This window comes from Nocardia uniformis NBRC 13702, assembly GCF_001613345.1.
Taxonomy (GTDB): Bacteria; Actinomycetota; Actinomycetes; order Mycobacteriales; family Mycobacteriaceae; genus Nocardia; species Nocardia uniformis.
The window spans coordinates 1-113,465 of the sequence record NZ_BDCE01000091.1; the positions used below are offsets into that span (position 1 = coordinate 1).

The 113,465-nt window shown below is 66.3% G+C and carries 94 protein-coding genes and 3 pseudogenes; 49 read left to right on the plus strand and 48 right to left on the minus strand.

From position 1 onward, the window contains the following. Nucleotides 1-15: 15 nt before the first annotated feature. The gene (locus NU1_RS33055) at nt 16-915 is read right to left on the minus strand and encodes an oxidoreductase (protein WP_067527524.1); all 900 of its coding nucleotides are present in this window, start codon (nt 913-915) and stop codon (nt 16-18) included. Between the two features lie 248 nt (nt 916-1,163). On the opposite strand from NU1_RS33055, the gene NU1_RS33060 reads away from it, so the two are divergent. Continuing rightward, nucleotides 1,164-2,201: a fused (3R)-hydroxyacyl-ACP dehydratase subunits HadA/HadB gene (locus NU1_RS33060; protein ID WP_067527526.1), complete on the plus strand. Its 1,038-nt coding sequence runs from the start codon at nt 1,164-1,166 to the stop codon at nt 2,199-2,201. A gap of 8 nt (nt 2,202-2,209) precedes the next feature. Here the strand turns inward: NU1_RS33060 and NU1_RS33065 are convergent, their stop codons facing one another. Both NU1_RS33065 and NU1_RS33070 read right to left on the minus strand, forming a co-directional pair. Beyond that, nucleotides 2,210-3,562, minus strand: coding sequence for a family 1 glycosylhydrolase (locus tag NU1_RS33065; protein WP_067527528.1), 1,353 nt, complete (start codon nt 3,560-3,562; stop codon nt 2,210-2,212). 131 nt (nt 3,563-3,693) lie between these two features. Continuing rightward, nucleotides 3,694-5,016: a family 1 glycosylhydrolase gene (locus NU1_RS33070; protein WP_067527530.1), complete on the minus strand. Its 1,323-nt coding sequence runs from the start codon at nt 5,014-5,016 to the stop codon at nt 3,694-3,696. A gap of 298 nt (nt 5,017-5,314) precedes the next feature. On the opposite strand from NU1_RS33070, the gene NU1_RS33075 reads away from it, so the two are divergent. Next, on the plus strand, nt 5,315-6,310 hold the full coding sequence (locus tag NU1_RS33075) for an AurF N-oxygenase family protein (RefSeq protein ID WP_084522048.1): 996 nt from the start codon (nt 5,315-5,317) through the stop codon (nt 6,308-6,310). A gap of 39 nt (nt 6,311-6,349) precedes the next feature. Here the strand turns inward: NU1_RS33075 and NU1_RS33080 are convergent, their stop codons facing one another. The 4 genes from NU1_RS33080 to NU1_RS33095 form a co-directional block, all read right to left on the minus strand. Continuing rightward, nucleotides 6,350-7,072, minus strand: coding sequence for a TetR/AcrR family transcriptional regulator (locus NU1_RS33080; RefSeq protein WP_067527532.1), 723 nt, complete (start codon nt 7,070-7,072; stop codon nt 6,350-6,352). Nucleotides 7,073-7,096: 24 nt separating this feature from the next. Then, nucleotides 7,097-7,606: a class I SAM-dependent methyltransferase gene (locus NU1_RS33085; protein ID WP_067527534.1), complete on the minus strand. Its 510-nt coding sequence runs from the start codon at nt 7,604-7,606 to the stop codon at nt 7,097-7,099. Nucleotides 7,607-7,628: 22 nt separating this feature from the next. Beyond that, a complete protein-coding gene (locus tag NU1_RS33090; RefSeq protein WP_067527536.1) occupies nt 7,629-8,048 on the minus strand; it encodes a hypothetical protein in 420 nt (139 codons plus the stop codon). A gap of 196 nt (nt 8,049-8,244) precedes the next feature. After that, nucleotides 8,245-9,279, minus strand: a complete 1,035-nt coding sequence (locus NU1_RS33095; RefSeq protein ID WP_084522036.1) for an alpha/beta hydrolase — start codon at nt 9,277-9,279, stop codon at nt 8,245-8,247. A 551-nt stretch (nt 9,280-9,830) separates the two neighbouring features. On the opposite strand from NU1_RS33095, the gene NU1_RS33100 reads away from it, so the two are divergent. After that, nucleotides 9,831-11,318, plus strand: a complete 1,488-nt coding sequence (locus tag NU1_RS33100) for an HNH endonuclease signature motif containing protein (protein WP_067527540.1) — start codon at nt 9,831-9,833, stop codon at nt 11,316-11,318. Between the two features lie 796 nt (nt 11,319-12,114). Here NU1_RS33100 and NU1_RS33105 read toward each other — a convergent pair. The 3 genes from NU1_RS33105 to NU1_RS33115 all read right to left on the minus strand — a co-directional run bounded on the left by NU1_RS33105 (nt 12,115) and on the right by NU1_RS33115 (nt 15,185). Further along, nucleotides 12,115-13,374: a site-specific integrase gene (locus NU1_RS33105; RefSeq protein WP_245720421.1), complete on the minus strand. Its 1,260-nt coding sequence runs from the start codon at nt 13,372-13,374 to the stop codon at nt 12,115-12,117. A 72-nt stretch (nt 13,375-13,446) separates the two neighbouring features. Then, complete coding sequence (locus tag NU1_RS33110) at nt 13,447-14,235, minus strand: ABC transporter permease (RefSeq protein ID WP_067527542.1); 789 nt, start codon at nt 14,233-14,235, stop codon at nt 13,447-13,449. Continuing rightward, nucleotides 14,232-15,185, minus strand: coding sequence for an ATP-binding cassette domain-containing protein (locus NU1_RS33115; RefSeq protein WP_067527544.1), 954 nt, complete (start codon nt 15,183-15,185; stop codon nt 14,232-14,234). Before NU1_RS33115 ends, NU1_RS33110 begins: the two co-directional genes overlap by 4 nt. A gap of 100 nt (nt 15,186-15,285) precedes the next feature. Here NU1_RS33115 and NU1_RS33120 point away from each other — a divergent pair, with 100 nt between their 5' ends. Further along, nucleotides 15,286-16,017 carry a TetR/AcrR family transcriptional regulator gene (locus NU1_RS33120; RefSeq protein WP_067527546.1) on the plus strand — a complete coding sequence of 244 codons (732 nt, stop codon included), beginning with the start codon at nt 15,286-15,288 and terminating at the stop codon, nt 16,015-16,017. A 71-nt stretch (nt 16,018-16,088) separates the two neighbouring features. Here NU1_RS33120 and NU1_RS33125 read toward each other — a convergent pair whose 3' ends face one another. Next, complete coding sequence (locus tag NU1_RS33125; RefSeq protein ID WP_067527548.1) at nt 16,089-16,448, minus strand: Rv2640c family ArsR-like transcriptional regulator; 360 nt, start codon at nt 16,446-16,448, stop codon at nt 16,089-16,091. 106 nt (nt 16,449-16,554) lie between these two features. Between NU1_RS33125 and arsM the strand changes: the two genes are divergently transcribed. Continuing rightward, nucleotides 16,555-17,325 (plus strand): arsenite methyltransferase, encoded by a 771-nt coding sequence (gene arsM / locus NU1_RS33130; protein WP_067527550.1) that lies wholly within the window; start codon nt 16,555-16,557, stop codon nt 17,323-17,325. Between the two features lie 36 nt (nt 17,326-17,361). Here arsM and NU1_RS33135 read toward each other — a convergent pair whose 3' ends face one another. Beyond that, a complete protein-coding gene (locus NU1_RS33135; RefSeq protein WP_084522037.1) occupies nt 17,362-18,171 on the minus strand; it encodes a class I SAM-dependent methyltransferase in 810 nt (269 codons plus the stop codon). A 766-nt stretch (nt 18,172-18,937) separates the two neighbouring features. Here NU1_RS33135 and NU1_RS33145 point away from each other — a divergent pair. Then, on the plus strand, nt 18,938-20,167 hold the full coding sequence (locus NU1_RS33145; protein WP_067527556.1) for a serine hydrolase: 1,230 nt from the start codon (nt 18,938-18,940) through the stop codon (nt 20,165-20,167). Here NU1_RS33145 and NU1_RS33150 read toward each other — a convergent pair. The 4 genes from NU1_RS33150 to NU1_RS33165 all read right to left on the minus strand — a co-directional run bounded on the left by NU1_RS33150 (nt 20,151) and on the right by NU1_RS33165 (nt 27,086). Next, a complete protein-coding gene (locus NU1_RS33150; protein ID WP_157553346.1) occupies nt 20,151-20,972 on the minus strand; it encodes a CPBP family intramembrane glutamic endopeptidase in 822 nt (273 codons plus the stop codon). The genes NU1_RS33145 and NU1_RS33150 overlap by 17 nt on opposite strands. Before the next feature lie 57 nt (nt 20,973-21,029). Beyond that, entirely contained in the window at nt 21,030-22,253 is a 1,224-nt protein-coding gene (gene dinB, locus NU1_RS33155) for a DNA polymerase IV (protein ID WP_067527560.1), read from the minus strand. Between the two features lie 103 nt (nt 22,254-22,356). Beyond that, entirely contained in the window at nt 22,357-26,334 is a 3,978-nt protein-coding gene (otsB, locus tag NU1_RS33160; RefSeq protein ID WP_067527562.1) for a trehalose-phosphatase, read from the minus strand. A gap of 50 nt (nt 26,335-26,384) precedes the next feature. Then, nucleotides 26,385-27,086: a TetR/AcrR family transcriptional regulator C-terminal domain-containing protein gene (locus tag NU1_RS33165; RefSeq protein WP_067527564.1), complete on the minus strand. Its 702-nt coding sequence runs from the start codon at nt 27,084-27,086 to the stop codon at nt 26,385-26,387. A gap of 107 nt (nt 27,087-27,193) precedes the next feature. Between NU1_RS33165 and NU1_RS33170 the strand changes: the two genes are divergently transcribed. From NU1_RS33170 to NU1_RS33180, 3 genes are read left to right on the plus strand one after another with little or no spacing between them, the layout of a single operon-like run. Then, nucleotides 27,194-27,682: a nitroreductase family deazaflavin-dependent oxidoreductase gene (locus NU1_RS33170; RefSeq protein ID WP_157553348.1), complete on the plus strand. Its 489-nt coding sequence runs from the start codon at nt 27,194-27,196 to the stop codon at nt 27,680-27,682. Between the two features lie 31 nt (nt 27,683-27,713). Further along, complete coding sequence (locus NU1_RS33175) at nt 27,714-28,682, plus strand: ATP-binding cassette domain-containing protein (protein WP_067527566.1); 969 nt, start codon at nt 27,714-27,716, stop codon at nt 28,680-28,682. Then, the gene (locus tag NU1_RS33180; protein WP_157553350.1) at nt 28,679-29,515 is read left to right on the plus strand and encodes an ABC transporter permease; all 837 of its coding nucleotides are present in this window, start codon (nt 28,679-28,681) and stop codon (nt 29,513-29,515) included. The genes NU1_RS33175 and NU1_RS33180 overlap by 4 nt, the downstream gene beginning before the upstream one ends. Here NU1_RS33180 and NU1_RS33185 read toward each other — a convergent pair. After that, a complete protein-coding gene (locus tag NU1_RS33185) occupies nt 29,497-30,180 on the minus strand; it encodes a histone deacetylase (protein ID WP_212761190.1) in 684 nt (227 codons plus the stop codon). The two genes, NU1_RS33180 and NU1_RS33185, sit on opposite strands and share 19 nt — an antisense overlap. 154 nt (nt 30,181-30,334) lie before the next feature. On the opposite strand from NU1_RS33185, the gene NU1_RS33190 reads away from it, so the two are divergent. From NU1_RS33190 to NU1_RS33205, 3 genes are all read left to right on the plus strand, one after another. Continuing rightward, a complete protein-coding gene (locus NU1_RS33190) occupies nt 30,335-30,859 on the plus strand; it encodes a DinB family protein (RefSeq protein ID WP_067527570.1) in 525 nt (174 codons plus the stop codon). Nucleotides 30,860-31,583: 724 nt separating this feature from the next. Further along, the gene (locus NU1_RS33195) at nt 31,584-32,711 is read left to right on the plus strand and encodes a cytochrome P450 family protein (protein WP_245720422.1); all 1,128 of its coding nucleotides are present in this window, start codon (nt 31,584-31,586) and stop codon (nt 32,709-32,711) included. A 468-nt stretch (nt 32,712-33,179) separates the two neighbouring features. Continuing rightward, nucleotides 33,180-34,940, plus strand: a complete 1,761-nt coding sequence (locus NU1_RS33205) for an acyl-CoA dehydrogenase family protein (RefSeq protein ID WP_067527574.1) — start codon at nt 33,180-33,182, stop codon at nt 34,938-34,940. Nucleotides 34,941-35,496: 556 nt separating this feature from the next. Here NU1_RS33205 and NU1_RS33210 read toward each other — a convergent pair. The 3 genes from NU1_RS33210 to NU1_RS33220 form a co-directional block, all read right to left on the minus strand. Beyond that, on the minus strand, nt 35,497-35,799 hold the full coding sequence (locus NU1_RS33210) for a hypothetical protein (RefSeq protein ID WP_157553352.1): 303 nt from the start codon (nt 35,797-35,799) through the stop codon (nt 35,497-35,499). A 187-nt stretch (nt 35,800-35,986) separates the two neighbouring features. Further along, complete coding sequence (locus NU1_RS33215) at nt 35,987-36,448, minus strand: hypothetical protein (RefSeq protein ID WP_157553354.1); 462 nt, start codon at nt 36,446-36,448, stop codon at nt 35,987-35,989. After that, on the minus strand, nt 36,445-37,281 hold the full coding sequence (locus NU1_RS33220) for a hypothetical protein (RefSeq protein ID WP_067527580.1): 837 nt from the start codon (nt 37,279-37,281) through the stop codon (nt 36,445-36,447). The genes NU1_RS33215 and NU1_RS33220 overlap by 4 nt, the downstream gene beginning before the upstream one ends. A gap of 463 nt (nt 37,282-37,744) precedes the next feature. On the opposite strand from NU1_RS33220, the gene NU1_RS33225 reads away from it, so the two are divergent. The 3 genes from NU1_RS33225 (at nt 37,745) to NU1_RS33240 (ending at nt 40,023) form a co-directional block, all read left to right on the plus strand. Continuing rightward, complete coding sequence (locus tag NU1_RS33225) at nt 37,745-38,548, plus strand: HEAT repeat domain-containing protein (protein ID WP_157553356.1); 804 nt, start codon at nt 37,745-37,747, stop codon at nt 38,546-38,548. Between the two features lie 193 nt (nt 38,549-38,741). Continuing rightward, nucleotides 38,742-39,341: a Scr1 family TA system antitoxin-like transcriptional regulator gene (locus NU1_RS41960; RefSeq protein ID WP_157553358.1), complete on the plus strand. Its 600-nt coding sequence runs from the start codon at nt 38,742-38,744 to the stop codon at nt 39,339-39,341. Nucleotides 39,342-39,426: 85 nt separating this feature from the next. Further along, nucleotides 39,427-40,023 (plus strand): GNAT family N-acetyltransferase, encoded by a 597-nt coding sequence (locus NU1_RS33240; RefSeq protein WP_067527590.1) that lies wholly within the window; start codon nt 39,427-39,429, stop codon nt 40,021-40,023. 9 nt (nt 40,024-40,032) lie between these two features. Here the strand turns inward: NU1_RS33240 and NU1_RS33245 are convergent, their stop codons facing one another. Beyond that, nucleotides 40,033-40,803: a class I SAM-dependent methyltransferase gene (locus NU1_RS33245; RefSeq protein WP_067527592.1), complete on the minus strand. Its 771-nt coding sequence runs from the start codon at nt 40,801-40,803 to the stop codon at nt 40,033-40,035. A 283-nt stretch (nt 40,804-41,086) separates the two neighbouring features. Beyond that, a complete protein-coding gene (locus NU1_RS33250; RefSeq protein ID WP_067527594.1) occupies nt 41,087-41,386 on the minus strand; it encodes a hypothetical protein in 300 nt (99 codons plus the stop codon). Nucleotides 41,387-41,418: 32 nt separating this feature from the next. Between NU1_RS33250 and NU1_RS33255 the strand changes: the two genes are divergently transcribed. Both NU1_RS33255 and NU1_RS33260 read left to right on the plus strand, forming a co-directional pair. Beyond that, nucleotides 41,419-43,134, plus strand: a complete 1,716-nt coding sequence (locus NU1_RS33255) for an ABC transporter ATP-binding protein (RefSeq protein ID WP_067527596.1) — start codon at nt 41,419-41,421, stop codon at nt 43,132-43,134. Then, nucleotides 43,131-44,879, plus strand: a complete 1,749-nt coding sequence (locus NU1_RS33260) for an ABC transporter ATP-binding protein (protein WP_067527598.1) — start codon at nt 43,131-43,133, stop codon at nt 44,877-44,879. Before NU1_RS33255 ends, NU1_RS33260 begins: the two co-directional genes overlap by 4 nt. A 168-nt stretch (nt 44,880-45,047) precedes the next feature. On the opposite strand, the gene NU1_RS33265 is transcribed toward NU1_RS33260, so the two are convergent. After that, the gene (locus NU1_RS33265; protein WP_067527600.1) at nt 45,048-45,662 is read right to left on the minus strand and encodes a PadR family transcriptional regulator; all 615 of its coding nucleotides are present in this window, start codon (nt 45,660-45,662) and stop codon (nt 45,048-45,050) included. An 88-nt stretch (nt 45,663-45,750) separates the two neighbouring features. On the opposite strand from NU1_RS33265, the gene NU1_RS33270 reads away from it, so the two are divergent. Then, nucleotides 45,751-46,953, plus strand: a complete 1,203-nt coding sequence (locus tag NU1_RS33270) for an FAD-dependent oxidoreductase (protein ID WP_067527602.1) — start codon at nt 45,751-45,753, stop codon at nt 46,951-46,953. On the opposite strand, the gene NU1_RS33275 is transcribed toward NU1_RS33270, so the two are convergent. The 3 genes from NU1_RS33275 to NU1_RS33285 are packed head-to-tail and all read right to left on the minus strand — an operon-like array spanning nt 46,913 to nt 49,827. Further along, nucleotides 46,913-47,422: a hypothetical protein gene (locus tag NU1_RS33275; RefSeq protein ID WP_067527604.1), complete on the minus strand. Its 510-nt coding sequence runs from the start codon at nt 47,420-47,422 to the stop codon at nt 46,913-46,915. The genes NU1_RS33270 and NU1_RS33275 overlap by 41 nt on opposite strands. Nucleotides 47,423-47,473: 51 nt before the next feature. After that, nucleotides 47,474-48,088, minus strand: coding sequence for a TetR/AcrR family transcriptional regulator (locus tag NU1_RS33280; RefSeq protein ID WP_067527606.1), 615 nt, complete (start codon nt 48,086-48,088; stop codon nt 47,474-47,476). Next, the gene (locus NU1_RS33285; RefSeq protein WP_067527608.1) at nt 48,085-49,827 is read right to left on the minus strand and encodes an N-acyl-D-amino-acid deacylase family protein; all 1,743 of its coding nucleotides are present in this window, start codon (nt 49,825-49,827) and stop codon (nt 48,085-48,087) included. Before NU1_RS33285 ends, NU1_RS33280 begins: the two co-directional genes overlap by 4 nt. 204 nt (nt 49,828-50,031) lie before the next feature. Here NU1_RS33285 and NU1_RS33290 point away from each other — a divergent pair, with 204 nt between their 5' ends. Further along, complete coding sequence (locus NU1_RS33290; RefSeq protein ID WP_067527696.1) at nt 50,032-51,186, plus strand: DUF5925 domain-containing protein; 1,155 nt, start codon at nt 50,032-50,034, stop codon at nt 51,184-51,186. A gap of 36 nt (nt 51,187-51,222) precedes the next feature. On the opposite strand, the gene NU1_RS33295 is transcribed toward NU1_RS33290, so the two are convergent. Further along, on the minus strand, nt 51,223-51,630 hold the full coding sequence (locus tag NU1_RS33295) for a hypothetical protein (RefSeq protein WP_212761191.1): 408 nt from the start codon (nt 51,628-51,630) through the stop codon (nt 51,223-51,225). A gap of 297 nt (nt 51,631-51,927) precedes the next feature. Between NU1_RS33295 and NU1_RS33300 the strand changes: the two genes are divergently transcribed. Then, the gene (locus NU1_RS33300; RefSeq protein WP_067527610.1) at nt 51,928-53,412 is read left to right on the plus strand and encodes an amidase; all 1,485 of its coding nucleotides are present in this window, start codon (nt 51,928-51,930) and stop codon (nt 53,410-53,412) included. A 123-nt stretch (nt 53,413-53,535) separates the two neighbouring features. On the opposite strand, the gene NU1_RS33305 is transcribed toward NU1_RS33300, so the two are convergent. Next, nucleotides 53,536-54,288 (minus strand): AMP-binding protein, encoded by a 753-nt coding sequence (locus NU1_RS33305; protein WP_157553360.1) that lies wholly within the window; start codon nt 54,286-54,288, stop codon nt 53,536-53,538. 22 nt (nt 54,289-54,310) lie between these two features. Then, nucleotides 54,311-54,847, minus strand: coding sequence for a chorismate--pyruvate lyase family protein (locus NU1_RS42405; protein ID WP_169815180.1), 537 nt, complete (start codon nt 54,845-54,847; stop codon nt 54,311-54,313). A 322-nt stretch (nt 54,848-55,169) separates the two neighbouring features. Here NU1_RS42405 and NU1_RS33315 point away from each other — a divergent pair, with 322 nt between their 5' ends. Then, entirely contained in the window at nt 55,170-57,314 is a 2,145-nt protein-coding gene (locus NU1_RS33315) for a helix-turn-helix transcriptional regulator (RefSeq protein WP_157553362.1), read from the plus strand. Nucleotides 57,315-57,408: 94 nt separating this feature from the next. Here NU1_RS33315 and NU1_RS33320 read toward each other — a convergent pair whose 3' ends face one another. Then, nucleotides 57,409-58,413, minus strand: a complete 1,005-nt coding sequence (locus NU1_RS33320; RefSeq protein WP_084522052.1) for a methyltransferase — start codon at nt 58,411-58,413, stop codon at nt 57,409-57,411. Between the two features lie 114 nt (nt 58,414-58,527). Next, nucleotides 58,528-59,979, minus strand: coding sequence for a hypothetical protein (locus NU1_RS33325; RefSeq protein WP_157553364.1), 1,452 nt, complete (start codon nt 59,977-59,979; stop codon nt 58,528-58,530). A 228-nt stretch (nt 59,980-60,207) separates the two neighbouring features. On the opposite strand from NU1_RS33325, the gene NU1_RS33330 reads away from it, so the two are divergent. The 4 genes and pseudogenes from NU1_RS33330 to NU1_RS33345 all read left to right on the plus strand — a co-directional run bounded on the left by NU1_RS33330 (nt 60,208) and on the right by NU1_RS33345 (nt 65,319). After that, nucleotides 60,208-60,474: an acyl carrier protein gene (locus NU1_RS33330; protein ID WP_067527622.1), complete on the plus strand. Its 267-nt coding sequence runs from the start codon at nt 60,208-60,210 to the stop codon at nt 60,472-60,474. A gap of 5 nt (nt 60,475-60,479) precedes the next feature. After that, entirely contained in the window at nt 60,480-61,616 is a 1,137-nt protein-coding gene (locus NU1_RS33335) for a thiolase family protein (RefSeq protein ID WP_067527700.1), read from the plus strand. 26 nt (nt 61,617-61,642) lie between these two features. Further along, nucleotides 61,643-63,352: pseudogene (locus tag NU1_RS33340) on the plus strand (type I polyketide synthase); the annotation flags it as partial. 665 nt (nt 63,353-64,017) lie between these two features. Further along, entirely contained in the window at nt 64,018-65,319 is a 1,302-nt protein-coding gene (locus tag NU1_RS33345) for an FAD-dependent oxidoreductase (protein ID WP_067527626.1), read from the plus strand. 18 nt (nt 65,320-65,337) lie between these two features. On the opposite strand, the pseudogene NU1_RS33350 reads toward NU1_RS33345, so the two are convergent. Then, nucleotides 65,338-66,894: pseudogene (locus tag NU1_RS33350) on the minus strand (succinic semialdehyde dehydrogenase); the annotation flags it as partial. A 219-nt stretch (nt 66,895-67,113) separates the two neighbouring features. Between NU1_RS33350 and NU1_RS33355 the strand changes: the two are divergent. The 4 genes and pseudogenes from NU1_RS33355 to NU1_RS33370 all read left to right on the plus strand — a co-directional run bounded on the left by NU1_RS33355 (nt 67,114) and on the right by NU1_RS33370 (nt 79,397). Beyond that, nucleotides 67,114-73,830, plus strand: a complete 6,717-nt coding sequence (locus NU1_RS33355) for a type I polyketide synthase (protein WP_084522043.1) — start codon at nt 67,114-67,116, stop codon at nt 73,828-73,830. Between the two features lie 47 nt (nt 73,831-73,877). Further along, nucleotides 73,878-77,054, plus strand: a pseudogene (locus NU1_RS33360) (type I polyketide synthase); the annotation flags it as partial. A 16-nt stretch (nt 77,055-77,070) separates the two neighbouring features. Further along, the gene (locus tag NU1_RS33365; RefSeq protein ID WP_067527631.1) at nt 77,071-78,090 is read left to right on the plus strand and encodes an AfsA-related hotdog domain-containing protein; all 1,020 of its coding nucleotides are present in this window, start codon (nt 77,071-77,073) and stop codon (nt 78,088-78,090) included. Continuing rightward, nucleotides 78,087-79,397 carry an FAD-dependent oxidoreductase gene (locus NU1_RS33370; protein ID WP_067527633.1) on the plus strand — a complete coding sequence of 437 codons (1,311 nt, stop codon included), beginning with the start codon at nt 78,087-78,089 and terminating at the stop codon, nt 79,395-79,397. The genes NU1_RS33365 and NU1_RS33370 overlap by 4 nt, the downstream gene beginning before the upstream one ends. An 8-nt stretch (nt 79,398-79,405) precedes the next feature. Here the strand turns inward: NU1_RS33370 and NU1_RS33375 are convergent, their stop codons facing one another. From NU1_RS33375 to NU1_RS33385, 3 genes are all read right to left on the minus strand, one after another. Continuing rightward, nucleotides 79,406-80,194, minus strand: coding sequence for an AfsR/SARP family transcriptional regulator (locus NU1_RS33375; protein WP_067527635.1), 789 nt, complete (start codon nt 80,192-80,194; stop codon nt 79,406-79,408). A gap of 98 nt (nt 80,195-80,292) precedes the next feature. After that, nucleotides 80,293-81,885, minus strand: a complete 1,593-nt coding sequence (locus tag NU1_RS33380; RefSeq protein WP_084522044.1) for a long-chain-fatty-acid--CoA ligase — start codon at nt 81,883-81,885, stop codon at nt 80,293-80,295. A 142-nt stretch (nt 81,886-82,027) separates the two neighbouring features. Continuing rightward, nucleotides 82,028-82,750 (minus strand): NAD(P)-dependent oxidoreductase, encoded by a 723-nt coding sequence (locus NU1_RS33385; protein WP_067527706.1) that lies wholly within the window; start codon nt 82,748-82,750, stop codon nt 82,028-82,030. A 180-nt stretch (nt 82,751-82,930) separates the two neighbouring features. Between NU1_RS33385 and NU1_RS33390 the strand changes: the two genes are divergently transcribed. The 6 genes from NU1_RS33390 to NU1_RS33415 all read left to right on the plus strand — a co-directional run bounded on the left by NU1_RS33390 (nt 82,931) and on the right by NU1_RS33415 (nt 89,442). Beyond that, a complete protein-coding gene (locus NU1_RS33390; RefSeq protein ID WP_067527637.1) occupies nt 82,931-83,827 on the plus strand; it encodes an RNA polymerase sigma-70 factor in 897 nt (298 codons plus the stop codon). A 111-nt stretch (nt 83,828-83,938) separates the two neighbouring features. Then, a complete protein-coding gene (locus NU1_RS33395) occupies nt 83,939-85,129 on the plus strand; it encodes an NAD(P)/FAD-dependent oxidoreductase (protein ID WP_067527639.1) in 1,191 nt (396 codons plus the stop codon). Between the two features lie 41 nt (nt 85,130-85,170). Next, nucleotides 85,171-86,130, plus strand: a complete 960-nt coding sequence (locus NU1_RS33400) for an RNA polymerase sigma-70 factor (protein WP_084522045.1) — start codon at nt 85,171-85,173, stop codon at nt 86,128-86,130. A 35-nt stretch (nt 86,131-86,165) separates the two neighbouring features. Then, nucleotides 86,166-87,227, plus strand: coding sequence for a hypothetical protein (locus NU1_RS33405; RefSeq protein WP_067527641.1), 1,062 nt, complete (start codon nt 86,166-86,168; stop codon nt 87,225-87,227). Nucleotides 87,228-87,295: 68 nt separating this feature from the next. Continuing rightward, nucleotides 87,296-88,291, plus strand: coding sequence for a DUF1353 domain-containing protein (locus NU1_RS33410; protein WP_067527643.1), 996 nt, complete (start codon nt 87,296-87,298; stop codon nt 88,289-88,291). Between the two features lie 107 nt (nt 88,292-88,398). After that, a complete protein-coding gene (locus NU1_RS33415; RefSeq protein ID WP_067527645.1) occupies nt 88,399-89,442 on the plus strand; it encodes a BtrH N-terminal domain-containing protein in 1,044 nt (347 codons plus the stop codon). A 215-nt stretch (nt 89,443-89,657) separates the two neighbouring features. On the opposite strand, the gene NU1_RS33420 is transcribed toward NU1_RS33415, so the two are convergent. Next, complete coding sequence (locus NU1_RS33420; protein WP_067527710.1) at nt 89,658-90,470, minus strand: phytanoyl-CoA dioxygenase family protein; 813 nt, start codon at nt 90,468-90,470, stop codon at nt 89,658-89,660. A 269-nt stretch (nt 90,471-90,739) separates the two neighbouring features. On the opposite strand from NU1_RS33420, the gene NU1_RS33425 reads away from it, so the two are divergent. The 7 genes from NU1_RS33425 (at nt 90,740) to NU1_RS33455 (ending at nt 95,999) form a co-directional block, all read left to right on the plus strand. After that, nucleotides 90,740-91,453, plus strand: coding sequence for a YciI family protein (locus NU1_RS33425; RefSeq protein ID WP_067527646.1), 714 nt, complete (start codon nt 90,740-90,742; stop codon nt 91,451-91,453). A gap of 8 nt (nt 91,454-91,461) precedes the next feature. Next, nucleotides 91,462-92,715, plus strand: a complete 1,254-nt coding sequence (locus tag NU1_RS33430; RefSeq protein WP_067527712.1) for an RNA polymerase sigma factor — start codon at nt 91,462-91,464, stop codon at nt 92,713-92,715. Nucleotides 92,716-92,945: 230 nt separating this feature from the next. Further along, nucleotides 92,946-93,272, plus strand: coding sequence for a PadR family transcriptional regulator (locus tag NU1_RS33435; RefSeq protein ID WP_067527648.1), 327 nt, complete (start codon nt 92,946-92,948; stop codon nt 93,270-93,272). Next, nucleotides 93,269-93,625, plus strand: a complete 357-nt coding sequence (locus tag NU1_RS33440) for a DUF1048 domain-containing protein (protein ID WP_067527650.1) — start codon at nt 93,269-93,271, stop codon at nt 93,623-93,625. The genes NU1_RS33435 and NU1_RS33440 overlap by 4 nt, the downstream gene beginning before the upstream one ends. A 1-nt stretch (nt 93,626) precedes the next feature. Then, entirely contained in the window at nt 93,627-93,953 is a 327-nt protein-coding gene (locus tag NU1_RS33445) for a DUF1048 domain-containing protein (protein WP_067527652.1), read from the plus strand. An 88-nt stretch (nt 93,954-94,041) separates the two neighbouring features. Next, complete coding sequence (locus NU1_RS33450; RefSeq protein WP_067527654.1) at nt 94,042-94,857, plus strand: alpha/beta fold hydrolase; 816 nt, start codon at nt 94,042-94,044, stop codon at nt 94,855-94,857. Between the two features lie 143 nt (nt 94,858-95,000). Next, nucleotides 95,001-95,999, plus strand: a complete 999-nt coding sequence (locus NU1_RS33455) for an Rpn family recombination-promoting nuclease/putative transposase (protein WP_067527656.1) — start codon at nt 95,001-95,003, stop codon at nt 95,997-95,999. An 86-nt stretch (nt 96,000-96,085) separates the two neighbouring features. Here NU1_RS33455 and NU1_RS33460 read toward each other — a convergent pair whose 3' ends face one another. After that, nucleotides 96,086-96,673 (minus strand): hypothetical protein, encoded by a 588-nt coding sequence (locus tag NU1_RS33460; protein ID WP_067527658.1) that lies wholly within the window; start codon nt 96,671-96,673, stop codon nt 96,086-96,088. Nucleotides 96,674-97,176: 503 nt separating this feature from the next. On the opposite strand from NU1_RS33460, the gene NU1_RS33465 reads away from it, so the two are divergent. Genes NU1_RS33465 through NU1_RS33475 form a run of 3 tightly spaced genes read left to right on the plus strand, consistent with a single transcriptional unit; the run spans nt 97,177 to nt 99,385 of the window. After that, nucleotides 97,177-98,307 carry a coiled-coil domain-containing protein gene (locus NU1_RS33465; protein ID WP_245720424.1) on the plus strand — a complete coding sequence of 377 codons (1,131 nt, stop codon included), beginning with the start codon at nt 97,177-97,179 and terminating at the stop codon, nt 98,305-98,307. A gap of 23 nt (nt 98,308-98,330) precedes the next feature. Continuing rightward, nucleotides 98,331-98,537, plus strand: a complete 207-nt coding sequence (locus tag NU1_RS33470) for a hypothetical protein (protein WP_067527662.1) — start codon at nt 98,331-98,333, stop codon at nt 98,535-98,537. Next, nucleotides 98,534-99,385, plus strand: coding sequence for an SAM-dependent methyltransferase (locus NU1_RS33475; RefSeq protein ID WP_245720425.1), 852 nt, complete (start codon nt 98,534-98,536; stop codon nt 99,383-99,385). The genes NU1_RS33470 and NU1_RS33475 overlap by 4 nt, the downstream gene beginning before the upstream one ends. Here the strand turns inward: NU1_RS33475 and NU1_RS33480 are convergent. The 3 genes from NU1_RS33480 to NU1_RS33490 form a co-directional block, all read right to left on the minus strand. Continuing rightward, nucleotides 99,347-99,718, minus strand: coding sequence for a DUF4913 domain-containing protein (locus NU1_RS33480; RefSeq protein ID WP_067527714.1), 372 nt, complete (start codon nt 99,716-99,718; stop codon nt 99,347-99,349). The two genes, NU1_RS33475 and NU1_RS33480, sit on opposite strands and share 39 nt — an antisense overlap. Before the next feature lie 71 nt (nt 99,719-99,789). Continuing rightward, a complete protein-coding gene (locus NU1_RS33485; RefSeq protein WP_067527664.1) occupies nt 99,790-100,452 on the minus strand; it encodes a response regulator in 663 nt (220 codons plus the stop codon). Then, nucleotides 100,449-101,564: a sensor histidine kinase gene (locus NU1_RS33490; protein WP_067527666.1), complete on the minus strand. Its 1,116-nt coding sequence runs from the start codon at nt 101,562-101,564 to the stop codon at nt 100,449-100,451. Before NU1_RS33490 ends, NU1_RS33485 begins: the two co-directional genes overlap by 4 nt. Before the next feature lie 216 nt (nt 101,565-101,780). On the opposite strand from NU1_RS33490, the gene NU1_RS33495 reads away from it, so the two are divergent. Continuing rightward, nucleotides 101,781-102,188, plus strand: a complete 408-nt coding sequence (locus NU1_RS33495; protein WP_067527668.1) for a DUF6223 family protein — start codon at nt 101,781-101,783, stop codon at nt 102,186-102,188. Nucleotides 102,189-102,237: 49 nt separating this feature from the next. Here the strand turns inward: NU1_RS33495 and NU1_RS41965 are convergent, their stop codons facing one another. From NU1_RS41965 to NU1_RS33505, 3 genes are read right to left on the minus strand one after another with little or no spacing between them, the layout of a single operon-like run. Then, entirely contained in the window at nt 102,238-102,402 is a 165-nt protein-coding gene (locus tag NU1_RS41965; RefSeq protein WP_157553373.1) for a hypothetical protein, read from the minus strand. Between the two features lie 10 nt (nt 102,403-102,412). Continuing rightward, nucleotides 102,413-103,027 carry a GNAT family N-acetyltransferase gene (locus tag NU1_RS33500; protein WP_067527670.1) on the minus strand — a complete coding sequence of 205 codons (615 nt, stop codon included), beginning with the start codon at nt 103,025-103,027 and terminating at the stop codon, nt 102,413-102,415. Between the two features lie 28 nt (nt 103,028-103,055). Then, the gene (locus tag NU1_RS33505) at nt 103,056-103,988 is read right to left on the minus strand and encodes an MBL fold metallo-hydrolase (protein ID WP_067527716.1); all 933 of its coding nucleotides are present in this window, start codon (nt 103,986-103,988) and stop codon (nt 103,056-103,058) included. A 100-nt stretch (nt 103,989-104,088) separates the two neighbouring features. On the opposite strand from NU1_RS33505, the gene NU1_RS33510 reads away from it, so the two are divergent. After that, nucleotides 104,089-104,514: a MerR family transcriptional regulator gene (locus tag NU1_RS33510; RefSeq protein WP_084522047.1), complete on the plus strand. Its 426-nt coding sequence runs from the start codon at nt 104,089-104,091 to the stop codon at nt 104,512-104,514. Nucleotides 104,515-104,564: 50 nt separating this feature from the next. Here NU1_RS33510 and NU1_RS33515 read toward each other — a convergent pair whose 3' ends face one another. The 3 genes from NU1_RS33515 to NU1_RS33525 form a co-directional block, all read right to left on the minus strand. Next, complete coding sequence (locus tag NU1_RS33515) at nt 104,565-105,143, minus strand: DUF1707 SHOCT-like domain-containing protein (protein WP_067527672.1); 579 nt, start codon at nt 105,141-105,143, stop codon at nt 104,565-104,567. 113 nt (nt 105,144-105,256) lie between these two features. Further along, nucleotides 105,257-106,594, minus strand: a complete 1,338-nt coding sequence (locus NU1_RS33520; RefSeq protein ID WP_084522054.1) for a cytochrome P450 — start codon at nt 106,592-106,594, stop codon at nt 105,257-105,259. 107 nt (nt 106,595-106,701) lie between these two features. After that, complete coding sequence (locus tag NU1_RS33525; protein ID WP_067527676.1) at nt 106,702-107,652, minus strand: helix-turn-helix transcriptional regulator; 951 nt, start codon at nt 107,650-107,652, stop codon at nt 106,702-106,704. 62 nt (nt 107,653-107,714) lie between these two features. Between NU1_RS33525 and NU1_RS33530 the strand changes: the two genes are divergently transcribed. Next, nucleotides 107,715-108,851 (plus strand): epoxide hydrolase family protein, encoded by a 1,137-nt coding sequence (locus NU1_RS33530; RefSeq protein ID WP_067527678.1) that lies wholly within the window; start codon nt 107,715-107,717, stop codon nt 108,849-108,851. Nucleotides 108,852-108,874: 23 nt separating this feature from the next. Here the strand turns inward: NU1_RS33530 and NU1_RS33535 are convergent, their stop codons facing one another. After that, nucleotides 108,875-112,054 carry an acetyl-CoA carboxylase family protein gene (locus NU1_RS33535; protein ID WP_067527681.1) on the minus strand — a complete coding sequence of 1,060 codons (3,180 nt, stop codon included), beginning with the start codon at nt 112,052-112,054 and terminating at the stop codon, nt 108,875-108,877. A 537-nt stretch (nt 112,055-112,591) separates the two neighbouring features. Here NU1_RS33535 and NU1_RS33540 point away from each other — a divergent pair. Beyond that, entirely contained in the window at nt 112,592-113,170 is a 579-nt protein-coding gene (locus NU1_RS33540) for a DUF308 domain-containing protein (RefSeq protein ID WP_067527683.1), read from the plus strand. 75 nt (nt 113,171-113,245) lie between these two features. Here NU1_RS33540 and NU1_RS42410 read toward each other — a convergent pair. Then, on the minus strand, nt 113,246-113,465 hold a 220-nt coding region (locus tag NU1_RS42410), incomplete at its 5' end, for an alpha/beta fold hydrolase (protein WP_371859861.1).

The window sequence follows — 113,465 nt, forward strand, 5'->3', positions numbered from 1 at the left end:
GCCGCGGTATGAGCCTCAGTGCGAGAAGTGGTAGCGCACATCGGTGAGTTTCTCCGACTGCTCCCACAAGCGTTGCGCCAGTTCGCGATTGTGGGAGGCGGGGCTGGACCTCGCTCGGGTCGGATAGCCACGCAAACCCAGTAGACCGTCCGGACCGTAGTACGTGCCCGGCTCGACGGCGGCGGTGGCGGCGTAAAGCAGAGGCAGCGCACCCATTTCGGCGGTTTGCCCCGGATTGAGCATGGGGAGCGCGGTCGTCACGTAGTGCAGTGGCACCGTAATGAACCGCAGGATGCTCCCGCCGCGCGTCAGATCGGTATCCGCGAACCCGGGGTGGCCGGCCACCGAGAGCAAGGGGGAGCCCGACTCGGTCAAGCGCCGCTGAAATTCGTAGGTGAACAGGAGATTCGCGAGCTTGGACTGCGCGTACGCGCCGTACCGCACATAGCCGCGGTGCTGCCAATCCAGATCGTCCACATCGAGATCGCCGATGAAGTGGGTGTGGCTGCTCATGGAGACAACGCGGTCCCGCAGCCGATCCAGTAGCAGGCCGGTGAGCGCGTAGTGACCGAGATAGTTTGTACCGAACTGCGTTTCGAAGCCATCGGCGGTGCGGCCGAAGGGTACTGCCATGACACCGGCGTTATTGATCAGTACGTCCACGGCCTCGATCGATTCGGCGAAGGCGCGGATCGAGGAGAGGTCGGCGAGGTCCAGGGGGCGGGCCTGGGCGCGTGGGCCGAGTTCGCGGGCAAACGCTTCGGCCTTGGCCGCATTGCGGCAGGCCAGAATGACGTGGGCCCCGGCGTCATACAGGGCGCGGGTGATGGCGGCGCCGAGACCGCCGTTCGCGCCGGTGACAATGTGCACGCGGCCGTGCTGATCGGGAATATCGCTGGTGGTCCAGTGGGTCATGGCGGCTCCCGGGAGACGGGGAGGCTCGCGAACGCGTCATTGCAGTTCGACGAAGAACTCGGAACTATTCAGGGCGTCAGCCCAACGCTACCGACAAACCGCTTGGTTTGCCTGCCTGCCCGAGGTCTCGTCCGTGAAGATCCGCTCGCACCCGGCTACGGTGAGGGCGTCGTATTGGGCTGCACTCGTGAATTCGGCTCTGCCGATCACGATTACGAGCCCTGAAGGAATCTGGAGCGAGGAGCGGCCTGGTGGAAGCAACGTTCGATGCGGCGGGGCTGGTGGGGCATGGTTATCGTGCCGACGACTACTACGAAGTGGGCCGGGAGAAGATCCGCGAATACGCGCGCGCTGTCCAGGATTTCCACCCGGCACACTGGAGCGAGGACCCCGCCGGTGAACTCGGATACGCCGGTTTGGTCGCACCGACCACGTTCATCTCGATTGCCGCCATGCTGGCCAACCGCAAGCTCATGGAAACGCTCGTCACCGGCTACGACGTGTTCGTGCAGACCGATCAGATCTTCGAGATGTACAAGCCGGTGCTCGCCGGTGACCGACTGGTCAGCGATGTCGAACTCACGTCGGTTCGCCGGATAGCGGGCAAGGATCTGCTCACCATCACCAATACCTTCATCGACCACACCGGCGAGATTGTCCAGAAAATGCACACGACGATCGTCGGCATCACCGGCGAGGACGTCGACGCCGGCATCGGTGCGGCGATCGAGAAGGTGATGATGCACGGTATCGACGTATCGCCTCGACCCGCAGCTTCGCCCCTGGCCGGACAGGTTACGGCGAACCCGGATGCCGAGACCGGCCCACGCCTATCTCAGATCTCGCGAACGCGGGTGCCGCGCACCGCAATACGATTCGACGACATTGCCGTCGGTGACGAGCTTCCGATTCGGAGTGTGCGGCTGACCCGGGGTGATCTGGTGAACTACGCGGGAGTCTCCGGCGACGCGAACCCCATCCACTGGCACGACGAGGTCGCAGCGCTGGCAGGTCTTCCCGATGTGATCGCGCACGGCATGCTCACCATGGGCCTCGGGGCCGGATTCGTCACCGGCTGGCTCGGAGACCCCGGCGCCATCACACGATTCGGGGTCCGGCTCTCGAACTACACGGTCGTCGAAGCCGCCTCCTCCGGGAACGTCGAGTTCACCGGGCGCGTCAAATCGATCGATCCCGAGACCAGGTCCGCGGTCGTTGTCATCGTCGCGAAGTCCGCGGGTCGTAAAATCTTCGGTCTCGCTACCGCGGATGTCCGCCTCGCGTAGTCTCCGGCTCAAGCCGTCGAGTTCGACCTCTCGAGCACGTCGACCGGCGTTTCACAGCTGGCGGGTGGGTCGACCAGGGCGCAATCCGATAGCTCACGGACCGGGAGATAGCTGGTCGGTACACCGTTGGCGGCGATGATTCGGCGGTAGGCGTCGACCGCGTCGGTGGGCTGGCGGGTCAGGGTCGGGTCGTCGAGTACGTCGACGGTGTAGAGGCCGAAACGGGGTGCGTAGGAACCCCATTCGTAGTTGTCGGTGATGCTCCAGTAGTTGTAGCCGATGAGGTTCATACCATCGGCCTTGGCGCGCTCGAGCCAATACACGGTGTCGCGCACGTGGTCGGCGCGGGTGTAGCCATCGGGGCGGGCGTTGCCGTTCTCGGTGGGCATACCGTTCTCGACTATGTAGAGGGGCTTATCCGGGAAACGCTTGGAATAGTGTTGCAGCGCATAGTAAATACCCTCTGGACGGATGGGGAGGTCCCACATGCCCACCGGTGCGGGCAGCGAACCGTCCGGGCGTGTGGCCGCCTTCACCTCCGGCGACTCGAGGCCGAAATAGTAGTCGACGCCGATGAAGTCCAGCTTTTCGCCGATGCGGTCCATCAGGGGGCCATTGACCTCGGGCTCGGCTCCGGCGACGTAGCCGACATTGCTGGTGACCTGCGCGCCGGGCTGCACGCGGTGAATGTAGTCGTAGATATTGTTGTGCGCCTCGGCGATTCGATCCAGCATGACGGCGGCGTCGGTGCCGTTGTGGCGCACCTCGTGCATGATGTAGGCGACCGGTTCGTTCACGGTGACCCACACCGGATTCCAGTCGGCGTATCGATCGACCACGTGGCGGGCATTGTCGAGCCAGTCGGTCACCATGGCCGGATCCATCCAGCCGCCGCGGTCGGCGGCCCAGCCGGGGTACACCCAGTGGTCGAGGGTGAGCATCGGCTGCATCCCGGCATCGAGGATGGCCGCGACGACCGCGTCGTAGAACCGGAAGGCCTGCTCGTCCCATCCCGCCGGTTGTGGCTGTAGCCGCGCCCATTCGATACCGACGCGGAAGACCTTCGCGCCCAGGTGCGCGGCGAGCGCGATATCGGAGGCGTAGCGGCTGTAGAAGTCCCCGGCGTTCTCGTAGGGGTCGTAACCCTTTTCCCCGATGTAGCGGGTCCAATTGCTGTCGGGCGCATTGCCCTCGGACTGGAATCCGGACGCAGCCACACCCCAGAGGAAGTCGTCGCCGAGCACGCTGCGCACCGCGGCGGCCGCCGGTGGCGGTGTCGCCGAGGCGAGGTCGGTCACCAGCAGGAATGCCGCGGTCGCGGCGAATCCCGTGAGGGCGGTGCGGCGTAGCCGTGATCGCATCGGGACTCCTGTTTTCGGAACAACACTCAGCTGCCGGCCAAACCGTCGGACCGCTTGGTTTGGAGTTGCCTGGCAAAAGAGTAGCTGTCAGATAGCTGAGTCCCGGTGCAGATGGGCGCGTGTCGCCGAACTCACCCCTGTGGCAGGGTTACCGGATCGGTGCAGCTGGCGGGAGGGTCGACCAGGGAGCAGGTCACCGGGGTGCGGGTCGGCAGATACCGGGGCGGTACGCCGCCGTCGCGGATGATGTTCCGGTAGACCTCCACCGCGTCGGTGGGGCGACGGGTCAGGCTCGGATCGTTGAGCACATCCACCGTGTAGATGCCGAAACGTGGTGTGTAGGAGCCCCATTCATAGTTGTCGGTGAGGCTCCAATAGTTGTAGCCCATAATGTTCATGCCATCGGCCTTGGCGCGCTGGATCCAGTAGATGGTGTCGCGCAGGTGGTCGCCGCGGGTGTAACCGTCGGCGCGCGGCAGGCCGTTCTCGGTGGGCATGCCGTTCTCGACGATGTAGAGCGGTTTGCCCGGGAACATCCGGCTGAAATGACGCAGCGTGTAGTAGATTCCGTCGGCCTGTAGCGGCAGCTTCCACAGCGCTTCCGCGGCGTAGGCCGTGTACTCGGTGAGGACGCCGGGCGACATGCCGTAGTAGTAGTCGATGCCGAGGTAGTCGAGCCTGGATCCGATGAGCTCGAGCATCGCACCGTTCACCGCGGGGTCCACGGCCGGAATGTAGGCCACATTGCTGGTGACCATCGACCCCGGTCGCACCCGGTGGATGTAGTCGTAGATGGTGTTGTGCGCGCTCGCGAGCCGGTCCTGCATGACGGGAATCTCGGTCACCGGCAACGCCCCATTGCGGACCTCGTTCAACATGTACGCGGCCGGTTCATTGATGGTGACCCACAGCGGATCGCGAGAGGCGTAGCGGTCCACGACTTTTCGCATATTGGACAGCCAGTCGTCGACCATGCCGGGATTGCGCCACCCGCCCAGGTCGGCCGCCCACCCCGGGTACACCCAGTGATCGAGGGTGAGCATGGGCCGCATCCCCGCCGCTTCGATGGCGTCGATCACCGCGTCGTAGAACTGGAATCCGGCCTCGTCCCAGCCACCCGGCTGCGGCTGTACCCGCGCCCACTCGATGCCGACCCGGTACACATTGACGCCCATATTCGCGGCCAGCGCGATATCGGAGAGGTAGCGGCTGTGGAAGTCGACCGAGTTCTGGTAGCGGTCGTAATGGGGGTGGCTGTCGATATAGCGCGTCCAATTGCTGTCGGGCGCGTGCCCCTCGGACTGGAACCCGGAAGCCGCTACGCCCCAATAGAAATCGCCACTGAAGGCGGGCACGGTCGAGGGGGCGGGAACCGCGCCCGCCGGTGCCGTGACGGCAAGTAGGGCTGCCCCGGTGAGGGCGGCGAGAACCTGACGACGGGTGTGCGGGCGCAATGGAACTCCTCATCCGAGCGGGAATCTGGCAGGGCCAAGCTAGCCGGTCGTCGTGGCCCACACCGCTACGGCCGATCCGGCGTGTCGGCCCGCCTCGCAGGATACTGGGCGGACGTCCAGAAGCGTGGTGGATTGCCGCCGAGATCGCGTGCGAATCGCCGCATACGGCGTCCGGAGGGGCTCCGATTGCGTGGATTGAGACCCGGAAGAGGTTGTGTGGGACTCTGGGTCCCATATATTGTGGATCACAACGTGCCGAGGGCTCCTATTGCCGGTCGGCCCGAACGAGGAGACATCGATGACGCTGTCACAATCGGTTGGCGACCTGTTCGATCAGGACTACCGAGAGACGCTGGCGACCCTGTCCGACGGGTCGGTTCACCGCCGCTTCGACCCGTACCTGGATATCGACTGGGACGCACCGGAATTCGCGATCGACCCGAACGACCCCCGCTGGGTGCTGTCGCCGGAGTACGACCCACTGGGCGCGACGCGCTGGTATCAGGAGCTGCCGCTCGACCGGCAGATCGAGATCGGCAAATGGCGGATCGCCAATGTCATCAAGGTCGGCGCGGCCTTCGAGAGCGTCCTGATTCGCGGAATGATGCAGTACATCATGAAGCTGCCCAATGGGTCGCCGGAGTTCAGGTACTGCCTGCACGAGATGACCGAAGAGTGCAACCACATCCAGATGTTCCAGGAGTTGGTCAACCGTATCGGCGTGGATGTGCCGGGAATGCGGCGGCCGTTCCGGATGCTGTCGCCGTACATCGGGGTGGCCGGCGGATACGCGCACGTGATCCTGTTCATCGGCATCCTCGGTGGAGAGGAGCCGATCGACCACTATCAGAAGGCATTGATTCGCGACAGTGACGCGGTACCACCTGCGGTCTTGCGCACCATGCAGATTCATATTGCCGAGGAGGCTCGGCATATCTCCTTCGCCGGGGAATTCCTCGCGGCGCATCTGGCACGGATGAATCCGGCGTCGAAGGCGGTATGCGCGGTGGCTTTCCCGCTGGCTATGCGCTGGCTGGCCGGGGAGATCATGGCTCCGCCGAAGTCCTTCGGGCGGCAGTTCGATATTCCCGACGAGGTCATGCGGGAGGCATTCTGGAGTGCGCCGCAATCGCGTCGCATTCTGGCGGGGTACTTCGGTGACATGCGCAAGCTCGCGGGCGATCTGGGGTTGATGAACGCGGCTACCAAGCCGCTGTGGTCGCTACTGCGTATCGGTGGTGAGCCGTCGCGCTACCGCAGTGAACCCGAACGTGGAACTCGGCGCACCGCTTGAGGTTTCGTCGTCACCGTGACGTTTCGCGGTGACGAACACTCACGGGGTGTCGTCGGCGAGTTCGCTGAGCACCTCGAGCAGGGGGCGGTCCGGATCGAGGGTGAGGGCATGGTCGCGCGCTACTGCGTCGAGCACGCTCCACGCGTATCCGGTGACGGTGGTGACCAGCGTGGCTCGGTCCATGGCCGGATCCGGATCGCGCGCCCACCGGGTTACCGTCGCCTCGGTCATGGAGACGATGGCGAAACACATGGTGTCGACAGCCGGTTCGTCGACCACACCCACCACACCGGCGAGACCTGACACCAATCCGCGGGTGCGGGCCGAGATGGTCGTCGCCAGGCTCGTCACGGCGTCGACATCGTCGGGATCGCCGACAGCCGGGCCTTTGCGTAGGAAATCGTGCAGCCGCGGATGCGTCTCGAACCACTCCACGACGGCCGAGACCGCGCGGGTGAGGATCTCGCGAATCGAGCCGAACGAGACATTCAGTGCCGTGTCGAGAGTGTCGGTGAACTGTAGGCAGATCGCCGTCCGCACCCGCCGATCGAGCTCGTCGCGGCCGGAGAACTGCCGGTAGACCACCGATTTCGCCAACCCGGCATGTTCGGCGATCTGCTGCATGGACGCATCGACCTGCCCCTGCTCGAGCAATTCGATGGTCGCCGCGATAATGCGTTCCTGCCGCCGGTCGTTATGCGGCTGCCAGCGCGCCTGACGTCCACCGGGAGTGGTCTGCGCGGGTGACTCGGCGGTCGGCACGGCTCGAGTCTAGCCGTGCAGGAGTCAGCGCCGAGCCGCGCGGACCACACCGGGGCCGGGTTCGGCGGGTGTGCGGGGGAGTTCGAGATATCGGGACGCGATGGTGTCGGAGTCGAGGTGATCCAGGAGTTCGAGGCCCAGATCGTCGAGAGTTTCTACGAGGTTCGAGACAGGGGAGGTGTGGTCGAATACGACCTGTGTCCCGGTGGCCAGACCACTGATATGGCGCAGTGTCGCCGCCAGCGTCCCAGGGGCTTCCAGCCAGATGATGAACGACGGTTGCCTCGGGTCGAAATCCATGGGGGCCAAGGCTTGCTCGATGTCGCCGTGCGGGTGCTGAATATCGAACACCCGAACATGCGGATAGGGGTTGTGGCGGGCAAAGGTGTCCAGGCAGCGGCCGTGCAGTACGAGCTGCCGGATTCCGGTCGAGACGGCATCGGCGAGACAGTCCTCGGCGTAACGGCAGCGGGCCGTGGTGAACAGGCGCTGACGTGCGCGGTCGCTACGGTCGGGGACTGCGATCGTCGTCATCGGTCGAACCTTCGAGATCGGATCAGGCACCGGGCGGCTTCGGCCAGCCCGGCATCCCGGGCGGTGTGGGCATATGCGAGAAGTCCGGCATCGGAGGCATTTTCGGCATGGGTGGGAGGTCCGGCATGGGTGGCATAGGCGGCATCGGGAAGGCGTTCCCGCCCCCGAACCGCTGGAACGCCGCCTGACGAGACGTACCGAACAGTTCGCCGACCTCGGCCCAGGTATGCCCCTCGGCACGAGCCTGCTGCACCAGTGTGCGCAGCACATCATCGACGACACCGTCCAAACTGCGGGCCGCCCGCAGCGCGGCCATTACAGAGGTGGCGGGCTTCCCATCGGCCGGGTGCAGCACTTCGGCGACGAGTTCGGCATTGGCGGACAATAGTTTTGCGAGGATCGCCCGCTCTTCGGCGGGGTCTCGGCGCTGGGGCTCTTCCATATGTAAATGCTGCCTTGACAACCTCCGGGTGTCAAGGCCAGCTTTACGGATGGACGCGGTGTGACGGTGTGCGTCGGCCGGGTCGTCTACCGCGCGGTCGGGGCAGTTCGGACGCGGGTGAGGGCATGATGTCGTCGAGGATGCCCCAGGCCCTCTGGATCCGCGCTGAGTACTCGCCGACGTGCCGTCCTCGAACTCATGCGCCCAGCGCACTGAGAATGTGCGGGCGTGCATTCCATAGCTGCGCCTCCCAGTACTTCCACGAATGTGTGCCCGAAGCTGGGAGGTCGTACACCGCAGGGATATTCAACTGGTTGAGCCGCGCTTGTAGGGCGCGTGTTCCCACCATGGCGAGGGCCTCGATCCAGATGGCGTTCGCTGTGTCGAAGACCGCCATCGCGGAATTCGGCCGATCGAACTGGCCGGGTGCCCCGGTGGCCGCCGAAATATACATCGGCACCCCGCGCAGCTGCGGCGCAAAGACGAATGGGTCCATGCGCAACCACTGCGGACTCGAGGGTGCGGCCAGCGAATCCTTATTGAATCGTCCTGCCGAGAGCATCATCATCCGAACCGCCTCCGGCATACCGGGGGCGGTCAGATTCAGCGGACCCGAGAACGAGGACGCGTGCCGGAACTGGTGGGGGTAGAAGGCGGCCAGCCGTAGCGCGGCCGGACCACTCATCGACAGGCCGACCACCGCATTGTCAGTGCGTGAAACACCGTAACCGGCAAGGAAATCCGGAAGTTCCTCGGTCAGGAATGTCTCCCACTTGTAGGTAAACTTCTGACCGTTGGTATTGCTTGCCGACATCCAGTCCGCATACCAGCTCGACTCGCCGCCGACCGGCATCACCAGGGTGACATCATCATTCTCGAACTGCTGCTTGGTATTCGTTTCGAACGCCCACGCATTATTGTCGTCACGGGCGCGCAGACCATCCAGCAGATATACCGCTCTACTCCCACCATTCCTGGCCCACTGAACCTGCACCTTGATCGGCCCCATGCTCGACGGAACCATCAACTCCTCGTATCCTCCCGCGGGGGTCCGATACGCTGGACCGGATACTGGGGCCGCGACCGCGGCATGCGGGGCGGTTACCGTCGCGGCGAACGGAATAGCCAGTGCGGCCACACCCGCCGTGAATAAACGAGCCCCCCAACCGCGACGAGTGCTACCTTGTAGCGCCGATACCGCTTCGGACATGCCGGGTCTGCCGAAAGGCATGAGAACTTCCCCTCTTCGTTCCGCGGAACGCCCTTCCGCGGATACGGTTGCTCATCGAACTGCGCTCGCTCGGACCCCCGACTGACCGATGCAAGTGAAGTGCGCTGTTGTCAAACAGGCGCTGGCGGAAGCGTATTCGAGTCCGGGGCGGCTGACAAGCTGAGGGCTTTGGTTGCCCGCGCTTGCGGTAGAACTCGACTATCGCTACTGGGCGACGACCGTCAGGGGGCGGTGGTGTGGGATGTGAGTGGCGGGTGGTTTCTGGCTTTGGTTGTCTCCAAATTTTGACGGCCACTGTGCGGTGGTTGCGTTGGGGAACGAAGAGGAAGCAGTGTGGTGGCGTGAGGATTCTTTCCTGACCTGACTCCGCGGTTGGGAGCGTCTTCTTGCGTTCCAGCCGGGTCCACTGGCCGTGGTGCCGATTTCGAGACATAAACGACAAAGGCAAAAGACAAAAGATTAGAGAGAGAAAACAGAGAAGAATCTGAAGATTCGCAGATCAGATACCATTTTCCATTCTGTCGCAACACCATTCGCGATAGAATGGAAGTATGACTATCGGGGAGCATTTCGGGGAGGATCGCACTCGACGCAGTGTCGCGGAATTGCTCGCGGTACTCACCGAAGTGCTCGCGCAACCGTTGACCCCGTTGTCGGAGGATGCGTTCGTCACCGAATTGCGGGACCTGGAAACAGTGCACCGGTTGTTGGCGGTGCTCGATCACCGCATGATCAACGAAACGACCGACCGCTCCCTCAGCAAACGCGCTGGGCTCCGCAATACCCCGCATTATCTGATGGAGACGTTGCGGCTCTCGCGGGCGGAGGCGTGGGCGCGGTTTCGTGCCGCGGAACGGCTCGGGGATCTGTCTCACCGTGTCGACGGCCACCCGGAGCCGGTGTTGCCGCACACCGCGACCGTGCAAGCTGGCGGGGAGATCTCCGCCGACCATGCCCGCGCGGTATGGAACGTGATGAAACGGATCCCGGAGAAAGTGGAGGCGGACAAGAAGACCGAGGCCGAACAGATGATGGCCGAATACGCCCGCTCGCACTCCCCGGACGATCTGAAGAAGATCGGCGACCGCATCCTCGGATTCCTCGACCCCGACGGCACCCTCAGCAACGACGCCGATCGCCAACGCATGCGCGAGGTCGTGGTGTGCGCGCAACGCCCGGACGGTATGTCGGAGATCAAGGGCTTCCTCGACCCCACCCTGCGCGCGGTCCTGGACATGATCCTCGCCAAATGGGCACGACCGGGCATGTGCAACCCCGACGACACCGAAAGCCCCACCGCCACAGACGAGTCCGTCGATACCACCCGCTTGGAGGCCGCCGCCGCGCGTGATGCCCGCACAGTCGGGCAACGCAACCACGACGCGTTGCTGGCATTCCTGTCCGCCGGTGGCGGGCCGGAATCCCTCGGCACCCACCGGGGGTTGCCGGTGAGCGTCATCCTCACCATGAGCGTCACCGACCTGGAAGCCAAGACCGGCGTCGTGACCACCGCCTCCGGCGGCACCCTCTCAGTCCCGGAAGCCCTCGCCCTGGCGCAGAAGACCCATGCCGCACCCCTGTTGGCGATCTTCGATCCCCACGGCATGCCACTGCATTTGGGCAAGGCCCGCCTGGCCAACAAATGGATCCGCTACAGCCTCACCGCCGCCGAACGCGGGTGCTCGCGGCCCGGCTGTGACGCGCCCGCGACCATGTGCGCGGTCCACCACGTCGTCGACTGGTCCAAGGACGGACCGACCGACATCGAGAACCTCACCTTCGCCTGCGACGCCTGCCACGCACTGATCAACGACACCGACGGCGGCTGGTCGACAGTGAAACTCGGTGCTGGTTCGGCTCATCCGGGCCGCACCGGCTGGCAACCTCCTCGCACGATCGACCGGACACGGCGACCACGCGTGAACCTGCGCCACCACCCCGAACGAGTCCTGTCGGGCATGCTCGCCCGCCACCGCACCGACCGCACCCGACAGTCCGCCCGCACCCGCGACCGCGCAGCGGAGCACCCCCGCGCGTAACCGCGCCTCCCACCCACACTCCGATCAGTCAGCACTCGGCGCTGACCGAAACAGCCGAACCACCCCCCAGCACGACAACAGTTTCCGCACAGGGCTCTTCATCAAAATCTCGAAATCAGCATCCGTGCAGTCCCCCGGCTGGAACGCAAGACCACGGCTCCCAAGTCGCGTCAGCGAAGGTCAGGAAAGACACCCAACGCAACCACACTTCATGCTCTTCATCTTTTAATCTTGCCAGCGAACCGCGACCCCCGAACGGATCTGGTTTCCAACACAGGAGCCGACTCTTTAACCGTTCCAGCGCCCCAACAGCGCTTCCATCAGTGTCTCGAAATCGGAAGCCCCTCCGCTGGGACATGAGGTAGCGGTTCTCCGACCCGAGCCGCGCGATGCAACGGCGACCTGCGCACAACCCGACCACGATTCGAACTCGACGCGCTGACGACCCATCGGACAGGGATGTTCCTGGAATCCCCCTCCCCGCACCCCCCCGATGCGAGCATGGAACCAGGTCTGCGTCGCCGTCATCTGGGGTGCATACGTGACCGCGTCATACCTATTCGAATCAGGGCGCGGCATGAGTCCGGTTGGGTACCTCGTCTCCATCGCGGTTGTACTACTGCTCGGATGGTTCTCGAGGCGTGCCTGGCAAGGATCTAACGGCACCCCGCACGCTTCCGCGACGCAATGAATGCATAATTCGCGTTACTCAGGTCAGTTGTCGCCAATTTCATTTCGAGCTGAACTGGACGGCGGTTGACAAAATTCGAATTCGTGTGGGTTTCCACTACGGCACTTATAGGCCCAGTTTTGTAACGGCGTTGTCTTCCAGGGGATTCGCGGTTCGAATGTAGCCGTGGACCGTGCGGGGGTTGGACCAGCGGCCCTGGCGCATGATTTCGCGGTCGCTGGCGCCGCCGAGGGCCGCCTGGGTGGCGAAGCCGGCTCGTAGGGAGTGGCCGGAGAAGAGGTCTGGGTCGAGGCCCGCGCGGGCGGCGTAGCGCTTTACCAATTCGGCTACTGCTCGGCCGGACATGGGTTGGTCGCTGATGCCGCCGTGTCGGGTGATGGTGGGGAAGAGAGGGAGGTCGGGGGAGTCGGTCAGCGGGGTGCCGGTGAAACCGTGGCAGCGGTGGATAGAGCTGTCGGCCGCGAGGTGGCTGCCCAGCCAGGCGCGGACTCCGAGAGTTCCTCCGGTGGTGTGGATTTCAAGGAGGCGGACCCAGTCGGCGAATGCGCACACGGGGCAGGTGTGCGGGCGTTGTCCGCGCGGGAGGGCCACTCGTTGCTCCGCGACGCCGGTCGGGTCCGTCTTGGTGGTCGGGAGGTGGACGAGTAGTACCGGTTCGCCGGTGGTGTGGTCGAGTTGTACGCGGATATCCGATACCCGCAATCCGGCCAGTTCACTGCGTCGGAGCGCACCGGCGAATCCGATCAGTAGCGCGAGGCCGTCTCGGCGGCGTGCGGGTTCGGTCGGCCAGCCGGGTGCGGGTAGCTGTGCGAGAAGTTGATCGAGAGTGTGCAGTAGGACCGGACGCTTCCGGGTGGGCGGGGTCCGGCGTGTTCGGCGGATACCGCGCAATGTCAGGCGGACCACATCCGAGCGGGTGGGCGAGGGCAGTCCGTTGGCGGCGTGGACGGCCGCGATCGCGGCGGCTTTCCGCTCCAAAGTGGCTGGACTGAAAGCCCATTCGCCGCTGTCACGCCTTGCGTCGGCGGCCGCCGCCAGATACACGGCGACGTCGAGCGCATCGGCGGGTAACGCCTGCCGCCCTTCCGCCGCACACCATCCCGCCCAGCCGATCCAATCGGACCGGTACGCCCGCAGGGTATTCGCCGACTGCGACGCCTCCAGGTAGCGCCGCAGCGACCCTGCCTGCTCATCATCGAACCGCTCCCGCACCAATCGCAGGGCGGCGGCATCGACCAATACGCTGCCCACCCCGCGCCGCAGCTCGGTCCGCACCGACTCCGGCACCGCGACAACAGCCTTCATCTCACCACTGGCCGCTGATGCGGGCAGGGCGTCGATACTGATTGCCGTTGGATCGGTCACGATGGTCAAGCCTAGGTGCTGTGGGGTGGTTGACGGTGTCAGCGACTCGGTTTCGGTGGAGGAACGGGGGCGTCAGTCCTTGGTCCGTTTCCGGAACAGCCAGGCGGACAGGAGGAAGCCGATGATCGCGATACCTGACCACCAGGCCACGGCGAGTGTGGCGTTGTGCCCGATCGGTGTTCCCAACAGCAGCCCGCGCACCGTTTCGATCACCGGCGTCACCGGCTGATTGTGTGCGAACCAGCGCAGTCCGGCGGGCATGGTGTTCGGTGGTACGAACGCGCTGCTGACATAGGGCAGGAACATGAAGGTGAACGAGAATCCGTTCGCTGCTTCGGGATTCGGGGCGAGTAGTCCAATGGTGACCGCGAGCCACGAGAGTGCGATGACGAACAGTCCGATGACGGCCAGTACACCGAGCCAGCTCAGCGGATCGGCGGTCGGGCGGAATCCCAGCCCGATCGCGACCAGCACCACCAGTCCGGTGGTGAGCAGATTCCGGAGCACGCTCTCCGCGACATGCGCGGTGAGGACCGCCGAGTGGCTCAGCGGCATGGCGCGGAAGCGGTCGATAATCCCGTCGCGCATATCGGTCGCGACGCTCACCGCCGTGGTGGCCGATCCGAAACCCGCGCACAGCAGGATGATTCCGGGTACGACGTAGTCGATGTAGTGATCGCTCGCCTGCATCGCGCCGCCGAATACGTAGACGAACATCAGCAGGATGACGATCGGAATCGCGATCGTCATGATCATGGTGTCGGGACTGCGCATGGTGTGGCGGAGGTTGCGGCCGAGCATGGTCGCAGCGTCCTGCGCGGCCCGGATCGGACGGTACGAGGGTGCGGATGTGGTGTTCATCGCTGGGTGGCCTTCCGGGCGGTGCTACCGGTCAGAGCGAAGAAGACATCGTCGAGATCCGGTGTGTGAATGGAGAGTTGGCCGATGGTGACGGCCTCGTCGTCGAATCGGTCGAGTAGTTGCCGGAGGTCGCGCACACTGCCGTCGGACGGCACCGTCAGGGTCAGCAGGTCGATGTCGGCTTCGCTGCCCGGCACCGCCCGGGCGGCGGCTCGCAGGTCGTGCTGTTCGGTGAAGGCCACCTGGATGTGGCCGCCGGGTACCAGTTGCTTCAGCTCGCCGGGAGTGCCTTCGGCGACGATCTTGCCGCCGTCGAGAACCGCGATACGGTCGGCGAGCTGATCGGCCTCCTCGAGGTACTGAGTGGTGAGGAAGATCGTGACGCCGGTAGCGACCAGCCCGCGGATGACATCCCACAGATCGCGGCGACTGCGGGGGTCGAGCCCCGTGGTCGGTTCGTCGAGGAAGATGATTCGCGGCTCACCCATGAGACTCATGGCCAGATCGAGTCGGCGCCGCATACCGCCCGAATAGGAACCGGCACGTTTGTCGGCGGCAGCGACCAGATCGAATCGTTCGAGCAGTTCGCTCGCGCGACGGCCTGTTTCGGCCGCACCCAGATGCAGTAGCCGCCCGACCAGCCGGAGGTTCTCCGCGCCGGTCAGTATCTCGTCGACCGCGGCGAACTGCCCGGTGACGCCGATAATGCCCCGCACCGCATCGGCCTCCCGCACCGGGTCGTAGCCGCCGATCCGTACCTCGCCGATATCGGCATTGCTGAGGGTGGTCATGATCCGCACCATCGTGGTTTTGCCCGCGCCGTTGGGGCCGAGTAGCGAAAATGTTGTTCCCGCAGCGACTTCCAGATCGATACCGCCCAGGACGGACTGGCGGCCGAATGATTTGGACAGTCCTCGGACGCTGATCGCTGGAGAGGGATGGGTGTGCATGAAGGCTCCACTTCGCAAACTGTGTATGAGATATACGATAGTGTGGATGGTACACAGTTTGTGAAAGGAGGCAAGATGGCGGCAGACGATTGGAGGATGTATGGCCGCGCGTGACGGCAAGGAAGCACCACTGCCCAAGTCGGTGGCACTGCTGTGGGGTCTGGGCGGCTCGGGTGCCCGCGGTCCCAAACGTGGTCTCAGCCTCGATCAAATCGTCGAGGCCGCCATTGCCGTCGCCGATGAGGAGGGGTTCGGCGCGCTGTCCATGAGTCGAGTCGCCGAACGACTCGGCTTCACCACGATGTCGCTGTACCGGTACGTGGACAATAAGGACTCGCTGCTCGAATTGCTGTCCGATCGCGCCGTCGGCCTACCCCCGGATATAGCGGCCGGTACGCCCTGGCGGACGGCGTTGGAGACGTGGGCATGGGCGGAGTTTCACGCGATCCGCCGCCATCCGTGGTGGCTCGACATCCCGATGCAGCGCCCCCCGGTGGGGCCGAACAGCATGGCATGGCTCGAAAACGCGCTGGTCGGCCTCGCCGAGACCCGCATCCCTGATTCGCTCAAACTCCAACTGGTGCTGAATCTTTCGCTCTACGTCGTCGGACGCGTCCGGTTCCTCAAAGACCTCACCGGTGGCGGCGAGGGGGAGGAGTACTCGACGGTCCTCGAACGCGTACTCGATCCCGAGCAATATCCGGAGCTGACGAAGGCGATTGGGCAGCAGGTGTTCGGCAATGAAATAAACTGGGAGGAAATGGACTTCAGCTTTGCTCTGGACCGACTCCTCGACGGTTACGCCCAGTTTCTCGATACTCAGTCCGGCTAGCCGGTCAGTCGAACCACTCGGGAACACCGGCTTCGATGAGTTCCCGCAGTGCCGACAAGACCGGACGCGATTCAGGTGCAGCAGTTGGGATCCAGAACGAGGCACAGTGCGGCGAGAGCATCGCGCCGCGCGCGGTGATAGATATTCATGCCACGCCGCTCGGACTCGATCAGTCCGGCCTTCTTGAGTTGGCCGAGATGGTGACTGACCGTGGATTCGGCCAATCCGACCGTGCGGGCGAGGTCGCCGGTGGTCAGCTCACCGGCCGGATCGGTGAGTAGTAGCGACATCAGTTTCACCCGCGCCGGATCGGCAATCGCCTTGAGTCGCAGGGCAACTTCGAGCGCGGCGGCATCATCGATCGGCCCGGTCGCCACGGGTGGGCAGCAGACGGGTGTGGACATATCGATCACGGGCAGGGTCTTGGGCACGAGATCGACACTACGGAATGCGTTGACATATGTCGAAAAGGTGGGTGAGACTCATGGGTGAAAGAAATTCGATATATGTCGCAAGACTAAGTGTTTGGAGTTGGTCATGAGTGCTGACAGTGAGCGGTTGCGGGAAGCGGTACGCAACCGCTACGCCTCGGCCGCGACGCGATTCATCCAGACCTCGGAGATCTCCGACAGTGGATGCTGTGATCCGTCGGGGTGCGGTTCGGGAACCGCCGAGGCTGTCTTCGGTGGACGTCTCTACCCGGACGAGGAACGGGAGATCATTTCCGCGGATGTGGTGGCCGCGAGCCTGGGCTGCGGCAATCCACTCGCTGTCGCCGAGCTGCACGAGGGCGAGGTGGTATTGGATCTGGGCTCCGGCGCGGGTCTGGATGTGCTGCTCTCGGCGCGCCGGGTCGGACCGTCCGGCACGGCGTACGGATTGGATATGACCGACGAGATGCTGGCCCTCGCTGAGAGCAATGCACGCGAGGCAGGCGTTGAGAACGTCGAATTCCTCAGGGGCGTCATTGAATCCATCCCACTCCCGGATGCCTCGATCGACGTCGTAATCTCCAACTGCGTGATCAACCTATCGGTCGACAAGCCCGCAGTCTTCGCCGAAACCTTCCGGGTACTGCGCCCCGGCGGACGCATCGGCGTCACCGACGTGGTCGCCGAAGACCAGCTGTCACCACAGGACCGCGCGGCGCGCGGCGACTACGTCGGCTGTATCGCGGGCGCGCTGACCCTCGCCGAATTCCGTTCGGAACTAACGGCAGCGGGCTTCACCGACATCGACGTCACACCTACCCACGAAGTCGCCGCCGGTATGCACTCGGCGATGATCAAAGCAACCAGGCCGCGCTGAACCGGCAGACCTAGGGCCTCGTGTCGAGTCAGTGTGTCACCGGCAGCCGGGGGCTCGGGCCCATGCGCGGACCGTCGGTGGGGCATAGAACCATCGCCGCTCGTCGGCCAACTCGGCCTGCGCGGTGGCAATGACCGCGTCTGAGGCCCCGAGCACGACCAAGTTCTCGTGGGCCTGCGCCCAGGTGAGGTTCCACATGCGCGCCATCGGCGAACCACCGCGAAACATCGGGATCTCCGCCTCGGCTCGGACGTCGACGAGCCCGAGCGCCTCCAGCTGTGTGGGCAGGTTTCGGGCCCAGGCTTGATTCGCACCCGCGGACTCGGTGGACCGCGCGAAGGCTCGCCAGACTTCGCCGAACGCGCCCGGCATTTCCTTGCCGACGCCGAGCCCGTCGCCCTCCTCGAGCACGAGCACCCCGCCCGGCGCCAGCGCCCGGATCAGTCGCTCCAGCACAATGTTTCGTCGGGCAATGTGCAGGAGGACGAATCGTGTGTGCACGAAATCGAATGCGCCTTCGGGGAGTTCGTCCTCGACGAGGTCGAGCTGGGCTACTTCGCCGCCACGGTCGGGCAGATCCGTCAAGTGGCGTGGGTCAGCGTCTACCGCGAGTACTTGACCACCCGGCAATGTGGCACTGCACAGCCAGCGCGCGAACGACCCGCCGCCGGCTCCCGCTTCCAGGCACCGCCATCCCACACCCACACCCAGTCGCCGAGCAAGCGCGATGCTCTCCGGATCGTAGGCCGCGCCCAGCAATGCGAGGCGCTCGTCAGCGAAACCCCATTCGTTGGGAAGCGTGTAGTGCGGATCCCGTGGTGCAGGGGTTGGTGAAGGCCCGGTCATGACAAGACGCTAAGCCGAGGGACCGGGGCCGCACTGGGGTCGAGTCGTTTCACGAGGCCATGTGGTTGAAGTCTCGTCCGGCCGTCGCGGCGACGCAGCGGAGCCGGGCGACAGCCCGGACGAGACTTCCCCACCTCGTCGGATACCTCCCTACCTCCGTACCCAACTCCATTGACAATACGGGGGCGAACTCCTGGAGAACCATGACTCAGCGTGCCGAATACCGCGACATCCCATGCCAATCCAAACAAAGGCAGTGGTGATCGGGATGTCGAAGTGACGGTGGGTCGCTGCATCAGCTCGGGTACTGATTCGTTGGCCGATCGAATGGCGAGTTTCCGCAACTAGTCAGCACTCCTTGTCGTTCATTACCCCGAAGGGTGACTCGACCGGACCCTGATCCAGCCGGATGCTCCAGCCGGGAGTGGTGTGAAGCGGAACGGGATCCCCGGGTGGACAGGGGTCGTGCCATACCCTCGTCGCGGGTGGCGGCGACTCGCACAGCATCACACAGGTATCGGCGGTCAAGCCGGACCCCGGCTGCGGATACTGCGGATCCTGATATCCGGCGACGGCCACCGCCGGCACCGCGAACGCCGTTGCCACCCCGGCTCCGATAGCCATACAGAGCGCCATCGACTCAACTCCCTTCGACTACGTGCTCTCACGAGCGCCATAGCCGGAGTGGAGGTCGATAAACGTCCCGGTCGGGTGACTTCGGTCGCGCTGGACGGGTCTACCGGGCGGTCGTCTCTATCCTGGTCGAATGAGCCCAGACGCGACAACGTTGGTGCTGGTCGGACCGGATCTGGATGCGGTGACGTCGATCGGGCACGAGGATGACCCGGCGGACGCCGGGGTGAATCCGCGCGATATCGAGGCAATATGGGAGTCGGTGCGGGCCTGGTATCGGATGGGCACCACACCCGCGATCCAGGTGTGTCTGCGGCGTGACGGCAAGATCGTCCTGAACCGGGCGATCGGTCACGGGTGGGGGAATGCGCCCAAGGACGGGCCCGAGGTCCCGAAGCGGCTCGTATCGACGGAGACACCGTTCTGCGGATTCTCTACCGCCAAAGGTGTGTCCGCGGCTCTGATGTTCCTGCTGATCGAACGGGGCGCGTTCGCACTGGATGATCCCGTATACCAGTACATTCCGGAGTTCGCGGCCCATGGCAAGGAGCGGATCACCGTTGGTCATGTGCTCTCGCATTCGGCGGGCGTGCCCTTCATTACGCCCCCGTACCGAGGTGCGGAACTCGTTGTGGACGAGGAGTTGGCGGCGCGGGCACTGGCCGATCTGGTTCCGAGTTGGCGGCCGGGTCGGTTTCGGGTCTATCACGCGCTGACCAGCGGGTTGATCCAGCGCCTGCTGGTGCAGCGGGCGACGGGCAAACCGATGCGTCAGCACTTGCGCGAGCAGGTGCTGGACCCGCTCGATTTCCGCTGGACCAATTTCGGGGTCCGGCCCGAAGATGTCGACCAGGTTGTGCCGAGCATGAAGGTCGGACCGGGGCCGTCGCGTATCTGGCGACACCTGGCGGGCAGGGCCCTCGGCGGTGGACTGTCCGGACCCACTTCCGCGGCCGACGAGCGCGCATTCCTCACCGCGGAACTACCGTCGGGCAACCTTGTCACCACCGCCTACGAGCTGTCGCGGTTCTATGAAATTCTCACGCGCGGCGGCGAATTGGATGGGGTCCGCATCATGCGCCCGGAAACCTTGCGGACGGCGGTACGGCCGGCCAGGTGGATACCGGGTGCGGCGGGTCGAGTCTCCACGGCGGGATATGAGCTCGGCGGGCGACGGTCGAAATTCGGGCGGAACACCGAAACTCATTTCGGCCGCAGTGGATTGACGACGCAGTACGGCTGGGCGGATCCGGCTCGCGGGCTGTCGGGTGCGATTCTCACCAGCGGTAAGGCCGTGGCTGATACCGGACGTCCGTGGCAGCTGGTCGCGCAGATCTCCGGGGCGCTCACGCCATTGCGATGAACATCGCGATCGGCGCGTTGATGAATCCGTGCACCACGATATTCAGCCAGGGATTCCGGTGGCGCGACCACAGATAGCCCAGGAACAGGCCTGTGACACCGATATTCAGTACGACGGCGGCGAGATCGACAGCGAGCCCCTCGCCGCCGTGGATGGCCGCATGCCAGGATGCCCACAGCAGGCTGGTGACCAGAATCGCGGGCCACCGGCCGTATCGGGATTCGAGCCGGGTCTGCAGCCAGAACCGGTAGAACACCTCTTCGAGGACGGCATTGATCAGGAACACCACCACAATGGTGAGCACATCCGGTGTGGCGACCTCCGATCCCGGCCTGAGCACAGAGGCCACCAGGACGAACGCGATCACCGCGGGCAGGGGTCGCAGCCACCGTCCGCGCACATCCAACCTCGCCCACTCCCGCCACGTGACGATTCGCAGCGCGAGTGGTATCGCCAATAGCAGCAGGGCTTTGAGCGCGAGAAACCAGATGTCCGTGGCCGGAGAGAGGTACAGTGCCACTGTGAACGCCACGGCGGCACCGGCGAGCAGCCACGTCCGGATTGTGAGGGCACGAGTGCCGGTGTCCGCGAAGGGATCCGCAGCGGATTCCCGGGGCGGCACCATCCACGCGAGGCACAGTCCGGCGATCGCGGGAATCCACAGCAGCCAGATCGGTTGCGTATCGGAATCGTCCGCGGAGAAGCGTACTTCCGTATGTCCGGTGCCGACCAACACCGCCAGCGCCGCGAGGTAGATGGCCCCTCCGCCGAGCAGCAGTGCCGTATCTGTTCGAGGTGTGCGCACTCCGACCACGGTAGCTGGCGGTTGGCGACTGTCCCGCACAGGATTACGGGTGGTGTCTCAATCGGGAAGCATCGGGACCGACAATCCCTCGCCGCGGCCGAGGAGAGCGGCACGTGTCACGGCCCCGGCGCCGAAGCGGTCGTGTAGCGCGTCCAGGGTCGAATCGAGCGTCGATTCCGGGCGAGGTTCGAAGGGCAGCGACAGTTGCATGCAGTCGGCATCATCGAGGTTGGTCAGCGACAGTCCGATGAGGGTCAGCCCGCGCTCGTGAATGGTGGGCAGCGCGGCGGCCAGCAGTGCGCGGGCCGCCTGGAGGATCACGGCACCGCTGTCGGTCGCCTGTGGCACGGTATGCGATCGGGTCGCACGGCTGAAATCATCGAATCGCAAGCGCAGCACCACTGTTCGGCACAGTCGGTCGGCCGCGCGCAGGCGGCGGCCGAGCCGGTCGGCCAAACCGTGCAGGTATGCCTCGAGTTCCGCATCAGTACGGGCGTGACGTCCGAGGGCGCGTTGCGCGCCAATGGATCTACGCCGTCGTCCGGTATCGACGCGCCGCGGGTCACGCGCCCAGGACAATGCGTGTAGATGCCGACCGGCGGCAGGTCCGAGCACCGCCGCGAGGGGGCCTTCGCCGAGCTCGGCCAATTGCCCGACCCTGGTGATACCGCGTTCGCGCAGCTCCCGGGCGGTTACCTCCCCGACACCCCACAACCGTTCCACCGGCAGCGGATGCAGGAACTCCAACTCCCTCTCAGGCGGAACCTCCAGCAGCCCATCGGGTTTCGACACCGCACTGGCCACCTTGGCGAGGAACTTGGTCCGCGCCACCCCGACCGAGATCGGCAGCCCGACCTCATCTCGCACCCGCGCCCGCAGCCCGCGCGCGATATCGACCGGCGCCCCGGCAATGCGCCAGAGCCCGCCCACATCCAGAAACGCCTCGTCGATCGAGATCCCCTCCACCTCCGGCGTGGTATCCCGGAAGATCTCGAATACCGCCTTGCTCGCCCGCGCGTACGCCGACATACGCGGTGGCACGACGATCGCGTGCGGACACAACCGCAGCGCCTGTCCAGCGTTCATGGGCGTACGTACCCCGAGCCGCTTCGCCTCATAACTGGCCGCCAGCACCACGCCACCGCCGACGAGCACCGGCTTACCCCGCAATCGTGGATTGTCGCGCTGCTCGACGGAGGCGTAGAAGGAGTCCAGATCCGCATGCAGAATCACCGCTCGCTCGGAGCGCGCACCGCGCGTCTCGGATCCTGACACGAACATATGTTCGCATACCGTCACAACGGGGCTGCTCAGCGCGGTGGGGTCGGGGCAGGTTCGGGGATGTCGAGCACGGTGAGAAAGGCGGTCGCAGCGGGGGGCGCCGCTATACGCGACCGTCCGCGTCCGCCAGCCGGACGGTCTGGCCCGGGAACAACTGCGCCGTCTTTCCCCGACACTCGATCTCGATCGGGGGGACCTTGCCGGGATCGGCCCGGACCACCACGCCGACGGCGCTTACCTCGACGGTGAGTCGGTGGCCGCGATAGTCGATCGGGAAGGTCATGGCACCCAGTGCTTCCGGCCAGCAGGGGTTGAAGATAATGCGGTCGGCGCGCATTTCGAGGCCGGTGAGACAGCGTTGGACCAGATCGATGCTGCCTGCCATGGCACCGAGATGGATACCCTCCTCGGTGGTGCCGCCCTGAATATCGGCGATATCGGAGTCCAGGACGCTGCCGAAGAATTCCATCGCACGATCGCGGTTCGCCCGGGCCAGCACCCAGGCGTGTACCAGTGCGCTGAGCGTGGAACCGTGTGAGGTGCGGGCGAGATAGTAGTCGACGGTGCGCGGGATGAGATCAGGTGGCAGGTCATATCCCAACCGGGTCAACAGATTTCGCAGTTCATCGGCGGACAGCAGATAGAACAGCATGAGGACATCGGCCTGTTTGCCCGCGCGGTAGCGGTTGATATCGTCGTCCTCGGCTTCGAGGATGCGGTCCAGACGTGCGACGGAGTCGTATCGCTGCCGGTATTTCTCCCAATCCAATTCGGCCAGTTGCTCGTATCCGGCGAACTGGCTGATGACACCGTCGTGGAACGGGATGGCCATCCTGCGGCTGACATGCTCCCAGCGTTGCGGCTCGGACGGATTCACGCCGAGCGATTCCAGCAGTTGCGCGCGGGTGCGCGGCGCCAGCCGTTCCAGGGCGTCGAGGGCGCGCAAGATCACCCAGACCGCCATGGCATTGGTGTAGGCGTTGTCGTCGATTCCGCGGCCGGGGGCGTCGGGGTAGCCGGAGTGGAATTCGTCGGGCCCGATGACGCCGCGCAGATGATACCGGTCGGCGTCCGGGTCGTATTCGGCTTGGCTCACCCAGCAGCGGGCGATCTCCACCAGTATTTCCGCGCCGCGATCGGCCAGGAATTCGAGATCGCCGGTGGCCTGGTAGTACTGCCACACGGAGTAGGCGACGGCGCTGCCGCCATGGCGGGCACGGCTGCTCGGATCCGGATTCCAGCGTCCCGACAGGGGATTGAGGTGCATGCGCTGACTCTCCTCGCGCCCGTCGCTACCGGACTGCCAGGGGAACAGCGCACCCCGCAGCCCCGCTTCGGCGGCGGCGCGGCGGGCCTCGGGGAGACGGCGGTAGCGGTAGTGCAGTAGGGCGCGGGTCAAGGCGGGGAAGCGCGGAGTGAGGACCGGGAAGACGAAGAGCTCATCCCAGAACACATGGCCGCGATATGCCTCGCCGTGCAGGCCGCGCGCGGGAATACCGACATCGAGATCGGCGGTGTGCGGGGACAGCGTCTGTACGAGGTGCAGCAGATGCAGTCGCAGGACTCGGCGCGCGTTCTCCTGGTCATCGAGGTCTATGCGCAAACGTGCCCATAGATGCTCCCAGGCCGCGGTGTGGCCGGTCAGCAGATCGGTGAAATCACCGGTAGCCGTGAGCCAGCGCGCGGCCTCCTCATCGGGGGTCGAGATCGCCGGGTCGCGGCCGGTGAAGACGGTGACGATCTTCTCTACCGTCACCGTGTCGCCCTCGGCTACCTCGAGGCCCAGATGGTGCCCGACGAGGCCGTCGGCGTCGATGAATTCGGTTGCCGCCTCCACACTCTCCCCGTTGTTGCGCAAGCTCGTGCGCGCCGCCATGGCGACCGCGATGCGGGATTGGTTGGTGCGCACACCGAGTAGCACCGCTCCGGGGCCGAGCTCGGCCGTGCTCTCGTGGTCGAGATGTCGGTTGGACAGACCGTGGTAGCGGGCGACGCCGGAATTGCGCACCGCGGCGTCGAGAACTGAACGCACAATGAGTGTCCCGGACCAGTTTTCGGCGGTATACGTGGTTTCCAACGCGCACTGGTGCGGCTGATGCATGGCGACGAGGCGGCGCTGACACACCGTGGTGATGCGCCCGGCGGTGTCACGGATCCGGAACCGGCGCAGTAGGACCGCGCGGCGCAGATCCAATTGCTGGCGATAGGACAGGATTTCGGTGCCGTCGATATCGAACCAGTCGCCGTCATCGATGCGGAAGGTGAGTGGCAGCCAGTTCGGCAGGTTCACCATGCTCTCGTTATCGATGGTGTGCCCGGCGACCTCATCGAAGAGGCGATTATAGATACCGGCGAGATAGGTACCCGGATAGTGGTTCTCACCGGCCTTCGACTCCGGTGCCGCGCCGCGGGTGGCGAAGTAGCCGTTGCCGACGGTGCACAGGGCTTCGCGCAGCCGCTCCCGGGTCGGGTCGTAGCCGTCGTAGGTGAGCATCCAGGAATCGGAGGCGGCCGCGGATTCGCCGTCGCGCAGCAGGGCGGCGAGCCGGTCGAGGAAGTCGCGGACATGATGGGGGTCGGCCAGGGCGAAGCGGGCGGCGGTGCGGCGGTCACCGGTCTCGGCGTGCCGCACCACAATGGCGAGACCATCGGATTCCACGGCATCGAAGGCGTCCTCGTCGGTGAAATCATCGCCGATGTAGATGGGCAGGGCCGGGACGGTCAGGTGATCGAGGATCCAGCGCAGGGCGGTGCCCTTGTCCCAGTCCACATCCGGGCGCAACTCGACGACCTTGCGGCCGCCGGTGGCACGCAGGCCACGCTGGCGCGCCATATCGTTGACGGCGGTGATCACCGTGCCGACATGTGCGGCGGCGACATTGCGGTAGTGGACCGCGACGGCGAATCGTTTGTGCTCCACCATGACTCCGGTGATACCGGAGAGCTGCCCGCGCAGTTCGTCAGCCGACTCGGCGAGGGCACGCTCGGCGCCGGGCACGGCATCGTGCACATGCCGGGTGCCGTCCGGGGCGAGGAGTTCGAATCCGTGACTGCCGGCGTACCAGAGGCCGGGCAGGTCGACGTGTTCGCGCAATTCCTCCAGATCGCGGCCACTGACCATGGCGACCTGGCACCGGGTGGCCAGGTCGGTCAGCGCCTCGGCGGCGCCCTCCACCAGCCGAGCATCCGCCGGGTTCGGCACGATATCGGCGAGGGTCCCGTCGAAATCGAGGAGTATCGCGGTTTTTTCGGTATCGAGCAGATCGCCGATGTGGGACCAGGAGTCCAGTGCGTCAGGGATCTCCGACATTCGACGGAAGCTGTTGTGCACCCGCGTGCCCGCCAGATCGGCGACCACGATATTCGCGCCTCGCACTCGCAACCGTTCCCCGTCACCCGCGCGGTCGATCCCGATCACCATGTCGAAACCGCCGCGTCGCCCGGCTTCGACCCCCGCTTCGGCGTCCTCCACCACGACCGTGCGATCCGGTGTCGCGCCGAGACGGCGGGTCGCCTCCAGCAGCATGGCCGGGTCGGGTTTACCGGGCAGGCCGAGGTTTTCGGCCTCGACCCCGTCTACCCGGACCGGGAACAGGTCACCGACCCCGGCCGCCTCGAGCACCTGGGCGCAATTGCGGCTGGCGGAGAAGACGGCGACGCCGATATCGGCGGCTCGCAGTATGCGGACCAGTGCGACGGTGGACTCGAAAACTGGAACGCCGTCACGGGTGAGACGTTCGAGGAACATGCGGTCCTTGCGATTGCCCAGCGCGCATACGGTTTCCGCGTGCGGCGGGTCGAAGGGGTCACCCCACGGCAGTGAGATTCCGCGCGTCGCGAGGAAATCCGAGACACCGTCATAGCGCGGCTTGCCGTCCACACTGTGCAGATAGTCGGTATGGGTGAACGGCGAATGATCCTCTCCCGCCGCGGGTTCGCGTTCGGAGAGGTAGTCGTCGAATAGTTCTGTCCACGCCGCCGCGTGCAGGGACGCGCTGTCGGTGACGACCCCGTCCATATCGAAGATCACCGCATCGTGTCGGCGTGCGTCGATCAGCGCCACCGTCTGTTCATCCACCATATTCTCCAGGTTCGCCTCGGTATCGCGATCATTGAAGGAGTGGACAGCGGTCAGCTATCCGAAACGTCGGAGTGGGCGCGCAACCCGTCGAGGCCGTCGAGGATCAGGTCGAGCCCGAACTCGAACTCGCTCTGATCGTCACACCAACCCAGGGTCGTATCGGCGGCGTCGGCGTGGTTCGCATCGTTGGCGATCATGCCCGCGATATTCGGGAATCGGTCGGCCATGGCTGCGAGCATGGCGGTTCCCTCCTCGTCGCTCTGCTCTCCGGCGGATTGGAACAGTTCCTGTGTGAAGCCCAGTGCTCGGCTGCCGAGGGCATGCATGGCGTGATGGGCCAGGTCGTAGGAGAAGCCACCGAGCCGTAGGATCCCGATCACCGCGTCGAAATAGGTGATGAGCGAGAGCATCATCGGGGACCGCGTCCCGATCAGCGCCGGGGCCCACGGGTGCCGGAGGAGGATGGTGCGGGCGGTGAGAATGCGCTTGCGCAGCACCGGTTTCCACTCGGCGGGTGAGTCCGCGACCAGGGGTTCGACCGCCTGGTTGATCGTGTCCAGCACGACCTCGACCATGCCGTCGAGCAGTTCGGCCTTATTGGCTACGTGGTGATAGAGCGACATCGCCTCGACCTCGAGGTCGGTGGCGACATTGCGCATGGTGACCGCCTCGACTCCGTCGCGGTCGGCCCGGGCAACCGCGGCATGGAATATCTGCTCTCGGCTCAGGCGGCGTCGTTGATCGGTGACCATAGCAACCCAATTTACCGTACGCCGTAAGTTTCCAGCTCTTGACAGCCTTACGTTGTAATGCTTCCCTTACGTCATAAGACTTACGACGTAAGGGAAAGTGACGTGACATGTGGATATGGATTGCGATCGGCCTCGGCGCGCCGGCGGGATTGGTCCTGGGCTGGTTCTTATTCCTGGTGGTGGTGATGCGTACCGGCTCCGCTCGTGGGCTCGGGGTCGTCCGCCGCTTCAACCGGCGCGTCACGAACCGGCGCGTCATGAAGACCGCCGGTCGGCCCGGCGCCACTGCCTCGGTGATCCGCCACGTCGGCAGATCCAGCGGTAAGGCCTACGAGACACCGGTCGGCATTACCGAAGCCGGAGACAGCTTCTTGATTTCACTGCCCTATGGCACCAACCCCGACTGGCTGCGCAATGTGCTGGCGGCCGGAGCCGCCGAGGCGGTCCACGAGGGCAGGTCCTACCGGGTCACCGAACCCGAACTGGTCGCCGCCGCATCCGTTGCCCGGCAGCAGTCCCGTTCGGAACGTCTCGGGCAGTGGCTCTTCGGCGTGGATACGGTCCTGCGCCTGCGGCAGGCGGCGCTCGAACAGTGAACGCAAAACTTTCTACCTGGAAGGAAAGACCATGACCCAGTTAGCAATTCGCGCCGAAGGACTGCGCAAGCAGTTCGGTGACACCATCGCCGTCGACGGTGTCGACCTGACCGTGCCGGAGGGTGGTGTCTACGGGTTCCTCGGCCCGAACGGAGCGGGGAAGACCACCACCATCCGAATGCTCGCGACCCTGGTCCGGCCCACCGGCGGGCGGGCGTGGATCTTCGGTCACGATGTCGTCGCCGACGCTGACGCTGTACGCGGCCGGATCAGCCTGACCGGCCAGTACGCCTCGGTGGACGAGGATCTCACCGGTATGGAGAACCTGGTGCTGATGGGCCGACTGCTCGGCTATCGGCGCCGCGCCGCCGCCGAGCGGGCCCGCGAGTTGCTGGCCGCCTTCGGGCTCGAAGCAGCTGCAGACCGACAGGCCAAGCGCTATTCGGGAGGTATGCGTCGCCGGTTGGATATCGCCGCGAGCATCGTGGTCACGCCCGCGCTGCTGTTCCTCGACGAACCGACCACCGGACTCGACCCGCGCAGCCGCTCGCAGGTATGGGACGTCGTGCGGGCACTGACCGCCGATGGCACCACCGTCCTGCTCACCACGCAATACCTCGAAGAGGCCGATCAGCTCGCCGATCGGCTGGCGGTCATCGACCACGGCCGGGTGATCGCCGAGGGCACCACCGTCGAACTCAAGGAGTCCGTCGGCGCCGGGGCGGTCCATGTCCGGTTGCGGGATCCCGCTCGACGAGCGGACGCGGTGCGGGTGCTGGGTGCGGTGCTGGCCGTACCGGTCCACTGCGAGGAGGACCCGATGGTTCTGTCGGCCCGCCTGACCGACCCCGAGCGCGCCGGTGCCGCCCTCAGCGAGCTCGCACGCGCCGATATCGAGGTCAGCGATTTCAGTATCGGCCAGCGCAGCCTAGACGAAGTATTTCTGGCCTTGACCAGCGAGAACGCCAAATCCGCAGTCCCCGAGGAGATTCCGGCATGAATACGGTAGCCACCATAGCGACCGCCGATGCCGACCCGCTGCGGTCGGCGCAGTCGACCCGGGCACGTCCGGCCCGGCCCAGTGCCGGGGCGACCGCCCTGGCCTTCGTGTGGCGGGCGGTACTGCGGATCAAGCATGTACCCGATCAACTGTCCGATGTGACCGTGTTCCCGCTGATGATGCTGGTGATGTTCACCTACCTGTTCGGCGGTGCGCTGGCTGGCTCCACCGACGAATACCTGCAATCGGTCCTGCCCGGAATCCTCGTCCTGACCCTCACGATGACCACCCAGTCGACAGCGGTCGCGCTCAATGGCGATATCACCAAGGGGGTGTTCGACCGGTTTCGCTCGCTCCCGATCTGGCAGCCCGCTCCGCTGGTCGGGGCATTACTGGCGGATCTGGCCCGCTACACGATCGCGGCCGCGGTGATCGTGGGCGTCGGTGTGCTGCTGGGATTTCGTCCGGATGCCGGTGTGTCCGGCCTCCTCGCCGGGGTGGGACTGGTACTGCTGTTCGCCTGGAGCCTCTCGTGGATCTGGACGACGCTGGGCCTGCTGGCGCGCACCCCGGAATCGGTGATGTTCCTGGCCATCCTGGTGACCTTCCCGATGACCTTCGTCAGCAATGTCTTCGTCGACCCCGCCACCCTGCCCGGTTGGCTGCAGGCGTTTGTCGACGTCAATCCGATCACCCACCTGGTCACCGCCGTGCGCGGCCTGATGCACGGGCAGACCGCGACCACCGAGATCGGGTGGGTACTGCTGACCTGCGCCGTCCTCGTCGCGATCTTCGCTCCCGTGACCATGCGGCTCTACCACCGCGAACGGTGAGGGTTCAGCGGCCAGCCGCGTGCGCTGTGCTCGGCCGCCTCCGCGAGCGCGGCGAGTTCATCAGGTTCCCAATTCCCGTGCACACCGGGGAGTCCGGCCAGGTAGTCGAAGATCTGCCCGGCTCCCCACCGATGCGACTCCCGTAAGCCTCCGGCCAGCATCCCGAGGTATCGCGCTGCGGGCTTCCGCAGCGCGACAGTCGCGGTATCCCAGGGTGAAGTGAAGGTCAGCACGGGACATCCGTCGAGATCATCGACGTGGACCAGGGTTTCGTATCGCCCCGGCCCGAACTGCACCCGGCCCGCATGCAGCACCTCGTCGATATCGAACTCCGGTGCCTCGCCCGGGATTCGATACATCTCCTGCGTCAGGAGGTCGCTGAACTGCTGCCGGGTCAGCAGATACCCGCGGGCCGCCGTCCCCGTCGGCCATCCGTTATTCGGCTTGTCGGCGTAGAAGGCCACACCGCCCGTCCAGACCTGGCTCTGCCATGCGAAATAGACGGTCCCGGGCAGGGTGAGCGGTGTGGTCCGCACGGGTGGTGTGCGATCCCGAAAGCCGGGATAGGTGTGACCGGTTCCCGGCGGCGTCCCGCCCTCGAGGTAGTAGGCCAGCCTGCGGGCGTAGAGGTTGGAGCCGTAAGCGGCATACCAAACGTGAGTCAACGCGATTCCTCGAGCGATCTCGGGGGCGGACGGAAAACGCGAATCCATCCTCGCATGAGCGCACCGTTTCCGATCGCGGCGGGCCCGTCACCGATCGTGGAACACCCGGCGGAAATGCTTTGCGCCGCCGCCGTGGCGCTGGCAGGCTCGCCGGGTGTCCGTGAACCGATGTGAGCTGCTGCGTTGGCAATTCGACCTGACCTGGTCGCTCTTCGAGATCCACCTGGAGGCGTTACAGCCGGAGGATCACCTGTGGGAGCCCGTCCCGCTGGTGTGGACCGTCCGGCCGGACGCGCGGGGACAGTGGATTCCGGACTGGGCCGACACCGAGACCGACCCGATTCCGGTACCGACCATTGCCTGGATCACCTGGCACATCGGCTGGTGGTGGTCGGTCACGCTCGATCATCTGGAGGGGCGGAAACCACGGGAGCGCACCGAGATTCGGTGGCCGGGGGAGCGGAACGCGGTTGCCTGGCTCCGGGGGCTGCGCGCGCAGTGGTTGCGGCTGCTCGAAGGGCTCACCGAACCCGACCTGGACCGCCCCGCGCCCTTCCCATGGCCCGAGGATGCCGGTCTGACCGTCGCCCATACCCTCGCCTGGGTCGATGCCGAACTCATGAAGAACGTCAGCGAGATAGGTCAATTGCGGTTGTTGCGCGCGGCGAGTGACCGATGAAGCCTCGCCCCACTCCACCGTGCAGGCGGGCCGTCGGGGCGAGGACTTCCATCCGGATCGGGAACGGTGAGCAGCTGCACGAGCCCACCGCCCCGACCTCGCCACCCTAACCACACCCATCCGTCCGGTCGGTAGCTTCAGGCAAACCTCCTTCTGGCTATGACCTCCTGTGCCATAAACCGGTGACATCGCATGCCATACGGCCTGGTGACTCCCTGTCTCCCATCAGCATTCGTTACCGTTTGCGCGGGCGTCACGATCTCCGAGGCGCGGTGCACCGGCTCTCCCGGCTCGCCACCGCAACCGAACAGCAGCCGAGGGACACCATCGAGAAGGCCCGCACCCCCGGGAGACGCCGGGGTGAAGTCCCGCCCCGGTGGCGTTGTCGCACATCACGGGGCGGGACTCGCTCCGCATCGAATTTCTCCGCCACCGCAATCGGATTCAGTGGGCGGGCCGCGCATTGTGTCCGTCTGCTGCGGTGGCGACGGCGTTGTGCCGGTGCCACTTCGGTGTCTCACGGCGCTATGCGGCTCGAGGTCCCGCATAATCGGTCCCTTGGGTACTATTCTGCCGCAACCGATCTCAAGGAGACTACGTGTATCCGCAGCACGCGTATCAGGGTGCTACTTCCAGCTCGCAGTCCCCGATCGAGGAAATAGTTCCTCGAATCCCTATTTACAGTGCAGAGTTCGCAGCCGATCCCCATGGGGCCTACCGTCGGATGCGCAGCGAGTACGGATCGCTGGTGCCGGTCGAGATCTGGCCCGGAGTGCCCGCGACCCTCGTCATCAACTACGCGACCGCGGTGCGAATCCTCGGCGACCCCAACCATTTTCCGGCCGATCCGAGCACCTGGCAGAAATCCGTGCCTGCCGGCTGTCCGATCATGCCGATGGTCGAGGCCCGACCCAACGCCATTCGCACCAGCGGCGCGGCGCACACCCGCTACCGCACGGCGCTCAACGACGCCTTGGCCGGGATCGACCTGTACACGGTGCGATCCATGGTGGACCGCTCCGCTATCCCGCTGGTCAATACGTTCTGTGCGGACGGAAAAGCCGACGTGTTGAGCCAATACGCTCTCCCGCTTGTCTTCTCGGTCTTCTGCCAGATGCTCGGCTGCCCGCCGGATATCGGGGAGCGGGTCGCGGCGGCTTCGGCCGCGATGTTCGACGGCGTGGACACGGCCACGGTGAACGCGCAGATGGGCGAGGCATTGCTCGACCTCACGGCGCTGAAGCGGGCCGAGCCGGGCGATGACGTCACCACGAGACTGATCCAGCATCCCGTCGCATTGTCCGACGAGGAGATGGTGCATCAACTGGTCCTGTTGTTCGCCGCGGGTGTCGAACCGCCACTGAACCTCATCGCCAACACCCTGCTGTTGATGATGACCGACGGCCGGTTCACCAGCACCGTTCAAGAGGCCCCGCTGACAACGCGAACCGCGATCGACGAGCGGCTGGCAACGGATCCGCCCATGGCGAACTACTGCATCACCTACCCTCGACAGCCGACCCTGGTCGACGGAGTGTGGCTGCCGGCACATCAGCCGGTGGTGATCAGCATGGCCGCGTGCAATACCGATCCGCAGTTGAATACCGGTGTGTTCGTGAACAATGGCTGGAACTTGGCGTTCAGCACCGGCGATCACGCCTGCCCCGAGCACGCCCGGCCATACGGGGTTCTGCTCGCGCAGGACATCATTGATCAGCTCCTCGACCTCCTCCCCGACCTCACACTGGCGGTCGCCGAGGAGGACCTGGTGTGGCGTCCCGGGCCGTTCCACCGAGCATTGACAGAGCTGCCCGTGGTGTTCCCACCCGCTAGCCCGTTCGCGACCCTGTAGCTTCCTCAGTGCATCCGCGGTCCTGCGGGGCGACCACCGCACGGCTTGTAATCGTTCACCATTCGCCGTGAGTCGAATTGTGTAACAATACAATGCGTGACTGGGTCGATGGCGATTCTGCGGCAACACCGTTGCCGTGGAGTCGCGCGGCCGCAACGTCGGCTCGGCAGCAGCTGTCCGCCGCTGCACCGTCTGCGCGAACACACGGCCCGCATCGCCGACCGGACCGGATCGGGCGACCGTGGTTCGGAGGCACCGTCTCCGGTGTTCCCGCAGAACGGCATTGACGTGAAGGTGCGTGGTGCGTCGAGCTCTTGACAGGTGATCCCCGGCGTCCTGCTGCCGGTCCCCTCCAGTGTCCGCGAGCATGCGGCGTCGGCGGGTGCCGGTGTTTCGGATGTCGGCTGCGATGACCTTGCCCAACGGCGGAGGAGTCGCCGGTGGGATTTGAGTGAGTAGGAGGCGGTTATGGATACGCGCGGGTACACCGAAGGGACATCGCTGGCCGGGCTTCTCCGGCACGGCGGCCGGGAATTCCACCAGCAACTCCAGCAGGTTCTGAGCAACCCGGACTACTTCGTCACCGAGGAGATGGGCCAGAAACTGCGGCGGGAGAACGCCTATGACCAGCTGCGGTACCTGGTCAAGGAGATCGGCAGCACGCAGGCGGTCGCCACCGACCTCCCCAAGCTGTTCGCGGTATTCGACTGGTCGGCCGTGCTGGCGACGGACCTGATCCCGCTGATCTCAGGGCACTACAACCTGGCCTCCGGCAGCCTGGCCACCCTGACCGACTCCGACTCCGCCGCACCGTATCTGGAGGATCTCGACGACGCCTCCAGCATCGGAGTAATGCTGCTGACCGAATACGGGTGCGGTTCGAACATCCAATTCATGCAGACGACCGCCACCTGGGACGGCGAGGACGGGTTCGTGATCAACACCCCGACCCCCCGGGCGCGAAAGTTCATGCCCAGCGTCGGTATTCCGGTCTCCCGAGTCTGCGTCGTCGGTGCCCGCTATATAGATGCGGCGGGCGTGGATCAGGGTGTGCACCTGTTCGCTGCCCGGCTGCGCGGCGCCGACGGCGCACCGGCCCCCGGTGTGCGTATTACTCAGCTGGACCATCAACCGCTGGTCATCATGGACAACTCGGTTATCAGCTTCGACAATCTGCGGGTCGAGCGCAGTGCCTGGCTGAGCAACGACCTGGCCACCATCGACGACCAGGGTGTGCTGACCTGGCAGGACGACAGCAGCCGAAAGCGGTCCTTCGCGTCGGCGATCAGCCAGCTGACCGTCGGGCGGTTGGCGCTCTCGTCGTGCCTGAACGCCACTGCCCGTGCCTCGCTCTACCTCGCGCTGCGCTACGCCGCCAACCGGGTAGTGCCGCTGACACCCACCGACAGCCCGCTCATGCTCGATCTACCGCACGTTCGCGACACCCTGCTCACCGACCTGGCCGGCACCGTGGCGCGCACGATCTACGGGAACGCCATCAAAACCTCCCTCGCCAACAGTGACCTCACCGACCGCGACACCGTCGTATCGGTGATGCTCGCCAAGCACTTCATCCAGCTGCACGCACTCGACACGGTGACCCACTGCCGCATCAAGATGGGCGCCCAGGGCATGTTCAGTGCCAACCGAGTCGCCGACTACCTCGGCGTCTGTCACGCGGCCATCACCGGCGAGGGCGACTGCCACGTACTCGGGTCCGTCGCCGGCCGCGTCCTGGCCAAACATCTCGCAGGCAAACCGACACCCGAACCCGGCCTGCACGACCCCGCCGACCGCTTGGGCCTGCTCAACGCACGCACCCTGACGATCGTGCACGAGGCACAGCAGTACCTGACCACACCCGATCTCACCGACCGGTTGGCGGTCATTCCGGACGCACTGAGCCTCGCCGAGGCATATTGCGCCGAAGAGGCATTGCAGTTGCTCCACCTACATGCCGATCACGCCGAAATCGCCGCCGTGCGTGATGTTTTCGCACTCCACCACCTCGACCAGCATGCCGCCTGGTACCTCACACGCGGTCTGCTCGACATCGCCGGCGCCCAATCGATCAAACAGCAACTGCGCCTCGCCATCGACACCCTCGCTCACCACCTACCCCGACTACTGGACGCCTTCGAGTTCGACGATGAAATTCTCGGTGCACCAGTGCTTTCCGAGGATCTACCGGCCGCGTGGGACTCCCGCTGCACATCTACGGGGGAGTGATCCCGGCACCGTAGCGCTGGTTGGGGCACCCGACGGGTGCCCCAACCAATGCTTGGCCGAGCGCATGCCTCGGGCCCATCGTGCAGGCCGACCCCCGAGACGCATACTGCGATGGTGGTTGCGGACCCCCGCACCCATCACGCGGTGGTTTCTCGGCGTTCCGGCTTGGGCGAGCGCGAAGGCGATGCGGGATGCCGACCATTTGTGCTCGCGCCGCATCAGCTCGATCTGTTCCACGAGCCGCCCCGGCGGAGCAGATGGTTGCCGGAGCGGAGACGATGAGCGATCTCTCACCGGCCTCAAATCAGTTCCGTCACCGGTCCTTCGTGCACGGCCCGGTAGATCCTGTTGCGGATCGCGTTGGCCTGGTCCGAGGTGAGAGTGCGGTCGATGGGGCGCAGCACGATAGCCACCGTGGATGGACTCCGTTCACCTCGTTGGCCCTGCCCACCCTGCGACATCACGACATATCTACTGGCGAAGCGGAACTCGCCGCCATCCCATCGCTTCGTTCAGGTGTCCGCACCGGCTTCGCCGTACGGATCCAGTCGTACGTTTAGAGCTGATCCTCCCAGAGGGTTGTCTGCTGGTGAGTGTTGCGTCGGCGAGCGGGTCTGTCGAGGGTGAGCTCGTTGGGGGAGAACGCGAGTGTGTCGGTCGATCCGCTAGGCCGTACCCGCAGGAAATCGGGCTCGGCGCGATCGGCGACCGCGACGACTTTGCCGGATCGGCCTTCGTCGATACCGACCGCGGCGGCGGTGAACCAGACGGTCGGTGCGCCACCTGCGTCTATCTCAGCGGAGAGTCGCTCGATCTCCGCGTCGGACAACGAGTTCGGTGCGGGACGCGGCGAGGACATGGTGCGCTCCAAGCGGGGGAGAGAGATGAGTGGATACTTCCGAGCGTGCGGGGGATCGAAACCGCACATCCTATTGCCGGTCGATGTGAGGCGCACAGCGACCGGCGCTTATAGGTTAGGCCCAAGCGTCGCAATGCGTTTGCCCTCGGGAAGGTGCGGGTGACCCCCGTTGTCGGGTTGCGTTGCCTCACACTCTGTTTCGAAACCATCGCCTGCCAGCGAGGACAGCGACCGTCACGAGCAGCGCCACCGCTACCCAACCAACGATGAAGTACACCAGCCAGCCCGGACTGTCGGTGACCGCGACATCGCCGCGGACGCGCATGGCGACAACCGACCCGGCAGGGCGGGGTCCTTTGACGCCGTCGAGCAGTCCGGATCCCTGCCGACCATCGTTGAGGGTCCACGTCCCTGCGCACGTATACCCGTATTTCGGTCGTTCAGGGTTGCGCATCCAACAGTCGCGGACACTCACGGCGACCGGTTCGCCGGTGAGGTAGACCGTGACATTTCGGTAGGAGCCGGGAACCATCGCAGCCAGGACGATCAGGACGGCCACGGCGGCCACCGCCAGCTTCTCCGGCCAACTCCGCCGTCGCCACCAGGGATCCTCGGCGCGAAGTTCTGCCCGCGTGTGCCGCACTCTCACGACGGCGTCGCGACGCAGTCGTCGCGGTGTCGATCAAACAGCTCGTAGGCACCGGCGCGGGCGACCGCGCGGCCGTCACCGAGTTCGGGGCGGCACTCGGGATGGTCGTAGTAGAAGCGCAGCAACCAGTACATGGCGGGCGCTCCGGCGGCGATGAACCGGGCATCGACGCACACCGTTCGTGGTTCGTACTGCCGCGCCGAACGCGCCTTCAGTTTCACCAGGCCTCCACCGCGGGAGGCGATGGCCTCGATCGCTGTGATGTCCTTCCACGCGACAGTGGTAGAGAACGGGAGCGCGCCGCGCGGGAACGTGATCGCACGAGGTGTCAGCGTGATGCGCCGTACCGACCTGTTGACCAGGAATACCGGCAGATACAGCACCGACCACACCACGATGCCCGCGATAATGAACGGAGCCGGTGCTCCCTGACTAGTATCCGCGGGGAGATCGCCGAGGACGTCGCCGACCAACAGCGTCAACCCTGACACAATCAGGCAGCCATAGAGGCCCGCAGTGGTTGCCGTCGCCGCGTGGGTATGACCCACCACGGTGCGGCCGGGCGCGGACTCCATCCGGTCGGTGTCGATGTGTAGGTTGTCGCGAGTGAGCTGCCGGACCGGAACGAATGCGCAGAAGCACAGGAACAGGATTCCGGAGGAAATCAGGAACACGGTGGTGGGCAGACGGTATTGCTCGGTCGATCGTAGGCCGTGAACGATCAGGAACAACCCGATGGGACAAATCGTCACCAGGGCAAGCCATTCCGTGCCGGACACCTCTTCGCGCCACCCCTCCGGTATCGGGTAGTACGTTCTCTTCGACTGCGGCATCGCCGCCCCTCCCTGCCCCGCATGATCATTCGATGTGGCGCACTCATTGTCGTGCACCCACCCCTCGCCAACGATGCCGGGCACACCGGCCGTGGGACCCGCAGTGGTGCAACGGGTTTCTCTGGGTAGCTTCTGGCGCTGACTGCGTGTGCCCAGCATCGGTGACCTTGCGCGGGTGACTCACTCCGGCGCGATCACTTCCACCTTTCGGGCTGAACAATGTGTCGGATAGATCTTGTGGGTCGTCATGTCCACGGCGATCCCCCTGTGCAATTGCCGGTGCTGGTTCAGTCGGACAGACGTGAGGCGGTGATCTCGCGGGTTCGTGCGTCGATCATCGTGACGCTTAGCGAAGCTCCCGCCACACGGCAGACGACTCCCGCATCCGCGTCAGCTCACATCGCACAGCCTCCGTCACCGACCGCAAACCCGGGGCGTGCGTACCGGCGGGTACCGTTGGGCGGTGAATCCAGCTGATGCGCGACGCCTCAAAGACGGCGATCTCGAGACCCGCGAGGAAAATCTGCGACTCCTGCTCGTACGGGCCGGTGAGGGCGACGCATCCGCCAAGGAAGCACTGTGCGCGGTCGTCCGCGACTATCCCGAGTATCACCGGTCGCTGTACAGCCGGGCGTTGAACCGGGCGGCGGTCTTCGGCGACGACACTCTGAAGCAACCGCTGCTCGCGTCACTCGCCGACACTCGGTACAACTGTCAGGCGTGGGCGGCGATGGGCTGCGCGGCGCTCGGCTTCCGCGATGCGGTTCCCGGCTTGGTCGCCATGCTGGACCACTCACAGGAGATGGCCCGAGAACAAGCGGTGATCGCGCTGGGCACGCTCGGTGACGAATCGGTTGTCCCGGCGCTCACGCCTCTGCTGCGGGACTCGATCGCGGGAATGCGCGAACGTACGGCCGAGGCTCTCGGCATGATCGGCGGCGATGCGGCACTGGCTGCACTCTGGAACGAATTCGAGCACCGCCAGTACTTCCGCATCGGCTATATCGCCAGCGCGCTGGCCAAATTCGCCCCGGACGTCATTCCGAGGCTTTGTGAGGCGGCGAACAGCGACGACCCAGATCAGCGGTACTGGGCGGCCGTCGCGCTCGGTTCGACCGGCGACGATCGTGCGGTGCCGACGCTGGAACGGTTGATGGCCCACGACCGGGGTTCGACAGTCTTCGACGGGATGGTGAGCGTCGCCGCGAAGAAGGGCTTGCGTACGCTACGGCGAATCCAAGCCGCCATCGCGGCCCGCGAATCCTGAAAGTGCGGCTGGCGCAAGCCAACTCCGTCGGGTTCGGGGCGCTCCACGCATGGTATCGCGTGGTCAATCCGAGCGCTTATCGCTGCCTACCGCGCGGTATATTGTCGTGGCCGTTCACTGTGACGTTCCCGTTGTCGTGCGCCCGCCCTTGCGGGCAGGGCTCCCTCAACTGATCATTGCGCACATTCCTCCGTTGCTCGTCTTCCTCGCGGAGAAAGGCCACGTTGCCGCACAGTGCAGCATTGGCATCCTCGGTGTCGATCCACCGGGCAAAGGTGTTCTCGCCGTCGACGGTGTTCACATCGGCTATCCGAACCAGCTCAGCCGGGACACGGCCGCCGAGGAAATGTGCTTCACTCGGTACGAACACCGCCTCGGCATCCGTACGGCGGACACTGTCGATCAATCGGGCGATCCGGTCCTCGGTCCCGTAACCGAGCACAATGGTTTTGGCGTAGCCATAGCCGAATCTGGCGGCGAGACTTCTGATGTAGGGGTCGGCCCTGGGCGCGGTGCCCGAGCCATGTCACTGCCACGCGTCGTACTCGGAATCGTCCCCACCCAGTCCGACTACCTTGTGCCGCAATCAAACTTCTGCATGTTCGACCGCAAGAAGGTGCTGGTGGAAACAATCACCGCCGAACTCACCATCACTCAGCCACGCGAACTCGCTTTGTATGAGAAGACATTTCGCACCCTTGCGGACCAAGCCGCGATCGGTAAAGCGGCCCGCGGCTTGGTCCGCAAATCCATCGAAGCTCGATGTGAGAAATCCGAGAAGCATGACGCGTGATAGCCAACTCCTGGTGTACGGCTGAACCGCTGTCGCGTGGGCTGCGACCTTGACGTGCGGCAGCATTGTCGGAGGACCATTGTCCATGATTCGCGCTCTGTCGACGCCCGCCGCTATCGCCCCCGGAACCGTGTCCGGCTCCCCTCAACCCAGACTGCCCGCCACCGGGAACCTGCTGCTTCGTCCCTGGGAGTCGGCCGACATACCATCATTCCTCTCCGCGTACCAGGATGGCGAGACTCGTCGCTGGCACACGCGACGGCCCTCCACCGAGACCCAAGTCCGGGAATGGTTCGACGCCTACCGCCAGGACTGGCAACAAGAGAGGGGCGGCCACTGGGCTATTGCCGGCGATGGCGACGAGACGCTCGGACGGATCGCGCTGTGCGGGCTGAATTTCGACGACGGTGTCGCCGGCGTCAGCTACTGGGTACTCCCGGCTGCTCGTGGCGCAGGTGTCGCCTCGCGCGCCCTGTCTGCGCTCACTGCCTGGGCACTGGACGAGATCGGCTTCCACCGCCTGCAACTCGACCACTCTACGCGCAACCATGCTTCGTGTCGGGTCGCCATGAAATCCGGCTATCTCCTGGAGGGCGTCATGCGCAGCGCCGCTGTGCATGACGACGGCCGCCATGACATGCACCTACACGCCCGCATCCGTGGCGACTGCGCCGATAGATAGTTGCTGCGCTCAGTTGACGACAGCGCGAATAACCTTGGTGCGCAGTGGCATTTCGAACTCGCCGGTGCCGGTTTCGGGACGGCCTCGCAGAAATGATCTGATCCGTTCGAGCACTTCGGTGCGCTCTGCGGCCGAGATGACCAGCGTGTGTGAGTGGGTTCCGATCGTAGCGGTGAGGCTTTCGACCGTTCGGCGATGCGAGTGGGGGAAACCGTTCCGCTCGAAGGGGCGAAACAGCGGGTGTGCTGGCAGCTCATGCTCTGGTCGGTGTTCGAACGACACCCGAGTGCGCGATATCCGGTCCAGTTCGGCAACCCACTCAATCGAAATGTCATTGGCGTTCCAGAGAGCCGCGACTACCCCTCCAGGGCGCAGGACCCGGGCGATCTCCGGAAACGCCAGTGACAAATTGAACCAGTGGAGGGCCTGCCCCACCACGACCGCATCCACTGAATCATCCGGCAGTGGAATAGATTCCGCTGTGCCCACCAACGTCGGCACCTCCGGGTACCGCTGCCGAAGCGTGGCCCGCATCGCCGCATCGGGCTCCACCGCCCGCACCCGCACCCCCGCCGCGAGCACCACACCCGTCAACTTGCCCGTGCCCGCACCGAGATCGAGAACCTCCGGCCCGGTCCTGTCGACCACCGGCTCCAGCGCCCAGCGCACGGCCGTAATGGGATAGTCCGGTCGGTGCTCGTCGTAGGTCTCAGACTCGGCGCCGAACGAACTCGCCCGGCGTGCCCGCAGGTCGGAATCGTCGCCTCCCCATTCAGTCACTCGGCCATGCTAGGCCGCCGGAGCGAAGCAGGCGTCAGCGCTCGGGTTCGGTCAATTGTTGGAATGCCGCGGCAATGTGGTCCATTCGCGCATCCTCGAGTTCGGGACGGGGGTAAGGCCCACACCTTCGCTCACCCGCGAACCATGTCGGCGCAGAGCAGAGCCGGAAGGCGAGATCCGAGGCTTATAGCGGGTTCTCCGAGATAGGCCGACGCAGTCTGTACGGGGCGGCACGCATTTTTCACACAGCCTTCCTGGAGGCAGGACTGGCCGACGAGCTGCGCTACGCAATCGCACCGCCGCTGATCGATTGGCGCTGGCCGGGGTCGAGGCGCGCGGCGACCTGTGCGAGCCATTCTCGGTCCCAGGTGGGGCGGCCGGTCCGCAGGTCGTTCAACAGGTTCTCGGTGCAGCGCAGTCGACCGCCGCGCAAAGACTGGTGGCGAGACATATTCAGACCCTGTGGTATTCGGGAGCAGCGAAAGTACGGAACATCGACTTGGGAGAAGGCCGCAGCGCCGGCATTACTTCCCCGGTGCCGGGTGCCCAGTGCTATCGCCGCATCGATGATCAGCAAGATCATGGGGTTACCCGGTAGATGCTTACAGTGAAGGGGTGGCTGACGCTTTCCTCGCGCCAGGTCCGCGAGATGTAGCCGGGCCGGGGCGGTTTCTGTGGTGGCTGGTCATCAGCCAGAAGTGGCGGATCGCACTGGGGGCGACCTTGGGCACGATATGGATGGTGTCGCTCGCGGTCCCGCCCTATGTGCTGTCCCGTGCGATCGACGATGGACTGGTGGCCGGTGATCCGGACGCACTCGCCCGTTGGACCGCAACGGGTTTCGCTGTCGCCGTCGCGATCGCCGGTTCCGGCATCGCCCGACATCGGACCATGACCAAGGTCCGCATGGACGCCGCCGACCGCACTACTCGGGCGACGGTGCACCGCAGCGTATATCTCGGCAACTCGCTAGCACGCACGCTGGGTGCGGGCGAGGTCACCACCATCGGCACGGCCGATGTGCAGATCATCGCGCAGTCGCTGACGATCACCGGGCCGGGTGTCGGCGCGGTGATCGCCTATCTCGTGGTGGCCTTTGTGCTGCTGTCGATCTCGCCGCTACTCGCACTGGTCGTGCTGTCTGGGGTGCCGTTGATCATCGGGATCATCACGCCGTTGCTGCGCCGGATCCAGCATCACGGTCGGGGATATCGGGAACATCAGGGTGCTTTGACCGAGCGGCTCGCCGACGTGCTCAACGGGTTGCGGGTTCTCAACGGGCTGGGCGGCAAGGGGCGGTACGCGGCTCGCTTCCACCGTGAGTCGCAGGAACTCATCTCCAAAGGTGAGCGCGTCGGCGTCGTGGCCAGCTGGGTCGACGCCCTCGCCACGGGCTTGCCGATGCTGTTTCTGGCGCTCGTCACCTGGCTGGCCGCCCGGATGACGGCCAGCGAGGCGATCAGCGTCGGTGATCTGGTCGCCATCTACGGCTACACCGCCATGCTGGTCGTGCCGGTCGGATTCCTCATCGAGGGTGGCAACGGCATCGCCCGCGCCAGGGTAGCGGCAGACCGGGTGGTCCTCCTGCTGCGGCTGAGCAACGAACACGACAATGACGGGATCACCGATATCGCGCCGGAATCTCCTGCGGTGCTGCGGGATCCGGATTCCGGCATGATTGTACTTCCGGGACTGTTCACCGCACTCGCGTGCGCCGCACCGGCGGACGGCGTCGGGATCGTCGACCGGCTCGGCCGGTTCGCACTCTCGGATACGATCTGGGGCAGCGCCCGGATCGACACGGTGGCGCTGGACTCGGTCCGCTCACGAATCCTGGTCGCCGACAACGACGCCCACCTGTTCACCGGATCGGTCCGCGAGATTGTCGCGGGCCGCTACGACTCGAGCGACGAGCGGATCCGTGCGGCGATCCATACTGCGGCCGCCGACGATATCGTCGATGCGCTGCCGCAGGGTCTGGACGCGGTGGTCGGACCGAAAGGCCACAACCTGTCCGGTGGGCAGCGGCAACGACTCCGGCTCGCCCGCGCCCTGTATGCCGCGCCCGAGGTGCTGCTCGCGGTCGAACCCACCTCCGCGGTGGACGCACACACCGAGGCGCGGATGGTGGCCAGGCTGGCTACCGCCCGCCACGGCACAACTACCGTTCTCGCCACCACGTCACCGATCGTGCTGCATCGCGCCGACCTGGTGTGCTACGTGGTCGACGGCCGGGTCGCCGCGACCGGCACGCATCAACACTTACTCGATACCGAGCCGGGCTACCACCGTCTGGTCACGCGCGGCACCGAGGCACCGGCGCTGCGATGACTACCCAGCTTCCGGTCGCCGCCGCCGCCCGTGTCCGGCGGGCCGCCTGGCGGGAAATACGCTCTGACCGCGCACTTTTCAGCACCGCCATGGTTACGACCATGCTCGCCGCCGGGGCCGGGCTGCTGATGCCGCTGCTGCTCGGGCGCATTGTCGACGCGGTCAGCAACACGCCGGGGCGTGCGGTGATTGCGGCAGTGGATCGACTCGCCGTGGCAATCCTGGTTGTAACAGTGGCTCAGATGGTGCTGCTACGTTACGCGCAGCTGCTCTGTTATCGCTTCGGCGAGCGGGCGGCCGCACGGATCCGCGAGCGGTTCCTCGATCGCACGCTCGCGCTGCCCGGCGCTCTGGTCGAGCATGCGGCCACCGGAGATCTGATCACGCGTGGGACCGCAGACGTGAACGCGGTCGCCCTCATGCTGCGCAGCATGGCACCCCAGATCTTCCTGGCGACCATTCAGTTGGTGTTCCTTATGGCCGCGGTGTTGCTGCTCGATCCGATGCTCGGCGCTTTCGGGCTGGGCGCGTTGGTCATCGCCGTCTTCGCATTGCGTTCCTACCTGCGCCGGGCCGAGGCCGCCTATCTGCGGCAGGCGACGGCCGCCGGGGACGTCAATGAGGTGGTCACGACCACCGCGCAGGGAGCGCGGACCGTCGAGGCATTCGGGATGGCGCGACTCCGCATCCGGGCGGCGGATGCCGCGATCGCGGAGAGCAGGCAGGCGCGGCTGTCGACCCTGAGGCTGCGCACCCGGCTGTTCCCGGTGGTGGAGATCGCTTGTGCGCTACCGGTGGTCGGCGTGCTGCTGCTCGGCGGCTGGTTGCACCGCAACGACATGATCGCCCTGGGTACCGTCGTCGCTGCCACGCTCTACCTGCAGCGACTGATCGATCCGCTGAACTTGTTCATGATGTGGCTGGACCAGATCCAAAGCGCCATGGCCGCATTCGCCAGAATCGAGGGAATCGGCGCGGCGCGAACGACGCGAGCCGATCTGGGCCCCTCGGCGACCGCCGAGCCTGCCGATGACCGAATCGTCTGCGCCGACGTGCATTTCGCCTACGGCAACAGCCGTGTCCTGCACGGCATTGACCTCGACATCCGGCCCGGCGAACGGCTCGCTATTGTCGGGCCCTCCGGTGCGGGCAAATCCACCCTGGGCCGACTGCTCGCGGGGATCGAGGCACCCGACCGCGGTGCGATCACCGTCGGCGGCGTGCCGATCGCCAAGCTCGCCCCGGATCGGCTACGCCGTCAGGTCATCCTGATCACCCAGGAACACCACGTCTTCAACGACACCCTGCGCGAGAACCTGCGCCTGGCCGCCCCCACCGTCACCGACGCCGAGCTGACGACAGCCCTCGCGGCAGTCGGTGCGAGCTGGGCCACGGAGCTGCCGGACGGTCCCGATACCCTGCTCGACGGCCAGCATCGGCTCGATAATGCTCAGGCACAGCAACTTTCGCTAGCTCGCGTGCTGTTGGCCGATCCGCACACGCTGATCCTGGACGAGGCCACTGCGATGCTCGATCCGACCACTGCCCGCGATACCGAACGCAGCCTGGCCGCCATCCTGTCCGGCCGGACAGTCATCGCCATCGCCCACCGTCTGCAGACCGCCCACGACGCCGACCGCATCGCAGTCATGGAGGACGGCCGCATCATCGAGCTCGGCACCCACACCGAACTGCTCGCCCGGCGCGGGAGTTACGCCTCCCTCTGGCGCGCCTGGCACGGCTGACCATGGGCGTCGCCAATCGGGGAACCATGCGCTACCGATCTGAGAGGACGAGCGCTACGACTGCCGGTTCGTAGCGCAGGCGAGGCTTAGCTTCGCGGCGATCCGGGTGTGGTGATCTGCCACGACATCACCGTCGAATCCACCCAGCGGCTTCGCGCGGCATTGGCTCTAGCCGGGGTCGAGGCGCGCGGCGACCTGTGCGAGCCATTCTCGGTCCCAGCTGAGGCGGCCGGTCCGCAAGTCGTTCAACAGGTTCTCGACCCAGCGCAGTTCGGTTTCGGTCATCGCGCGCAGGTACTCCTCCTCTAAGAAGAGCAGCCGTGGTAGCCCGATGCGGGAGGCTTCCGCGGCATCGGCGTCGGCATCGGCCAGGTGTCGTCGAAGTGCTGCCGCGCGATCTTCGAGCAGTTCCACAGCCAGTTCGGGAGTGATGCTCGGCAGGGCGGCGATCGCGACGGGGAACTCGGGGAAATCTTGGGCAGGTGTGGACAGCATGCCGCGCAGCCAGGTATCCAGTGCGGCTCGTCCAGCGTCGGTCAGCCGGTAGACCGTGCGTTCGGGTCGTCCTGTTGCGCGTTCGGTGCCGTGCACTTCGATCAGTTCTGCGCGCTGGAGCCGGTCCAGGGTCTGGTACACGCTGTTGCGCTGGGCAATGTTGACGATGCGGTCCTTCTGCCGCTCGGTGATCAGGCGCTGCATGCGATACGCGTGCATCGGCTGCTCATCGAGCAGAAGCAACAGTTGCAGCGCGAGTGGGGAGCGGCGCTGACGGCGGTCGGCCATCGGTCACCTCCGTTCTTCGAATCGGGAACACCACCGAGCCTCATAGTCATAATATGTATAGTCATAGTATGACTTATAAGGAGGAATCGTGACCAAGGTACTCGTTGTAGGTGGTGGTGTCGGCGGTCCGGTAGCGGCGGCCGCCCTGCATCGGGCCGGTCTGGAACCCGTGATCTATGAGGCGCACTCCGGACCCGGAGACGGGCTCGGCGCCTTCCTGACCCTGGCTCCCAATGGACTGGCAGCACTGAAGACGGTTGGCCTGCTGGAGCGGGTCCGTGCGGCGGCCAGCTTCGCCACCACGCGCATCGAGTTCGTGAATGGCAGCGGCCGCCGTCTCGGCCTGCTCGGTGGTGAGGAGAAGGTGCCTGCGGAGCTGCGCAGTGTGACCGTCAACCGCGCGGCACTGCAGCGCGCGGTCACCGAGGGCGCTGCCGAGCAAGGCGTGCGCCTCGAGTACGGCAAGCGCTTCACGAGCTACGCCGAATCCGATTCGGCGGTTATCGCCGAGTTCGCCGATGGAACCACAGCGTCAGGCCAGGTGCTGGTGGGCGCTGACGGAATCCACTCCGCGGTAAGGGGAGTCATGAGCCCTGATGCGCCGGACCCCCGATACATCGGGCTGCTGGGAATCGGCGGCTACAGCCCTGCGCTGGACCTACCTCCTACACCCGAGGAGACGACACGCATGGTCTTCGGCAAGCGGGCGTTCTTCGGCTACCAGACCGCGCCCTCCGGGGAGGTCTTCTGGTTCGCGAACCTCGGGAACAGCGAACTGAGCCGCGAAGAGATCGCGTCCTACGGGGATGCCGCGTGGAAAGAGCGTGCGCTCGAACTGTTCCGCGACGACCTGCCCGAGATCACCACGATCATGGAAGCTGCGGACCCCAGCGATTTCCGACCACAGGGCATCCATGATCTCGCGTCGCTGCCGCGCTGGCACCGAGGCCGAGTTGCGCTGCTCGGCGATGCCGCCCACGCCGTCTCACCGTCGAGCGGCCAGGGTGCCTCCATGGCGTTCGAGGACGCACTGGAACTTGCACGCGGACTGCGCGACACCGACAAGGTCCCGACCGCGCTGGCGGCCTACGAGAACGCGCGACGAGACCGGGTCGAACGGATCGTGGCTGTGGGCCGTAAACGCGGCGCTCAGAAGGCCGGGTCGTCCAACCCCGCGGCGCTGAAATTGCGCGACCTCTCGATGCGTGTCGCGTTCTCCCTCATACGGCGCTTCGGATCCCAGAGGTGGATCACCGAGTACCGCGTGGAGTTCGAAAACAGTCTGGTCTAAGCAGCTGGTCGATTTCGCGAAGGATCTCGGTTCGGTGTTTGGCCGATTTAATCCACTTCGGTAGTCGCGCGACCGCTGTGTGCCTGATCCCACCGTCGTCCCACGGTGCGTGTTCGCGCAGGGATGCTTGGACATAGCGCCTGATCAGGGCCAGATGTTCGAAGTTGTAGGCCCACAGCCACCCGTGCCGGGTCTCGGCCCGCAGGTACAGCGGCAATTCGAAATACGGGTCGGTCGCGGTCGAGCCCGCACCGGTGATGAGGTGGTCGCCGCGGCCGGGTTGGGTCCGCACCAGCCCGCAATGACCACACACCAGCCGATGGGCGAACCGCTCACGACCTGGGCGACCGGCGTGTTCTGGCGCCGGTGTCACATGCGCGGTCCTGCCGCATCGCGGGCACTGCACCAGAATGTCGTCCGCGAAGTCCACCAGATTGCGGCGGTCGTCGAAGAACCGTTCCGAATGCATGCACCGAGTATGCGGTACACACCGCCTGGCCAATCCTCCCAACAGCAGGTTTCAGGGTTCGGGCTGGGTCAGTTGTTGGAATGCCGCGGCGATGTGGTCTATTCGCGCGTCCTCGAGTTCGGGGCGGGGGTAGGTGGATCGGAATATTGCCTCGCCGTCGAACATGTGGATGAGGGAGGTGGCGAGGATTCGGGCAATGTCGGGGGCGAGGGTGGGGGATAGGGCCGCGACGGCTAGGTCTTCTACCTCGGTGAGGAGGGCGCGGGCCACAGGCTCCAGGCGGTCGCGCAGTTCTGGCTCGGTGCGTGCGGCGACCATCAGTTCGAACCACACCGTATTGGTCTGGTCGCGGATCTGGGTGCGGGCGCGGTGCATGAGGGCGGCGAGATCGATTGGTTCGGTGCTGTTTTCGGGGCGGCGGAGGTTCGCTACCGCGCGGATGTGGCGGTGGCGGACCTCGTTTGCCGCCGCTACTACGAGATCGGTGCGGGAGTCGAAGTGGCGGAAGATGGCGGCCTTGGAGATGCCGGCGCGGCGGCTGATTTCGCCGAGCGAGGCACTGTGGTAGCCGATTTCGGCGATGGTCTCGATGGTGGCGTCGATGAGTGCGGCGATGGTGGTCGCACTGCGTTCGGCTTGGGTGCGCCGACCGGTGTCTGTCGTCATCGGGCTTCCGCCCGGAGGAATCGTCCGGTGCGCCTGGTTCCCAGGGCCGGGGCGGCAATGCCGTCGCCGAATACGTACTCGCCGTTAATGAAGACGGCGGAGACGGCCGCGTCATTGCGATTGACCATGCGGGGGAGGTTGTCGTAGACGGGGACAGGATCTTCGGCGTATGCGTCGAGGGAATCATCGAGCCGCTCGGGGTCGATGATCACCAGGTCGGCGCGATCGCCCTCGCGCAGGTGTCCGGCGTCGATGCGGTACCAGTCGGCGAGCTCACCGGTCATGCGGTGTACCGCGTGCTCGAGTGACAGGAACGGGTGTCCCGCCTGCTCGGCGCGGTGTACTCGGCGCAGGAACCGCAGCCCGAAGTTGTAGAACGCCATATTCCGAAGGTGCGCGCCCGCATCCGAAAAGCCCAGCTGCACTCCAGAATTCGCACTGAGCCTGTCCAAGAACTCCACCCGGTGATTGGAGATGGTGGTGCGCCAGCGCAGTTTGGTGCCGTGTGCGACCACCAGGTCGAGGAAGGCGTCGACCGGATGTATGCCCTCGCGATCCACGCCCACCTGACCGAATGTCTTGCCGACCACACTCTCGTCCGGACAGGCGACGATCTCGGCATCGAAGAAATCGCGATGCCAGACGCGCATACCGAACCGTGCGTCGTAGTCCTTGCGGAATCGCCTGCGATAGGACTCGTCCTGCATCAAAGCATTCCGCTCCACCTGATCGGCCAGATGCAGGGCGGCCGCGCCGGATCCGAATTCCTCGAAGATGACCAGATCGATTCCGTCGGCGTACACCTCGAACGGCACCGGCAGATGCTGCCAGCGGAAATCGCCGCCCAGTGCGTTCACCAGGCGGGCGATCGGCCCCATGATGTACACCAGGTACGGATTGGCCTTGAGATCGGCCGCCGACAGCAGCGTGGTCTTCAGCCGCCGCCGAAACAGTCCCACACTGCTCAGCGTCATCGCGGCGATACTGCGCGGTGAGGCGACATCGGGACCCGCCTGCAAAACCCGATCCCGCTGCCGCAGAATCGCATTGAGTCGACGTCGTTCCCGCGCCTTGGCGTAGGTCGAGGGCAGCGTGCGCGACCGGCACACCTCCCCGTCGAGCTTGTCGAACAGCAGTTGCTGCGCCGACATCCCCATGAAACCCGCGTCGAGCGCTTCGTGCAGCGCTGTTTCCATCGCCTCCTGCTCGGCCGCCGTCGGTCGCACCTCCTTGCGGGTGGCGCGATCCAACCCCATCAGCGCGGCCCGCACATCCGAATGACCGAGCATCGCGGCGATATTCGGCCCCAGCGGCAGAGCTTCCAGCGCGGTCACATATTCGCGAGCCGAGCCCCAGGTCTTCTCCGCGACGGCCTCGATGACATGTCGCCGCGGAATCGCCTCCACCCGCCCGAACAGGTCGCCCGCATCCGTCGCCCCCACATGCACGGTCGACAGCGAGCACGATCCCAGCAGCACCGTCGTAATGCCATGCCGCACCGATTCGGTCAGCGCCGGAGCCTTCAGCACCTCGACGTCGTAGTGGGTATGGATATCGATCATGCCGGGCAGGACCCACTTGCCCTGAGCGTCAATGACATTCGAGCAGCCGGACTCGTCGAGTGGTTCCGCCGAGACGGTGACGACGCGATCGCCGCGCAGCCCGAGATGACGGAGGGCGGAGGGCGCACCGGTGCCGTCGAACCAGCGGCCGCCTTTGATGATCGTGTCGTAGCTCACACCTACATTGCAACCGATCGGTCACTAACAGTCAATGTGCAAATACACCAGGCGACTTGGTCACAACGCCAGTATTCAACTGCCACGTGACGATTCGCGGGGGTGGGTGGAATGCGTGAGCGCAACGGCATTTCGAGCGAATCGGGTGGGTTCGTCCTTAATATTGGCTGGACCCGGGCCCGAATTCTCCGGATGATCATGGGAATGACTTCGACACCTCAGGAACGCCTTCGACTGGTCGGCCGCGAGGAGCCAACCGCCACCGCGCTCTCGTGGGTGATGAACCTCGATGACGCGGATACGCCACGTGACGTCATCGATGCGCTCGGGCTCGCGCCCTATGTGAGTGGTGAACAGCCGCATGCGGTTGCGGTAGAGCTGGAGCGAGTGAAGCCGGATGCGCCACTGTGCCCCGAAGCGGCGCGGACAGTGCGTTCCAGCGACGACGAGGGCACTCGGACCACGCTGTACGTCGGCGAGGGGTGGACACTGCGCGTGGCGCGCCGTACCAATGGCAGCGCCATGTTGAACGTCTGCGCGGTCACCGAAGAGCTGGCTCGCACCGTGGTCGAGACGTGCGGCGCCGATGCCACGGTGGAACCCGAAACCGATGACAGTCAGGTGTCGATGGGCTTCTGGCACAGCGGAACCCATGGTCCGCAGCGACGTGAGCGCTCCATCAGCGCCGCGACCTGGGAGCAGATCGAAGGCAACTACGGTACCGATATCGGTGCGGCGATGGGCCAGCTGATGCGATTGCGCCCCGACGAGGTGAATGGACGACTACTGCTGTTACACGGTCCGCCGGGTACCGGCAAGACGTCGGCTCTGCGCGCACTCGCCCGTGAGTGGTCCGAGTGGTGCCAGGTCGACTGTGTGCTCGATCCGGAGGTGTTGTTCTCCAACCCGGGCTATCTCATGGAGGGCGCGATCGGTGTCGACACCTATGACGAGAGCAAACGTCGGTGGCGTCTGCTGGTGCTCGAGGACTGCGATGAATTGATTCGCGGATCAGCGAAAGAATCTACCGGCCAAGGCCTTTCGCGGTTGCTGAATCTCACCGACGGCATGCTGGGGCAGGGCCGCGACGTGCTGGTCGCCATCACCACCAATGAGAATCTGTCCCGATTGCATCCGGCGGTAGTACGCCCCGGCCGCTGCCTGGCGCAGCTCGAGGTCGGCCCGCTGTCGCCCGCGGAGGCAACCGCTTGGCTGGACCGCGAGCTCGGTGACCGTCCCAAGCCGACCGTGGGACCGGACGGGATGACGCTCGCGGAGCTGATCGAATCGCGCGATGACCGCGCCCGCATCCAGTCGACGCCTGCGGAGTCCGCCTCCGCCACCGCGGGCTACCTGTAGAGCTGTGACCGCCGCACGGGTGTGATGGACGACCGGCTATCGGCCGGTGCCAGAACTGCGGGCGGCCAATTCCGCGCGGGCGGCGGCGAGCCACTCCTGGGTGCCAACCAGTCCGGCGGCAATGTCCTTGCGAGCACCGTTGAATCCGTACAGATTTCCGGCGAATCGGGTCAGTACCGACCCCTCGTGCTCCTCGAGCTCCTCCAGCAGTGCGACATCGTGCAGCAGGTAGGCGACGTCGGCGACTTCGCCGCTGGACCACGCCGTGCGGTAGTCGTCCCATCCGTGCTGCTTTACCGCGAGGGCGCGCTCGACCAGGTCTGCCCGCAAAGCTGCTCGGTCGGCGTCGGTGGGCTGCCGCGATTTGAGATGTTCCCAGCTGATCGGTCCTGCGTCGGCCACGTCGAACTCCAGTCTTCCGGGGCAGTTGATAGTTGCGGTCATGCGCAATCTATCTCGTCTGGGTCGAGCCGACTGGTGTCCGGGTTCTGTTCGGCAATGCGGCGGGCGGAGACACCGAGGTCATGGGGCAGGATTGAGATATCCATCCCGTTGCACGAAGCGGAATCTCATGTCCCGATCAATTGCGGCTAGACCGCTGCTGACACTGTCACCTGCGGTAGAGCATCTTCGATGGCGGAACGAGTGCGTAGCTCGGCTGATCAAGGCGAGCGATTCGAATTCCTTGTTGTGCGAAGCGGTATTTTATGACCTCCGTGGCAGGTCGATAGCGTCGAATTCATGAATTGGAACTTTCGGTCGGCCGAAGAACTTTCGGTTGCGTTGCGTGTCGGAGAAGTGACCTCGGTGGAACTGACCGATTGGGCAATTGCTCGTATCGAGCGGGACGACAAGGCGATCAACGCGATCTGTGTGCCGGATTTCGATCGGGCACGGACCGCCGCGCGGGCTGCCGACGAGGCGCGTGCCCGTGGCGAAGACCGGCCGCTGCTCGGTATTCCGGTGTCGGTCAAGGAGTCCTACAACATTGCCGGGCTGCCCACGACCTGGGGCATGCCGCAGCACGCGAAGTATCTACCGGCCGAGGACGCGGTACAGGTATCGCGGCTGCAGGCGGCCGGCGCGGTGATACTCGGCAAGACCAATGTCCCGTTGGGGCTGAAAGATGTCCAGAGCTTCAACGAGATTCACGGCGCCACCAACAATCCGTGGGATCACGATCGCACGTCGGGTGGATCCTCCGGCGGATCGGCGGCGGCCCTGTCGGCCGGATTCGGCGCGCTGTCCATCGGTTCCGATATCGGCGGTTCACTGCGCACCCCCGCACACTTCTGCGGCGTCTACGCACACAAACCGACACTCGGTTTGGCGGCGTCCCGCGGTATGGTCGCGCCGCCGGCACCGGCATTGCCGACCGAACTCGACCTCGCCGTCGTCGGTCCGATGGCACGCACCGCCCGTGACCTCACACTGCTGCTGGATGTGATGGCCGGACCCGACCCGCTGACGCTCGGCGTCGCCCACGATCTGCGGCTGCCGCCTGCGCGCCACGAGCGGCTCCGCGACTTCCGGGCCCTGGTCCTCGACGACCATCCGCTGATTCCGACCGGATCCGCGGTGCGGGCGGGACTGAAGCGGGTGGCCGATGCGCTGATCGACGGCGGTGCTCGCGTCGAACGCCACAGCCCGCTGCTGCCCGATCTGACCGAAGCCGCGATCGTCTACACGCAGTTGCTGTTTTCGGGCTCCGTCGCACGTTTTCCCGTCGACGCGTACGAGCAGCTGCGGAACCGCGCCGCCGAACTGAGTGCGGACGACCAGAGTCTCGGCGCGGCGCGGCTGCGCGCCATGGTGTGCAGCCACCGCGACTGGGTCGAGGCGAACAATCTTCGCGAGCTCCACCGCCATGGCTGGCGGCGGCTTTTCGCCGAATTCGATGCCGTGGTCTGCCCGATTACCCCGACTCCCGCGTTTCCGCACGACCACGACCCCGATCTGCTGGGCCGCCGGATCGACATCGACGGCGTCGAGTACCCGTACCTGGACCAGCTCGTCTGGGCCGGTCTGGCCACCATGCCCGGCCTGCCCGCCACCGCCATTCCCACCGGCCACACCCCCGACGGTCTGCCGGTGGGAGTGCAACTCATCGGTCCGATGTTCGAGGACCGAACCCCCCTGTGGCTCGCCGAACTGCTCGAGCAGACGATCGGTGGCTTCCGGCCCCCGAAGGACGCTACGAGTTCTAGCCAGCCGCTGCGGGTCTGAGTGGGTTCTAAGCGGGATATGTGTCACCGCTGTCCACGCCGGGGCCTACGAGCAGGCCCAGCCCGACCAGCGGGTGCCGGTACGTTTTGCGGCCATGTGCGGGCGCGCACGTCAGGATGCGGGTCAGGCGATTTCCAGGGCGACGGTGTGTTCGTGGGAGTGTCCTCGGGATTCCTGCTCGGGCGGGCGGGTGGTCGGACGGCCGGGGACCGTGAGGCGGACCTGCGGTCGTGGGCCGACGTCACTCGACCGGGAATGCGCTCGTTCGAGCAAGGCGTAACCGGGATTGGAGCCGTCGTCATCGACGCGGGATGCCAGGCGTGCGGTGCCACCCACAGCGAGCACGCCGAGGACGCAGACCAGGTGTGCGCAGCCGAAGGGCAGTGGGACCGGGAGGGGGTCGCCAGGGCAGGTGAACAAGCGGTCGAAGCAGATCACGGTCGACCAGAGGCTGCTGCGCTGAGTGGCGATCAAGCGGGTGGAACCCGTGCCGACGAGCCAGGCCGGGTCGTCGATGCCGAGATCGTCGCGGGGTGGGGTGCGCGGTGGGGTGCGCGCAAGCTCCTCGAGATTCGCGAGTCGGCGGTATCCGTGTGGCGATTCCGCGGGGGGACCGAGTATTCCGATTCCGCCCGCCCGGGCGACGGTGAGGAGCGCCTCGACCGTTTCCACACGGTTTCCGGGTGGGATGGGGACCGGCTCACCGGGGCGCAGGCCGGCGTCGGCCAGGTGGCCCGCCATTCGTCCGGTGCGTTCTGATAGGGCGCGAAAGCTGATGGAGCGCTGTGTGTCTCGGAATGCGATCGCGTCACCCAATTGTGCGGCACGTCTGGCCAGGAGTCGCGGGAGTGGTTGCAATAGTTGGGTACGCAGCATGTCCACTCCAGAAGCACGGGGGTCAGCGCAGAAACCATTCCCGGATTACGAATGCGGGTTTGTGGGCTATGAAGATGCGATAGCAACGGGCGCAGACGGCGTCGTCGGGTCTGCCGTAGAAGAGTAGTTCTCGATACGATTCCGCGGCGGCGGCCTGCAGGGCCGCGCCGATTCCCTCCGGCTCGGTGGTCAGGGCGGCGGTGAAGGCGGGTGGGAGGCGGTCGAGTGCGATCAGCGATTCCGCTCGCGCGTAGCGGGTTTCGCTGCGGGATCCGATCAGATCGACATGCCGGACGAGGATTCTTTCGGCGGGCGCTACGTCCAGCCAACCGTCCTCGACAGCACCGGCCGGTTGCTCGTATTGGCGGATGCAGCGGGCGTCGACCTGTTCCAGGACGAAAGCTTCCAGGGTGCGGGTCACCGTGCCGTCGGTGAGGAGCATGCTGCGGTGATATGGGGTCAGCGTGGTGACCGACAGGTCACGCCAGCTCGGTGGCCGCGCATACGTGGCGTGAAAATGTTTATGTACCAAAGCCTCTGCTGATACTTCGGTCAACATGGCGCAACCTCGATCAGCTCGTCGCCGGGCCGGCGGGGGCCGCGGCAGTCGTCTCTCATGACGCGAGTCTGGACCCGGACTCCGGGCGCGCAAACCCCTACGTACAGCGACCCCTACGTCACCGTCCGCGAGGGCTTTCGACCTTGACAAGCCTTCCGGACTTGATGTTTCCTGACTTCTGCACCAACGCACACGACAGTGCAGTTCCACCCGTATCAAACCGTGGATCGGTTGTGGCAGCGCTGCCCGCAGTTCCGCACGCGAGAATGTCGTGCAATCTAGCCGAACCTGTTGCGGTACAGCGAGATTCTGGGGCACACGTATGGCGCACCGAATTACCATCAAGCAGCGAAGATCGAGGACGGTCGTCTCGGGGGCGACGGATCCGGCGTCCACCTGTCTGGCCGGTGCGATGGGACGCGAGCTGGCTCCTACGGGAACATCCGCGGCGCTGCAACGGATTCCGGCACGACCGGACGTCTCCGATATCGATGTGGCGATCGTGCTCCGCCTGCGCCGCGGATCCGTCGAGCATCTGCGGGTCGCCGAGGCGGTGACGGTGCTCGGTGAGTCGAGTGCGGTCAAAATGATCGCCGAACTCTTACAAGCGGATTCGAACGCCGTGCGCCGGGTGCTGGCGCATTTGGCCGGTGCCGGGATACTCGATGGCTGCCGCTTCCGCAACCGGGAGGCCGGGGCACTGCTGTTGCGCGGCATGCGGGTCGACCAGCGCCGCCGACTGCATCGGCGGGCTGCCGAACTGCTCTACGACCACGGTGCTCCCGTCTCCGAGGTCGCCGAACATCTGGTGCGGGCAGGTGGATCTCGATGCTCCTGGGCCAGTGTGGTTTTGCGCGCCGCCGCCGAAACCGCACTCGTGCTGGACCAACTGAGCCGGGCGCTGGACTTCCTCGAGCTCTCCTATCGAACGACCACCGACAGCCGGGATCGCGCCGAAATCGCCAGTACGCTGGCAGCGATCGAGTGGCGGGTGAATCCCTCCACGACCACGCGGAATTTCGCGCGCCTGCACGCGGCCCTCCGGGGCGGCGCGGCGTCGGTTCCGGCGCTGCGCGAGGCGGTGCGCTACCTGCTGTGGTACGGCAGGGTCGACGATGTGCGAACGGCATTGATTGTGCTGGACCGGAATTCGTCCATAGCAGTGACGGACGAGTATGCGTTCCAGCGCGTGTGGATCGGGTACATATATCCGGAACTAGCCGGCGACGGCAAGATCGACGCGGCTGCCGAATCGGAGCAGATCGGCGGCGAGGTCTCCGCCTATCGGCTGGCAAAGGGTCTGCTGGCCGCCATGTCCGCCGACGGCGCGGGCGAGTCGACGGTGACTGCCGCGCACCGGATTCTGTCGAGGCATCGCCTCGACGCCTCCACCGTCGAGATACTGACGACCGCCCTGGAAGGTCTCATCCATGCCGACAAACTGGATGCGGCCGCGGCGTGGTGCAGTGCTCTCCTGGCGGAGGCATCGGCACGGTCGTCGCCCACCTGGCAGGCAATCTTCGCCGGTCTGAACGCCGAAATCGCCCTGCGGCAGGGCAGATTGGACGACGTCTCGCAGCACGCGGTGCTGGCCCTGAATCAGGTGCCCGCCGAAAATCTCGGCATAGTCATCGCCCGGCCGCTGGCATGCCACGTGCGCGCGCTCACCGCGTCCGGTCGATTCGATGAGGCGCGCGCACAACTGGCGCGGGATGTGCCACTCGGACTGTTCGATTCGCGTCAGGTGCTGCTGTACCTGAATGCCCGCGGTCATCTCGCACTCGCCACGGGTCATGTGGCCGACGCGCTGGTGGACTTCCAGCTGTGCGGTGCGCTCATGCGGCACTGGAACCTGGATCTGTCCGGCCTGCTGGCCTGGCGCAATGATGTGGCGCAGGTGTACCTGGCGGTGGGCGACCTGCCTCGGGCCCGCGCCTACGCCCAGCGACACCTCGATCTGCTGGGCGATCCCGAGCGACACGGCAGCGGAGGGGAATCGTTACGCCTGATCGCCGCCACCGCCGACCCCGCCGACCGCGTGGTCCTGCTGCACCGCGCCGAGGCGATCGCCCGCCGTGGCGAAGACAGGCTCGAATTGGCGCGGGTACTGGGCGATCTCGGCCGCGCCTACGGCCTGCTCGGTCAGGAGAGCCGCTCCCGCTCGCTGCGCCGCTCGGCCATGCGCCTGGCCCGCTACTGCGGCGCCGAGGTGCTGTACCGGCAATTGACCGGCGACCCGGCCGCCGAACCCCCGAGCCCACCCGCCGACGCCGCGGCCGCCGGCCTGCTGACGGCGGCCGAACAACGCGTGGCGGAACTAGCAGCGCGCGGCCTGCGCAATCGCGATATCGCGGGGGAACTCGCAATCACCACCAGTACCGTCGAACAGCACCTGACCCGCGTCTACCGAAAACTGAAGGTGCGCAGGCGAGGTGAGCTGCGGTTCATCCTGAGCACCCGGTGCTGACGCGGGCGGCGCCTGGCGCGCGGCCGGAATGACGGGTGCCGCCCGGCCAGCCAGCAGGGCGGCCATGCGGGTCGGCACCTGCCCAGTTGCTCCGCTAGGCCGGAATGGCCTCGATGATCGACAGCGGCGCGGCGGTCGGCGTCACGCGGATATCGCGGAAACCGGCCTTGCCCAGGAGAGCTCGATACTCGGTCGCGGTGCGTTCACGGCCCCCTATCGTCAGCAGGACATGCAGGTCCAGCCATAGGCTGAGGTGGAATCTGTTGCGCTGCTCCGGAATCAGGCACTCGATGAGTTGCAGGCGCCCGGTGGCGGGGATTGCCTCGCGGACTGCGCGCAGGATTTGGAGCGCAGGTTCGTCCTGCCAGTCGTGCAGGATGTTCTTCAGGACGTAGACGTCGGCTCCGGCGGGTACCGCTTCGAAGAACGAACCGTTCTCGATGGTGCAGCGCTGCGCGACGCCCGCATTGCGCAGGACGTCAGGGGCGGTAGCGGTGGCGGGGGTGAGATCGTAGAGGATTCCGCTGCTGTGGGAAGCGAGGCCGAGGATGGCGGCGAGGAGATACCCGGAGCCGCCACCGATATCGGCTATGCGGGGGAAGCGGGAATAGTCACCGGCGGCGAGGATCGACGCCGCGGCCAGTTGCGAGGTCACCCGCATGGCGTCGTGGAAGGCGGCCGCCAACTCAGGATCTTCGGACAGATGGGCGAAACCTGTGATGTGGTGCGCGAGTTCGTGCCCGGAGCGTCCGGTCTCGACACTGCGCTTCAGCTGCGCGCCGGTGGCCCACATGACCGGATGTCCGGCGGCGGCCAGCAGGGGGCGCACCGAGTGGGGGGAGTCGGAGCGCAAGGGCTCGGCCACGGCATTGAGGGCGAATCGCCGACCGCGCAGCTCGCGGAATACCCCGTGACCGGCGAGCATACGAAGCAGCCGGTAGGTGGTATCGGGATCGGTACCTACCCGCTCGGCCAACTCGTCGGCCGTGCGCGGCCCGTCGGACAGTACGTCGGCGATGCCGAGCTGCGCCGCGGTGTAGAGGGCCTGTGACAGCAACCAGCCATCGGCGAGGCTGAGCAGGCCGAGTGGGGCGGGCATCGTGCGTAGCAATAGCCGGCGCACCCGGGCGTGGACGGATTCGCCGATACGGGCTAGACGCGGGGGTGGTAGGAATCGAGGCGCGTTCAAGCGAATTGCCTTCCGAATCGTCGGTTACCGGGCAAGTCCGGTGGTCATGGCGCGGATGAGCTCCTGATGGGGGTCGGCGCCGCGCAGCACCGCCGCCACCACACCGCCCGGACCGACCAGCACCGCACGGCCGTCGTGCAGACCGTACCCGTCCAGTGCGCTCCCGGAGGGGTCGTACAGGCGCTGCCCGTCGAACGCGCCACCGACGGGCGCATTCGGTCCGTACCCCTGCGGCGCATCGTCGGCGCGGTCGTGCACGTCGAGCCGTCCGCCGTTCGGGTGTTCCCCGTTGGTGTCGGCGGCCTCGTGCGGCCTCGCGTCGGGCGTGGCGGTGCGGGAAATGGTCAGTGCGGCAATCGGTGTCGTGTCCATAATGCGCACGTATCCGATGGCGTCCCGCCACCGTGGTTCGGCTTCCTCGCCGCAGAGCAGCAGGAATCCCTCGTCGCGCGGATCCGGGACGGTGATCTCTTCGCCACTGTGACGGCGTAGGCGATAGCGGGGCGCCGGGCGTCCGAGATCCACAGCGGTCGAGGCGATGTCGGCTGCCGCCGGCCGTGCGAGGCGGGGAATATCGCCGAGACGGCGGTCGATCGCCCGGTCGATACGCCGGTGCAGCGGCAGTGCCAGCAGTACGGCGAGCGGCAGTATCGCCAGCGACAGGCCCAGCCAGACGACGAAGGCGCTGACCGCGACGGCTCCGAGAGCCGGGCTGCGCCGTGTCGCCGCCCTGATCATGCTGCCCCACCGCCGGAATAGCCTGCCGGCCATCAGGTCCGCACCCGCGACCGGATACTTGACCGGCGCACCGATGACCGTCCGTTCCGTCTCGGTGGGAGAGAGATCGGACCAGGCTCTACCACACTCGCGCAGCCGGTCGAGCTCGCGATCGTCGATACCCGCTCGCCCCAGTGGTCCTCGGGTCCGCCGACGTCCGCCGAACATCCAGCGCAGCGTGGTGATCAGTGTGATCAGCTGCGGCCGGGTATCGGTCGCCACCGCGGCACCCAGATGGCGGGCGCCCAGCTCGGTGAGCCGCTGTTCGACCTCGAGGACCGCCGAATACCACATCTTTCGGCAGGCGACGACCGACACCACCGCACGATCGGCGAACATCTCCGGATGTGTGTTCAGAACCGTCCGCATGGGCAACGACGGCGACAGATACCAGACCTGATAGGCCAGCACGATCAATTCGTCCGGGGCGATATGGAATTCGGAATCCGGCGTCGCCAACTCGATTTCCGCCCGGTCATCGACACAGGTGGGAAAGACACCGAAGAACTTGCGAATCGACCACGGGAACGGATACGGCTGCGCCGGTGTGACGGCGACCTGACGAATATGCCAGCCAGCCGCGGCGAGTGGCGCGATGAACGCCTCCATCGCCTCGGTCAGTTGACCTGTCTGGGAATAGTGGAAAACAACGGCGCGCCGCGTCGGAACGCCGTCGTCGCAAAAACTTTCGGAGGCCATGGACCATGCCCGCTTTCCTGACGTGCGACGGAAGAACTGTAGCGACGGTCATCGCAATGGCGCAAGGCCCGTACGGCGCGAACAGGGGTGTGTCGCATAGGGGTTGACACGAACCAATCGACCATCGACCTGCGCGATTCATTGACGTCACCGTTGCTGAAAATGCAGACTTGGGCTGCACGCGGGCGCCGAATCAGCGAGTCCCCGAGCCGAAGAACGAGGTGCGGAATGTCGATCGTAGTAGAAATACAAAAGGACATCTTCGACTATCTCGATTCCCATTACGGGATAGAACCGGAGGAAATCAAAAGCCATTCCAAGCTCAACGAACTGGGCGTGGACTCGCTGGGCCTGCTCGCGATCGTGGATATGGTGAAGAAGAAGTACGGTATAGAACTCGACGACGAGCGAATCGCGTCGGTACGGACCTTCCAGGATTTCACCGAACTGCTGGAGCGCAAATGCGCGGCCGCCGAGCGAGCGGGCAGAGCGTGACTCCGATGCCCGTCTACATCACCTCGACCGGCCGATTTCTGCCCGGCGCACCGGTTTCCAATGACGAGATCGAGGACTACATCGGCCGCGCCGGCCTGGCCTCGGCCGATCTGCGCGACATGATCCTCACCAATAGCGGTATCAAGACCAGGCATTACGCCATCGACAAGCGGCAGGAGACGGTCTACTCGAATACGCAGATGGCCGCCGAGGCCGTGCGCGAGGCCGTCGCCCGCTCCGGTCTGGGGCAGGACGAGGTCGAAATGCTCGCTGCCGCAACCACAATGCCGGACCTGCTCGGTCCCGGCCACGCCAGCATGATCCACGGCGAGGTCGGTTTCGCGCCGCTGGAGGTGATGACCGCGCACGGTATCTGCAGCTCGGGCATGATGGCGCTCAAAGACGCCTACCTGCAGATCGCGGTGGGGGAGAAACGCAATGCCGTGGTCGTGGCCAGCGAATTCGCCTCCCGCGGTTTCAAGAGCTCCCGCTACGCGCAGCTGGAATCGGTCGTCGAGGACGGCACCCTGCCCATGGAGACCGCCTTCCTGCGCTACATGCTCTCCGACGGTGCGGGAGCCGCTGTGTTGCAGAACGAACCGGCGGCCGAGGGCATCAGCCTGCGCATCGACTGGATCACCCTGACCTCCTACGCCAATACCGAACAGGCGTGCATGTTCTTCGGTAGCAAGTCCAATGACTGCGCCAAGACCTGGGGCGACTACCCGGACGCGACCGCCGCCGCCGTGGACGGTGCCATGGCCCCGCGTCAAAAGCTCTCCCTGTTACCACATTTGGTGGAGGTGGGCATAGAGGAGTATCAGAAGCTGGTCGCCACGGGACGTTTCGATCCGGAGAAGGTCACCTGGTTCCCGGTGCACTATTCCAGCGAGCGCATGAAGCACCTGATGATCGGTGAGTTCAAGCGTCGCCAGATCGGCGGCGGCAGGCTGGAGAGCTGGTACAGCAATCTGACCCGGGTCGGCAATGTCGGCTCGGCCAGTGTGTATCTCATTCTCGACGAGATGTTGAACGAGGGGATTGTTCGCGAGGGCGACACGCTGCTGTGCATGGTTCCCGAATCGGGCCGTTTCATTATCTCCTTCATGCATTTGACCGCGGTCGCCGGAAACCAGTCGTAGGGCGCATCGGTACCGGAGGTGGGCCAATGGCGGAGGAAGAACTGCGCGCGTATCTGCGCACGGCGGTACGTGAGCTGCAGCAGAGCCGGGAACGATTGCGGCAGTGGGAATCGCGTGCGAGCGAGCCGATCGCCATTGTATCGATGGGCTGCCGTTTCCCCGGCGGTGTCACCGGCCCGGCGGACCTGTGGCGCATGCTCGTCGAGGCCCGAGACGTGGTGTCCGGGTTCCCGGATGACCGCGGCTGGCAGCTGGAGCACCTCGACGATCCGGACCCCACACGCGGGAATCTCGTACAACGCGGCGGATTCCTCGATGCGGCAGGCGATTTCGATTCTCGATTCTTCGGAATCAGTCCGCGCGAGGCATTGGCAATGGATCCGCAACAGCGGCAGTTGCTGGAGGTCACCTGGGAGACCCTGGAGCGCGCGGGTATCGATCCGACCACCCTGCGGGGCAGCCGCACCGGGGTATTCGTCGGAATGATCGGCAATTCCTATGGCTTTCTCGATGGGTCGTACCGGGCGTTGACCGCCGCGCAGCTCACCGAGGTGAGTGGGTTCCTCATGACGGGTGTGGCCGCGGCCGCCGCCTCGGGCCGAATTTCCTACGTATTCGGGCTCGGCGGTCCCGCCGTCACCGTGGATACGGCGTGCTCGTCGTCGCTGGTGGCACTGCATCAGGCCGTGATATCGCTGCGCAGCGGGGAATCGGAGCTGGCGCTGGCCGGTGGGGCCACGGTTATGACGACACCCGATATGTTCGTCAGCAGCAGTGAGCGCGGTATGGCTCCCGACGGGCGATGTAAGTCCTATGCCGCCGGCGCGGACGGGACAGTCTGGGCCGAGGGCGTGGGAATGTTGCTGCTGGAGCGACTTTCGGATGCGCAACGCAATGGGCATCCGATCCTGGCCACTGTGCGCGGTTCGGCCCTCAATTCCGATGGGGAATCCAACGGGCTCACCGCGCCGAACGGTTCAGCGCAGCGGGGCGTGATTCGCGATGCGCTGGCGAATGCCGGACTGTCGGCTCCGGAGGTGGATGTCGTGGAGGGCCACGGCACCGGCACCATTCTGGGTGATCCGATCGAATTGCAGGCGCTGCTGGGCACTTACGGGCGGAACCGGGAGCGGCCGGCGCTGCTGGGATCGATAAAGTCGAATATGGGGCACAGCCTCGCCGCGGCCGGTATGGCGGGCGTGATCAAGCTGGTGCAGGCGTTACGCGATGGGATCGTCCCGCCCACGCTGCATGTCGATGCGCCGACGCCGCACGTGGATTGGTCGGCCGGGCAGGTGCGGCTGGCGACTACCGCACAGCCATGGCCGGAGACCGGACGGCCGCGGCGGGCGGCGGTGTCATCGTTCGGCATTACCGGAACCAATGCACATGTGATCCTGGAACAGGCACCAGTACAGGACGATTCGTTCGACCCGGCGCCGCGATCGGCGCCACCATGCCACATATGGCTGTTGTCGGCGCGCTCAGCGCGCGCATTGCCGGTGCAGGCCGCCCGGCTGACGGCATTTCTGGCCGTACATGACGACGTTGATCCGTGCGATATCGGGCATGCGCTACTGGTGTCACGGGCCCGGATGCCCTTCCGCGCGCTCATGATCGGCCGGACGTACGGCGATCTGGTCGAGGCGACGGAAGCGCTGGCGGCCGGCCATGAGTCGGAGGCGGTGGTGCGCGGGCAGTCCTCGCCGACGGCCAAGACGGTGCTGCTGTTTCCCGACACCTGCCCCACCCCTGCCGCCGGGCGCGGGCTCTACCGTGATTTCGCGATCTTCCGTAGAGCTTTTGACCAAGTGGCACAAGGAAGTTCTGATCCAGCAGCGCTGTCGGGTGTTGTGCGCGGTGACAGTGCCGCGGCGGATCGTCTATGCAACACCCCCAATCTCACCGATTCCTATCGCCATGCGGTCCAGATCGGCTTGTATCGGCTGATGGTGTCGTTCGGGCTGAGAGTGGACCACCTTATCGGCCGGGGTGCGGGGGAGGCGGTGGCCGCGTATGCGGTCGACACCCTCGGTCCGCCCACACCCCCGGTACCGGTTCAATGCGAAGCTGGGCTCGAAGCCTCCTTGAAATCGGTGGCGCAGGACAATGGTTCGATTCTGATCGAGCTGGGCGACGCCACGGCCATCGACTGGCTACGGGATACCGTGCACGCCGCTGTCGCACCCGATACCGACGTGGTGGCGGTCGCCGCCCTCGGCGATACGGGTACCGACGACCCGGATCAGGCTGGTGTCTCGGTACTGAGGGCCCTGGCCGCGGCACACGCGGCCGGTGCGCCGGTGGACTGGACGAGGCTGTACGCCCACTCGGGTGCGCGGCGAACAGAGTTGCCCACCTACGCATTCCAGCACCGCGGATACTGGCTGGGCAGGTAGCGATGGCGGAGGCCGGACGGGTCGCGGTAGTCGGAGCGGGTATCTCCGGGTTGGGTGCGGCCGACCGGCTGCGGCGCGCGGGCCACCCGGTAGAGATCATCGAATGCGGCACCGTACCCGGCGGTCGCTGCGGCGCGGGTATTCTCGACGGGCGGCCGATAACCGTCGGTGGGCGAATGATCGGGGCGAAATACACCGCGCTGCGCGAGTTTCTGGCCGATCTGGGATCTTTCGACCTGGAACCGGCGCGCATGCGGCTGACGCGGCTGATCGACGGCGACCTGGTCACGCTCGATCACCGCGATCCGGCGGGCACGCTGCGCTACCTGGTGGGCGCGGGGGCCGCCGCGCCGGATGTCGTGAAATTCTCGTATCTGAGCCGTCGCGCCCGGGGCGAGCGGGGGCTCCTGGCTCCGGGATACTTCAGCAAGCTCGCCGCCTCGGGCGATCGCAAACCACTCAGTGACCATTTCGATCCTGTCGTCACACGAACTCTGTTGACGCCCATGACCATCTGGATGCACGGCGCGGAACCCGATGAGGTGCACCTGGGTTCCTTCGGCATGGTCCTGGCCACCATGCTCGACGAGTTCGAACAGCTCACCGATGGAATCCAGCCGGTGGTGGCGGAATTGGTGCGGAGCGGTGTAGTGCTGCGCACCGGCACGTGGGCAACGCGACTGCTGGTTCGCAATGGGCGCGTGCGCGGACTGACACTCTCGGAGAACGGCGGACCGCCCGTCGATCGGCTCTACAGCGCGGTTGTGCTGGCGCTACCGGCACCGGCCGCCGTAGAGTTGGCCGCCGACGAATTCCCGGCCCTGGCAAAACTGCTGGCGCAGGTGCGGTACCTCCCGGCCGCGGCGGCGGTGGTCGAATACGACCGCGACGTATTCGCGCCCGATATCGGCGGCATCGCCTTCGACAATGGTCCGTGCCGCATGGTCGACCCCTACGGCGTGACCCGCCGCGATACGGTGCGCTACACCTTCACCGGACGTGCCGCGCGCCCGTTGCCGACCGCCGCGGTCCTCGACACCTGGCTCGGCCGCGCCGAGCGACTGCTCTTCGCGGGTTTCGGCCTCGGCGCGATCCGCCGACGCGGTGTCGTCCGCCGCGGGTGGACCGCCGGCTACTGCGCCTACCTGCCCTTCCACCTCGAATTCACCGGTCGGCTCCGCCACGAACTCGCGGCCTGCGGGCGACTGGCTCTGGCCGGGGATTACCTGCTCGGCACCTCCATGGAGGCGTGCTTTCGCAGCGGCGTGGAGGCCGCGAGCGCGGTAACCGCAGAACTGGCCTGACCTGCCGGGCGTGCAGAATCAGCGCCAGGGCAGGCGGGCGACCAGCTCCGCTATCGGCACCTGCATCCGGAAGAACCGTGCAGCCGAACCCTTCGGCGGCGGGCCGAGGACGCCGAGTCTGGTGGTGGCGATTGCCTGCGGGTCGGTGTACTTGAGTAGTCCGTCGGGCCCGTGGCGCCGCCCCGAGCCGGAGTTGCCCGTACCGCCCATCGGCGCCGCGGGGCTCGCGGCGGCTGCCGCGTAGCCCTCGTCGACGGTGACCGCGCCGGTGCGCAGGCGAGCGGCGAGAGCATTGCCCTGAGCGGGGGTCGCGGCGAAAACGGCTGCGTTCAGGCCGTATTCGGAGTCATTGGCCAGGGTCACGGCCTCATCCACATCGGCGACGGGGTAGACCGATACCAGTGGACCGAAGGTTTCCGCTCGGGCGCAATCCATTTCGGGGGTCACCCCGGTGAGCACCGTAGGTTCGAAGAACAGTGGGCCGAGATCCGGACGGGCGCGGCCGCCGGTGAGTACGTGCGCGCCCTTGGAGGTCGCGTCGGCCAGATGCTTTCGCACTGTTTCCAGCTGTTCGGGGGAGGTGAGGCTGCCCATATCGGTGTGGAAATCGTAGCCCGGCCCCACTGTCAGCGCCTCCGCCGCAGCGACGAACTGACCGGTGAATTCCGTTGCCACGGACCGCTCGACATAGATGCGCTCGATCGACAGGCACAGTTGGCCGGCATTGGAGAAGCACGCGCGGGCCGCGACGCGGGCCACGGCGGCCAGGTCGGTTCCGGCGGTGACGATCATCGGATTCTTACCACCGAGCTCGGCGGCGAAGCCGATCAGCCGCTCGGCGCAGCGCCGTGCGAGAATCCGGCCGGTATCGGTGGAACCGGTGAACATGAGGAAGTCGCAGCTCTCGGCAATGGCACCGCCGACCGTCGAGCCCGGACCCGGTAGCACCGCGAGCAGCTCGCGCGGCAGTCCTGCCCGATACAGGAGTTCGGCATTGGCGAGCGCCGAAAATGGAGTTCGGGCAGCCGGTTTCAAGAGCACGGCATTCCCGGCGAGCAGGGCGGGCAGGGAATCGCCGATGGCGAGGAACATCGGATAGTTCCACGGGGCGATCACACCCACGACCCCCTTGGGCCGACGCGCCACGCGGACGCGGGTGACCAGCGGCAGCGGACCGGGAACCCGCCGCGGCCGCAGCAATCGCGCCGACAGCCGGGAGTAGTACCGCGTACCGGCCAGAATCCCGAGCGCCTCTTCCTGCGCGGTCCAGCGCGCCTTGCCGGTCTCGGCCTGAATAATATCGAGCAGCCCATCCCGGTTGTCCAGCACCAGCTTCCGATAGCGCTCGATAACGGCCGCCCGCTCCTTGACCGGCCGCGCCGCCCATTGCCGCTGGGCCGTACGGGCCACGCCCACGGCGGCGGTCACATCGGCGGCCTCCGCCACCGGCACCTCGCCCAGCGATGCCCCGGTGAACACTTCACCGATGACGGCGGTGTGCCGGCCGGGTTCGTCGCTCACCGCGGCGAGCGCGCTGAGGCGTTGCAGGACAGTGGAATCCGGAATCGGCATCGTCGTACTCCTCTTCGAACGACCCTCGGCACCGACGCTAGCGCGCCCGCCGCCGGTTCAGGTGCGGCGATGGCCGGGCAGTTACCACACGGTGGGCGACCGCAGACCGAGCGTCCATAGGCTCGGTCGAGACGGTGCGCCGACCATGTGCCCCCTGCGGCGCACCGTATTTCGGGGCGCAGTGACTTTCGAGGAGGCGCAACGATGTTGGAGGAGCGCGGGATGCCACGAGGCGAAGGTGAACTCGACCCGGCCCGATTGCGCGCCGAACTTGCCCAGCTGGCACCGACCGATCAGATCCGAGTGCTGCGCGATCTGATCGCGCGCCAGGTACGCGACGTGCTCGGCGCCATGGCACCCGATGGTATCGATACCGGCCTGTCCTTCCAGAACCTCGGGTTCGACTCCAGGTCCGCGGTGGAACTGCGAGATCGGCTGCGAGTCACGACCGGTGTCGAACTCACCGCGGCTGTGGCCTTCGACTATCCGACCATCGAGCGGATGGCGCAGCTGCTGCACATCCGGTTGACCGGCCTGGAACTCGGGGAAGCCGATACCGATGCGCAGGCGGTGACGGCCCCCGAGGAACCGATCGCGATTATCGGTCTGGCCTGCCGCTACCCGGGCGGCATCGCCTCACCCGAGGATCTCTGGCAGATGCTCGCGGACGAACGCGATGTGGTCTCCGACTTCCCGACCGACCGCGGTTGGGCCGACATCTATGATCCCGAACCGGGTTCGGTCGGCAAATCCTATGTCCGATCCGGCGGATTCCTCTACGACGCACCGCTTTTCGATGCGGCGTTCTTCGATATCTCACCGCGTGAGGCGACCGCCATGGATCCGCAGCAGCGGCTGCTGCTGGAGGTCGCCTGGGAGGCGGTCGAACACGCGCGCATTGCCCCGACCTCGCTGCGTGGCACCCGGACCGGCGTGTACGCCGGGCAGTTCTATACCGACTACGCCGACGACGACGCTCCGCCGGAATTGCACGGCTACCTGATGACAGGCGTGACGGGAAGCGTTGCCTCCGGACGCATCTCGTATGCGCTGGGTCTCGAGGGCCCCGCTGTCACCGTGGACACCGCCTGTTCCTCCTCCTTGGTCACTCTGCATCTGGCCGCACAGGCGCTGCGCCGCGGGGAATGCGAAATGGCCCTGGCTGCCGGTGTCACCGTCATGCCGAAACCCAAGTCGTTCATCGGGTTCAGCCTCCAGCGCGGGCTGGCCCCGGACGGCCGGTGCAAGTCCTACGGCGCCGAGGCCGACGGCACCGTGTGGTCGGAGGGCGTCGGGGTTCTGGTCCTGGAACGTCTGTCGCAAGCGCAGCGGCGCGGGCGGCGCATTCTGGCGGTGATCCGAGGCTCCGCGGTCAATCAGGACGGCGCGTCGAATGGACTTGCCGCGCCCCACGGTCCGGCTCAGGAGCGGCTGATCCGCGCGGCACTGGCCGACGCCGGTATCGGCGGGGCGGATGTCGATGTGGTGGAGGGCCACGGCACCGGCACGGTACTCGGCGATCCGATCGAGGTGCAGGCACTGCTGTCGACCTACGGCCGGGCGCGGGGTGCGGCCGGGCCGCTGTGGCTGGGATCGGTGAAATCGAATATGGGCCACACCCAGGCCGCCGCGGGCGTGGCCGGTGTCATCAAGACGGTCATGGCCATGCGCCACGAGATCATGCCGCGCACACTGTATGCCGATCACCGAACCGAACACGTGAACTGGGGCGACGGTCAGGTCCAGGTGCTCGCGGCAGCGCGGCCGTGGCCGCGCCGCGATCGGGCCCGGCGGGCCGGTATCTCCTCGTTCGGTATCAGCGGCACCAATGCGCACGTGATCATCGAAGAGCCGCCGCGGGAACCCGCGACAACCGCTGACCGGTCGGAACCTCCGTTGACCGCGTGGGTGCTGTGCGCCCGCGATGACACCGCGGTATCGGCGCAGGCCGGTCGCCTGCTCACTGCACTGCGGGAACACGAGGACCTGGCCCCCGTCGATATCGGCTACTCCCTCGCGGTGACCCGCGCCGAATTCGCCCGGCGCTCCGTTCTGCTCGGCACCGACCGCACCGGTCTCCTCGAGGCACTGGAGGTGCTTGCCGAGGACGGTGATTCGGAGTCGGTGGTGCGCGGCGTCGCCGATCGAGACGCTCGCACGGCCCTGCTGTTTCCGGGCCAGGGCGCGCAGCGGCCCGGTATGGGCCGGCGACTGTACGACGCCTACCCCCTGTTCGCTGAGATCGTCGACGAGATGTGTGTCCAGTTCGACGCCGCCAACCCGCACTGGGAGGCGGGCCTGCGCGCGGTACTGTTCGCCGCGCCCGGCACCCCAGCGGCCGAACTGCTCGACGAAACCGGATACACCCAGCCCGCGCTGTTCACCATCGAGGTGGCGCTATTTCGTCTGATGTGCTCGTGGGGTGTGCGCCCGGACTATGTGGCAGGGCATTCGATCGGCGAGATCGCCGCGGCGTATGTGGCCGGGGTGTGGTCGCTGACGGATGCCTGCGCCCTGGTCGCGGCGCGAGGCCGCCTCATGCAGGCGCTACCGCGCGGCGGCGCCATGCTGGCGGCCGAGGCCGCCGAGGAGGATGTGGCCGAACTCCTCGCCGAGCGGACGGACCGCATATCCCTGGCCGCCGTCAACAGCCCGCGCTCGCTGGTCCTGTCCGGTGACGAGGACGCCGTGGCCGAGGTCGCCGCCCTGCTTGGCGAAGGCGGTACGCGGACGAAGAGATTGATCGTGAGCCACGCGTTCCACTCGCCGTGTATGGAACCGATGCTGGCCGAGTTCCGAAGGATCTGCGCGGGCCTGACCTATCACGGCGCCGCGATTCCGGTCATCTCCACGGTCACCGGCACACCGCTGACCGACGACGAGCTGCGTTCACCGGACTACTGGGTGAACCAGGTGCGTCGGCCGGTGCGATTCCTGGCCGCCACGCGGCGACTACTCGGCCCGGAGGGGGTGTCCGTGCTGTGGGAGGTCGGTCCCGGCACCGTGCTCACCGGGCTGGTCCATCGCACGGCATCGGATTCCGAGGTCGTCCCGACCGCCGCGCCGATGCTGCGCGAACCCGGATCCGACGGAGAGCCGATGGATCTGCTGCGCGGCCTATCCCTCGGCTATTGCGCCGGCGCGCAGGTCGATTGGGCCGGCATGTTCACCGGCGCCGGCGCACATCTGGTCGACCTGCCCACGTATGCCTTTCAGCGGCAACGCTACTGGTTGGAACCCGTTGGTGGCGGCGATGTGCGCGGTGCGGGTCTTGCCGATGCCGACCATCCGCTCCTGGGCGCGCTGGTAGAGCTGCCGGATACCGAGACCCTGATCTGGACCGGCTTGCTCTCGCTGCGTACCCACCCATGGCTGGCCGACCACGATATTGCCGGGAACGTTCTGCTGCCGGGCACCGCCTATGTCGATATTGCCCTGTACGCGGGCACGGCCGCGGACTGTCCGCACCTGGCCGAGCTGGTATTGCAGGCCCCGCTCGTACTGCCGGAGTCCGGTGCGCTCGAACTTCGGGTCGTTGTCGGTGCCACACAGGAAGATGGCTCGCGGTCGATGAGCATCCACTCCCGCCCCCAGTCCGAATCCGACGAGACGATCGAATGGTCCTGTCACGCCGAGGGTGTTGTGCAGCCGGAGTCCGAACCTATCGCGGCCCCGGTGGATTTCGCTGTGTGGCCGCCGTCCGGTGCCGAAAAGGTCGAGCTCGACGGCGGATACGACCGGCTCGCCGATCGCGGCTACCGCTACGGCCCACTGTTCCGCGGGCTGACAGCGCTGTGGCGGCGCGGGGAGGAATTGTTCGCCGAGGTGGATCTGCCCGAGCAGGCGCGCGGGTCGGCCGAGCGATTCGGAGTGCATCCGGCACTGCTGGATGCGGCGCTGCACGCTCTTGCGCTCCGTGGGCCCACACTCGGCGGCGACGAGGTGTCGGTGCCGTTCTCCTGGGAGGGGGTGACCCTGCACGCGGTGGGCGCGGACTCACTGCGCGTGCGACTGACGACTCCCGCGCCGGACCGGATCACGCTCACCCTCGCCGATCCGGCCGGCAGCCCCGTGGCGGAAGTGGCGGCGCTGGCGCTGCGCACACTGCCGAGGTCGGCGCTCACCGCCGCGTCGGCGGTCGGGACAGAGTTGCTTATCCCGGGCTGGACTGCGCTCGCACGGTCCGAGATAGCCGACGCGGTCGCCTGGGATTCGGGCGACAGCATCGAGACGGTGACGCTCGGCGACCGTTCGGCCCGGGTGCTGCGGGCCGACTTCCACGGCGACGGCAACGAATCCGAGACGGGCACTCCTGAATTCGTGCGTGAACGCGTGGCCTGGCTGCTGTCTCGCGTGCAACCGCTGCTGGCTGCGGATTCCGGCGAGGACCCGCTGGTCGTGGTGACCCGCCATGCCGTGGCCCTGTATGGTGCCGAAGTCGCGGACCTCACCGGTGCGGCGGCATGGGGCCTGCTGCGCAGCGCGCAGACGGAGAATCCGGGGCGGCTGCTCCTCGTCGACACCGATGAGTGGGAGAACTACCGCGATGCGGTGGCGCAGGCACTGGCCAGCACCGGGGAACCGCAACTGGCCGTACGCGATGGCCTGCCGCATACCGCCCGGCTCAGCCGCGCCGGTACCGAGACCATGATCGCGGAACCGCCGGGGGACGCGCCCTGGCGATTGCGGCCGCGGGGCCGGGGCACCCTCACTCCGGACAACCTCGCGCTCGTCGCGGATGAGGACGCCGAGACGTCGCTGCTCCCCGGACAGGTGCGCATCGAGGTCCGCACCGCGGGCGTCAACTTCCGCGATGTGCTGATCGTGCTCGGCATGTACCCCGACCCGGATGCCGGAATCGGCGGGGAGGGTGCGGGAGTGGTCGTCGAGGTCGCCCCCGATATCACCGAATTCGAGCCCGGCGATCGGGTTTTCGGCTTCATCCCGGCCGTCGCGTCAACCGCGGTGGTGGACCGACGCCTGGTGGCACCCATGCCGCGCGGCTGGACATTCGCGCAGGCCGCCGCCGCTCCGGTGGTGTTCGCGACCGCATACTACGGCCTGGTCGATCTGGCCGAACTCGAGGCCGGGGAGAAGCTGCTGCTGCACGCCGCCACGGGCGGCGTGGGCATGGCCGCCAGCCAGCTGGCCCGCCATCTCGGGGCCGAACTCTATGTCACCGCCAGCAAACCCAAGTGGAATGTGCTGCGCGATATGGGATTCGACGACGACCACGTCGGCGACTCGCGCAGCCTGGATTTCGAGAGCAGGTTCACCGCTGCTACCGGTGGCAGCGGCGTCGACGTCGTTCTCGATTCTCTCGCGGGGGAATTCGTGGACGCGTCGCTCCGGCTGCTGCCGCGCGGCGGTCGCTTCATCGAGATGGGCATGACCGACCGGCGTGAACCGGAGCAGGTGGCAGCGGGACACCCGGGTGTGCGCTACCGCAGCTTCCACCTGATGGAGGCCGGACCCGACCGGCTGCGCGAGATACTCACGATACTGGCGGATCTGTTCGAATCCGGTGCGCTACAGCCGATCCCGACTACCTGCTGGCACGTCCGCGAGGCTGCCGAGACCTTGCGTTTCATGAGCCAGGCCCGCCACATCGGCAAGAATGTGCTGGCCCTGCCGGTCCCGTGGCGGCCCGACGGCACCGTACTGATTACCGGCGGTACCGGTGGTCTGGGCGCGGTCATCGCGCGCCACCTCGTCACCGCCCGCGGCGTGCGACGGCTGGTGCTGGCCAGTCGCCGAGGTCCGGCCGCCACGGGTGCCGCCGAACTGGCGGCCGAGCTGACCGAACACGGCGCGGAAGTGTCCGTTGTCGCCACTGATCTGTCAGAGCCGCAGGCGATTTCGACATTGCTGTCCGAGATACCCGCCGACCATCCACTGACCGCGGTGGTGCATGCGGCGGGGGTGCTCGATGATGCGGTCTTCGAATCGTTGACCGCCGACCAGTTTGCCACCGTATTCAAGCCCAAGGTCGATGCCGCCTGGCGACTGCACGAGGCGACCGTGGACGCGGATCTTGCCGCGTTCGTACTGTATTCGTCGGTGGCGGGTGTACTGGGAGGTCCCGGACAGGCCAATTACGCGGCGGCCAATGCCTTTATCGACGCACTGGCGCGGCAGCGTCGGGTGGCGGGGCTGCCGGCCACGGCGGTGGCCTGGGGCGCTTGGCGCGGCAGCAACGGTATGACGGCCGAACTGAGCGATCAGGATTGGGCACGCATGCGCCGGCAGGGTATGCGGCCCATCGACGACGCACACGGTGTCGCCCTGTTCGACGCCGCCCTCGCCGGGGCGAACGAGGCGGTTGTCGCCGCCCGGTGGGATACCGCGGCGCTGTCGGCGCAGGACCCGGCCGATATTCCGCCACCGCTGCGTGGCCTGGCGCGGGCTCCCCGGCGCACCGCCGCCGCACGGTCTGCCGAATCGGCGAAATTCATTGCGGGACTCGCAGGTATGGACCCTGCCGAGCAAGGGCAGACCATTGTGGACGCACTGCGGGTGCAGGCGGCGGCGGTGCTGGGACACCGATCCCCGGATGCGATCGACCCCACCCGGCCGTTCCAGGAGCTCGGATTCGACTCGCTCGGTGTGATGGAGTTCCGCAACCGGTTGAAGTCGGCGCTGGGCATCGCCCTGGCGGCCACGGTCGTATTCGATCATCCGACCCCGGCCGCACTGGCCGAGTACCTGCGCCAGGAGATCGTCCCCGTCGACGACGCACCGGCGCGGCTGCGCGCCGGCATCGAGGGAGTGGCCCGCGGCTGTGCCGCCGCCCAACTGGGTCCGGAGGACCGGCGCGATCTGGCCGTGCGATTGCGTGCGGTGGTACGGGAGCTGGATGCGGGCGTCGACGGCGTCTCGGTCGACCTGGATACCGCCGACGACCGCGAGCTGTTCGGGCTGATCGACCAGTTGGACTGAACAGCAATGGGAATCGGGGGAGACCGAGGGAGTACGAGATGGCCGAGGACGAACTGCGCCGGTATCTGCGGCGCACGGTGGCCGACCTGCTACAGGTCCGCCAGGAGCTCAGCGCGCTGAAACAGCGGGCGGCGGAACCGATTGCCGTCATCGGTATGGCCTGCCGGTTCCCGGGCGGTATCGCCTCGCCGGAGGACCTCTGGCGGGTGGTATCCGAGCGCCGCCACGTGCGGTCGCCCTTCCCTGCCGATCGTGGCTGGCGGGCGGCCGCCGACCACGACGAGCCGGGTAATCCGACTGTCGGGCTGGGTGGATTCCTCGATGACGCGACGGGATTCGATGCCGCCTTCTTCGGCATCTCCGATAGCGAAGCGGCGGCGATGGATCCGCAGCAGCGGCTGATGTTGGAGGTGGCGTGGGAGGCGTTCGAACGCGGCCACCTCGACCCGACGACCTTGCGCGGCAGCGATACCGGGGTTTTCGCGGCGGTGAGCGATCAGGTCTACTCGGACTGGTGTCCGGATTGGGACGGCTACGAAACCTATTACGTCCTGGGCAATCAGGTCAGCCTGGCCACCGGGCGGATCGCCTACGCGCTAGGACTGGATGGACCCGCCATTACCGTCGACACGGCCTGCTCCGGTGCGCTGGTGGCACTGCACCAGGCCGTCGAGGCATTGCGCGCCGGATCCTGTTCCCTCGCACTGACCGGTGGCATCACCGTGATTACCCAGCCCACCCAGTTCGTCGCTTTCTCCCGGCAACGGGCACTGGCGCCGGACGGGATCTGCAAACCGTACGCGACGGCCGCCGACGGCACGGCGTGGTCGGAGGGTGTGGGGCTGGTCGTGTTGGAACGGCTGTCGGACGCGCGCCGCCACGGCCATCCTGTCCTGGCGGTGGTGCGTGGCAGCGCGGTCAATTCCGACGGCGCGTCCAATGGGCTTACCGCGCCCAATGGTCAAGCACAGCAACGGGTTATCCGGCGCGCGCTGGTCGCCGCGGGCCTGAGTGCCGCCGAGATCGATGTGATCGAGGGACACGGTACCGGCACCACACTGGGCGATCCCATCGAGGCGCAAGCATTACTCGCGACCTACGGCCGCCACCGCGCGCTGGAACGACCCGTGTGGCTGGGGTCGATCAAATCGAATATCGGGCATACCCAGTCGGCTGCCGGAGCGGCGGGACTGATCAAGATGATCATGGCGATGCGGCACGGCGTGGTGCCCGCGACGCTGCACGTCGATCGGCCTTCGGAGCATATCGACTGGTCGGCGGGACAGTTGCGGCTCGCAACCGAATCCGTGCCGTGGCCGGAGACCGGCAATCCGCGCCGGGCGGCGATCTCGGCGTTCGGATTCAGCGGCACCAACGCGCATGTCGTCGTCGAGTACGACACGGCCGGATACGACTCGGAGCAGCGGGATTTCAAGACGGCCACGGGCACTGCGGCCGAAGACATCACCGAGACCGCCCGCGCCGACAGCACAGTCGCCGACTCTTCCCGCCTGCCGACCTATCCGGTCGTCGTCTCGGCACGTGGTGCGGCGGCATTGCGAGAGCAGTCCGCCCGCCTGGTAGCCACGATCGGTATCGAAAACGCCGCTGCCATAGTCGATCTCGGATACGCCTCGGTGACGACCCGCGCTGTCTTCGACCATCGCGCCGTGCTGATCGCCGGTGAGACCGAACGGCTGCGGGCCGCAGCCGAAGCGGTGGCGCAAGGCGCGGGGAGCTCGGATGCCGTGGTCGGTGCCGTATCGAGCGGGCGACTCGGTGTGCTGCTGCCGGGGCAGGGGAGTCAGCGGCCAGGTACGGGAAGACAGCTGTACGAGCTGTTTCCCGCGTTCGCGGCCGCCTTCGACGAGCTGTGCGCCGCCTTCGACCCACATCTCGATCGCCCACTGCGCGAGATCGTGTTCGACGCCGACTCGGAAACTCTCGACCGGACCGAGTTCACCCAGCCCGCCTTGTTCAGTGTGCAGGTCGCGATCTGGCGGTTGCTCGAATCATGGGGCGTGACAGCGGACTTCCTGCTCGGGCACTCCATCGGGGAGCTGTCGGCCGCGCATCTCGGCGGAGTAATCGCGCTGCCGGATGCCGCCGCCGTGGTGGCGGCGCGCGGGCGGCTCATGCAGAGACTGGGACCCGGTGCGATGCTCGCCGTGCGGGCTTCGCGCGCGGAAGCCGAAGAAGCTCTCGGGGGCTACCGGGATCGGGTGTCGGTCGCCGCGGACAACGGGCCGAATGCCACCGTTCTTTCCGGGGACGAGGCGGCGGTGCTGGAGCTGGCGCGGTATTGGCGTGGCCGTGGCCGTCGTACCCGCCGTCTGGGTGTTGCGCGTGCCTTCCACTCACCGCAGCTGGACGGGCTGCTCGCGGATTTCCGCGCCGTGCTGGCGGGCGTCGAGCTGAAGCCATCCTCGATTCCCCTGGTATCCAACGTGACCGGGCTGGTCGCGACCTCCGCACAGCTGAGCACACCGGAGTATTGGGTGCGGCAGGCGCGCGGCACCGTGCTGTTCCACGACAGTGTGCGGTGTCTGCGGGACGCCGGGGTGGACACCTTCCTCGAAATCGGATCGGGCGATGTGCTGTCGGGGATGACCGCCGAGTGCGTCGCCGACGACCGCTGCGCGATTCTGCCGGGTCTGCGCGGGAACGGCACCGAGGCTCGGGACCTGCTCGGCGCGGTCGCCGGCATCTGGGTGCGGGGCGCGGCGGTCGCGTGGCCGGAGGTATTCACCGGATCCGGCGCCCGCACCGTCGACCTGCCCACCTACGCCTTCCAGCATCGGCGCTACTGGCATGGCACCCAGCACTATTGGTGCGCCAGCGGTGGCGGAGCCACGACCGCCCATTTCGGTGTCGACCCCGAGGCAGCCCAGGCCGCGCCGGAACAGACCGATCCGGTCGCCGGACTCGTGGCGGCACTGGCCGAATTCGAAGCTTCCGAACGTGGTGAGTACCTCTTGGCGGCGGTGCGGGCACAGCTCACCGCGATACTCGCCGACCGCGTCGAAGTCACGTCGATCGATGACGATACCGGCGTGCTGGCAACCGGTCTGACCTCGCTGTCGGTACTCGAACTGCGCAGCCGGATCAGCGGGATCACCGGACTCGTGCTGCCCGTGAGCGCCTTCCTCGACAATCCGACCCCCCGCACGCTGGCCGCACTACTGGATACCGAACTGGCTGCGGTAGCGCCGGTTACGCGTTGATCGGAAAGGAGAACCGGTGCCCTCGCACACGAAGAATACGGGCGGACTGAGTTTCGAGCAGACCGTGCCCCGCTCCCTGGCGCACCGCCGCTGCCTCGGCGAAGTCTTCGTCGCCGATACCGCCGCGGTCGGCGTCGGCGAATACCTTGCCGCGGTGCAGATTCCGCGCGCGCACCTGCTCTGGTCGGATCGCCGCGGCGATCAGCACGATCCGCTGGCGCTGGTGGAGGCGGTGCGGCAGGCCATGACAGTATTCGGGCACCGATATCTGAACCTGCCGCCGGATACCGCGCTCAGCCTGCAGCGCGTGGCCGTCGATATCGAGGACCGCAGCGTCCTGCACGATGATGGGGCCACGCCGCTCGAGGGCATTGTGCGACTGCGCACCGACCTCGATGCCGGGACCGCGTATCTCACCGATCATGGTTTCACCGCGACGGTAACTGTCGGTGGCGCGGCGGCGGTGAGCGTTCGCGGCGGCGGTATCGCCTTTCCCGCCGAGGCGTACGCGCAGCTGCGGCAACACCAACTCGCCGACCGTCTCGAGAACGGTAGAGGTCAGGGCGGCTCGATACTTCGAACCAGTCCCGTGGCGCCCGCGCGTGTGGGCCGCCGCGATGAACGTAATGTGGTGGTGGGAACCGGCGATTCGGGTGTCGAACTGGTGGTGGACAGGCGGCATCCGTCGTTCTTCGACCACCCGTACGACCATGTTCCGGGCCCCCTGCTCCTGGAAGGCTTCCGGCAGGCCGCGCTCCTGGCCGTCGCGGATACCAGCGCGTCGCCGCCGGTCGCGCTCGATGCGGCACCGGTGACGATGGCAGCCGAGTTCAGCGGTTTCGCGGAGTTCCACGCACCCCTGATCCTCACCAGCAGTATCGACCGCGACGACGAGAGCGACTGTGCCGAGATACATCTCGACCTGACACAGTTCGGCGTCCGGATCGCCGGCTGCCGTATCGAATTCGACCTCATTTCACCAGCACCCCGGCGCGATGCCGCCTCGCTCACAGCACCCGAGGAGATCAGTACATGAACAACGCGACCACAGCCGACCGGCGCATTGCGGTGGTCGGTGCCGGAATCGCCGGCATGGCGGCGGCACTGGAATTGCACGAGGCCGGATATCGGGTCGACCTGGTGGAACAGCTGCCGGTGCTCGGCGGGCGTTTCGGCCTCGACCGGCTCGGCGGCCGGCCCGTCATGACCGGCGGTAAGAATCTCGGACGCAAGTATTCGGCGCTGCGCGGGTTCCTCGATCGGCTCGGGACGCCGCGCTATGAACCGTTCGGCATCAACACCTCCCGGGTCGTCGACGGCAAGCTGCTGACCCTGGACAGCACCCAAACCGCCTGGGACAAGGTTTCGCGCCTGCGTCGATTGGGATCTGTCCGCGACCTGCTGAAGCTCGCGCGGCTGGGTCTGCTGGTGCGGCGTGCGGAGGCCAACCGATTCCTCGGCGCACCGGCCTTCGCGCAGGTGGCCGCCGCCTCCGACGATCGGCCGCTGTCGGAACATTTCGGCTCCGATATCGTGCGCAAGATGTTCCGGCCGATGACCGTTCGGATGAACGGGGCAGAGCCGGACGAGGTGTACCTGGGTACCTTCGGTACCAATCTGTCGATGATCATGGACACATACGATCAGCTCACCGACGGCATCACTCCGGCCGTCACCGCACTGGCGGAACGAGTTTCGGTACGCACCTCATCACGAGTGGAGCGATTGATCACCGACGGTGGACGCGTGACGGGGCTGGCCATCAGCACCGATGGCGGGCCGGTCGCCGACTGTCACTACGACGCCGTGGTGCTCGCGACGCCTGCCTACGCGACCGCGGAGCTGGTCAAGGCCGACCTGCCGGAGCTGAGCGAAACCCTCCAGGAGGTCCGATATTTCCCGGCCGCGGTCGTGCTCGTGCACTACGAACGGCCGGTGTTCGGAACACGGGTGCGCGCCATCGTCCTCGACGACGGGCCGTGCAGCAATGCCGGTGTTTACGGGATCAACGATCTCGATATCGTCCGCTACACCTTCAGCGGCCGCCAGGCCCGCCCCGTGCCCACCGCGGATGTGCTTGCCGAATGGGTCGACGATGCCGAACGACGTCTGTTCGGTCTGCTCGGCCACGAGCGAATCGGGCGCAAGGATACGGTCACCCGTATTTGGGATGCCGCCTACTGCGCGTATGTGCCACACCACGGTGCCTTCCTCGACCGGGTGCGCGGTCAGGTCACGGGGGTCGAGGGGCTGGAACTGGCCGGCGACTACCTGCGTGGCGCACCGCTGGAAGCCTGTTGCCGCTCAGGAATCGAAGCGGCGCAGCGGATTCGGACAGCCTAGGGCTGCGCTCACGCGGTCGGCCGCACTAGCTGGGCGGTCTGTAGCGAGGAGTCCTGCGCGAGTATGAGTCGCAGCAGTCGTTGCAGATCCCGCCCCGGCTCGATGCCGAGATGCTCCACCAGTGCCGCGCGGGAACGCTGGTACACGCGCAGCGCCTCCGCCTGCCGTCCCGATCGGTACAGCGCAAGCATGTACTGCCGGTGAAACCCCTCCCGTAGGGGCGCTGTCGCGGTGAGCAATTCCAATTCCGGTGTGATCTCGCGATGCCGCCCGTCGGCCAACTCCGCCTCCAGACAGTCCTCGTAGGCATTGAGGCGTTCGTCCTCGAGAGCGGTCAGCTCACTCCAGCCGAGCCCGGCCTCCACCAGATCCGCCAGCGCGGCACCCGACCATATGCCGATGGCCGCGCGCAGCCGCTCGCGTGCACAGTCGATGGCCCCGGCTCGTAGTGCGGTCCGACCCTGGCCGGCGAGAAGCCGGAAATGGTTGAGGTCCACCGCAGTCGGGTCGACGCGGAGAATATAGCCGGGAACCTGGGTGAGCAGTGCCGGTCCTCCGGTATCGGAATTGCTGTGCGCCAGCGTCTTCCGCAGGGCGGACACCGCGTTCTGCACGATCTTGCGTGCGGTCGGCGGCGGGCCCTCCGGCCACAGCGCCTCACGTATCCTGCTCGCCGCCACCACCTGATTGTCGTGCAGCAGTAGATATCCGAGGACCGCCCGGCGGGTCAGCCCGCCCAGATCGAGCCTCGTCCCGTCGGAACGGACATCCAGTGCACCGAGAACTCGGAATTCCATAGTGCTGCCTTCCGGTTCGCCCACCTTCGTGATCGGACCCGATGGTGCAGCACCGATTCGTCAGGCAGTACCCCTACGACCGGCACCCTTACGCCCGGTCAGTTCACCGCTCGGTCGCGGCCCTGCCAGAGCGGTTCCCGCAGCGTGCGACGCAGGATCTTGCCGCTGGCATTGCGGGGCAGCGCGTCGAGGACCTCGATGTGCTGCGGCAATTTGAACGAGGCAAGCTTGTCGCGAATGGACATCATCAGCTCGTGGGGTGTGGCGGACTGACCGGGGTGGAAGGCGACGAAGGCGTGCAACCGCTCACCCCAGCGGTCGTCGGGTGCGCCGACCACCGCGGCCTCGCGCACTGCCGGATGCGCGACCAGGACATTCTCCACTTCCGCCGGGTAGACGTTCTCACCACCGACAATGATCATGTCCGCGAGCCGGTCGCAGATGAACAGATAACCGTCCTCATCGAGCCGGCCCGCGTCACCGGTGTGGATCCAGCCGTCGACGAGGGTCGCGGCGGTGGCGTCCGGGCGGTTGAAGTATTCGAGCATCATGGCCGGACCGCGTACCACCACCTCACCGATCTCACCGGGCGGCAAGGGATTTCCGGCCTTATCGAGAATCAGGATTTCCGAGTCCGCGTACGACGTGCCCGACGACCGCAGTCGCGGACTGCCCGGCGTATGGTCCGCTGGCGGCAGGAAGGTGATCGGCGTCGCGGTCTCGGTCATTCCGTAGAACTGCAGGAATTCACAGCCGTACACCGTCATACAGAGGTTGAGCATGTCCTCCGGGATCGGTGAGCCGCCGTAGGCGACCTGGCGCAATCCGGCGAAATCCGCAGGGGTGACACCGGGTTCGGCAATGACCAGCAGCAGCATGACCGGCACCGCGCACACGGCGGTGATGTCGAACGTCCGGATAGCCGCCAGGGCCGCCGGCGGAGTGTACTCGGGGAGGATGACGGTGGTGACCGCGTCGAGCAATCCCTGTACCGCCCAGGCCAATCCGGCGATATGGAACCCCGGGATGAGTACCAGGCAGCGATCGTCCGGTGGTGGCTGGAGCCACGGCATACTCGACCGGTCCCGCACCTCGCGTACCGCGAACAGGCTCTGTTGCGCAATGACGACGCCCTTGGGGTGGCCGGTCGTCCCGCTGGTGTACATCTGTAGCAGCGCCTGCTGCCTGGAGGTCTTCGTGGGCAGCCGGTAGTCCGCGTAAGGGGCATGCCAGGCTGTGAATCCGGCACCGGCGACACCGTCACGATCCATTCGGACCAGTCCAATCGGCCGCTCCATGCGCTCCATCGCCTGCGCGGCGAGAGGTTCGTCGGCAGCATCCACGAACAACAGTTCGCACTCGGAATCCCGCAGAATGTATTCGATTTCGGTGCTTGCGAGCCGCCAGTTCAGCGGTACCAGCACCAGCCCGCTATCCGCCGCGGCGATCAACAGCTGATACAGCCGCTCGCTGTCTCGACCGAGATACCCGACCCGCGCCCCGGGCGCCAACCCCTCAGCCTGCAGTGCATTCGCGACCTGGCAGGAAATCCGATGCAGCGCACCGAACGTCGTCTCCCGCCCCGCACACACCAGCGCCACCAAATCCGGCCGTCGCGCCGCGTGTTCGGCGATTGCCGCGGAAAGACCGGCCGTCGTCAAGTCCGCCCCCGGTACCGCTGACTTGGTCATGACATCACCTGAATCTGTAGTAGAGCAGTGGATTCCGCCTACTGACGCTATTCGGGGGCGGTAATCGCGCAGTAACTATTCGGGTCGACAGGAGGATTCGAGTAGGGGGTATCGCGACCGCAAATTCGATCGGCGTTGCGGATCAGGTGGATACGGTGCTCGACGCCGCTCGGCGCTGGGCCAGCGCTTCGCTGCGGACCCACCGGAACAGGGTGGGGTTGTCGACAGTGGTGATGATGCTGACGATGGTGCGGAGGTAGCGGTCGCTGTCGAGCAGAGCCAGCATGCTCGCGGCCAGGTCCGTGCGGGCGGTGAATCTACCGTCGGCGTGGCCCTCGACGACGGTGTGGTCGGTGACCGTCGGCAGGTGGTAAAGGCCGCTCGGGCGGACGATCGTCCAGTCCAGATCGGTGGCGCGGATCAGCGTTTCCATCCGCCGCATATCGTCGTACAGCGTCTTACCCAGCACCCGCGTCACGTACGGCAGTAGCACGCGGTTGAACAGGAGCCCGCCGTCGGAGTACGGGTGCGGGTCGACCCCGCTGGAGCTGACCACGGCGAGCCGACGCACCCGATGGCGCTGCATCGCGGCGACGATATTGGCCGCGCCCTGCGAATAGGTGTTGATCGGTTCCTTCCCGGCGGGCACCCCGAGTGTCGACAGCACCGCATCGGCCTGCGCCACGGCGGCATCGACCGCCCCCGGATCGAGCACATCGGCACCGACTACCTCGAGCCGATCATGGTTCAGTGGAAAGGAACCCGGTTGCCGGGTGACCGCGGAAACCTGATAGCCAGCGGCGAGTGCCTGTCCAGTGAGTAGGCGGCCGGTGGGTCCATTGGCTCCAAAGACGGTGATACGCATGATGATTGCCCTTCTCTGATATTCCTGTCCGGGTACCTGGACGGACATAAGTCGCCAGTGGCCGGATACCTGTGACAGTGCGGCCATGTGACGACTGCCACCGATCGTGAGTGTCACAAAGCGGTCGGGACGCGCCACTTGCGTGTGACACCTTCGAGAGCGAACAGACAGGAGCGGCATATGAGGAACGGCGACCGCAGGGGTCCCGCCACCGACGCGTTTGTTGCCCACCGCAACCTGCTGTTCACCGTCGCCTACGAGATGCTCGGCTCGGCCGCCGACGCCGAAGATGTCCTCCAGGAAACCTGGTTACAGTGGGCGGACGTCGATCTCGGCGCGGTGCGGGATCAGCGCGCGTTCCTCGCCAAGATCACCACTCGTCAGGCCATCCGGCGGCTGCGCTCACTCGGACGGCGCCGGGAGTCCTACGTCGGCCCCTGGCTACCCGAGCCGCTGCTCACCGCGCCCGACGTGGCCGAGGACATCGAGCTGGCCGAGAACATCTCGATGGCGATGCTGCTGGTACTGGAGACGCTCGCCCCGACCGAGCGGGCAGTGTTCGTCCTGCGCGAGGTATTCGACGTGGGATACGACGAGATCGCCGACGCCGTCGATAAGACTCCTGCGGCGGTCCGCCAGATCGCGCACCGCGCACGTGCTCATGTCGCCGCGCGCCGACCGCGCGGGGACGTGTCCCCGGCCGAGACCCGAGAGGCGCTCGGGGCGTTCCAACGGGCGGTCGAGACAGGCGATCTGCAGAGTCTGCTCGACATCCTTGCGCCGGACGTCGTCTTCTTGGGCGACGGTGGGGGAGTCAAGCGGGCGTTGTTGCGGCCTATCGTGGGGGCCGAAAAGGTGGCTCGCGTCCTGGCCCGCGGCTCGGGCTGGATGGGCGGTGAGACGTCGGCCGAGCCGGCACAGGTCAATGGCTGGCCGGCTCTGATCGTCCGACTCAATGGGGAGATCGATGGCGTCGTGGCGGTGCGGATCGACCACGGCTCGGTCACGGGTCTCTACTTCGTGCGCAATCCCGAGAAGCTCTCGCGTATGCGCCGCGAGACCACGTTGGACCGTTGAATCCGAGGCAACGCCCCCTGGGCACGCCATGTGATCCATGCCACATGATGTCAGAAACTTCGTCGAAGCGGTGTCTTGTGCTCGAACCCCTCGGAGCAAAGGAGATTCATCATGAGCAACAACACCGATGTGGTCGTGATCGGCGGCGGATATGCCGGAGTGATGGCGGCCAATCGATTGACACAGCGCGACGACGTGACGGTGACCGTAATCAACCCGCGCTCGGTCTTCGTCCCCCGGCTGCGTCTGCACCAACTGGTGGGCGGGACCCACGATGCGGTCGTCGACTACACCGAAGTCCTGGCCGAGGGTGTCCGGCTGGTCGTCGACAGCGTGACACGGATCGACGCGGCCGAGCGCAGTGTGACGCTGACCAACGGCGACAGTATCGGCTACGACTACCTGATCTACGCGGTGGGCAGCGGCAGTACCGGCCCGCGGGTGCCGGGTGCGGCCGAATTCGCCTACCCGATCGCCACATTGGAGGCGGCGCAGCGGGTGCGGTCGGTGCTGTTCGACACGCCCTTGGCGGCCGCGGTGACTGTTGTCGGGGGTGGTCCGACCGGTATCGAGACCGCTGCGGAGCTGGCCGAGCAGGGTCGCGCTGTCACGTTGGTCTGCGGCGGGGTCGTCGGTCCGTACCTGCACCCTCGGGCTCGACGCACCGCCCGGAAGTACCTCGCCGAACTGGGGGTCAGCGTCCTCGAAGGCCCCGACACATCGGTCACGACGGTGACACGCGATGCCGTGGAACTCAGTGACGGACGCACGCTGGCGAGTAAGATCACCATCTGGACCGCGGGGTTCGGTGTGCCCGATCTGGCCGCCAGCAGCGGGTTGCGCACCGACACCGCCGGGCGGCTTCTCACCGACGAAACACTGACCAGCCTCGACGACGAACGCATCGTGGCGGCCGGCGACTCGTCGGCGCCATCGGACCTGCCGTTCCGGATGAGCGCCTACGCCGCGGGATGCCTGGGCGCTCATGCCGCCGACACGGTGCTGAACCGGATCGCGGGTGAGCGGTCGGCGCCGATCGACCTGTCGTTCGCCGCCATGTGTATCAGCTTCGGGCGCCGCGCCGGCATCTTCCAACTCGCCCACAAGGACGACGCCGCTATGCGGCTCTATTTCAGCGGCCTCGCGGGCAAGAAGCTCAAGGAGATGTCCTGCGCCTTCAGCGTCAAGCACCTGGTGACCGAAGCGCGTAAGCCCGGTTCGCATTCCTGGCCCAAGGACGGCAAGCACAGGCCGGCATTGCTGCGGGCCCAGCGCGGTGACACGGCGGCACCGGTCGCCTAGGCCACCGAATTCGCCAGCAGTTACCGACGGGAGCGGACTCCATGGACACCACAGATGCACCTCGCGGCCAGCGGCGGGCCGACAACGAGGCAGCGGGCCGCGGCCGCGGCGGTGACGCCGCCGACCCGGCGACCGATGCTTTCGTCGCGCACCGCAATCTGCTGTTCACCGTCGCCTACGAGATGCTCGGCTCGGCCGCCGACGCCGAGGACGTCTTGCAGGAATCCTGGCTGCGATGGGCGAAGGTCGACATGGGGCAGGTGCACGATCAACGCGCCTACCTGGTAAAGATCACCACCCGGCAAGCGCTCAATCGGCTGCGATCGATGAAACGTCGCAGAGAGTCATACGTGGGCTCGTGGCTGCCGGAGCCCCTGCTCACCACTCCGGATGTCGCCGCTGATGTCGAACTCTCCGAAAGCGTATCGATGGCGCTGATGCTCGTTCTCGAGACGCTGACCCCAACCGAACGGGCGGTGTTCGTGCTGCGCGAAGCATTCGGGATCGGCTACGACGAGATCGCCGACGCCGTCGACAAGGCTCCCGCCGCCGTGCACCAGATCGCCCACCGCGCCCGCCGTCACGTCGAAGCCCGCCGCCCGCGCCGCACAGTCACCGCACGGCAGGCCGAGGCGGCTCTCGAAGCCTTCCAGCGGGCGCTCGAGACCCGCGACATGCGGGGCCTACTCGACGTGCTCGCCCCCGACGTTGTCGCGATCAGCGACGGCGGCGGCATCAAGCAGGCCACACCACGGCCAGTCCTCGGGGCTGACAAGGTGGCACGTTTCATTGTCGGCGGCCTCACCAAGAACGATGTCACGCTGACCATCGAGGCGACCGCGATCAACGGCAGCCCCGCCCTGGCCCTGCACGTCGAGGGGGAACTCGACGGTGTGATCGCGGTGCGCGTCGAGGACACCCGCATCACCGGCCTCTACTACGTCCGCAATCCGCAGAAGCTGACCCGCGTCGAATCCGAGACCCGGCTCACCCTGCGATGAACACCGGTCCCGGCCCAACTGTTCGAGGAGTAGAAATGACCACGTCGGCACCGCTCGTCACCGATGCGCTTCCGTCACGATGGTTGACGGTGGCCAGAGCAGTCGCCGTGCTCACGGCGATCATCGGCGTACTACTCATCGCCTTCGCCTGGCCATCGGTGCGGTCGTCGGTTCACGATGTGCCAATCGCCGTCGCAGGCCCGACCAGCGCGGTCGCACAGATCCGCATCACACTGGAGCAGCGTCTGCCGGGCGGGTTCGAGGTCACCGAAGTCGCCGACACTGCAGCCGCGGAACAACTCATCCGCGCCCGGCAGGTGTACGGGGCGATCGACGTCAGCTCCGGCACCCCGCAAGTCATCGTCGCCTCCGCCGCCAGCACCGCGGTCGCCCAGACCCTGCAGACCATGGCGACCGGCCTCGGCCAGATAGGACAATCCGGCACACCGGTCGCTGTCCGCGACCTCGCGGCCCTGCCCGCCGACGATCCCCGCGGCGTCGGCCTGGCCGCAGGAGCTCTGCCACTGGTGATGGGCGGTCTGCTGGCCGCGGTGTTGCTGACCAGATTCGTTCACGGCACTGTCCGCCGGGCCGCCGGGGCACTCGTCTTCGCGGCGACCGGCGGCTTGACCGTGGCGGCGATCCTGCAATTCTGGTTCGGCTCACTGAGCGGGTCCTACCCGGCCAACGCCGGCGCCATCGCGCTGACCATCGCGGCCACCTCCCTAACCATCCTCGGGCTGGAATCTCTTTTCGGATACGCCGGAATCGGGATCGGCGCTGCTCTGATGCTGCTCATCGGCAACCCCCTCTCGGGCACGGCGACCGCACCCGAGATGCTGCCCGGCTGGTCGGGCACGCTCGGTCAGCTACTGCCTCCCGGAGCAGGTGGCCAATTGCTCCGATCGACCGCCTTCTTCGACGGCCGCGGCGCCACCCACACCCTCACCGTGCTCGTCACCTGGATCGCCTTCGGCGCAGTACTGTGCCTGGTCGGCGGACTGCGCGCACGCCGTGCCGCGAACGCCGGCGCGGCGCGTCGGGCGACACACAGAGCACCGACCGAAGCCACATCGGCACCCCTCAGCGCCCAGTAGGGACGACTGTGCTGGAACTGGGACGCGAAATCCCAGCTCCGGGCACGGTCACCTGCGATCCTGAATGAATGAAGCTCCAGGTGGAGCAAGACGACGGGCCGTTCTACGACGGCGGTGAGGCGCCGGCGGAGGAAGCGGCCGCCGCTATTGCCCCCGAGGCGGTCGTGGTCAATGTCGCGGAACCGCCCGAATCGCCGCGGACCCGCGCCGACGATCAGGATGTCGCCGACGATCTGGAACCGGATCTCGTCATTGTCCTCGACCGGCGCTTCAATGAAGCCACCCGCCGCGAGGAGTTCCGGCTGCTCCGCCGGATCGGGTATGACGACAATGTTCCGGGAGTCGGTATCGGCAGAATTCTGGTACCGGCCGATCTGGAGAACTGGACCACCGACCTCACCTCGGTGCCGTTCTTCCTGACCTGGCTGGTGCCCAAGACCGGCGCGCACCTGCCGGCCGCGATCCTGCACGACGGTTTGGTCCTGCACAAAGACGAACCCGCGAGCTACATCGCCGCACGCGAGATCTACCGGGACGAGGCCGACCGGGTATTTCGCGACGCCATGGCCAAGACCGGCACCGGATTGCTTCGCCGCTGGATGGTCTGGGCCGCCGTCACGGCCGCAACCATGCATTTCGCCCGGCAGGTCGACTGGGCGCCAATTCAGAAGTGGCACTATAGGATTGCGCTCTGGGGCACGCTGGCCCTGATCGTCTCGCTCGGGATGTGGTCCACCCTCGACCTGCTGAATATTTCAGGGATTGCGGGTGTGCCGTGGATAGGGGAGCGGCCGATCCCGGCGCTCATCGGCGGGCTCGCCGGGGCCCTCGCCATCCCACTGCTACTCGGGACCACCTGGGGAAAATTTCGGATCGCGGGATGGATCATCGGTCCGCTAGTGGCATTGATCCTTCCGGCGATCGTGCCCATTGTCGTCATCAGCGGGCTCTATGTCGGGGTGGAACGTCTCCAGCAGTGGCAGCCCTGGCTGGCGAAGGCGCTGGCCGTTGTCTCGGTGTGCGCGATACTCGCAGTGTTCGCGGTGTCGTGGTGGATGGCCTGATTGGAGCGGATGGCGCTCCTCGACGTGGACTCTCCCGCTACGGGAGGGTCCACCATGGGAGCGATATTTCGTCACGACGGCGAACCGCATATCGAGGAAGGCTCGGCATGACCACGGTGATCGACATCGATGCCCGCGGCACGCAGCACTGTGAGACGACAGCTCTGGGAGTTCTGCTGCGACACGAGGGAATCGACCTGTCCGAGCCCATGCTCTTCGGCCTGGGCTCCGGTCTGTCCTTCATCTACTGGGACAACAAGAATATGGGATTCCCCTTCCTCGGCGGACGGGTCAAACCTTTCGATCTCACCAGGAACCTGGCCACCCAACTGAGTCTGGAACTCCTGGTTCAGGAGACCGTCTCTGCCGGTAGAGCTTGGGAGAATGTCGCAGGCCCCCTCGCCACCGGCCGTCCCGTCGGGCTTCAGCTCGACAGCTACTACCTGGACTACTTCGGGTCGAAGGTGCACTTCGGCGGGCATATCGTCGCCATGTACGGCTACGACAGCGACAGCGCCTACCTGGTGGACACCGAGCAGCAGGGCGGAGCCGTATCCACCACCTTGACCAGTCTTGCCCAGGCCAGGGCCGCGCGCGGCCCGATGACCGCCAAACACCGGTCCTTCACCGTCACCAAACCCGGGAATACCGCTTCGCCCCACGACCGGATCATTCCCGCCATCACCGCGTGCGCCGCCACCTTCCTCAACCCACCCATCGTCAACTTCGGCTGCCGAGGCATCGAGAAGGCCGGTCGACTGGTGCGCACATGGCTCCAACGGACCGACAACCCACAGCAAGACCTACCGTTGGCCGCCCGACTCATGGAGCAGGCCGGCACCGGCGGCGCCCTGTTCCGCAACCTCTACCGTGACTTCCTCGCCGAGTGCACCCAACTCTTCGACAGCAGCCATCTGCGCACCGGCCACCGGCTCTACACCGAGGCAGCTGCGCTGTGGACCGAAGTCGCCGCGTTGATCACTGCGGCCGGCGAATCGGGCGATGGGGAAAACCTCGTGCGCGCCGGTTCCGTCCTCGGCGATATATCCCGCGTAGAGCACGAGGCGATGCAGTCGCTGAGCCGTCTGGACGACACATCGGGGAGTACGGTCAGAACAGATCCGGCGACGCAGACACGTTCTGTCCGGTGAGCCGGAATGACGTAGTCGAGCGGTACGTTCACGACCGGTAGAGCGATTCGCCGCCTTGCTCAGCAGCTGAAAGCGTTGGCGCGCGGAGATGTCGACATCCGAAGCGGTTCGGATCTCGAGTACACGGCGCGTTCTCGCGTCGTCGCCACGATCACTGTCGAGCCTCGGGCCGTGGCATGGGTGAAAGGCGAGTTCGCGCAGGCGAGCCGAGGGCCTCAGACGGAAACATCCAGCCCCACACGCGGGTAGCGGTCGGTGTCCAGCGGCGCGCCCGGTTCAACCCCTACCACCTCGTCCTGATAGCCGTTTCCGGCCGAGGGCTGGTACACGGCGGCGGCATCCATGTACACGGAGGTGAGGGAAATGCGTGGGGTGGCGGTCGCATTGGTACCCGCCGCGTGTACGAGTCGGGAGTGATGGAATGTGCAGTCCCCGGCACGGATCGGGACGGCGACCCGTGGCCGCCACACCAGTTCCGGGAATACATCGAACGGATCCCAGAGTTCGGCGGCGGCCGGATTCGATTCGGCGGTTGCCTCGGATTCGGTGGCCTCGGGCCAAATATGGGAACCCGGTACGAATGTCAGGCAGCCGCGTTCCACCGGGACGTCGACCAATGCCACCCAGGCGGTCAGCGTCACCGCCCGCCCTGCGATGGGGAAGGCGAAATCGTCGAAGTGGAACGGGGTAGGGCTGGCTCCGGTGCTTCGCTTGAGTAGTAGTTCGGACTTGAACATGCGCAGCTGCTGTCCAGCGAGCAGTTCCGCGATTCCGGTAATACGCGGATGCAGGGCGAGGGTGCGCATGACAGCGCTCTTGGTCTCAGGATCGGCGACCCAATCCATGACATTGCCCTCTCCGTCGTCCCAGGACACCTTGTGTTCCCGGTCGAGCAGGACCCGAGCATCGGATAGATACCGCTGGATCTCCGGTGCGGTGAGCACTTTCGGGATATGAACGAATCCCTGACTGCGGTACTGCTCGACGATTTCGGCGGACAGGTTCTGCGGAGCACTGAGATCGGCCACAACTTCGACGGTAACCGCGAACCAGCCCTTCGGCCACGGGATTTCGAGTGCGGGCCGCCGCCGGGCGGGGTGCGAATCAGGCTGTACGCCCACCGGTTCCCGCTCGGCCCGCCGTCTCCACACGTCAGCGGCGGCCGGTGATCGGCCAGCATCGCCAGATCCGGGGTGCGCAGGCGGCCGATCTGCGGTGTGGAGAATCCGCGGCTTCGTTCGTCGTCAAGGTAGAGAGGAGTAGCGGACTTCTCGTTCCGAGGAAGGATGATGAGCTCATGCAGTATCTGGCATTGCTGTTCGGACAGGAAGACACTCCGGATGCCCGGCCGGGGACCCCGGAGTTCGATGCGGAGGTCGCTCGGTACGCCGCTTTCGAGGAGAAGGCCGGGGCGGCGGTGGCCGGTGGTGCCGCGCTGCACCCCACCGCCACAGCGATCAATATCCGACACACCGGCGGACGGACCCTGGTGACCGACGGTCCGTTCACCGAGCTCGCCGAGGTCGTCGGCGGGTTCTATGTATTCGAGGCCGACGATCTCGATGCCGCGATCGGCCTGGCACAACAGCTGCCCGCGGCCGATTCCGGGTCCATCGAGGTGCGTCCGCTGGCGATGTGGGAACCGCACGGCGAGATCCGGGCCGACTGGTGGGTTGCCCTGCTGTGGGAGCCGCCCGGCGAGGTGATCGCGGTCGGTACCCCCGAATGGGATGCGGGGGCGGACGAGCATCGCAGGTTCGCCGAATCCGCAGCCGGAGCGATACGGGGCAGTGCCGCCATGCATTCGCCCAGCACCGCCACCACCGTGCGGGCCCGGGACGGGAAGGTGCTGCTCACCGATGGACCCTTCCCCGAATCGGCGGAGGTGATCGACGGGCTGTACCTGTTCAGCGCCCCCGGCCGCGCCGAGGCCACCGAGATCGCCGCCCGCATTCCGATCGGCGCGAAGGGGCGGGTCGAGGTACGCCCCCTCGTCGAGATGGACGCTTGACACCGGCGCTGGACCCGGCCGAATTCGATGCGGTGTATCGCGTCGAATTCGGCCGGGTGCTGGCCACGGTCGCTCGGTTCACCGGGGATATCGGGCTCGCGGAGGACGCGGTACAGGAGGCGTTCACCGACGCGCTGCGCACCTGGCCGCAGCGCGGTGTGCCGACCAACCCGGGGGCCTGGCTCACCACCTCCGCGCGTAACCGTGCCCTCGACCGGCTGCGCCGAGAAGCGGCGCGGCCGGCGAAGGAGTACGACGCGGTGCGCGATATCCCACCCGCACAGGAGCCCGACATGTCGCCGATCGCCGACGACCAGTTACGGATGATTTTCACCTGCTGCCATCCCGCACTGTCCGCCGAATCTCAGGTTGCGCTGACCCTGCGGCTGGTGTGCGGACTGCGCACCGCGGAGATCGCGCGGGTGTTCCTCCAGCCCGAACACACCGTCGCCCAGCGGCTCAGCCGAGCCAAGGCGAAAATCCGCCGGGCCGGCATCCCGCTGCGGGTGCCGCCGGTACACCTACTTCCCGAACGCACCGCCGCAGTCCTGGCCTGCATCTATCTGGTATTCACCGAGGGGTACTTCGCCACCTCCGGGCCGTCGGCGGTGCGCGACGAACTGTGCGACGAGGCGATCCGCCTCGGTCGGCTGCTGTGCACCCTGCTGCCCGACGAACCCGAGGCACGGGCCCTGCTGGCGCTGATGCTGCTCAACGACAGTCGGCGCGACCAGCGGCGCACCGCGGACGGTGCGCTGGTTCCGCTGGAGGACCAGGACCGCAGCCGCTGGGACCGGCCGAAGATCCGGGCGGGCCTGGGCTGCCTGATCTCGGCCGCCGAGGACAGCGGCACCGGACCGTACCTGGCGCAGGCCCGCATCGCCGGCGCACACGCCATGGCACCAACCTGGGAGCGCACCGACTGGGCTGCCGTGGTGTCGGGCTACGACGAGCTGCTGCACTACACCGACTCTCCCGCGGTGGCGGTGAACCGGGCGGTGGCGCTCGGCTTCCGCGACGGCTTCGAGCACGGTCTGGCCGCGCTGGACAAGGTGGCCGACCACCCGCGGCTGGCCGGCTCCCACCTGGTTCCCGCCAGCCGCGCGGACCTGCTGCGACGCCTGGGCCGCCCCGCTGAAGCGGCGGAACAGTACCGCCTGGCAATTGCGGACGCTCCCAACGACCAGGCTCGCAGCTTCCTGAAACACCGTCTCGACGACCTTCCCGACCGTGGGGTTCGGATTCGAGAAGAACCTCGCTGAACGGGTTCGCTACCACTCGGACGCCCACATCAAGGGGACTCACCGCCGGAAGTCACGGTCCGCCGCGATACCACTGATGGGCCTCGTGGTGCGCGGAGGCATTCTTTCGCTTCGCGGATCGCAGAGTCCGGTCCGCGTTCGCCGATCGCTGGCATCCTCCACTACTCGGTGATACCGTATAGTGGTACTCGGTATCACGCAGTACCGATTGGACTGAGGGAGGGCTCGCGATGGACGACCTGACCGAGATGCTGAAGGGCACGCTCGAAGGGTGCGTGCTCGAAATCATCGGCAGCGAGGAAACCTACGGGTACGCCATCACCCGTCGGCTGAACGAACTCGGCTTCGCCGACGTCATCGAGGGGACGGTGTACACCATCCTGCTGCGATTGGAGCGGAACGGACTCGTCCAGGTGACGAAACGACCGTCCGGTGTTGGTCCGCCACGTAAGTTCTACGCGCTCAACGACACCGGACGCGAGGAACTTGCGAAGTTCTGGGCGAAATGGCAGTACATCTCATCACGCATCGACAGGCTCAAGGAGGGCGAGGGATGAACTTCTGGGAGACCATCACAGGCAGCGATCTCACCAGGGAATCGAAGGCGTTCGAAGCCCGGGCCGAGGCGCTGCCGGACGAATACCGGGCGGCGTGGGAACAGATCAAGAGCCACCTCTTCCCCTATTCGGGCTTCACCGGCCGCAACCTGATGCCGATCCTCGACGCCGCCCTGGGGTTGCTCGAAGAAACAGCGGCGGAGGGGCAGAGCGTCCACGAGGTGGTCGGCGACGACATCGGAGGCTTTTGCGCGGCGCTGGCCGGTGGAGTAGGGGCTCGAACGTATCGCGACCGGTGGCGCGAGCAGTTGAACAGGAACGTTGCCAGGAAATTGAGCCGGCTGGGAGGCTGACGTGAGTATCCACGACATCATCGCGGGTAAGAAGCAGTGGCGGACGCACATGGCTCGGGTCAAGGCGCTCCCGCCGGATTACCAGATCGTCTACAAGGAGATGCAGAAGTACCTGTTCAAGGTCGGACCGATCGGCCTGCCTGACGGGCCCCTGCTCCCCGAGATCATCGACTTCTTCGAGGGGGGCGTCGCCGCGGGCAAGGGGGTCTTGGAACTCATCGGCAATGACGTCGCCGCGTTCTGCGACGACCTGGTCAAGGACTCACGCACCTATGCGGACGCCTATCAGGAGTCCATCAGCGGGGAACCCGGCACGGCCGCGAAGTAGCGCACCCGTCACCGTCCCCCCCGGACGACGCGACTGGGCAAGGCCGGGAGAAGTCGAACCCGAAACCCTCACACCATCAGGTTGAAATATGACAAACACCAGAGATTCCTCAACCGATTCGAAGTGGACCGGCATGGTGCCGGTCGACGACACGGCCCTGGCCGTCACCGATACCGGCGGCACCGGCCTCCCCGTGGTCTACCTCAACGGCCAGTTCGCTACGCAGGGGTACTGGCGGCGGGTCATTGCCGACCTGGGCCCGGGGTGGCGGCACATCACGTACGACGAGCGGGCCCGCGGCAGGAAGTCGCAACGTTCGGCGGATTATTCCTTCGAGGCCGCCGTCCGGGATGTCGATGCAGTGCTCGCGGCCCGGGGCGTGGAGCGGGCGCTGGTAGTGGGCTGGTCCTATGGAGCGTTCGTCGCGGCCCACTGGGCCAGCCGCAATCCGGACCGCGCCGTGGGCGCGATCATGGTCGACGGCGCGCAGCCGTACGACTGGCTTACCGACGACTTGGAACAGGGGATCCGGAAAGCGTTTCGGCGGTGGGGCTGGTTCATGCCGCTGCTGCGCCCGACGGGTCTGACCCCGCGGATGACCGCGGAACAGATGGCGAACAGCAATATCGAGCTCGGCAAACTCGCCCGGGCGCATGAGCTGGGCCCCGTCCTCGACGACATCGCCGTCCCGGCGCGGTATGTGGTTGCTTCGGGGGAGTCCTTCGGCAGCCCGGGCGGGCAGGAAGAGGTACGCACCAGCCTCCCCGCGGTAACCGAACGGAACCCGAACATCCAAATCAGTGCGAAGGTCTCCAGCAATCACGGTGCGATCCTGCGTAAGGACTTCCGCGCCGTCGCTGATGCCGTACGTGAGGTCGCCGCCCTCGACCGCCGCGAGCGCTGACGAACACCGCTGACAGACTGGCGACAGGTACACCGGGGCAAACACTCGGTCAGCGGGGAGGTATCCAGTCGCAGCACCCACAGTTCTCAGGCCTCCGAGTGTATTCGCCTGTGCCGGTAGCGGTTTGCGAGTAGTTTCCCGGCATGGCCACGCCGAAGGAACCGAACGATCCGAAGCGACCGGACAAACCACACGATGCATTGTTCCGGCAGGTGATGTCGCATCCAGACGCCTTCGCTGGGGAGTTGCGCGCGGTTCTACCGGAAGCGGTTGCCGCGCAGATTGATTGGACACGGCTGCGGCCCCAGTCGTGTAGCTTCGTCTCCGCTGAGCTGCGGGCCCGCTTCAGCGATGTACTGTTCGTGACCCGCTGGGCGGGGCGAGAAGCGTTCGTGTATGTACTGCTCGAGCATCAGCGAAAGTCCGATCCGTTGATGGCGTTTCGGATGTTGGCGTACGTGGTGAGGATCTGGGAGCGGTATCTCGAAACGAACCCCGCCGCCAAGCGATTGCCGGCGGTGATTCCGGTTGTCGTGTACGCGGGCGCCGATGGCGCGCCGTGGAGCCACTCGGTCGAGGTGGCGGATCTGGTCGATGTCGAACCCTCGATGGCAGCAGCGTTGGCAGGGTTGTTACCCCGGATGAGGTTCGTGCTCGACGATCTGGCCACTGTCGACGCGGCTGCGTTACTGGCCAGGCAGCCGGCGCGGGTTCGGGTGGTGTTGACACTGCTCAAGAGCGCGCCGGGAAACCGGCACCTCGAACGGGACCTGTCGTCACTGATCGCGGATCTCATGACTCTGACGACGGCGGAGTTGGACCGTGTGCTGGAGTACATCCTGGTGGTGGGCGATACTGTTGTAGGTGATCTACTGCCCGTGATCGACCAGCTCGGACCGGAAATCAAGGAGGCATTCGTGACGACCGCAGAGCGACTCCGCGCCGAAGGCCTGGCGGAAGGTTTGGCCGAGGGCCGGGCCGAGGGGCGGGCCGAGATGCTGATCGAGCAGTTGTCGCAGAAGTTCGGGTCCGTACCGTCTGCGGTGGCCGATGCGATTCGCGCACAGGATCCAGCACGGCTCCAGGCGATGGGCCGACGCGTCCTCACCGCAGCCACCTTGGGTGACGTGATCGCCGAATAGTGAGTAGCGTCCCCAAAGACCGCGGCTGATCGGTTGTCATCGGATTCGCCGCTCAGGCCCGGGACAACGGAGGTGAACCAGCGGGCTCAGCTCAGTCTCGTCGCTGCTGCCTCCGCGTTGTCCCAGCTCGCCGGACCACCCTGCTTCACCGAGAGGCGCTCCAGCGCCGTCCTGGCCTCCGGACCAGCTATCGCGCCCAGCAGCTCGATGGCCGAGTCGGCACCGATGTCCTCGATCACGCAGTGCTCGGCCAGCTCCACCGCCCACTCGGCGAAACAGGCCGGATCGGGGTGGAGAGCCAGCCAGCGCAGAACCGAGTCGGCCGTGTCGTCTCGCAGGCACGGGATCATCGCCAGCATCACCACCTCGATGTGATCCACGACGTGCCGCTGCAGCGAGTTGAGCCGCCCCCGTCCCTGCCATTCCCGCACCAGCTGGTCCACACCGGCCCACGTCACCTGGCTCATGCGGGGCATTCTCTCCCCGATTGCCTGATGGAACTCCTCCCACGCATGCCACAACAGGCCAGGCGACGGCGGCTCAGGCACATACGGCGCCAATTCCGAGTCCTCCAGCAGCACGGTTACCACGCGCCGGGCCTGCGCCACCTGCTCGTCGGTGTGCGGCAGCTCCACGATCCGGCTCCAGTCCCATTCGTCCCAGGGCTGCGGCAAGGACCGCAGGGCACGGGGCAGGACATAGTCACCGTCGACACTGTGCCAACGCGCAACTACTGGGTCCCACGCCTCCTCGGCACTCGGTTCCAACCGCGGCCCTCTCATGTCTGCCGTTGGTTATCCCGCTCAAAGTAGACCAAATCGGCTGGGCGGGGCGAGTGTGCGGCCGTGACCTGCGCGGCCGCCATGCCAACCGACTGAGCGAATCCTGATCACTCAGACACAGATTCGACCGAAAGGGAACGGACCTCGTCCACTGAATGGTACGGGCGTACATGCGAGCACAGTTTTTGAATGAATTCGTTTGTATTGCGTAGCGTTGGGTCCTACCAAACGTAAACGTATTGTTCGCGAGGTAGAGCAAGGGGAGGGGGATCTGCTGACCGCCGATAAGGTTCACTTATCGGCGGTCAGAACGGTGCGGGATCGATTGGGGCTCTTGGGGAATCGTTTCGTGTTGTTGCGTTCGAAATGACGAAACAAACGCTACGATTTTGGCTGTGTCGACGAGCATCTGTAACTACCCGAGCTGCACGCGTCCCATTAATCGCGGTGGGGGTCCGGGGCGGCCTTCGGAGTACTGCGACCATCCCGATCACACGCGGTGGCGGGCCTGGCGGGAGCGGCAGCGGCTACAGCAGGCCGAAAGCGAGACCCCGACCGCGAACGTCACTGTGACGCAACAGGGGCCGGTGACTGTGGCCCGATTGCGCGCCGATGAGCTGCTGATCCAGTTCCGGGGAGTGGCCGATCAGCTGGGGAACACACTGGCGGCGGCGGTGGCCGAATTGTCCACGCTGGCGGATCCTTCCGTGGCGGAAGCGCAAGTGCAGGCGGTGCAGGCCGATGCCGCGCGCCGGATTGCCGAAGCCGAGATGGCGGCCGCGGCGGCGGAGCAGGCGCGGCGTAATGCTGACGAGGCGCGGGCCGCGGCGGAATCGGCGGCCGAGGACGCGGCGCTGGCCGCGGAAGCGGCCGAGGCGCGGATCGCGGACGCTGTATCCACACGCGATGACGCATTGCGCGAGGTCGAGCGGGTTACCAAACAGGCGGCCGAGGATGTGTTCGCTGCGCGGAACGAGGCGGAGGCCGAAATCCGCACCATCCGCCGCGAGTCCGCCGACGATATCGAGCGGGCGCGGCAGCAGGCGACCGAGGAGATCGAGTTGGCGCGATCCAAGACCGCGACCGAGGTCGAGCAGGTGCGTCGCGATGCCTCCCAGCGCACTACCGCGGCCGCCGCCGAACGGGATCTGGCCGTACAGCGGGCCGCCGATGCCGAGCGCGCCATCGACCGTGCCGAACAGGCTGTGGCGGAACGTAATCAGGCGGTTGCGGAAGCCAGGGATGAGCTCGTTCGCGTGCGCGCCGAACTCGACCGCGCCCGCACCGAACTGACCGAGGCCCGGCGGATCGCCGCTGACGATATAGCGGCCGTGCGCGCCGAATCCGCGACAGCGCTCGATCGAGCCCGGCAGGAGGCGGCGGCGCGGCTGGCGACACTCGACGACGCTCGCGAACAAACCCTCGCTCGCGCCGAGCGCGCCGAACGTCAACTCGACGCATTGCTCGCCGGTCGCGCGGAGAGTTCGGTGCTCAGCGAAGCCACGGCTTCAGGAACTAAAAAGTAAGTACCGGTCGGTATAAACACTAGGTGCGGTTTGCATTCCGAATCCTCACGGCGAAGATATTCATCGAGGCGGCGATCCGGCCTTACACCTGTATCGTCATTGGCAAAGAACTGCTCCGCTCGGACGCGATCTGGAATGATCTTTTCTATCGTGGATCGGCCCGGCTGGCGACTGCCCGTGCGATCATCGACCGCTGGTGCACGGAAGGGTTAAGGTGTTGCGAGACTTGAATATCAACGCCATCAGAGCACGGCAATCACGGCCGAGTGTGGCGCGGGTGTACAGCTACGTGCTCGGTGGACGTGACAACTACGGCGTCGACAAAGATGTCGGGGACTTCTTCATGGGAGACCTCCCCGGCTCCGAGCTACTGGCGATTACGAACCGGGAAGCCGTTATTCGTGCGGCCCGCGATATGGCCCGCGACGGCATCCGGCAAATAATCGATATGGGTTGCGGATTGCCGACCGATGAGAACGTCCACGATGTGCTGCGCCGTCAGCACCCGGACGGTCGCGTCGTCTACGTCGACAACGACCCGTTCGTGGTGGCACATGGACGCGCGCTGCTCGCCATCGACGACAATATCGCCGTACTCGAAGCCGATGTGGGTGATTCGGCGGCGGTCCGCGAGCATCCGGAGGTGCAGCGGCTCATCGACTTCGACGAACCTCTCGGCATCATCTTCGGTATCACGCTGAGCTTCCTCAATGATGACGAGAATCCGGCCGGGGTCGTCCGCGACTGGGCGGACCGGATGATTCCCGGAAGTCAGGTCTACATCTCGCATTTCCAGACCGGCCGCACCCGGGAGGCAGCCGCCACCGAGCGGAAGATTCTGGAAGCCTTCGGCCGTGGCACCTGGCGCAACGAGGAGCAGATTCTCGCGCTGTTCGGTGACCTCGAACTACTCGAGCCCGGTCTGCGCGCCTGCGCGGTGGCGTCCGGATCCGCCCGCTGTGGGCACACCCGCCGCCGACCAGCGCGACCTCAGTATCTGGGAGGAACTCGTCGTCGCCGCGATCGCGCGCAAATCCGGCTAGGACGCCGGATCGGTAAACAGATCCTCTCGCGGTGAGACGAGGGGCAGCGGCGGCAGCATGTCCCGGTGTCCAACTCTCGGCGAGCAGAACTTGAACGGACCATCGGGAGCGAACAGCCGACCCATCTGCGGGTCGGCATGGTCGAGGAACCACACGCTCAATCCGGTGCGCGCGTCGAGACGGTAGTGTTCCCATGCGCGCCAAAGGATTTCCAGCCGCGCCGCTGCCTCGGCATGCTTGTACCACTCCGGACACCACGCCACTGACGGATCGTTGATCACATCGCGCCGGTACACCACGCTCAGGTAGTTATCGACGAACTCGATCACCGACGGGTAGACGTGTCCTACCGATCTCCAGTCGTTCATGACTCCATTCAACAGCACTGAGCGCGAACGTCACTGTGACGCAAGTAAGTTCGATATGAGAGACCGGGTTTTCAGGTCGTACGCGGACTTACCAGGCCGGATTCGTATGCGAGAACGACCAGTTGGGCGCGGTCGCGGGCGTGCAGTTTGGTCATGGCCCGGTTGATATGGGTCTTCGCGGTCAGCGGACTGATGACCATATGGTCGGCGATCTCGTCGTTGGACAGGCCCCGGGCCACCAGGACTACCGCCTCGCGTTCGCGGGCGGTCAGTTCCTTCAGGCCCGCTGTGGTGCCGGTGTCGAGCGGCTGGCTGACGTACCGGTTGATCAGCCGGCGGGTGATCGACGGTGCGAGCAGCGCGTCACCTCGGGCGGCGACCCGCACCGCGTGCAGGAAGTCTTCCGGCTGAATATCTTTGACGAGGAATCCGGCCGCCCCGGCGCGCAGCGCGTTGAAGACATATTCGTCCATGCCGTAGTTGGTCAGGATGACGACGTGCACCCCGGCCAGGGCCGGATCCGCGGCAATGCGTCGGGTCGCCTCGATACCGTCGGCGACGGGCATCTGAATGTCGATGAGCGCGATATCGGGCAGGTGCTGTCTGGCCAGTTCCAGCCCCTCGTTCCCGTCGGCGGCCTCGGCGATCACCTCGATATCGTCCTCGAGGTCGAGGAGTGCGCGGAATCCGCTGCGAATGAGTGGCTGGTCGTCGACCAGCAGGACCCGAATCATGGTCGATCCACGGGAAGTTCGGCTCGGACGGAGAACCCGCCCTCGCTGCGCGGTGCCGCCCGCAGGTGACCGCCCAGGGCGGAGACACGTTCGCGCATGCCGAGCAAGCCGACGCCGTGCACCGGCGCGGTGTTCGCCGAGGCCTTGCCATCGTCATCGACGCGGACGATGAGGGTGTCGGGGCGGTAGTCGATTCGGATCGTCGCCGTCGCGGCGGCGGCGTGCCGGGCGATATTGGTCAGCGACTCCTGAACGATCCGGTAGACGGTTCGATCCACCGCTGCCGGTACGTCGTGACGCTGCCCCTCGATTGTCAGTGTGGCGTCCAAACCCGTTGTCCTGGCTCGTTCCACCAGCTCCGGTATGTGGTCGAGTCCCTGTCGCGGGGTGGTGCTGTCATCGCGCAGCGCCTCCAGGGTCGCTCGCAATTCCCGGGCCGCCTCCCGACCGGCCTCCCGAATCGCCAAGAGCGACTCCGGCACCTCCTCGCCGCGCTTGTGGGCCACGTGCACAGCGGCTTCGGATTGCACCTTGATGACCGAGATCTGGTGCGTGAGCGAATCATGCAGTTCGCGCGCGATATGCAGCCGCTCCGCATCGGCGCGACGCCGCGCGGTCTCCTCCCGGGTGCGCTCGGCCTCATCGGCCCGCCGTTCGGCCTGCCGCAGCGCCTCACCGGCCGCACCGGCCGCTATCAACCAGGCCAATTGCAGGGCATCGCGCGCCTGGTCGAACGCCGCGCCCACGGCCCAGTCCTGATGTGCGACCAGCATTGCGAACGGCAGCGCGATCACCATGAGCACCGAACCCGCCACCGCGATGAGGCGGTAGCCCGCCCGTACCGTCGCGTACACCGCGACCAGATATGCGATGGCGGGTACATCGAAACCGATTGCCTGGTAACCGAGTACGCACAACGCGGTCGCGGCCAGCACAGTCAGCGGAGCCCACCGGTGCGCGGCCAGTGCGAGACCACCGCCGAGCAACAACACGTAGCCGAACACGTCGAGATTCGTGGCGGCCTGCGGTCCAGACAGTCCGGCGGCCAGCAGAACGGCCGCCACGACGAGGGCGACCGCCCAGTCGCCGATCCCGATCCGTGCCCTGCTCATGGGTGCACCCTAGCCGGATTCGCGCGCGGGCAACTCCCGCGTACGGACGATCTACCGGCTACCGCGCCCGCAGTACTCGCATGGGTTTCCGCGACCTCCGCGGTAGGTCGTTGCCACCACCGTGGCAGCGTGAATTGTCTGCGCGCGCTGGATGATTGGTGATGGGTCCGGCGGACATGATCGAGCGATACCACGTTGTTCGATAAGGAGCGCCTCATGTCCGTCCGTCACCTGCTCACCGTCACCGCGGCCGTCTCGGCCGGAACTATCGCGCTGGCCGCGCCGGCGATCGCCCAGGCCGCTGTCCAGCCGTCCGCCGCCACCGGCATGACCTCCGGGCGACTCGGGCCCACCCTGACCGCGCTGGTGGCCTTGATCGGCGTGGTCATCGGTGGACTGGCGGTTCGCTCCGCCGGTCGTACCGGCAACGGGGAACGGCGGGCACTGGTGGCCCTGGGGTTGGGGCTGATCGGCGTGGTCGGCGGTGGGCTTTTCGCGGTGACCGCCGATGGCGGGCCCGGCACCGGCAATGGGATAGTCGGGGCCTTCGCGGCCATGGTCTTCGGGCTCATGAGCATGGCGCTCGGTGGGCTCACGTTGGTCCGCGCCCGCCGCACCGTCTGACCACAGCGAGTACGGGCTCCGGTGCGATGTCGTTGCGGCAGAGCCCAACTCAATGCGCGCGAACTAGCAAAAGACGTCGGTGTGCGACGGCCCACTGTTCGAAGGTGCGCGGCGGGCGGCCGGTGACCTCCTCGACCGTGGGCCGCACAATCGAAGCCAGGGCCTGCGCCACGTCCGCGCCCACATTGCCGGTCGCGCCGGTCACCAGAATCACAGTGTCTCCATTACTTGCTGATCGGTGTGCGCCACATGGGCCACATCAGTGGCCCGCCCTTGGTGACGTCGAGGTCTCCGGTCTTCTCGAAGCCGAAGCGTTCGTAGTAGGGAACGTTGTCGGGTTTGCTGGACTCGAGATAGGCGGGCACACCTTCGGCGTCGCAGCGGTCGAGCCGCGACGACATCAGGGCTCGGCCGTAGCCGCGGCCTCGGGCGGTGGGCAGGGTGCCGATGAAGGCCAGGTACCAGTGCGGGTCGCGGGGGTGAGCCGCCGCCATGCGGTCGGACATGCGGGCGGCACGGGGAGTGCGAAGCCCGAACGCGCGCACGAGGTGCGGCATTGCGCGCAGGATGGTGGCGTTCGAGGTGTGCCACTGGCCGGGCGGCGCCCACACCGCCGCGCCGACTATGGCACCGGTATCGTCCTCGGCCACCTCGACGCCACCGTGCTGGATGAACTGCAATCGGGTCAGCGTGGCGAAGGCGATCGCCGCGCGGCGGGGGCGGGAGGTCGCGTCGGGGATGGACCAGGTCATGACCGGATCGTCGGCGAAGGCAATCCCGAGTACGCGGCCCAGTTCGGGGATATCAGATGTCAGGGCGGGGCGAACGGTGACGTCCATTCGTTCACGTTAGCGCGTCGGTATGACCTCATAGTGGGGAAAGCAGCTGGCGTGACGCCGTGTGATCGTGGGTGGGGATGATGGTCGTGTAGTGCTGCGCCAGGTGCAGGCGTTGCAGCGTCCGGAAGGCCTCCGCGCGGTCATTGTCGACGAAATCACCTGGGAAGCTGGACTTCTGGCGGATTCCGGAGATCTGCTCGGTATGCCAGGCGGCGTCACCTGCCAGCAGTACCCAGCCGCGCTCGGTATGCGCCAGCACCCCTACGCTGCCCGGGGTGTGTCCCGGCAGATCCACCAGGACGACGCTGCCGTCGCCGAACAGATCATGGCTGCGGGTGAAGGTCAGTACCGGTGGTCCGTCGAGGTCGTAACGGCGGATGGGGCGATCGATAAGCGAATCGCGGACGCCTCCGGCCGGTGCCACTGTCCCGGAGGTAATCCAGTCGTGCTCGATGCTGTGCAGGTGAACGGGCAGCCCCGGCAGATCCAGCAGCCCACACACGTGATCCCAGTGCGCATGGGTCGGCAGCGCGAAATCGGGTGTCGGCAGCAGTGGTGCGCGGCGCAGCGCCGTCACGGTCGCGATGGTGTCCGCGGGCGGGGTCACCACGGCCCGCAATACCGACGGGAGCTCAGCGATCGCACGCTTCCGCACATCGAGGCAGACGCTCGGATCGACGAGGAAGGTCGCCTCCCGGTGCTCGATGACAAAGGTGGTGAGCGCGTTCAGGATGTGGCGGGGTGCGAACCTCCCCTCCACGATCAGGGCCGTCGGCACCGACCGTGGCACCTGCGGCAACGCGGTCACCCGCACGGTGCGCCGGGGAGTCGGCAGACCGACATCGGTCAGAGACCGCTGGAACCGCTCGTCGGGCCGCTTCGGCCGCAGGGCACCGTGCACCAGGCCGACTGCCGCCGAGCAGCATTCGACGAGACTCGGCGTACGCACCGGGTCGGACATGATCCCACTTCCGTTCACTGTTCGTGCGGGCGACCTGGTTGGTCGCCACGATCGAGGGGACGGTAATACTTAAGGTCGACCTGAAGTAAAGAGGTGAGTTGTGACGACTGTCGCGGAGCTGCGGATCGGTGACGCCGCGGCCGCCCTCGGTATCGAGGCACACGTGCTCCGACATTGGGAATCCGTCGGCCTGCTCATCCCGCAGCGCAGCCCCTCGGGGCATCGCAACTACGACGAACAGACGCTCGCGCAGGCACGAATGATCCGCGTCCTACAGCGCGCCGGGCTGTCGCTGGATCAGATCCGGCGACTGGCGGCGGGTGGGCGCGATGACCGGCTGGCCCTCATCGACGCCAAGCGTGCCGAGGTGCGTGAGCAGCTGGCGCTGCTGCGGGCGACGGATCGTTTCCTGGAACACCTCGCCGCCTGCCGACATCGCATTATCGCGGAGTGCCCGGACTGTGCGCAGTTCACCGCGCGCGATCGGGTATTCGCGCGGAGCCGAACGACGAGGCCACCGGTGTGAGGCGGTTTCGGTAGGGCGTCGGCGTGTTTGGACGCTGCGGACAATGATGGTCAGGAACCGGTGCCTTGGCCGCTCCCGAGCTCCCGGATTCGATTCGCGGCTTCCGCGAGGCGCTGCTTTCGCGCCTCGGCCTCGGCCTCTTTCAGATCCTCGTAGACCTCCTCGTCGGATTCACTGAACCGAAGAACCATTCGCGGGATGGTGAGGGTGACGATCAGTGAGGGCCAGATGATCCAGGCGAAGCTCCAACCCACGATCAGCTGCAGCACCAGGAAACTGACCAGGGTGATGCCGAGGATGATGGCGTCGAGCGATTCGATTATCTGGCCACGCGCACGAAGCGCGGACAGCTCGACCGCCGCGGTAGGGGCGCCGCCGGTTACCTCCCCGGTGTCGCTGGGGATCGGGACCCGCACCACCAGGCCGTCTTTCCAGGTCAGCGGCACTCCGCCTGGAAGGCCGCTGAACTCGGCGTCGAGGGCGCCAAAGGTGCGGGCGCTGGCGACGGCACCCGAGCGTTCGTAGAACTCGGCGCTGTCCAATCGCCCGTCGGCGTAGTGCTTGGCGAGGGCGTCGAGGGCATGTGTCCGTTCGTCGTGGCTGAGGAGCAGGTCGTCGGGTTCAGCCATCGCGTCGGAACCTCCTTACGAGCGCTGGGGGATAGCCGCTGAGTCCAGTATCGCATCGGGCCTGTCAATTGAGGTCGATGCCTATGTGCACGACGATCCGATCCCCGAGCGCCCTATACGGTCCGGCTCATCGGGGAAGTATTGGCGGTCACCGTGATTCGCGCGCCATGGGCCGGGACGTGGGTGATATTGCGGATGCGTGCGCCTTCGGCGGATCCACCGTGCGGGAAGGTCAGCGTGAAGCGGGTCAGCACCTCGCGCAGGACCACGGCGCCCTCCATCAGGGAGAAGCCCGCGCCGATGCAGCGGCGGACACCGCCGCCGAATGGGAACCAGGTATTGGCGGCGACGCTGCCGTCGAGGAAGCGCTCGGGCCGGAATCGTGCGGCATCGGGGTAGCTGTCCGGGCGTTGATGGGCCAGGATGATCGAGGTGGTGACCACCGTTTCCCTCGGTAGCGTGACCCCACCGATTGTCATGTCGCGGGTGAGCTTTCGACCCGTTCCGGCAATGACCGTACGGCGGCGCATGGCCTCCTTCAGCACCGCCTCGAGGTACTTGTCATCGCCGTCGTGGGCCGCACGTCGGGCGGCATCCTGAATATCGGGGTTCGCGGCGAGTTCCTGGAAGGTCCACGACAGTGCCGAGGCGGTGGTTTCGTGACCGGCCAGCAGCAGGGTGATGAGCTGATCGCGCAGTTCCGCGTCCGACAGCGGTTGGTCGGCGGGATTGTCGCCCGCCCCGAAGGCGAGCAGCCGCGACAGCACGTCGGCCCGCTGATCCAGATCGGGATGGGCACGGCGACGGGCGATTTCGGCCAGCAGCAGGGTATCGATGGCGGTCTGGGTGGCGCGCATGCGCTTCCACACGCCGTACCGCTCCAAGCGCGGCCACTTCCACCCGAAGAAGACCAGTGGATTGACATTCACGATCCGCCGCAGCAACGGGGCCAGCTCGGATCGTCGCTGCTCATCGGTCATTCCGAAGACGACCTGCATGATCACGTCCAGGGTCAGTTCGTTCATCCGATCCAGTGCGGTCACGGTGGAACCGGAAACCCATTGGTCGATATGGGCTTTGGCGATGGCCTCGACGAAGGATCGATACCCGTGCAATGCGGAACCGGTGAAGGCGGGCATGAGCAGGCGACGGGCCCGCGCATGTTCCTGCTCGTCGGTGAGCAACACCGACCGCGAACCCATAATGTGCACCAGCAGCCGATTGCCTTCACCGGCATGCAAATCCGCCGGGTCGGCGGCGAAGATCTCGCGAATATGTTCCGGCCGCGAGAACACCACGAGGTTCTCCGCGTACGGCGGCACCAAGCGCAGGGTGAACACATCCCCGTACCTGCGGGCCGCCGTATTGAGCAGCAGCCCACGCCATTTCGCGTACAGCAGCGTTTGGACCGCCCTAGGAACTCGCGGACCAGGGGGAAATGCGGTGCTCACGACGTCGATTCCTTCCGTGGGCGGCGCCGCCACGGCTGCAGCGCCTCCATCAACCGTAGGCTGTTTCCGAATCCGGTGGAGCGGATCGCACCGCCACGAGTGAAAGGTCAACCGATGGCCGCGGCGCAGCGGCGGGCGAGCTTATCGATTTCGGCGACCAGTTCCGGGGGATCGGTGACGGTGAAATCGGTATCGATGGAGGTGAGCATCCACGACAGCGCCCAGGGGGAGTCCGCTCCGATGTGGAGCAGGCAGGTGGAGTTGTCCACCGCCTCCAAAACGCCCATCCCGGCCCAGATTCGGTCGGCCAGGTCCGCGGCGGAACGGTGCAGCGTCACCGTCGCCTGATAGGGCCAGGAGGTCTGCGACAGGCGATTGGAGAGATAGGTGACCACATCGCCGTCGGGTGCGTCGCGCGGCGGGAAACGGGGGCCGGTCGGGATGCGCGGACGCAGGCGGTCGACCCGGAACGAGCGCCAGTCGTCGCGGTGGATATCCCAGCCGACGAGGTACCAGTGGCGGCTGAAGTTGACCACCGACTGCGGTTCGACCTCTCGAAGTGATTCGCGCCCGGCATGATCGGTGTAGTCGAAGCGCAGTCGCTCATGGCGGTTGCAGGCGTCGGAGAGAGCGATGAGGGTGTCGGGGTCGACGCGTGGGCCGGAGGGTTCGACGCGGACCAGTGAACGCTTCAAACCCTCCAGGCGGTGCCGCAGCCGCGACGGCATGACCTGTTCGAGTTTGGTGAGCGCCCGCAGCGACGCGTCCTCGATCCCGGATACGGTGCCGCCGGTGGTCGTGCGCAGGCCGACCGCGACCGCGACCGCCTCCTCGTCATCGAGCAGCAGCGGTGGCAGGGTGGTGCCCGCGCCGAGTCGGTAACCGGCCGTGCCCTGTACCGCGTCCACCGGATAGCCGAGTTCGCGCAGCCGGTCCACATCGCGGCGCACGGTGCGCGCGCTCACGCCGAGCCGATCGGCAAGTGCCGCGCCGGACCAATCGCGATGAGTCTGTAGTAGCGACAGCAGTCGCAGCAGCCGAGCGGAGGTTTCGAGCATGCTCCCAGATTGCCATGAGCTTAGGACAGAACCCGGCCTAAGGGGCTCCTACCGTAGGAGACATGACGAACATCGAGTCCTTCCGAATCGACATTCCGCAGCGCGACCTCGACGATTTGAACGCCCGCCTGGCCAACACCCGCTGGCCCGATGAGCTGCCCGGCGTGGAGTGGACCTACGGCATCCCCACCGCCTATGTGCGGGAGTTGGCGGAGTACTGGCGGACGGGCTACGACTGGCGGGTTCAGGAGTCCATGCTCAATGCGCTTCCGCAGTTCGTCACCGATATCGACGGGCAGCGCATCCACTTCACGCATGTGCGCTCGCCGGAGCCGGACGCCCTGCCGCTGGTGCTTGTACACGGCTGGCCATTCGAGGACTTCACCGAGATGATCGGCGCACTCGCCGACCCTCGGGCGCACGGCGGCGATCCGAATGATGCCTTCCACCTGGTGATTCCGACGCTTCCCGGCTTCGGGTTCTCCGGCCCCACCCGTAAGCCGGGCGACGCCGCCACCGAGCGCAGTGCCGAACTCATCGCGAAACTCATGGCGCGGCTGGGTTATTCGCGGTACGGCGCGCAGGGTGGCGATGCGGGTTCGTTCATTGCCCCGCAGCTCGGTCGCATCGATACCGAGCATGTGGCGGGGATCCATCTCAATGACCCGATCACCATCCCATCCTGGGACGATGACGGCTCCGGTTACAGCGCCGTGGATCAGGAGAAGTTGGCCGAGCTGCAGGACTGGAGCAGTCAGGACACCTCCGGCTACGCGGGTATGCATTCCACCCGACCGCAGACCCTCGCCCCCGCGGTGGCCGACTCCCCGGCGGGCATGATGGCCTGGATTCTGGATGTGGTGAATACCTACAAGGATCCGGCGAAGTCGGTGCCGGACGAGTCCGTCGACCGCGACATGCTGCTGACGAATCTGTCGGTGCTCTGGTTCACCAATACCGCCGGATCCTCCATGCGTCTCTACAAGGAATCGCAGCAGTGGGGCGCGGAGGTGGACAACTCCGGGGTGCCGACCGGGGTGGCGGTATTCCCGAGCGGCACCGTGATTCGCGGTATCGCCGAGAAACAGCACACCGTCGTGCACTGGTCGGAGTTCGACCGGGGCGGCCACTTCGCCGCGATGGAAACACCGGATCTGCTGACCACCGACGTGCGGGACTTCTTCCGGAAGCTGCGCTGACTCGCCGGTGGATCGGCATCTCGTTACCGCAGGGTGTCGATCCACCGTCGCGTATCGGCGGGGTCGATGACGTCGTCGAGTTCGAGGACCGTGGCCGCCGTCAGCGCCTTGCCGCTGGCGTAGGCCATCCGCACCAGATTGTCGAAGGCGGTCTGCCGTTCGGCCGGGTCTTCGATGGCTGCGAGTTCTTTGGCGAAGCCCAGGCGTACGGCACCTTCCAGGCCCATACCGCCGATTTCGCCGGTGGGCCAGGCGATGACGAAACGCGGGGCGCGGAAAGAACCCGCCGCCATGGCTTGTGCGCCGAGGCCGTAGCCCTTGCGCACGATAATGGTGCCCCACGGCACCGTCAGGGCGGCCGCGTCGATGAACAGACGGCTGAACTTGGTGACGGTGGCATGGGTTTCCGCCTCCGGGCCGACCATGAACCCTGGTGTGTCGCACAGGGACACGATGGGCAGGCCGTGAGCGTCGCACAGGCTCAGGAAGGCGCTGAGCTTATCGGCGGCCGGGGCGTCGATGGCACCGCCGAGATGGTGGCAGTCATTGGCGATGAGGCCGAACGGGCGACCCTGGAAGCGCACCAGGGCGGTCACCACGCCCACACCCCAGTCGCGGCGCAACTCCAGGACCGAGTCGATATCGGCGACGGAGGCGATCGCGGCGCGAATATCGAAGGCGCGCAGCCGGTTCTCGGGCACCACGTGGCGGGACAGGCGTGGATCGGGTGCGCTCCAATCAGCCACCGGGCCTTGGAAATACGCCAGGTAGCGGCGGGCGATCGCCACCGCCTCGGCCTCGTCGGCGGCGACAATATGGACCACGCCATTGCGGCGCTGCACCTCGATCGGCCCGATATCCTCGGGCGCGTACACGCCCAATCCGCCGCCCTCGATCATGGCCGGACCGCCCATACCGATATTCGCGTCGGGGGTGGCGATGACGACATCGCACATGCCGAGCAGCGCGGCATTCCCGGCGAAGCAGCGGCCGGACACAATGCCGATGAGCGGGACCCGGCCCGACAGCGCGCCCATCGCCCGGAAGGTGGTGACGTCCAGTCCGGAGATACCAGGGTAGTCGGTATCGCCCGGTCGTCCGCCGCCGCCCTCGGTGAAGAACACCACCGGAAGTCGTTGGGAGTGAGCCAGTTCCAACATACGGTCGGTCTTGGCGTGATTGCGCATGCCCTGCGTGCCCGCGAGCACCATGTAGTCGTAGGACATCACCACGGCGCGGGTGGCGTTCGCGCCGAAGCGGTCGGCATTGATGGTGGCGACGCCCGCGATCAAACCGTCTGCGGGTGTGTTGGCTATCAGGTCCTCGGGGCTGCGTCGCAATCGCTGCGCCGCCACGGCGAGGGCTCCGTATTCGACGAAGCTGTCCGCATCCACCAGGTCGGCGATATTCTGCCGGGCCGTGCGCCGACCCAGGCGATGGCGCTTGGCGACCGCTTCCGGGCGGGCTTCGTCGAGCCCGATCCGGTGGCGGTCCCGCACTTCGGTGAGATCGGCGCGAAGCGAATCCAGGTCTTCCGCTGCGATATTCGCGTCACTGTCGGTGTGATCGGCCGCGGTCCAGATGAGCAGGGGAGTGTGCGGGTCGACGACCGCACCCGGGGAGACCAGTTGGCGCAGGACCCGCAGTGGTTGCTCGGCGCGCAGCACGTGCTGCATCTTCATCGCCTCGAGGACAGCGATTTCCGCTCCGGCGGACACCAGCGTGCCCGGCTCCACGACGCTGACGACTGTGCCACCCATCGGTGAACGCAGGACCTGTTCGTCATCGCCCACATCGAGGTGTTCGACCACCTGATCGGCGATATCCGCGACCTGATGCGGGGCGGGCGCGAAATCGACTGCCCTGCCGATGAGTTCGCTTACCTTCCGCTCGAACCAGGAGGTCGAGACGGTGGCCCCCTCGGCGAGCTCGTCCAGTACCGCCCGCTGCACCGCGATATTCGAATCGACCCCGGTGATCACCGTTTCGGCGAGCGCGTCGGCGGTGCGGCGCAGTGCCGCCGGATAGGACGGGCCGCGTGCGATGACCTTCGCCAGGAGCGAATCGAACCGCGCGCCCTGTCGCATACCGCTGAATGCCGCGGTATCGACCCGGACGCCCACACCGGTCGGCGGAGTGAACTGTGCGATGACCCCCGTACTGGGCAGCACTTCACCGCCCGCCGTGAGGATTTCGGCATTCACGCGCGCCTGGACCGCGTATCCGCGCGGAACCGTCGGCAGTTCGAGCTCCTCGACCGAGCGGCCCTGTGCGAGATCGAACTGAACGGCCACCAGATCCAACCCCGTCACCTCCTCGGTGATGGTGTGCTCCACCTGCAGCCGCGGATTCACCTCCAGGAACCACGCCTCACCGCCGTCGACCAGGAATTCGACGGTGACCACACCCCGGCACGCCACGGACTCGGCCAGCCGCACCGCGTGTTGGTGTAACCGATCCCGCAGCGCCGCATCGAGATTCGGTGCGGGCGCGATCTCGACGAGTTTCTGTTGCCGCCGCTGCACACTGCAATCGCGATCGCCGACGGCAATGGCGCGGACACCGTCGGCGACGATCTGCACCTCGATATGCCGTGCCTCGGCCACCAACGCCTCGGCGTACACGGTGTCGTCGCCGAATCCGGCCAGGGCCTCGGACCGACAGCGCTCATACGCCTCGGCCAGCCGTTCGGGCTCCCGCACCATCCGCATACCGCGTCCGCCACCACCCGCGGCGGCCTTCACCATCACACCGTCGGGATGGGCCTCGAGCAGCGTCCGGACCTCCTCGAGGGACGCTCCGCCCGCGGTAGCGGGGAGCACCGGCACTCCGGCCCGCTCCGCTGCCGCGCGCGCCGCGACCTTATCGCCGAACGTTCGCAGCACCTCCGGTGTCGGGCCGACGAATACCAGCGCGGCCGCAGTGCATGCGGCGGCGAACTCCGCACTCTCACTGAGGAATCCGTTACCGGGATGCACCAGCGCGCCGGGGCCCGCGGTGAGCGCCGCCTTCACGACCGCATCGATATCGAGATACGCCGCGGCCCCACCACCCGGCAGCCCCACCGCCTCGTCGGCCAACCGCACCGGCATGGCCTCCACCTCATCGCCGGTATACATCGCGAGCGTCGCGTATCCGCGCTCGCGCGTGGTCCGCAATACCCGCACGGCCACTTCACCCCGGTTTGCCACGACGATGTGCATCCCGACAGTCTCGCCGACGGGGTCGCTCCCGTCACGGCGAGCCCGGCACGCAAACCCGCACAGTCCGCCCAACCGGTGCGCCTTCGCCGCCGTCGCGCTGCGGACTTGGCGAACGGACGGTGAAGTGGCACTTCGGTGAGGTCGCCTAGACGTACGCATCACCACCGAACAGGTCTACGAGCAGACCACCGCCGATCAGACCTCACACGGCTGCCCGAACCCGATGGGATCACCGCGCGCCGCGATGTTCGGCGCCGCCCTGTGCCGACGCCGTCACCGGCCAGGCCCTCGACGCCGATCGGTCCCTGAGTGGTCGTCGGCCACCGCCAACCCGGCCACCTCCGAGCCTGGTGAAGCGGGCCTGGGGTGTGGCCCCGCCTCCTACGTGACAGCCGCCTGGCGGGGGTCGCTACGCGTCCAGTGCCGTGCCTGATCGCGCGGCCGGATTCCGGCGAGCCCTGGACGGCGCGCGGCGTGCCGACATGCCAAATATGCAAATGTCCAGGTAACTGGACGAAACGGTCATATTATTGACCGATGCCCACCAATCGGATCGAGGGGCGTACTGCGGTGTTTGCCGACTGGGCTTGGCAGACGCTGCTGGTGGTCGGCGTCTGCTCGGTCGTACTCGGGCTGACGGTGGCGGTATGGCCCGGTAAGTCGATAGATGTAGCGGGGGCGCTATTCGGGCTGGTACTCGCGGCCACGGCGGCGGTCCAGTGGATTGTCGCATTCGGTGCACGACTACCGACCGCGCTGCGCATCATGGAATTCGGCAGCGGGCTCCTGGCCATACTGCTGGCGTACCACTGCTTCGGCAGCGGCGAATGGATTCCCCTGCTGGCCATGTGGATCGGTATGGGCTGGATGATTCGGGGAGTCGTGCAGGCTATTGTCGCCGCCTGGTCGGACGAACTGGCCGGTGCCGGGCGACAGGAACTCGTCGGCCTGACCACCACGGTCGTCGGCATTGTGGTGGCGGTCGGACCGTTCTCCACCCTGACCGCGCTGTCGGTGGTCGTCGGCCTGTTCACCATCGCCCTCGGTGCCGCCGAAATCCTCACCGCCGTGCGGGTCGAGCGCGAGGTCATCGAATTCTCCATCCCGACCTACTGAGGCGGGTACCTCAGCCCGGATGGATTCGATGCCGCACATCGGGTAGACCGTGCGGACGTCCGGTGCGGTGAGCCTTCACTCGATCTTCGTCGCCAGTTCACGGACTGCGCGGACGAATATATCCGGGCGTTCGAAGTGGACATTGTGACCGGAGGCGACTTCGACCAGAGTCGCTGCCGGTAGGTGTGCCAGCACCTTGCCCACATCCTTGTCGTCCATGGCCGCCATGAGGACTCCGTTCTCGTCGTAGTACGACTTGCGGTGCTGGAACCAGTAATTGGTGTGAATCAGCACA

Excerpts from the sequence above, each read along its gene's own strand:
- NU1_RS33055 (WP_067527524.1), bottom strand. The coding sequence starts at position 915 with ATGACCCACTGGACCACCAGCGATATTCCCGATCAGCACGGCCGCGTG.
- NU1_RS33065 (WP_067527528.1), bottom strand. The coding sequence starts at position 3,562 with ATGCGATCACGGCTACGCCGCACCGCCCTCACGGGATTCGCCGCGACC.
- NU1_RS33075 (WP_084522048.1), top strand. The coding sequence starts at position 5,315 with ATGACGCTGTCACAATCGGTTGGCGACCTGTTCGATCAGGACTACCGA.
- NU1_RS33085 (WP_067527534.1), bottom strand. The coding sequence starts at position 7,606 with ATGACGACGATCGCAGTCCCCGACCGTAGCGACCGCGCACGTCAGCGC.
- NU1_RS33090 (WP_067527536.1), bottom strand. The coding sequence starts at position 8,048 with ATGGAAGAGCCCCAGCGCCGAGACCCCGCCGAAGAGCGGGCGATCCTC.
- NU1_RS33095 (WP_084522036.1), bottom strand. The coding sequence starts at position 9,279 with ATGCCTTTCGGCAGACCCGGCATGTCCGAAGCGGTATCGGCGCTACAA.
- NU1_RS33100 (WP_067527540.1), top strand. The coding sequence starts at position 9,831 with ATGACTATCGGGGAGCATTTCGGGGAGGATCGCACTCGACGCAGTGTC.
- NU1_RS33110 (WP_067527542.1), bottom strand. The coding sequence starts at position 14,235 with ATGAACACCACATCCGCACCCTCGTACCGTCCGATCCGGGCCGCGCAG.
- NU1_RS33115 (WP_067527544.1), bottom strand. The coding sequence starts at position 15,185 with ATGCACACCCATCCCTCTCCAGCGATCAGCGTCCGAGGACTGTCCAAA.
- NU1_RS33120 (WP_067527546.1), top strand. The coding sequence starts at position 15,286 with ATGGCCGCGCGTGACGGCAAGGAAGCACCACTGCCCAAGTCGGTGGCA.
- arsM (WP_067527550.1), top strand. The coding sequence starts at position 16,555 with ATGAGTGCTGACAGTGAGCGGTTGCGGGAAGCGGTACGCAACCGCTAC.
- NU1_RS33135 (WP_084522037.1), bottom strand. The coding sequence starts at position 18,171 with ATGACCGGGCCTTCACCAACCCCTGCACCACGGGATCCGCACTACACG.
- NU1_RS33145 (WP_067527556.1), top strand. The coding sequence starts at position 18,938 with ATGAGCCCAGACGCGACAACGTTGGTGCTGGTCGGACCGGATCTGGAT.
- dinB (WP_067527560.1), bottom strand. The coding sequence starts at position 22,253 with ATGTTCGTGTCAGGATCCGAGACGCGCGGTGCGCGCTCCGAGCGAGCG.
- otsB (WP_067527562.1), bottom strand. The coding sequence starts at position 26,334 with ATGGTGGATGAACAGACGGTGGCGCTGATCGACGCACGCCGACACGAT.
- NU1_RS33165 (WP_067527564.1), bottom strand. The coding sequence starts at position 27,086 with ATGGTCACCGATCAACGACGCCGCCTGAGCCGAGAGCAGATATTCCAT.
- NU1_RS33170 (WP_157553348.1), top strand. The coding sequence starts at position 27,194 with ATGTGGATATGGATTGCGATCGGCCTCGGCGCGCCGGCGGGATTGGTC.
- NU1_RS33175 (WP_067527566.1), top strand. The coding sequence starts at position 27,714 with ATGACCCAGTTAGCAATTCGCGCCGAAGGACTGCGCAAGCAGTTCGGT.
- NU1_RS33180 (WP_157553350.1), top strand. The coding sequence starts at position 28,679 with ATGAATACGGTAGCCACCATAGCGACCGCCGATGCCGACCCGCTGCGG.
- NU1_RS33195 (WP_245720422.1), top strand. The coding sequence starts at position 31,584 with ATGCGCAGCGAGTACGGATCGCTGGTGCCGGTCGAGATCTGGCCCGGA.
- NU1_RS33205 (WP_067527574.1), top strand. The coding sequence starts at position 33,180 with ATGGATACGCGCGGGTACACCGAAGGGACATCGCTGGCCGGGCTTCTC.
- NU1_RS33210 (WP_157553352.1), bottom strand. The coding sequence starts at position 35,799 with ATGTCCTCGCCGCGTCCCGCACCGAACTCGTTGTCCGACGCGGAGATC.
- NU1_RS33220 (WP_067527580.1), bottom strand. The coding sequence starts at position 37,281 with ATGCCGCAGTCGAAGAGAACGTACTACCCGATACCGGAGGGGTGGCGC.
- NU1_RS33240 (WP_067527590.1), top strand. The coding sequence starts at position 39,427 with ATGATTCGCGCTCTGTCGACGCCCGCCGCTATCGCCCCCGGAACCGTG.
- NU1_RS33250 (WP_067527594.1), bottom strand. The coding sequence starts at position 41,386 with ATGATCTTGCTGATCATCGATGCGGCGATAGCACTGGGCACCCGGCAC.
- NU1_RS33260 (WP_067527598.1), top strand. The coding sequence starts at position 43,131 with ATGACTACCCAGCTTCCGGTCGCCGCCGCCGCCCGTGTCCGGCGGGCC.
- NU1_RS33265 (WP_067527600.1), bottom strand. The coding sequence starts at position 45,662 with ATGGCCGACCGCCGTCAGCGCCGCTCCCCACTCGCGCTGCAACTGTTG.
- NU1_RS33275 (WP_067527604.1), bottom strand. The coding sequence starts at position 47,422 with ATGCATTCGGAACGGTTCTTCGACGACCGCCGCAATCTGGTGGACTTC.
- NU1_RS33280 (WP_067527606.1), bottom strand. The coding sequence starts at position 48,088 with ATGACGACAGACACCGGTCGGCGCACCCAAGCCGAACGCAGTGCGACC.
- NU1_RS33290 (WP_067527696.1), top strand. The coding sequence starts at position 50,032 with ATGACTTCGACACCTCAGGAACGCCTTCGACTGGTCGGCCGCGAGGAG.
- NU1_RS33295 (WP_212761191.1), bottom strand. The coding sequence starts at position 51,630 with ATGACCGCAACTATCAACTGCCCCGGAAGACTGGAGTTCGACGTGGCC.
- NU1_RS33300 (WP_067527610.1), top strand. The coding sequence starts at position 51,928 with ATGAATTGGAACTTTCGGTCGGCCGAAGAACTTTCGGTTGCGTTGCGT.
- NU1_RS33305 (WP_157553360.1), bottom strand. The coding sequence starts at position 54,288 with ATGCTGCGTACCCAACTATTGCAACCACTCCCGCGACTCCTGGCCAGA.
- NU1_RS42405 (WP_169815180.1), bottom strand. The coding sequence starts at position 54,847 with ATGTTGACCGAAGTATCAGCAGAGGCTTTGGTACATAAACATTTTCAC.
- NU1_RS33315 (WP_157553362.1), top strand. The coding sequence starts at position 55,170 with ATGGCGCACCGAATTACCATCAAGCAGCGAAGATCGAGGACGGTCGTC.
- NU1_RS33320 (WP_084522052.1), bottom strand. The coding sequence starts at position 58,413 with ATGCCCGCCCCACTCGGCCTGCTCAGCCTCGCCGATGGCTGGTTGCTG.
- NU1_RS33325 (WP_157553364.1), bottom strand. The coding sequence starts at position 59,979 with ATGGCCTCCGAAAGTTTTTGCGACGACGGCGTTCCGACGCGGCGCGCC.
- NU1_RS33330 (WP_067527622.1), top strand. The coding sequence starts at position 60,208 with ATGTCGATCGTAGTAGAAATACAAAAGGACATCTTCGACTATCTCGAT.
- NU1_RS33335 (WP_067527700.1), top strand. The coding sequence starts at position 60,480 with ATGCCCGTCTACATCACCTCGACCGGCCGATTTCTGCCCGGCGCACCG.
- NU1_RS33345 (WP_067527626.1), top strand. The coding sequence starts at position 64,018 with ATGGCGGAGGCCGGACGGGTCGCGGTAGTCGGAGCGGGTATCTCCGGG.
- NU1_RS33355 (WP_084522043.1), top strand. The coding sequence starts at position 67,114 with ATGCCACGAGGCGAAGGTGAACTCGACCCGGCCCGATTGCGCGCCGAA.
- NU1_RS33370 (WP_067527633.1), top strand. The coding sequence starts at position 78,087 with ATGAACAACGCGACCACAGCCGACCGGCGCATTGCGGTGGTCGGTGCC.
- NU1_RS33375 (WP_067527635.1), bottom strand. The coding sequence starts at position 80,194 with ATGGAATTCCGAGTTCTCGGTGCACTGGATGTCCGTTCCGACGGGACG.
- NU1_RS33380 (WP_084522044.1), bottom strand. The coding sequence starts at position 81,885 with ATGACCAAGTCAGCGGTACCGGGGGCGGACTTGACGACGGCCGGTCTT.
- NU1_RS33385 (WP_067527706.1), bottom strand. The coding sequence starts at position 82,750 with ATGCGTATCACCGTCTTTGGAGCCAATGGACCCACCGGCCGCCTACTC.
- NU1_RS33390 (WP_067527637.1), top strand. The coding sequence starts at position 82,931 with ATGAGGAACGGCGACCGCAGGGGTCCCGCCACCGACGCGTTTGTTGCC.
- NU1_RS33395 (WP_067527639.1), top strand. The coding sequence starts at position 83,939 with ATGAGCAACAACACCGATGTGGTCGTGATCGGCGGCGGATATGCCGGA.
- NU1_RS33400 (WP_084522045.1), top strand. The coding sequence starts at position 85,171 with ATGGACACCACAGATGCACCTCGCGGCCAGCGGCGGGCCGACAACGAG.
- NU1_RS33405 (WP_067527641.1), top strand. The coding sequence starts at position 86,166 with ATGACCACGTCGGCACCGCTCGTCACCGATGCGCTTCCGTCACGATGG.
- NU1_RS33410 (WP_067527643.1), top strand. The coding sequence starts at position 87,296 with ATGAAGCTCCAGGTGGAGCAAGACGACGGGCCGTTCTACGACGGCGGT.
- NU1_RS33415 (WP_067527645.1), top strand. The coding sequence starts at position 88,399 with ATGACCACGGTGATCGACATCGATGCCCGCGGCACGCAGCACTGTGAG.
- NU1_RS33425 (WP_067527646.1), top strand. The coding sequence starts at position 90,740 with ATGCAGTATCTGGCATTGCTGTTCGGACAGGAAGACACTCCGGATGCC.
- NU1_RS33435 (WP_067527648.1), top strand. The coding sequence starts at position 92,946 with ATGGACGACCTGACCGAGATGCTGAAGGGCACGCTCGAAGGGTGCGTG.
- NU1_RS33440 (WP_067527650.1), top strand. The coding sequence starts at position 93,269 with ATGAACTTCTGGGAGACCATCACAGGCAGCGATCTCACCAGGGAATCG.
- NU1_RS33450 (WP_067527654.1), top strand. The coding sequence starts at position 94,042 with ATGACAAACACCAGAGATTCCTCAACCGATTCGAAGTGGACCGGCATG.
- NU1_RS33455 (WP_067527656.1), top strand. The coding sequence starts at position 95,001 with ATGGCCACGCCGAAGGAACCGAACGATCCGAAGCGACCGGACAAACCA.
- NU1_RS33480 (WP_067527714.1), bottom strand. The coding sequence starts at position 99,718 with ATGAACGACTGGAGATCGGTAGGACACGTCTACCCGTCGGTGATCGAG.
- NU1_RS33485 (WP_067527664.1), bottom strand. The coding sequence starts at position 100,452 with ATGATTCGGGTCCTGCTGGTCGACGACCAGCCACTCATTCGCAGCGGA.
- NU1_RS33490 (WP_067527666.1), bottom strand. The coding sequence starts at position 101,564 with ATGAGCAGGGCACGGATCGGGATCGGCGACTGGGCGGTCGCCCTCGTC.
- NU1_RS33495 (WP_067527668.1), top strand. The coding sequence starts at position 101,781 with ATGTCCGTCCGTCACCTGCTCACCGTCACCGCGGCCGTCTCGGCCGGA.
- NU1_RS33500 (WP_067527670.1), bottom strand. The coding sequence starts at position 103,027 with ATGGACGTCACCGTTCGCCCCGCCCTGACATCTGATATCCCCGAACTG.
- NU1_RS33505 (WP_067527716.1), bottom strand. The coding sequence starts at position 103,988 with ATGTCCGACCCGGTGCGTACGCCGAGTCTCGTCGAATGCTGCTCGGCG.
- NU1_RS33515 (WP_067527672.1), bottom strand. The coding sequence starts at position 105,143 with ATGGCTGAACCCGACGACCTGCTCCTCAGCCACGACGAACGGACACAT.
- NU1_RS33525 (WP_067527676.1), bottom strand. The coding sequence starts at position 107,652 with ATGCTCGAAACCTCCGCTCGGCTGCTGCGACTGCTGTCGCTACTACAG.
- NU1_RS33530 (WP_067527678.1), top strand. The coding sequence starts at position 107,715 with ATGACGAACATCGAGTCCTTCCGAATCGACATTCCGCAGCGCGACCTC.
- NU1_RS33535 (WP_067527681.1), bottom strand. The coding sequence starts at position 112,054 with ATGCACATCGTCGTGGCAAACCGGGGTGAAGTGGCCGTGCGGGTATTG.
- NU1_RS33540 (WP_067527683.1), top strand. The coding sequence starts at position 112,592 with ATGCCCACCAATCGGATCGAGGGGCGTACTGCGGTGTTTGCCGACTGG.